Annotated in this window: 117 protein-coding genes, 1 tRNA gene, 2 pseudogenes, 1 riboswitch and 1 other annotated feature (1 of these 122 cut by a window edge); of the genes and pseudogenes, 80 read left to right on the top strand and 40 right to left on the bottom strand. The window is 36.5% G+C overall.

Annotation, left to right across the window (positions count from 1 at the left end; translation table 11 throughout):
* The 3 genes from C1726_RS02680 to C1726_RS02670 all read left to right on the top strand — a co-directional run.
* Positions 1-724 carry the 3' portion of a COX15/CtaA family protein gene (locus tag C1726_RS02680; RefSeq protein WP_142385051.1) on the top strand. The gene continues 215 nt to the left of window position 1, outside the view, so the window shows 724 of its 939 coding nt (coding positions 216-939); the start codon falls outside the window, past its left edge; the stop codon is at positions 722-724.
* Between the two features lie 325 nt (positions 725-1,049).
* Positions 1,050-1,484: a DUF1641 domain-containing protein gene (locus C1726_RS02675; protein ID WP_102271746.1), complete on the top strand. Its 435-nt coding sequence runs from the start codon at positions 1,050-1,052 to the stop codon at positions 1,482-1,484.
* A gap of 36 nt (positions 1,485-1,520) precedes the next feature.
* The gene (locus C1726_RS02670; RefSeq protein WP_102271745.1) at positions 1,521-2,702 is read left to right on the top strand and encodes an NAD(P)/FAD-dependent oxidoreductase; all 1,182 of its coding nucleotides are present in this window, start codon (positions 1,521-1,523) and stop codon (positions 2,700-2,702) included.
* A 225-nt stretch (positions 2,703-2,927) separates the two neighbouring features.
* Here C1726_RS02670 and C1726_RS02665 read toward each other — a convergent pair whose 3' ends face one another.
* From C1726_RS02665 to C1726_RS02655, 3 genes are all read right to left on the bottom strand, one after another.
* Positions 2,928-4,412, bottom strand: a complete 1,485-nt coding sequence (locus C1726_RS02665) for an aldehyde dehydrogenase family protein (RefSeq protein ID WP_102271744.1) — start codon at positions 4,410-4,412, stop codon at positions 2,928-2,930.
* Between the two features lie 126 nt (positions 4,413-4,538).
* Positions 4,539-5,492: an amidohydrolase family protein gene (locus C1726_RS02660; RefSeq protein WP_102271743.1), complete on the bottom strand. Its 954-nt coding sequence runs from the start codon at positions 5,490-5,492 to the stop codon at positions 4,539-4,541.
* 32 nt (positions 5,493-5,524) lie between these two features.
* Complete coding sequence (locus C1726_RS02655; protein WP_102271742.1) at positions 5,525-6,304, bottom strand: IclR family transcriptional regulator; 780 nt, start codon at positions 6,302-6,304, stop codon at positions 5,525-5,527.
* A gap of 246 nt (positions 6,305-6,550) precedes the next feature.
* On the opposite strand from C1726_RS02655, the gene C1726_RS02650 reads away from it, so the two are divergent.
* The 13 genes and pseudogenes from C1726_RS02650 to C1726_RS02590 all read left to right on the top strand — a co-directional run bounded on the left by C1726_RS02650 (position 6,551) and on the right by C1726_RS02590 (position 19,206).
* The gene (locus tag C1726_RS02650; protein WP_102271741.1) at positions 6,551-8,014 is read left to right on the top strand and encodes an aldehyde dehydrogenase; all 1,464 of its coding nucleotides are present in this window, start codon (positions 6,551-6,553) and stop codon (positions 8,012-8,014) included.
* A 17-nt stretch (positions 8,015-8,031) separates the two neighbouring features.
* Positions 8,032-8,808, top strand: a complete 777-nt coding sequence (locus C1726_RS02645; RefSeq protein WP_102271740.1) for a 2-keto-4-pentenoate hydratase — start codon at positions 8,032-8,034, stop codon at positions 8,806-8,808.
* Between the two features lie 19 nt (positions 8,809-8,827).
* On the top strand, positions 8,828-9,712 hold the full coding sequence (locus tag C1726_RS02640; protein ID WP_102271739.1) for an acetaldehyde dehydrogenase (acetylating): 885 nt from the start codon (positions 8,828-8,830) through the stop codon (positions 9,710-9,712).
* Between the two features lie 19 nt (positions 9,713-9,731).
* On the top strand, positions 9,732-10,754 hold the full coding sequence (dmpG, locus tag C1726_RS02635; protein WP_102271738.1) for a 4-hydroxy-2-oxovalerate aldolase: 1,023 nt from the start codon (positions 9,732-9,734) through the stop codon (positions 10,752-10,754).
* A 14-nt stretch (positions 10,755-10,768) separates the two neighbouring features.
* Entirely contained in the window at positions 10,769-11,557 is a 789-nt protein-coding gene (locus C1726_RS02630) for a 2-keto-4-pentenoate hydratase (RefSeq protein WP_102271737.1), read from the top strand.
* Positions 11,558-11,589: 32 nt separating this feature from the next.
* Positions 11,590-11,799: pseudogene (locus tag C1726_RS02625) on the top strand (4-oxalocrotonate tautomerase); the annotation flags it as partial.
* Between the two features lie 82 nt (positions 11,800-11,881).
* Positions 11,882-12,730, top strand: coding sequence for a DODA-type extradiol aromatic ring-opening family dioxygenase (locus C1726_RS02620; RefSeq protein ID WP_102271735.1), 849 nt, complete (start codon positions 11,882-11,884; stop codon positions 12,728-12,730).
* Between the two features lie 86 nt (positions 12,731-12,816).
* The gene (gene pobA / locus C1726_RS02615; RefSeq protein WP_102271734.1) at positions 12,817-14,031 is read left to right on the top strand and encodes a 4-hydroxybenzoate 3-monooxygenase; all 1,215 of its coding nucleotides are present in this window, start codon (positions 12,817-12,819) and stop codon (positions 14,029-14,031) included.
* A 306-nt stretch (positions 14,032-14,337) separates the two neighbouring features.
* Complete coding sequence (locus tag C1726_RS02610) at positions 14,338-15,399, top strand: TRAP transporter substrate-binding protein (RefSeq protein ID WP_102271733.1); 1,062 nt, start codon at positions 14,338-14,340, stop codon at positions 15,397-15,399.
* 24 nt (positions 15,400-15,423) lie between these two features.
* Complete coding sequence (locus C1726_RS02605) at positions 15,424-15,996, top strand: TRAP transporter small permease (protein WP_102271732.1); 573 nt, start codon at positions 15,424-15,426, stop codon at positions 15,994-15,996.
* A complete protein-coding gene (locus tag C1726_RS02600; RefSeq protein ID WP_102271731.1) occupies positions 15,986-17,290 on the top strand; it encodes a TRAP transporter large permease in 1,305 nt (434 codons plus the stop codon). The genes C1726_RS02605 and C1726_RS02600 overlap by 11 nt, the downstream gene beginning before the upstream one ends.
* Positions 17,291-17,332: 42 nt before the next feature.
* The gene (locus C1726_RS02595; RefSeq protein ID WP_102271730.1) at positions 17,333-18,685 is read left to right on the top strand and encodes an aromatic ring-hydroxylating oxygenase subunit alpha; all 1,353 of its coding nucleotides are present in this window, start codon (positions 17,333-17,335) and stop codon (positions 18,683-18,685) included.
* Entirely contained in the window at positions 18,682-19,206 is a 525-nt protein-coding gene (locus tag C1726_RS02590) for a 3-phenylpropionate/cinnamic acid dioxygenase subunit beta (RefSeq protein WP_102271729.1), read from the top strand. Before C1726_RS02595 ends, C1726_RS02590 begins: the two co-directional genes overlap by 4 nt.
* A gap of 200 nt (positions 19,207-19,406) precedes the next feature.
* On the opposite strand, the gene C1726_RS02585 is transcribed toward C1726_RS02590, so the two are convergent.
* The gene (locus C1726_RS02585; RefSeq protein ID WP_180968076.1) at positions 19,407-21,146 is read right to left on the bottom strand and encodes a sigma-54 interaction domain-containing protein; all 1,740 of its coding nucleotides are present in this window, start codon (positions 21,144-21,146) and stop codon (positions 19,407-19,409) included.
* A 358-nt stretch (positions 21,147-21,504) separates the two neighbouring features.
* On the opposite strand from C1726_RS02585, the gene C1726_RS02580 reads away from it, so the two are divergent.
* The 7 genes from C1726_RS02580 (at position 21,505) to C1726_RS02550 (ending at position 28,535) form a co-directional block, all read left to right on the top strand.
* Entirely contained in the window at positions 21,505-22,440 is a 936-nt protein-coding gene (locus tag C1726_RS02580) for a VOC family protein (protein ID WP_102271727.1), read from the top strand.
* Positions 22,441-22,477: 37 nt separating this feature from the next.
* Positions 22,478-23,674, top strand: a complete 1,197-nt coding sequence (locus tag C1726_RS02575; RefSeq protein WP_180968075.1) for an acyl-CoA dehydrogenase family protein — start codon at positions 22,478-22,480, stop codon at positions 23,672-23,674.
* A 24-nt stretch (positions 23,675-23,698) separates the two neighbouring features.
* Positions 23,699-24,805: an alpha/beta hydrolase family protein gene (locus C1726_RS02570; protein WP_102271725.1), complete on the top strand. Its 1,107-nt coding sequence runs from the start codon at positions 23,699-23,701 to the stop codon at positions 24,803-24,805.
* 74 nt (positions 24,806-24,879) lie between these two features.
* On the top strand, positions 24,880-25,338 hold the full coding sequence (locus C1726_RS02565; RefSeq protein WP_102271724.1) for a pyridoxamine 5'-phosphate oxidase family protein: 459 nt from the start codon (positions 24,880-24,882) through the stop codon (positions 25,336-25,338).
* A 33-nt stretch (positions 25,339-25,371) separates the two neighbouring features.
* Positions 25,372-26,280, top strand: coding sequence for a fumarylacetoacetate hydrolase family protein (locus tag C1726_RS02560; protein ID WP_102271723.1), 909 nt, complete (start codon positions 25,372-25,374; stop codon positions 26,278-26,280).
* A 68-nt stretch (positions 26,281-26,348) separates the two neighbouring features.
* Complete coding sequence (locus tag C1726_RS02555; RefSeq protein WP_102271722.1) at positions 26,349-27,119, top strand: cyclase family protein; 771 nt, start codon at positions 26,349-26,351, stop codon at positions 27,117-27,119.
* Between the two features lie 147 nt (positions 27,120-27,266).
* The gene (locus C1726_RS02550; protein ID WP_102271721.1) at positions 27,267-28,535 is read left to right on the top strand and encodes an MFS transporter; all 1,269 of its coding nucleotides are present in this window, start codon (positions 27,267-27,269) and stop codon (positions 28,533-28,535) included.
* Positions 28,536-28,818: 283 nt separating this feature from the next.
* Here C1726_RS02550 and pepT read toward each other — a convergent pair whose 3' ends face one another.
* Positions 28,819-30,057 carry a peptidase T gene (pepT, locus tag C1726_RS02545; protein WP_102271720.1) on the bottom strand — a complete coding sequence of 413 codons (1,239 nt, stop codon included), beginning with the start codon at positions 30,055-30,057 and terminating at the stop codon, positions 28,819-28,821.
* A 94-nt stretch (positions 30,058-30,151) separates the two neighbouring features.
* On the bottom strand, positions 30,152-30,634 hold the full coding sequence (locus C1726_RS02540) for a hypothetical protein (RefSeq protein WP_102271719.1): 483 nt from the start codon (positions 30,632-30,634) through the stop codon (positions 30,152-30,154).
* A 112-nt stretch (positions 30,635-30,746) separates the two neighbouring features.
* On the opposite strand from C1726_RS02540, the gene C1726_RS02535 reads away from it, so the two are divergent.
* Positions 30,747-31,877 carry an amidohydrolase gene (locus tag C1726_RS02535; protein ID WP_102271718.1) on the top strand — a complete coding sequence of 377 codons (1,131 nt, stop codon included), beginning with the start codon at positions 30,747-30,749 and terminating at the stop codon, positions 31,875-31,877.
* A 44-nt stretch (positions 31,878-31,921) separates the two neighbouring features.
* On the opposite strand, the gene C1726_RS02530 is transcribed toward C1726_RS02535, so the two are convergent.
* A complete protein-coding gene (locus C1726_RS02530; RefSeq protein WP_102271717.1) occupies positions 31,922-32,119 on the bottom strand; it encodes an alpha/beta-type small acid-soluble spore protein in 198 nt (65 codons plus the stop codon).
* A 91-nt stretch (positions 32,120-32,210) separates the two neighbouring features.
* Positions 32,211-32,405 carry a helix-turn-helix domain-containing protein gene (locus tag C1726_RS02525; RefSeq protein ID WP_235822686.1) on the bottom strand — a complete coding sequence of 65 codons (195 nt, stop codon included), beginning with the start codon at positions 32,403-32,405 and terminating at the stop codon, positions 32,211-32,213.
* A 219-nt stretch (positions 32,406-32,624) separates the two neighbouring features.
* On the opposite strand from C1726_RS02525, the gene C1726_RS02520 reads away from it, so the two are divergent.
* The 6 genes from C1726_RS02520 (at position 32,625) to C1726_RS02495 (ending at position 36,556) form a co-directional block, all read left to right on the top strand.
* Positions 32,625-33,404: a protein-glutamine gamma-glutamyltransferase gene (locus C1726_RS02520; RefSeq protein ID WP_102271715.1), complete on the top strand. Its 780-nt coding sequence runs from the start codon at positions 32,625-32,627 to the stop codon at positions 33,402-33,404.
* Positions 33,405-33,513: 109 nt separating this feature from the next.
* Positions 33,514-33,828: a metal-sulfur cluster assembly factor gene (locus C1726_RS02515; RefSeq protein ID WP_102271714.1), complete on the top strand. Its 315-nt coding sequence runs from the start codon at positions 33,514-33,516 to the stop codon at positions 33,826-33,828.
* 147 nt (positions 33,829-33,975) lie between these two features.
* Positions 33,976-34,500, top strand: a complete 525-nt coding sequence (locus tag C1726_RS02510; protein ID WP_102271713.1) for a hypothetical protein — start codon at positions 33,976-33,978, stop codon at positions 34,498-34,500.
* Positions 34,501-34,515: 15 nt separating this feature from the next.
* Entirely contained in the window at positions 34,516-36,051 is a 1,536-nt protein-coding gene (locus C1726_RS02505) for a flotillin family protein (RefSeq protein ID WP_102271712.1), read from the top strand.
* Between the two features lie 213 nt (positions 36,052-36,264).
* Positions 36,265-36,381: a YjcZ family sporulation protein gene (locus C1726_RS02500; RefSeq protein ID WP_102271711.1), complete on the top strand. Its 117-nt coding sequence runs from the start codon at positions 36,265-36,267 to the stop codon at positions 36,379-36,381.
* A 43-nt stretch (positions 36,382-36,424) separates the two neighbouring features.
* Entirely contained in the window at positions 36,425-36,556 is a 132-nt protein-coding gene (locus C1726_RS02495) for a YjcZ family sporulation protein (protein ID WP_102271710.1), read from the top strand.
* 54 nt (positions 36,557-36,610) lie between these two features.
* On the opposite strand, the gene C1726_RS02490 is transcribed toward C1726_RS02495, so the two are convergent.
* The 5 genes from C1726_RS02490 to C1726_RS02470 are packed head-to-tail and all read right to left on the bottom strand — an operon-like array spanning position 36,611 to position 40,180.
* Complete coding sequence (locus C1726_RS02490) at positions 36,611-37,384, bottom strand: TatD family hydrolase (RefSeq protein WP_102271709.1); 774 nt, start codon at positions 37,382-37,384, stop codon at positions 36,611-36,613.
* Positions 37,368-38,123 carry an ABC transporter ATP-binding protein gene (locus tag C1726_RS02485; protein WP_102271708.1) on the bottom strand — a complete coding sequence of 252 codons (756 nt, stop codon included), beginning with the start codon at positions 38,121-38,123 and terminating at the stop codon, positions 37,368-37,370. The genes C1726_RS02490 and C1726_RS02485 overlap by 17 nt, the downstream gene beginning before the upstream one ends.
* Entirely contained in the window at positions 38,120-38,887 is a 768-nt protein-coding gene (locus C1726_RS02480; RefSeq protein ID WP_102271707.1) for an ABC transporter permease, read from the bottom strand. The genes C1726_RS02485 and C1726_RS02480 overlap by 4 nt, the downstream gene beginning before the upstream one ends.
* Entirely contained in the window at positions 38,884-39,177 is a 294-nt protein-coding gene (locus tag C1726_RS02475) for a thiamine-binding protein (protein ID WP_102271706.1), read from the bottom strand. Before C1726_RS02475 ends, C1726_RS02480 begins: the two co-directional genes overlap by 4 nt.
* 13 nt (positions 39,178-39,190) lie before the next feature.
* Positions 39,191-40,180: an ABC transporter substrate-binding protein gene (locus tag C1726_RS02470; RefSeq protein WP_102271705.1), complete on the bottom strand. Its 990-nt coding sequence runs from the start codon at positions 40,178-40,180 to the stop codon at positions 39,191-39,193.
* A 109-nt stretch (positions 40,181-40,289) separates the two neighbouring features.
* Positions 40,290-40,398, bottom strand: a riboswitch (TPP riboswitch).
* 209 nt (positions 40,399-40,607) lie between these two features.
* Here C1726_RS02470 and C1726_RS02465 point away from each other — a divergent pair.
* Complete coding sequence (locus tag C1726_RS02465) at positions 40,608-41,207, top strand: cell wall hydrolase (protein ID WP_102271704.1); 600 nt, start codon at positions 40,608-40,610, stop codon at positions 41,205-41,207.
* A gap of 212 nt (positions 41,208-41,419) precedes the next feature.
* Here the strand turns inward: C1726_RS02465 and C1726_RS02460 are convergent, their stop codons facing one another.
* Together C1726_RS02460 and C1726_RS02455 are read right to left on the bottom strand one after the other, a co-directional pair.
* Positions 41,420-41,842: a YkvA family protein gene (locus tag C1726_RS02460; protein ID WP_102271703.1), complete on the bottom strand. Its 423-nt coding sequence runs from the start codon at positions 41,840-41,842 to the stop codon at positions 41,420-41,422.
* 23 nt (positions 41,843-41,865) lie between these two features.
* Positions 41,866-42,735, bottom strand: coding sequence for a metal-dependent hydrolase (locus C1726_RS02455; protein WP_102271702.1), 870 nt, complete (start codon positions 42,733-42,735; stop codon positions 41,866-41,868).
* A 161-nt stretch (positions 42,736-42,896) separates the two neighbouring features.
* Between C1726_RS02455 and C1726_RS02450 the strand changes: the two genes are divergently transcribed.
* The 6 genes from C1726_RS02450 to C1726_RS02425 all read left to right on the top strand — a co-directional run bounded on the left by C1726_RS02450 (position 42,897) and on the right by C1726_RS02425 (position 49,975).
* A complete protein-coding gene (locus tag C1726_RS02450) occupies positions 42,897-44,477 on the top strand; it encodes a peptide chain release factor 3 (RefSeq protein ID WP_102271701.1) in 1,581 nt (526 codons plus the stop codon).
* 175 nt (positions 44,478-44,652) lie between these two features.
* Entirely contained in the window at positions 44,653-46,047 is a 1,395-nt protein-coding gene (gene nhaC / locus C1726_RS02445; RefSeq protein WP_102271700.1) for a Na+/H+ antiporter NhaC, read from the top strand.
* A gap of 181 nt (positions 46,048-46,228) precedes the next feature.
* Entirely contained in the window at positions 46,229-46,705 is a 477-nt protein-coding gene (locus C1726_RS02440; protein ID WP_102271699.1) for a hypothetical protein, read from the top strand.
* A 158-nt stretch (positions 46,706-46,863) separates the two neighbouring features.
* The gene (locus C1726_RS02435) at positions 46,864-47,985 is read left to right on the top strand and encodes a DUF5667 domain-containing protein (protein ID WP_102271698.1); all 1,122 of its coding nucleotides are present in this window, start codon (positions 46,864-46,866) and stop codon (positions 47,983-47,985) included.
* Positions 47,986-48,116: 131 nt separating this feature from the next.
* A complete protein-coding gene (sigI, locus tag C1726_RS02430; protein WP_102271697.1) occupies positions 48,117-48,869 on the top strand; it encodes an RNA polymerase sigma factor SigI in 753 nt (250 codons plus the stop codon).
* The gene (locus C1726_RS02425) at positions 48,866-49,975 is read left to right on the top strand and encodes an anti-sigma factor domain-containing protein (protein ID WP_102271696.1); all 1,110 of its coding nucleotides are present in this window, start codon (positions 48,866-48,868) and stop codon (positions 49,973-49,975) included. The genes sigI and C1726_RS02425 overlap by 4 nt, the downstream gene beginning before the upstream one ends.
* A gap of 36 nt (positions 49,976-50,011) precedes the next feature.
* Here the strand turns inward: C1726_RS02425 and C1726_RS02420 are convergent, their stop codons facing one another.
* The gene (locus C1726_RS02420; RefSeq protein WP_102271695.1) at positions 50,012-50,218 is read right to left on the bottom strand and encodes an alpha/beta-type small acid-soluble spore protein; all 207 of its coding nucleotides are present in this window, start codon (positions 50,216-50,218) and stop codon (positions 50,012-50,014) included.
* Positions 50,219-50,486: 268 nt separating this feature from the next.
* On the opposite strand from C1726_RS02420, the gene C1726_RS02415 reads away from it, so the two are divergent.
* From C1726_RS02415 to C1726_RS02390, 6 genes are all read left to right on the top strand, one after another.
* Positions 50,487-50,636: a cytochrome c oxidase subunit 2A gene (locus C1726_RS02415; RefSeq protein WP_095396760.1), complete on the top strand. Its 150-nt coding sequence runs from the start codon at positions 50,487-50,489 to the stop codon at positions 50,634-50,636.
* A gap of 12 nt (positions 50,637-50,648) precedes the next feature.
* Positions 50,649-51,110: a cytochrome c oxidase subunit II gene (locus tag C1726_RS02410; protein ID WP_102271694.1), complete on the top strand. Its 462-nt coding sequence runs from the start codon at positions 50,649-50,651 to the stop codon at positions 51,108-51,110.
* A gap of 15 nt (positions 51,111-51,125) precedes the next feature.
* Positions 51,126-52,823, top strand: a complete 1,698-nt coding sequence (locus C1726_RS02405; RefSeq protein WP_102271693.1) for a cbb3-type cytochrome c oxidase subunit I — start codon at positions 51,126-51,128, stop codon at positions 52,821-52,823.
* A 270-nt stretch (positions 52,824-53,093) separates the two neighbouring features.
* Positions 53,094-53,726: an SCO family protein gene (locus C1726_RS02400; protein ID WP_102271692.1), complete on the top strand. Its 633-nt coding sequence runs from the start codon at positions 53,094-53,096 to the stop codon at positions 53,724-53,726.
* A 2-nt stretch (positions 53,727-53,728) separates the two neighbouring features.
* Complete coding sequence (locus C1726_RS02395) at positions 53,729-54,286, top strand: hypothetical protein (protein WP_102271691.1); 558 nt, start codon at positions 53,729-53,731, stop codon at positions 54,284-54,286.
* Positions 54,287-54,429: 143 nt separating this feature from the next.
* Positions 54,430-55,794 carry a TrkH family potassium uptake protein gene (locus C1726_RS02390; protein WP_102271690.1) on the top strand — a complete coding sequence of 455 codons (1,365 nt, stop codon included), beginning with the start codon at positions 54,430-54,432 and terminating at the stop codon, positions 55,792-55,794.
* A gap of 36 nt (positions 55,795-55,830) precedes the next feature.
* Here the strand turns inward: C1726_RS02390 and C1726_RS02385 are convergent, their stop codons facing one another.
* Entirely contained in the window at positions 55,831-56,181 is a 351-nt protein-coding gene (locus C1726_RS02385; protein ID WP_102271689.1) for a DUF3905 domain-containing protein, read from the bottom strand.
* Between the two features lie 140 nt (positions 56,182-56,321).
* On the opposite strand from C1726_RS02385, the gene C1726_RS26055 reads away from it, so the two are divergent.
* Together C1726_RS26055 and C1726_RS26050 are read left to right on the top strand one after the other, a co-directional pair.
* Positions 56,322-56,483 carry a hypothetical protein gene (locus C1726_RS26055; RefSeq protein WP_180968073.1) on the top strand — a complete coding sequence of 54 codons (162 nt, stop codon included), beginning with the start codon at positions 56,322-56,324 and terminating at the stop codon, positions 56,481-56,483.
* Positions 56,483-56,623, top strand: a complete 141-nt coding sequence (locus C1726_RS26050; protein ID WP_180968072.1) for a hypothetical protein — start codon at positions 56,483-56,485, stop codon at positions 56,621-56,623. Before C1726_RS26055 ends, C1726_RS26050 begins: the two co-directional genes overlap by 1 nt.
* A gap of 30 nt (positions 56,624-56,653) precedes the next feature.
* On the opposite strand, the gene C1726_RS02380 is transcribed toward C1726_RS26050, so the two are convergent.
* From C1726_RS02380 to C1726_RS26045, 3 genes are all read right to left on the bottom strand, one after another.
* Positions 56,654-58,411, bottom strand: a complete 1,758-nt coding sequence (locus C1726_RS02380; protein ID WP_102271688.1) for a B12-binding domain-containing radical SAM protein — start codon at positions 58,409-58,411, stop codon at positions 56,654-56,656.
* A gap of 366 nt (positions 58,412-58,777) precedes the next feature.
* The gene (locus tag C1726_RS02375; RefSeq protein WP_102271687.1) at positions 58,778-59,107 is read right to left on the bottom strand and encodes a potassium channel family protein; all 330 of its coding nucleotides are present in this window, start codon (positions 59,105-59,107) and stop codon (positions 58,778-58,780) included.
* 151 nt (positions 59,108-59,258) lie between these two features.
* Entirely contained in the window at positions 59,259-59,423 is a 165-nt protein-coding gene (locus tag C1726_RS26045) for a hypothetical protein (RefSeq protein WP_180968071.1), read from the bottom strand.
* A 178-nt stretch (positions 59,424-59,601) separates the two neighbouring features.
* On the opposite strand from C1726_RS26045, the gene C1726_RS02370 reads away from it, so the two are divergent.
* Complete coding sequence (locus C1726_RS02370; RefSeq protein ID WP_102271686.1) at positions 59,602-59,958, top strand: YunG family protein; 357 nt, start codon at positions 59,602-59,604, stop codon at positions 59,956-59,958.
* Between the two features lie 31 nt (positions 59,959-59,989).
* Here C1726_RS02370 and C1726_RS26040 read toward each other — a convergent pair whose 3' ends face one another.
* A complete protein-coding gene (locus C1726_RS26040) occupies positions 59,990-60,127 on the bottom strand; it encodes a hypothetical protein (protein ID WP_180968070.1) in 138 nt (45 codons plus the stop codon).
* Between the two features lie 389 nt (positions 60,128-60,516).
* Between C1726_RS26040 and C1726_RS02365 the strand changes: the two genes are divergently transcribed.
* The 3 genes from C1726_RS02365 to C1726_RS02355 all read left to right on the top strand — a co-directional run bounded on the left by C1726_RS02365 (position 60,517) and on the right by C1726_RS02355 (position 63,319).
* A complete protein-coding gene (locus C1726_RS02365) occupies positions 60,517-61,002 on the top strand; it encodes a MarR family winged helix-turn-helix transcriptional regulator (protein ID WP_322090953.1) in 486 nt (161 codons plus the stop codon).
* Between the two features lie 16 nt (positions 61,003-61,018).
* Positions 61,019-61,237 (top strand) — a binding site (T-box leader).
* A gap of 46 nt (positions 61,238-61,283) precedes the next feature.
* A complete protein-coding gene (gene tyrS / locus C1726_RS02360; RefSeq protein ID WP_102271684.1) occupies positions 61,284-62,531 on the top strand; it encodes a tyrosine--tRNA ligase in 1,248 nt (415 codons plus the stop codon).
* A gap of 227 nt (positions 62,532-62,758) precedes the next feature.
* Positions 62,759-63,319 (top strand): CBO0543 family protein, encoded by a 561-nt coding sequence (locus C1726_RS02355; protein WP_235822685.1) that lies wholly within the window; start codon positions 62,759-62,761, stop codon positions 63,317-63,319.
* A gap of 30 nt (positions 63,320-63,349) precedes the next feature.
* Here the strand turns inward: C1726_RS02355 and C1726_RS02350 are convergent, their stop codons facing one another.
* The gene (locus C1726_RS02350; RefSeq protein WP_102271683.1) at positions 63,350-63,538 is read right to left on the bottom strand and encodes a DUF4177 domain-containing protein; all 189 of its coding nucleotides are present in this window, start codon (positions 63,536-63,538) and stop codon (positions 63,350-63,352) included.
* A 140-nt stretch (positions 63,539-63,678) separates the two neighbouring features.
* Here C1726_RS02350 and C1726_RS02345 point away from each other — a divergent pair, with 140 nt between their 5' ends.
* The 6 genes from C1726_RS02345 to C1726_RS02320 all read left to right on the top strand — a co-directional run bounded on the left by C1726_RS02345 (position 63,679) and on the right by C1726_RS02320 (position 69,729).
* A complete protein-coding gene (locus C1726_RS02345; protein ID WP_102271682.1) occupies positions 63,679-64,125 on the top strand; it encodes a hypothetical protein in 447 nt (148 codons plus the stop codon).
* 201 nt (positions 64,126-64,326) lie between these two features.
* Positions 64,327-65,892, top strand: a complete 1,566-nt coding sequence (locus C1726_RS02340; protein ID WP_407642005.1) for a glycoside hydrolase family 10 protein — start codon at positions 64,327-64,329, stop codon at positions 65,890-65,892.
* Positions 65,893-66,108: 216 nt separating this feature from the next.
* Positions 66,109-66,822: a M23 family metallopeptidase gene (locus C1726_RS02335; RefSeq protein ID WP_102271681.1), complete on the top strand. Its 714-nt coding sequence runs from the start codon at positions 66,109-66,111 to the stop codon at positions 66,820-66,822.
* A gap of 516 nt (positions 66,823-67,338) precedes the next feature.
* Positions 67,339-67,791: a GyrI-like domain-containing protein gene (locus C1726_RS02330; protein ID WP_407642009.1), complete on the top strand. Its 453-nt coding sequence runs from the start codon at positions 67,339-67,341 to the stop codon at positions 67,789-67,791.
* Between the two features lie 458 nt (positions 67,792-68,249).
* Entirely contained in the window at positions 68,250-68,795 is a 546-nt protein-coding gene (locus tag C1726_RS02325; protein WP_102271679.1) for a helix-turn-helix domain-containing protein, read from the top strand.
* A complete protein-coding gene (locus C1726_RS02320) occupies positions 68,788-69,729 on the top strand; it encodes an alpha/beta hydrolase family protein (protein WP_102271678.1) in 942 nt (313 codons plus the stop codon). Before C1726_RS02325 ends, C1726_RS02320 begins: the two co-directional genes overlap by 8 nt.
* 47 nt (positions 69,730-69,776) lie before the next feature.
* On the opposite strand, the gene C1726_RS02315 is transcribed toward C1726_RS02320, so the two are convergent.
* The 6 genes from C1726_RS02315 to C1726_RS02295 form a co-directional block, all read right to left on the bottom strand.
* Positions 69,777-70,634, bottom strand: a complete 858-nt coding sequence (locus C1726_RS02315) for a manganese catalase family protein (protein ID WP_102271677.1) — start codon at positions 70,632-70,634, stop codon at positions 69,777-69,779.
* Between the two features lie 98 nt (positions 70,635-70,732).
* Positions 70,733-71,287 (bottom strand): CBO0543 family protein, encoded by a 555-nt coding sequence (locus tag C1726_RS02310; RefSeq protein ID WP_102271676.1) that lies wholly within the window; start codon positions 71,285-71,287, stop codon positions 70,733-70,735.
* A 405-nt stretch (positions 71,288-71,692) separates the two neighbouring features.
* Positions 71,693-71,863: an aspartyl-phosphate phosphatase Spo0E family protein gene (locus C1726_RS02305; protein ID WP_102271675.1), complete on the bottom strand. Its 171-nt coding sequence runs from the start codon at positions 71,861-71,863 to the stop codon at positions 71,693-71,695.
* A 352-nt stretch (positions 71,864-72,215) separates the two neighbouring features.
* Entirely contained in the window at positions 72,216-72,491 is a 276-nt protein-coding gene (locus C1726_RS02300; protein WP_102271674.1) for a hypothetical protein, read from the bottom strand.
* 347 nt (positions 72,492-72,838) lie between these two features.
* Positions 72,839-73,012 carry a hypothetical protein gene (locus C1726_RS26035; RefSeq protein WP_180968069.1) on the bottom strand — a complete coding sequence of 58 codons (174 nt, stop codon included), beginning with the start codon at positions 73,010-73,012 and terminating at the stop codon, positions 72,839-72,841.
* 385 nt (positions 73,013-73,397) lie between these two features.
* Positions 73,398-73,799, bottom strand: a complete 402-nt coding sequence (locus C1726_RS02295; RefSeq protein ID WP_102271673.1) for a VOC family protein — start codon at positions 73,797-73,799, stop codon at positions 73,398-73,400.
* A 507-nt stretch (positions 73,800-74,306) separates the two neighbouring features.
* Between C1726_RS02295 and C1726_RS02290 the strand changes: the two genes are divergently transcribed.
* From C1726_RS02290 to istB, 5 genes are all read left to right on the top strand, one after another.
* Positions 74,307-75,427 (top strand): IS3 family transposase gene (locus tag C1726_RS02290; protein ID WP_142385044.1). Its coding sequence is split into 2 segments (ribosomal slippage): positions 74,307-74,556 and positions 74,556-75,427, totalling 1,122 coding nucleotides; the frame shifts between segments, so codons are not numbered across the junction.
* Positions 75,428-76,377: 950 nt separating this feature from the next.
* A protein-coding gene (locus tag C1726_RS02280; protein WP_142385044.1) for an IS3 family transposase occupies positions 76,378-77,498 on the top strand; the annotation gives its coding sequence in 2 pieces (ribosomal slippage) (positions 76,378-76,627 and positions 76,627-77,498; 1,122 coding nt in all).
* A 224-nt stretch (positions 77,499-77,722) separates the two neighbouring features.
* The gene (locus C1726_RS26480) at positions 77,723-79,087 is read left to right on the top strand and encodes a hypothetical protein (RefSeq protein ID WP_235822684.1); all 1,365 of its coding nucleotides are present in this window, start codon (positions 77,723-77,725) and stop codon (positions 79,085-79,087) included.
* Between the two features lie 1,500 nt (positions 79,088-80,587).
* Positions 80,588-81,877: an IS21 family transposase gene (istA, locus tag C1726_RS02260; RefSeq protein WP_102271267.1), complete on the top strand. Its 1,290-nt coding sequence runs from the start codon at positions 80,588-80,590 to the stop codon at positions 81,875-81,877.
* Entirely contained in the window at positions 81,870-82,622 is a 753-nt protein-coding gene (gene istB / locus C1726_RS02255; protein WP_102271268.1) for an IS21-like element helper ATPase IstB, read from the top strand. Before istA ends, istB begins: the two co-directional genes overlap by 8 nt.
* Here istB and C1726_RS26850 read toward each other — a convergent pair.
* Together C1726_RS26850 and C1726_RS02240 are read right to left on the bottom strand one after the other, a co-directional pair.
* A complete protein-coding gene (locus tag C1726_RS26850) occupies positions 82,564-83,037 on the bottom strand; it encodes a CBO0543 family protein (RefSeq protein WP_102271668.1) in 474 nt (157 codons plus the stop codon). The two genes, istB and C1726_RS26850, sit on opposite strands and share 59 nt — an antisense overlap.
* Positions 83,038-83,514: 477 nt before the next feature.
* Complete coding sequence (locus C1726_RS02240; RefSeq protein WP_102271666.1) at positions 83,515-83,811, bottom strand: hypothetical protein; 297 nt, start codon at positions 83,809-83,811, stop codon at positions 83,515-83,517.
* 795 nt (positions 83,812-84,606) lie between these two features.
* Here C1726_RS02240 and C1726_RS02230 point away from each other — a divergent pair.
* Together C1726_RS02230 and C1726_RS02225 are read left to right on the top strand one after the other, a co-directional pair.
* Positions 84,607-84,921, top strand: a complete 315-nt coding sequence (locus tag C1726_RS02230) for a hypothetical protein (protein WP_102271664.1) — start codon at positions 84,607-84,609, stop codon at positions 84,919-84,921.
* 99 nt (positions 84,922-85,020) lie between these two features.
* On the top strand, positions 85,021-85,233 hold the full coding sequence (locus C1726_RS02225) for a hypothetical protein (RefSeq protein ID WP_102271663.1): 213 nt from the start codon (positions 85,021-85,023) through the stop codon (positions 85,231-85,233).
* Positions 85,234-85,314: 81 nt separating this feature from the next.
* Here the strand turns inward: C1726_RS02225 and C1726_RS02220 are convergent.
* A tRNA-Arg gene (locus C1726_RS02220) sits at positions 85,315-85,388 on the bottom strand.
* A gap of 113 nt (positions 85,389-85,501) precedes the next feature.
* The gene (locus C1726_RS02215) at positions 85,502-86,542 is read right to left on the bottom strand and encodes an acyltransferase family protein (RefSeq protein WP_102271662.1); all 1,041 of its coding nucleotides are present in this window, start codon (positions 86,540-86,542) and stop codon (positions 85,502-85,504) included.
* Between the two features lie 454 nt (positions 86,543-86,996).
* Between C1726_RS02215 and C1726_RS02210 the strand changes: the two genes are divergently transcribed.
* From C1726_RS02210 to C1726_RS02190, 5 genes are all read left to right on the top strand, one after another.
* A complete protein-coding gene (locus tag C1726_RS02210) occupies positions 86,997-88,010 on the top strand; it encodes a 2-oxoacid:acceptor oxidoreductase family protein (protein WP_102271661.1) in 1,014 nt (337 codons plus the stop codon).
* Positions 88,010-90,304: a thiamine pyrophosphate-dependent enzyme gene (locus tag C1726_RS02205; RefSeq protein WP_102271660.1), complete on the top strand. Its 2,295-nt coding sequence runs from the start codon at positions 88,010-88,012 to the stop codon at positions 90,302-90,304. Before C1726_RS02210 ends, C1726_RS02205 begins: the two co-directional genes overlap by 1 nt.
* A gap of 190 nt (positions 90,305-90,494) precedes the next feature.
* On the top strand, positions 90,495-92,282 hold the full coding sequence (locus tag C1726_RS02200) for a methyl-accepting chemotaxis protein (protein ID WP_180968067.1): 1,788 nt from the start codon (positions 90,495-90,497) through the stop codon (positions 92,280-92,282).
* A gap of 139 nt (positions 92,283-92,421) precedes the next feature.
* Positions 92,422-93,879 carry a PAS domain-containing sensor histidine kinase gene (locus C1726_RS02195; protein WP_102271659.1) on the top strand — a complete coding sequence of 486 codons (1,458 nt, stop codon included), beginning with the start codon at positions 92,422-92,424 and terminating at the stop codon, positions 93,877-93,879.
* Positions 93,880-94,091: 212 nt separating this feature from the next.
* Complete coding sequence (locus tag C1726_RS02190; RefSeq protein WP_102271658.1) at positions 94,092-94,349, top strand: aspartyl-phosphate phosphatase Spo0E family protein; 258 nt, start codon at positions 94,092-94,094, stop codon at positions 94,347-94,349.
* Positions 94,350-94,440: 91 nt separating this feature from the next.
* Here C1726_RS02190 and C1726_RS02185 read toward each other — a convergent pair whose 3' ends face one another.
* On the bottom strand, positions 94,441-95,172 hold the full coding sequence (locus C1726_RS02185) for a ZIP family metal transporter (RefSeq protein ID WP_102271657.1): 732 nt from the start codon (positions 95,170-95,172) through the stop codon (positions 94,441-94,443).
* A gap of 573 nt (positions 95,173-95,745) precedes the next feature.
* On the opposite strand from C1726_RS02185, the gene C1726_RS02180 reads away from it, so the two are divergent.
* The 4 genes from C1726_RS02180 to C1726_RS02165 are packed head-to-tail and all read left to right on the top strand — an operon-like array spanning position 95,746 to position 99,198.
* Positions 95,746-96,567 carry an electron transfer flavoprotein subunit beta/FixA family protein gene (locus tag C1726_RS02180; RefSeq protein WP_102271656.1) on the top strand — a complete coding sequence of 274 codons (822 nt, stop codon included), beginning with the start codon at positions 95,746-95,748 and terminating at the stop codon, positions 96,565-96,567.
* Between the two features lie 30 nt (positions 96,568-96,597).
* The gene (locus C1726_RS02175; RefSeq protein WP_102271655.1) at positions 96,598-97,626 is read left to right on the top strand and encodes an electron transfer flavoprotein subunit alpha/FixB family protein; all 1,029 of its coding nucleotides are present in this window, start codon (positions 96,598-96,600) and stop codon (positions 97,624-97,626) included.
* Complete coding sequence (locus C1726_RS02170; RefSeq protein WP_102271654.1) at positions 97,619-98,914, top strand: FAD-dependent oxidoreductase; 1,296 nt, start codon at positions 97,619-97,621, stop codon at positions 98,912-98,914. The genes C1726_RS02175 and C1726_RS02170 overlap by 8 nt, the downstream gene beginning before the upstream one ends.
* Positions 98,914-99,198 (top strand): ferredoxin family protein, encoded by a 285-nt coding sequence (locus C1726_RS02165; protein WP_102271653.1) that lies wholly within the window; start codon positions 98,914-98,916, stop codon positions 99,196-99,198. The genes C1726_RS02170 and C1726_RS02165 overlap by 1 nt, the downstream gene beginning before the upstream one ends.
* A gap of 368 nt (positions 99,199-99,566) precedes the next feature.
* On the opposite strand, the gene C1726_RS02160 is transcribed toward C1726_RS02165, so the two are convergent.
* The 3 genes from C1726_RS02160 to C1726_RS02150 form a co-directional block, all read right to left on the bottom strand.
* On the bottom strand, positions 99,567-99,911 hold the full coding sequence (locus C1726_RS02160) for a hypothetical protein (RefSeq protein ID WP_102271652.1): 345 nt from the start codon (positions 99,909-99,911) through the stop codon (positions 99,567-99,569).
* Between the two features lie 289 nt (positions 99,912-100,200).
* Positions 100,201-101,433, bottom strand: coding sequence for an MFS transporter (locus tag C1726_RS02155; protein WP_102271651.1), 1,233 nt, complete (start codon positions 101,431-101,433; stop codon positions 100,201-100,203).
* 162 nt (positions 101,434-101,595) lie between these two features.
* Positions 101,596-103,101 carry a PAS domain-containing sensor histidine kinase gene (locus C1726_RS02150; protein ID WP_102271650.1) on the bottom strand — a complete coding sequence of 502 codons (1,506 nt, stop codon included), beginning with the start codon at positions 103,099-103,101 and terminating at the stop codon, positions 101,596-101,598.
* A gap of 208 nt (positions 103,102-103,309) precedes the next feature.
* On the opposite strand from C1726_RS02150, the gene C1726_RS02145 reads away from it, so the two are divergent.
* Together C1726_RS02145 and C1726_RS02140 are read left to right on the top strand one after the other, a co-directional pair.
* Positions 103,310-103,753: a MarR family winged helix-turn-helix transcriptional regulator gene (locus C1726_RS02145; protein WP_102271649.1), complete on the top strand. Its 444-nt coding sequence runs from the start codon at positions 103,310-103,312 to the stop codon at positions 103,751-103,753.
* Between the two features lie 138 nt (positions 103,754-103,891).
* Positions 103,892-105,586 (top strand): M3 family oligoendopeptidase, encoded by a 1,695-nt coding sequence (locus tag C1726_RS02140; RefSeq protein WP_102271648.1) that lies wholly within the window; start codon positions 103,892-103,894, stop codon positions 105,584-105,586.
* A gap of 48 nt (positions 105,587-105,634) precedes the next feature.
* Here the strand turns inward: C1726_RS02140 and C1726_RS02135 are convergent, their stop codons facing one another.
* The gene (locus C1726_RS02135; RefSeq protein WP_102271647.1) at positions 105,635-107,791 is read right to left on the bottom strand and encodes an ATP-dependent Clp protease ATP-binding subunit; all 2,157 of its coding nucleotides are present in this window, start codon (positions 107,789-107,791) and stop codon (positions 105,635-105,637) included.
* A gap of 173 nt (positions 107,792-107,964) precedes the next feature.
* On the opposite strand from C1726_RS02135, the gene C1726_RS02130 reads away from it, so the two are divergent.
* On the top strand, positions 107,965-109,017 hold the full coding sequence (locus tag C1726_RS02130) for a YkvI family membrane protein (RefSeq protein WP_102271646.1): 1,053 nt from the start codon (positions 107,965-107,967) through the stop codon (positions 109,015-109,017).
* Positions 109,018-109,036: 19 nt separating this feature from the next.
* On the opposite strand, the gene C1726_RS02125 is transcribed toward C1726_RS02130, so the two are convergent.
* Complete coding sequence (locus C1726_RS02125; protein ID WP_102271645.1) at positions 109,037-109,732, bottom strand: hypothetical protein; 696 nt, start codon at positions 109,730-109,732, stop codon at positions 109,037-109,039.
* 144 nt (positions 109,733-109,876) lie between these two features.
* Positions 109,877-110,488: a CPBP family intramembrane glutamic endopeptidase gene (locus tag C1726_RS02120; protein WP_102271644.1), complete on the bottom strand. Its 612-nt coding sequence runs from the start codon at positions 110,486-110,488 to the stop codon at positions 109,877-109,879.
* Between the two features lie 178 nt (positions 110,489-110,666).
* On the opposite strand from C1726_RS02120, the gene C1726_RS26475 reads away from it, so the two are divergent.
* Positions 110,667-110,780, top strand: a complete 114-nt coding sequence (locus tag C1726_RS26475) for a DUF6254 family protein (protein WP_235822713.1) — start codon at positions 110,667-110,669, stop codon at positions 110,778-110,780.
* Between the two features lie 67 nt (positions 110,781-110,847).
* Here the strand turns inward: C1726_RS26475 and C1726_RS02115 are convergent, their stop codons facing one another.
* A complete protein-coding gene (locus C1726_RS02115) occupies positions 110,848-111,039 on the bottom strand; it encodes a YkvS family protein (RefSeq protein WP_102271643.1) in 192 nt (63 codons plus the stop codon).
* Between the two features lie 208 nt (positions 111,040-111,247).
* Here C1726_RS02115 and C1726_RS02110 point away from each other — a divergent pair, with 208 nt between their 5' ends.
* From C1726_RS02110 to C1726_RS26020, 5 genes and pseudogenes are all read left to right on the top strand, one after another.
* Positions 111,248-111,442 (top strand): hypothetical protein, encoded by a 195-nt coding sequence (locus tag C1726_RS02110; RefSeq protein ID WP_102271642.1) that lies wholly within the window; start codon positions 111,248-111,250, stop codon positions 111,440-111,442.
* 150 nt (positions 111,443-111,592) lie between these two features.
* Positions 111,593-111,955: pseudogene (locus C1726_RS02105) on the top strand (cytochrome-c oxidase); the annotation flags it as partial.
* A gap of 130 nt (positions 111,956-112,085) precedes the next feature.
* Positions 112,086-113,021 (top strand): AAA family ATPase, encoded by a 936-nt coding sequence (locus C1726_RS02100; RefSeq protein WP_102271641.1) that lies wholly within the window; start codon positions 112,086-112,088, stop codon positions 113,019-113,021.
* A 2-nt stretch (positions 113,022-113,023) separates the two neighbouring features.
* Positions 113,024-114,220 carry a DUF58 domain-containing protein gene (locus tag C1726_RS02095; protein WP_102271640.1) on the top strand — a complete coding sequence of 399 codons (1,197 nt, stop codon included), beginning with the start codon at positions 113,024-113,026 and terminating at the stop codon, positions 114,218-114,220.
* Positions 114,217-115,343: hypothetical protein (locus tag C1726_RS26020; RefSeq protein ID WP_102271639.1), on the top strand; the 1,127-nt coding region annotated here is incomplete at its 3' end. The genes C1726_RS02095 and C1726_RS26020, both read left to right, overlap by 4 nt.

The following is a 115,343-nucleotide window of genomic DNA, read 5'->3' as shown; positions in this document are numbered from 1 at the left end:
ATTCGTAAAAATAATTCGGTCACATACAAATACAACGATTCGTTCGGTTGCATGGGGAATGCTCTTCTTATTAACAGTACAAATTCTTCTTGGAGCTGTGGTTGTTATTCTTGATTTGCCTGCCATTGTCGTGACAGGACATTTATTAGTTGCCATGATATTTCTTGCCAGCCTGATCTGGCTTTGGAGGAGTACAGGCAAGAAGGAAACAAAGGATAAAATTCATACAGTTTCTATTAATATTGAAAAGCGTAAACAAATAATCAAACATTTAAATATTGTCTTAGTTCTGTTGCTATTAACTCTCGTTTTTGGTGCCTATATTAAGCATGAATCTTACGGATTAGCATGCGGGTGGCTAACTTGTGGGGATTCACTTTTTCCAAATACATTACCAGCCATTCTTCAAACGATACATAGAGTATTAGCTGTCATTTCTACCATCTATCTTTTGCAAATCAGTTTTTGGGCGTTTTCAAAAAGATGGGGTGTGGCTATGCAAAATCGTTTATTTATTGCAGTATTAGTTGTGCTGCTGCAGTTGCTAATTGGAGTATTGACGGTTATATCTTATCTTGATATCCCATGGGCAGTCCTGCATTTAGCAATTGGAACGGCATTATTCGGCTTCGTTTATGAGGCAAGGGCATTCGCAGGAATTCATATGCCTTTAACAAGAAAGCCGAGAATAGCTGTGAATGAACATAATAAAAGTCAGATGTGAAAATAGAACTACAAAAAAATGCTGACCTAGAATAATGGGGCAGCATTTTTTTGTTGAAGTGAGCCAATTATGTAATTTACTTGCTTCAAAACTAGGAAACATGCGGTTAATTAATAATCTTTAAATGTAAGTTTATAGTAATGCTAATATTTTTAAATATGTATTTGAAATTCTTAAAAGATAGGAGTATAGTAGTTAAGGGGTAACTGATAGGAAGCAAGCAAGTGAATTTTTTTTGAACTTTTTTGTGAAATATCACACAAGTCACAATTTCCTTTCAGTTTATTATTTTCAAAATATTTTTAGATGCAAAGGGGAATAGAAAATGACAGCTACGCTTACTCAAACAAAGCCAGAACAAGAAATGTCATCCAATCTTGAAAGACAAGATATTATTGATCAGCTGTTAAAACCAGAAGTCCAAGAGTCTTTAACAGCATTAGTAGATCAATTGCCAAAACTAACTGAACTTCTTAATGTATTAAATAAGTCTTATGACTTTGCTCAATCAGTTGCAACTGATGATGTATTAAAGAATGATACTGTTGGAGCGATTAAAGAAATAGTAGATCCTGTTAAAGATTCTGTGAAAAGTATTGCTGCAACTGCGATTGAAGCAAAGGATCGTGCAGCAGAAAGCCATGAAGTAATCGGTCTTTTTGGTCTTTTAAAAATGATTAAAGACCCTCAAGCACAAAAACTTTTCCGTTTTATAACAGCTTATCTTGAAATTTCTTCAGAACGCAGCAGCCAAAAATAATTCTTTCTATACAACAAAGTAAGGACGGGGAAAATAATGACGAAACATATTGTTATTCTAGGTGCAGGTTACGGCGGACTTCTTTCAGCTCTAACTGTTCGTAAATATTTAGATAGTAATGAAGCTTATGTTACAGTAGTAAATCAATATCCAACACACCAAATCATTACGGAATTACACCGTCTTGCAGGTGGAACAATCTCTGAGCAAGCTGTTTCTATGCCATTAGAAAAGCTTTTCAAAGGTAAAGATATTGATCTTAAAATTGCTAAAGTGGAATCATTCTCTGTAGATAATAAAGAAGTGAAGCTTTCTGATGGTTCAACATTAACATATGATGCACTTGTTGTATCTTTAGGCAGTAAAACAGGGTACTTCGGTATCCCAGGTCTTGAAGAAAACAGCATGGTTTTAAAATCAGTTGATGATGCAAACAATATTTTCAATCATATTGAAGGCAAAATTCGTGAATATGCGAAATCAAAAAATGAAGCAGATGCAACGATCGTAATCGGCGGCGGCGGTTTAACAGGTGTTGAATTAGTCGGTGAAATCGCTGACAACATGCCGAAAATTGCTAAGAGCTATGGCGTAGATCCAAAAGAATTAAAGATCAAGCTTGTAGAAGCAGGTCCAAAAATTCTTCCAGTATTGCCAGACCACTTAATTGAACGTGCGACTGCAAGTCTTGAAGCGCGTGGGGTAGAATTCTTAACTGGTCTTCCTGTAACAAATGTTAGCGGCAATGAAATTGACTTAAAAGATGGGACAAAAATCATTGCAAATACATTTGTATGGACAGGCGGTATCCAGGCTCTTCCTATCGTTGAAGAATCTGGTCTAGCTTGTGATCGCGGCCGTGCAACCGTAAATGAATTCCTGCAATCAACTTCACACAATGATGTATTTGTTGTTGGTGACAGTGCTGTTGCATTCCCTGCTGAAGGTGGACGTCCATACGCACCAACTGCGCAAAATGCATGGCAAATGGGTGAGCTTGTTGGCTACAACCTATATGCATTCCTACAAGAAAAAACGTTTGAAGTATTTGCTCCAATCAATTCTGGTACACTTGCAAGTCTTGGACGCAAAGATGCGGTTGCAACAATCGGTGCAAACAATACTTCATTAAAAGGTATGCCTGCTACATTAATGAAAGAAGCAAGTAATGTTCGTTACTTATCACATATTAAAGCGTTATTTAGCTTAGCTTACTAATATATAAACACAGAAAGAACCGGTGTGTAGCATGAAATTTGCTATTCAACCGGTTCTTTTTTCTATTATTAGCTATATTTTGCAAAAATGTAGGTTTTATTTGCAAAACCTGACTTATTTCTGCAAATGAATAGATATTTTTGCAAAAAGTAGATGCTATTTTGCAAAATACCATATATATTTGCAAATCGCTTTTTCGAGGAAATAACAACAACAGTTGGAATGTTAGAATGGATACTGCCGTTCTTTGATTTGAACGGAAACCCATTTAGTTATAGTAAATTCTTCAACCACCCATGGATTTCCAAATCGCCCCAGCCCACTCGCTTTATTGCCGCCAAATGGGATATTTGGCGCATCGTTTACGGTTTGGTCATTCAAATGGGTCATCCCGCTATCAATCTGGAGGGCCAATTCCTCACCGCGAATTAGGTCACTAGTAAAAATAGCAGAGCTAAGTCCATAATCTGTATCATTAGCAATTCGAATTGCTTCCTCATCTGATTCTGCTTTAATAATTGTGGCAATAGGTGCAAACACCTCGGTTTGTGCGAGTTTACTCGAGTTGTCAACATTCGTGAAAACGTATGGCGTAAGAATATTGCCTATCCGCTTGCCTTCAAGTGCAAGCGTTGCCCCTTCCTTTTTTGCATCCTCAATATATTGTAAGGCTTTTTCAATCTGGCGTTCATTGATTAAAGGGCCAATTACAGTCTTTGGATCTCTTTGGTAGCCATAAGGAAGGACCTTAGCTTTTTCGATAAATCCCTCAACAAATTGATCATACACATTCTTATGAACAATCAAGCGATTAATGATCATACAAATTTGACCTTGATGAATAAATTTACCAAAGATGGCTGCATTGACTGCTTGATCGACATCTGCATCTGAGAGAACGACAAATGGACTGTTTCCGCCTAGTTCAAGGGCAACTCGCTTTAGGTTTTGCCCAGCAATTGCTCCGATATGACGTCCAACTTCGGAGGATCCTGTAAAGCTAATTAACTTTGAATGAGGATTCGTAAGCATCTCTTCGCCAATTTCATTAATGTCTGTTTGTACGATGTTCAGTACGCCTTTTGGCAAACCTGCATGCTCAAATGCCTTTGCAATAATCGAACCGCCAGAGAGTCCTACTTGAATGTCGGGCTTATGCACCACACTATTTCCTAAAGCAATTGCCGGTGCAATGGTCCTCATTGATAGATTCATTGGAAAATTAAACGGAGAAATGGAAGAAATAACTCCTAATGGCAGTCTATGAATATGATGAAGCTTTTCTTCTGATCCAGGAACTTCCCTCACTGAATAGATTTCATTCGCATACTTAATTGATTCCTCTAAAAACTCAAGTGCCAAGTGCAGCTCTATATTGCTTTTTAAAACACTGCCACCTGTTTCAAGACCAAGAATTTCAACAATTTCTTCACGATTGTTTTTTAAATACTCCGCAGCTTCATGAAGAATTTCCCTTCTTTGCTCCACGGTAGATTTAGCCCAATCTTTTTGTGCTTTTTTTGCATTTTCAAATGCTTCCTTCAGCTGTTCCTTAGTTGCCAACTTGATAGTTGTGATGACAGAACGGTCATAAGGATTGACAATTTCATAGATTTGATTGCTTTTACCCTCTTGCCACTCTCCATTAATAAAACTTCTGCTCATTTCTTCGTTGATAAGGCTGTTTTTAACTTCTTTATACTGCTGCATGTTAAAACCCCTTTCACTATGGAATAATGGTAGCGTTTTCAACTTTACTTATTCACTAGTGTATCAGCTGGAAGAGTCAGGAAACAGTAGCTTGTTGCGCTATATGAAATAAGAGTAAACTTATGTTTAACTTTGAACTGACTTTATTGCTAATAAGGAGTGAATCCCTTTTTTATTTGTAATTTCAGGAGGCCAAACACTTAAATCAAATGGGTAGTCTGATCCGGGTACAACTCTATCTGCACCAACTGTTTTCGTCAAAAAATCTAAACTTTCTTTATCCCAAAGAACTGAATCATACCAAAAGCGTTTTAAATATTCAGATGGGGGTGCTTCTAATCTGGAAGAAACCTGATCCCACATGTCAAATCCCTTATTCAATCGTCCAATCTGGTATGGAAGAAAACCACCTCCATGAGCAAAAAGAATTTTTACATTCGGATATTTATCGATTAGACCACTTAAAAGAATATCGGATGCACAAACTGTCGTCTCCCATGGGATCCCAACTAAATTTGGCATCATATATTTTTGAAGACGAGGATTCTCACTTAAAAGTGGATGAACAAAAATAATTGCTCCTAATCTATTTGCTTCCTCAAAAAAGGGTCTGAAAAATTCATCTGACAACATTTTCCCCGGCAGTCCCGGACCGATAATGACACCCCTTAACCCTTGATGGATGGCATCTTGAAGCACTCTTGCTGCATTTTCAGGATAGGTGAGGGGAACTGTTCCTAGTGCAGAAATTCGATAAGGAGCAGTTTTAACTAGCTGAATTAAAGAATGGTTATACACTTCCGATATCTCAACAGTAATTTCTTGAGGAAAGTCATACATGAACAGCTGTGGAATCGGAGAAATGATAGAATGAGAGATTCCTGCTTTTTGCTGTTCATGGCTGTATAATTCAAAATCATAGAAAGCGGGTTTTAATTCAAATCCCCATTTTTCATCAATAAAAAGAAAGTCTGCTTTATTTTTTGCCTTTTTCTCCCATTTAGCTTTTGCCTTTACCTGATTGTCTTTTAGCCACGTTAATACGTCCTGCGGGATAAAATGTGTATGGAAGTCATACATATGAATCACTCCTTATTAATTAACTTACTTTTCTATTTCCAATACCCCATTCTGCTTGAAATGTCATTCGCTGCACTAATCACTTTTTTCGATAGCGCTGGCATTTTTGATGGTTGAATTCTTTGTTTTGGACCTACAATTGCAAGGGCAGCAATAACTTTTCCTTGATAATCATAGACAGGTGCGGCGATTGAATTGACCCCTTCATGAAATTCTTCGATACTAAACGCAAATCCCTTTTCTCTAATATGTTTTAAATGGGTAACCAATTTCTTAGGATCTACAATCGTGTTTCTAGTAAAACGCTGTAACCCTCTTTCAATAACTGCTTCGATTATTTCCTCTTTTGCATACGCAAGTAATGTTTTTCCCGAGCTTGTACTATAAGGGGGATTTCGTTTTCCAATATGCGTTAATACCTTAACAGGATGATTGCATTCGACTTTTTGTAAGTATATGACCTCATGATTATCCAAAACGGCAATATGTGCGGTTTCTCCGACTTCCTGAACAAGTCTATTTAAGACAGGGTGTGACTCTCGGTAAATATCCATTTGACTGTTAACGATTCCTCCCAATGATAGAAGGGATAGTCCTAAACGATATTTTTTCGAGTCGGGGTCTTTGAATACAAATCCCTCACTCGCCAATGTAGACATGGTTCTGCTCACAGTACTCTTATTTAATCCAAGTGATTCAGCCAATTCGCTTATTTTCTTTTCAGGTTCATCCATTGAAAAGCTTCGTAAAATTCGGAGTGCATTTTTTACAGATGAAAGATGATTATCCCCTGCAATATTCTTTACAGTCATTGTTTTCCCCCTTAATAAACAGTTTCTATGTGATAAACAATGTTGCTTCATAGTGGACAATATAACAAAATTTTCAGAAAATAGGAAGTGGATTATATATAATTTCTAAGCCATTTAATAAAAAATGCAAAAAAAAATCTTTTGTTGCATATAGCGCAACTCATGCGTTGTATACGAGTTTAGAAAGCGATAACATAAATTTATGTAAATAGTCTAAAAATTAATTACTTTAGGAGGAATACAATCTTGCAAACAGAAACAAGGGTACGAGCGATAAATTGTCGCCACTTCATTAATGGGCAGTTCGTTGATTCACAAAATCAGAAAACATTTGAAAATATTAATCCGGCAACGGAAGAGGTTTTAGGGACAGTTGCCGAAGGAGGAAAAGAAGAAGTAGATTATGCTGTTGCAGCTGCAAGAAGAGCTTTAAACGGTTCATGGAAAAAAACAACACTTCAAGAACGTTCAAAAATTCTCCGCCGCATCGGTGACTTGATTCTTGAACGACAAGAGGAGCTTGCACATCTAGAATCTCTAGATACAGGAAAGCCGTTTGCATTGGCAAATAGCATTGATGTGCCAAGAGCCGCATATAATTTTCACTTTTATGCTGATTATATTATATCTGTTGGTACAGATGCCTATCAACAGGATCAGCAGGCGCTGCATTACTCCTATCGCCGTCCTGTTGGTGTAGTAGGAATTATTAAACCTTGGAATCTGCCATTATTATTATTAACGTGGAAATTGGCTCCTTGCTTAGGGATGGGAAATACAGCGGTTATAAAACCAGCAGAATGGACGCCAATGACTGCTACAGTGTTAATGGAAATTTGTAAAGAGGCTGGAGTTCCGGATGGAGTGGTCAACCTTGTCCATGGTTTTGGTCCTAACTCTGCAGGCGGTGCTATTTCTGAACATCCTGACATAGATGCCATTTCATTTATTGGTGAGCCGGGTACGGGTTCTTCCATTATGAAATCAGCAGCCGATTCTTTGAAAAAGCTTTCCTATGAATTAGGCGGGAAAAATCCTAACATTATTTTTGCTGATTCTGATTTAGATGAAGTGATTGAAACGACGCTAAAATCTAGCTTCATAAACCAAGGGGAAGTTTGTCTTTGCGGTTCCCGTATTTATGTGGAGCGTCCAATTTATGACGAATTCATTAGTAGATTTGCTGAAAGAACGAAGGAGTTAAAGGTAGGACATCCATTAAGTGAGAATACAAATGTAGGAGCGTTAGTTAGTAAAGAGCATTATGACAATGTGAACAAATATATTGAAATCGCCCGGAATGATGGGGGAACAATTGTTACTGGAGGCAAACGTCCGGAAGGATTCGAAAAGGGTTATTACTTAGAACCAACAATTATTACAGATTTGGATCGCAATTCCCGCTGTGTTCGGGAAGAAATATTTGGACCGGTGGTTACTGTAACTCCATTTGATATGGAAGAAGAAGTAATTATGCAAGCAAATGATACCCATTACGGATTAAGTGCAACGATATGGACGAGTGACTTGAAACGAGCTCATCGTGTAGCCCATCAGATTGAAGCTGGAATTATTTGGGTTAATACATGGTTTTTACGAGATTTAAGAACTCCATTTGGTGGCATGAAGCATAGTGGAATTGGTAGAACAGGCGGCATGCATAGTCTTGACTTCTATTCGGAAATATCCAACATTACGATCAAATTGTAGGAAAGGAAGTAAGTGAATTGACAACACAAATCAAACAATTTGCAGATCAATTGGCTGAGGCGGAGTCTACTTGTACCGGAATAACACCAATCACTTCAATAAATCCCGGGCTTACTATTGAGGATGCCTACAAAATCCAACTTGAAAACATTTATGACAAAGTAGAGCATGGTCAGAAAATTATTGGCAAGAAAATTGGATTAACATCTATAGCTATGCAGCAACTGTTAGGGGTTGATGAACCAGATTATGGGCATTTGCTTGACAGTATGGTGATTGAAAATGGTGGCAAAATCTCCATTAAAAAAGTTCTTCAGCCTAAAGTAGAAGCAGAAATTGCCTTTATTTTGAGAAAAGAATTAAGAGGGCCAAATGTAACGGCCCTTGATGTGATTCAGGCTACGGATTATATCGTTCCTGCCTTAGAAATTGTCGACAGCCGAGTTAAGGATTGGAAGATTAAGCTGGCTGATACGATTGCAGATAATGCTTCTTCTGGCTTTTATGTATTAGGAGGAAAACCAACGAGAATCGATGAGGTCGATCTTGAATTAATTGGAATGGTGTTATCGAAAAATGGGGAGATCATGAATACAGGAGTGGGAGCTGCAGCACTTGGGAATCCTATTCATTGTGTAGCATGGCTTGCTAATAGATTAGCAGACTTTGATATTCCACTGCGGGCAGGGGAAGTGATTTTATCAGGGGCTCTTTCTGCAGCGGTTGAAGCAAATGCTGGGGATTCATTTACAGCAAGATTTGCACATATTGGGCAGGTAAGTGTTCATTTTTAGAAAAAGAAGGGAGAGCATTATGGGAAAAGTAAAAGTTGCTGTTCTTGGTTCGGGAAATATCGGGACAGATCTGATGTTAAAGCTTCATCAGTCAGAACTGTTGGAACTAACTGCTGTTATTGGAATCGACCCTAAATCAGATGGGTTAAAAAGAGCAAGAGAGCTAGGCTATGAAATGATTGATACAGGAATTGAAGGCTTTCTAGAGCGGGCAGAACTTGCGGATATTATTTTTGATGCAACTTCAGCAAAAGCACATATCAAACATGCGCAATTATTAAGAGAAGCGGGAAAACAAGTATTAGATTTAACCCCAGCAGCTGTAGGACCATTCGTTGTTCCTCCAGTAAATTTAAAGGAGCATTTAGACGCAGATAATATTAACCTCATCACATGTGGCGGGCAGGCAACGATTCCGATTGTTCATGCAATCAACCAAGTCCAGCAAGTAGAGTATGCGGAAATTGTTGCAACCATTTCCTCTAAAAGTGCTGGTCCGGGGACAAGGGCAAATATTGATGAATTCACACAAACAACTGCTCGTGGAATCGAAAAAATTGGCGGGGCAAAAAAGGGAAAGGCAATAATCATTCTTAACCCCGCAGAGCCGCCAATCCTAATGAGAGATACGGTTCACGTAATCGCCGAAGATGCTCAAGCGAATGAGGAGGAAATTACTGCTTCTATTAAAGCAATGGAAAAACAGGTTCAAACCTATGTTCCTGGTTACCGATTGAGACAGGATCCCATTTATGATAGCAATAAAGTAACTGTATTTATTGAAGTTGAAGGCGCTGGGGATTATTTACCGAGGTATTCCGGAAACCTTGATATTATGACAGCTGCTTCTGTCAAAGTTGCGGAAGAATGGGCAAAACATAAAATCAACCAAGTAACTGTTTAGGAATGGAGATGACCTAAAAATGGACTCAAGAGATATTCTTATAACTGAAGTTGCCTTACGCGATGGCAGCCATGCGATTCGCCACCAATTTACGGTTGATCAAGTCACACAAGTTGCCAAAGGACTTGATGAAGCAAATGTTCCTTATATAGAAGTAACACATGGAGATGGGTTAGGCGGGTCTTCTTTACAATATGGATTGTCATTAACGAATGAATTGGAATTAATCGAAGCTGCTGCTGCATCCGTTAAAAATGCCAAAATTGCCGTCTTGCTTTTGCCAGGAATCGGTACAATGCCTGAATTAAAGGAGGCGGCTCGTTTAGGCGCAAAAATGGCTAGAATCGCTACTCATGTTACAGAAGCTGATGTTGCCACCCAGCATATCGCATTAGCTAAAGACCTCGGCCTTGAAACAGTCGGCTTCCTCATGATGTCACATATGGCGCCAACAGCTAAATTGGTAGAACAGGCAAAATTGATGGAGAGCTATGGAGCCGATACTGTCTATGTTGTTGATTCTGCTGGTGCGCTCCTTCCACATGAGGTGCATGAGAGGATTCGTGCGTTAAAAAATAATTTGTCGATTCATGTTGGATTCCATGCACACAATAATCTGTCGCTAGCTATGGCGAACACGCTTGCGGCAATTGAAGAAGGTGCCACAAGAATTGATGGAAGCATACGTTGTCTTGGAGCAGGGGCAGGCAATACGCAGACAGAAGTGTTGGTTGCTGTACTCGACAGAATGGGAATCAGAACGGGAATAGATATTTATAAAATGATGGATATTGCGGAGGACCTTGTTGCACCAATTTTGGAAAAGCCGCAGGAAATTACGAAGGATAGCTTAGTTCTCGGTTATGCTGGGGTTTATTCCAGCTTTTTGCTTCATGCACAGCATGCGAGTAAAAGGTTTGGCATTGACTCCCGTGACATCTTAATTGAACTAGGGAAGAGAAATGTTGTTGGCGGACAGGAAGATATGATTATCGATGTTGCAGCAGAAATTTCAAGGCATAAACAAGGAGCTGGGGTTTAAAAGGAGGAACTTTTATGATCAGTGAGGAATACAGGAAAATAGCAAAATATTTACTGGCAGCAGAGGTTGAAAAACGTGAAGTAATAAAGGTAACTACCGAAATGAAACCGGATTTAACCGTAGAAGAAGCTTATTTTGTCCAACAAGAGCTAGTTAACATAAAACAGGAAGAAGGCAAGCGGATCATTGGTCCTAAGATGGGCTTAACGAGTCAGGCAAAAATGAAGCAAATGAATGTAGATGAACCAATTTATGGGTATGTGTTTGATTATATGCTGATTGATAACGGTGGGAAGCTCCCCTTTCATGAATTAATCCATCCAAAAGTCGAAGCAGAGATTGCTTTCGTGATTGGAGAAGACATCGAAGGGCCTGGTGTATCTGGAGCTCAGGTCCTAGCTAAAACGGAATATGTTCTTCCAGCACTTGAAATCATCGATAGCCGCTATGAAAATTTCAATTTCACACTTCCTGATGTGGTTGCAGATAATGCATCTACATCTAGAGTTGTGTTCGGGACAACATTAAAAAAACCAGAGCTATTTGAATTGGATTTAGTCGGAGCTACTCTATCCATTAATGGAGAAATAAAAGACTTAGGGGCGGGTGCCGCCGTTCTTGGCCACCCAGCAAATGCGATTGCAAGGTTAGCGAATATGTTAGCAAAAAAAGGTGATAAAGTACGCAAGGGGGATGTTATCTTGTCGGGTGCATTGACAGGTGCAACAATGCTAGCAAAAGGTGATGTTGTAAGCGGAAAGTTTGACGGACTTGGTGAAGTGACTTTTACCGTATCAGTGTAAGCTAGTCCCTCCTTAAATTCAAATATACTAATGAAGAAAGAGGAGAAAGTATGCCAATTGTAAACATACAAATCCTAGAGGGCAGACCGAAAGAAAAGATTGCAGAGGTTATTTATAATGTGACCAACACGGTTTCAGAAACATTGGATGCACCGAAAGAGAATATTCGAGTCATTGTCACTGAAATTCCTAAGACACATTGGGGAAAGGCAGGAAAACCGATAGCAGAAAATTCAATGTGAGGCACCTTAGGGGAGGTGTTTTGGGGAAGCTAGTGCTCTGCCGAAATTTTTACTATTAAATATCTTGGGAGGGTTACAGGAAATGACTATTGAGTTAAGTATGCTCGTTCCACATGTCCCTAGTATTTGTCATGAGGACCAGGTTCCAGATTTTCAGCAGGATATGGTTTCAGCTATGAAAAGAATGGCAAAAGAGATTGAACAAATAAAACCTGATGTCATTGTGCTGGTCTCTTGCCATTGGCCGTCTACATTTTTTCATTATGTCGATTGTACACCTATCCATAAAGGGATCTTAACAGCGATAGAGGCACCAGATTTAATTAAAGATGTCCCATATTACTACCCAGGGGATGCGGATTTAGCTGCAGAATTAGTTATAGCAGGACAAGAGGCTGGTCTTCAAGTACAAGGGGTAAATGATCCTTATTACGTTTGGGATTATGGGAGTGTGGTACCGCTTCGCTATCTTGTTCCAAAAGAGGATATTCCAGTAATTAATTTATCAGTCACATTGGCAGCAAGTCTTGATGAAACGTACAGGTGGGGAACAGCCATCGCCGAGGTTCTGCGTGATAGCGACAAGCGGGTTGTCTTTCTATCGAGCGGGGCATTGTCACATAATCTCGTAAGGGGAAGGCATAATAAACCAACGATTGCAGAGCATGCTTTAGATAAACAATTTATTGAATATGTAATGAATAAAGACTTTAAATCTGCCTATCAAATGCTTCCAGAATATGCGAGAATGGCGAGGGTTGAATCAGGCGGCCGTCATTTAGCGATGCTGTTTAGCATGATTGAAGATGGCTGCCAACCAATATATATGGCTGATGGACAATCTTCTGGTAGCTGGAACGTACTAATTACATTTGGGAAAAAAGTAGTATCATCTTCCGAAGAGAAGGTAGAAGAGGAATTTATTAAATAATACCAAAAAAAAACTGCGCGGAAAATTAACTGAAATTTCACGCAGTTTTGTTTTTTTAATAGTTACTAGGGAAGGTGAACAAGAATATGCAGACGCAAGTAGGAATTATTGGAGCTGGACCAGCTGGACTATTACTTTCACATTTATTGTATTTACAAGGAATTGATTCGATTATTCTTGAAAAGAGATCACGGGAGGAAATAGAAGGGACCATTCGAGCAGGTGTTTTGGAACAAGGAACAGTTGATTTGTTGAATGCAGCCGGAGTTGGTGAACGAATGATGAAGGAAGGGCATACCCATCATGGAATAGAATTGCAGTTTAACGGGAAAAGGCATAGGATTAATATGCATGAACTGACAGGCGGAAAGAAAATTACCGTTTATGCCCAGCATGAAGTGATTAAGGATTTAGTTGCTCAGAGACTCAAGGATGGCGGGGAAGTTTTATTTAATGTTAGTGATGTTAGCTTACATGAATTTGAGACAAATGAGCCAAAAATTCGCTTTAAGGTTGAAGGAGAGGAACAGGAAATTTCATGTGATTTTATCGCGGGATGTGATGGATTCCATGGACCAAGCCGTCAGTCGATTCCAAAGACGATTCGTACCGAAAAACAGCAAATTTATCCTTTTGGCTGGCTGGGAATTTTGACAGAAACTGCTCCTGTGAATCCCGAATTAATCTACACAAACCATGAGCGGGGATTTGCTCTATTAAGTACAAGATCTCCAGAAATTCAGCGTCATTATCTTCAAGTTGATCCTAAAGATGACATTGCTAACTGGTCAGACGATCGGATTTGGAGCGAACTGCATGAAAGGGTGGATACAGAGGATTTTTCAATTACAGAGGGGCCGATTATTCAAAAAAACATTGTTTCGATGCGCAGCTTTATTTGTGAAACGATGCAGCATGGGCGGCTATTTCTTGCTGGGGATGCTGCCCATATCGTTCCTCCAACAGGGGCAAAAGGGTTGAACTTAGCTGTTACAGATATTCAGGTATTATTGCACGGAATAGTGGAATACTATCAATCTGGTAAAACGGAAGTTCTTGATCAATATTCGGACATTTGCCTCCGCCGGATTTGGAAAGCACAAAGATTTTCTTATTGGATGACAACCATGCTTCATCGCAATCAAAGCCATAGTCCTTTTGAACGTGGCGTGCAATTAGCAGAATTAGACTATGTTGCATCTTCCCGATCAGCTGCAACAAGTCTTGCAGAAAATTATGTTGGGCTGCCAATGGAGATCCCAGGGAAGAAATCAACTAATTTGTCTATGTTATCGATATAGACTCAAAAATACTCGCCTTTCAAAAACGCATCTTTTGAAAGGTTTTTCTTTTGGCGATTTTTCCTTCATACCAATTTAAAATGATAAAAAACAAGAAAAAGTTTTGGGTTTGTTGCGCATAGTGAAACTATAGGGTTGTTGGGCTCATTTATTTAAAATAATATGATAATTAGAAAATACGAAATATTCGTTTTTTTATTAATTGAGAGGGTGATTGAATCATAGACAATAGTTTTTTGAACTAATATGAAAGCGCTTTACAATCGTTGATTCAATTACTATAAAAAATAATAGGGGGATATGAAGATGAATAAAAAAAGTTTGAAATTATCCTTTGTAAGTGTAATTGCCCTTATGCTAGTTATTTTGACAGCATGCTCAAATAGTACTGGTGGAGAAAAGGGCGGGGATACAAAAGGAGAGACGCTTGAATTTAAAATGGGGCATATGAATTCACCAGATCATGTCCAGGATAAATGGGCAAAGCGACCATTTACTGAAGAAGTTGCTAAAGTAACAGAGGGAAGAGTGAAGTTTGAAATGTATCCTGGAGGGGCACTAGGCGGACCGAAAGAAACTTATGACAATATTGTAACCGGTATCATGGATGCGGGATGGGGGCTGCAAGGATATAATGCCGGTAAATTTCCTATCCACTCAGTTCTCCAATTGCCGTTCTTGACTGACGGGAATGGGGCAGAGCTAAGTGTTGTTGCGCAAAAATTGTATGATACATTTCCTGAAATCCAGAAGGAATATGACGATGTGAAACTTTTATGGGTTCATGCTGCTGACCCATATGCAATTATTACAAAAGGGAAAGCGGTCAGAACATTTGAAGATGTAAAGGGATTGAAACTAAGAACTCCATCCGTAGAAGCAGGCGAAATGATTAAGTCGTGGGGAGCTACACCTGTTTCATTACCAGCACCAGAAATTTATGATGCAATGCAAAAAGGGGTTATTGATGGGGGCGTGCTGCCTGTAGCAGCTATCAAGGACTTCAACCTATTTGATGTAGTTGATTATGTAACGCTTGGCGATTTTAACACAAGTATCTACTATGTTGCGATGAATAAAAACAGCTGGAATAAGATTTCAAAATCCGACCAGGAAAAAATTGAAGAATTAATTGGGATCCCAATGGCAGAGAAAGCAGGAGATGCTTTTGATCGTCAAAAGGTTTTAGCCGAGGAAGAAGCGAAAGCAGGGGGAACGGAATTTATTTCTTTATCTGATTCAGACCTGCAGAAGTTCAAGGATGTGTCAAAGGGAGTAACGGAAAACTGGCTAGCTGAAATGGAAAAGGCAGGAATAGATGGACAGAAGATATACGATGAGACGGTTAAATTAATTGAAAGCAAGTGAACATAAATTGCGAGGTGTTTCACTATGAAACAGGAAGTGCAGCAGGAGGTAAAGTTGGGAGTTATTACTCCCAACGAAGTTTCCTTTTCTCACAAACTAATAAATCTATTAGAGAGAATAACCTATTCATTTAATAACGTACTGCATAAAATTTCTAGCATAATCTTATTTTTATTGATGTTTTTAACAACAGCAGATGTAGTAGGAAGATACTTTTTTAATAAACCAATTACTGGAACTTACGAATTAACCGGTTTAGCACTGGCCATAATGATATTTTTTAGTCTTGGATCAGCGCAAATTAAGAAAGATCATATTGAAATTGATTTTTTAACGAATAAAATGCCTTTAAAAATTCAAGATGGGCTATATGCAATTGCATCATTTCTATTATTCATTCTAATGTCATTCACAACATGGCAATTATTCGAATTTACAAAAAGGACGATGCAAGGAAATGAATTAAGCGGTGATTTAGGATTGCCTTTATATATTTTTATCGCCTTAACGGTAGTTGGGGCATTATCGTTTACTCTTACCTTTTTATTAGATTCACTTAAGTCTTTTCTTAAGGCGGTGAAAAAGAATGAGTCCTGAGCTGATAGGAGTTATTGGTATTGTATTGCTGTTGGTTCTTATCTTATTAAGGGTTTCTGTTGGGCTTTCTTTATTTTTAGTAGGGTTTCTAGGTGTATCGTGGCTAACTGATTGGAGTGTTGCATTTTCGCAATTAGGTTCATCAGCATTTGGCACTAGCAATAGCTACTCTTTAAGTGTGATTCCAATGTTTATATTAATGGGCATGTTTATGTCAAATACTGGATTAGGAAAAGATTTATTTAATGCAGTTGATAAATGGATTGGCCATTTTCGAGGGGGACTTGCGATTGCTACAGTTGGTGCTGCTTCCATCTTTTCCGCAATTTCGGGATCCTCTAATGCAACAACTGCAACATTAGCTAGAATTTGTATTCCTGAAATGAATCAATTCAAATATAAAACAACCTTTTCAACAGCATCAGTTGCTGCTGGAGGTACATTAGGTGTTTTAATCCCTCCAAGTGTACTCTTAATTATATATGGTGCTCTAACATCTGAACCGATTGGCCCTTTATTAATTGGTGGTCTAATTCCTGGGATTATTATGACATTGTTATTTATGGCAATGATTAATATTCAAGTCCGTTTGAATCCTGAAATTGCTCCAACAAAAAAAGAAGCAAATTCAATCAGTGATCGATTCGCATCTTTAAAAGGTGTATGGCCATTCTTGCTTATATTTGCAATTAGTATTGGCGGTATTTATTTCGGTGTTTTCACTCCAAGTGAAGCTGGCGGAATCGGAGCGATTGGCGCCTTTATTTTGACACTTATTACAAAGCGATTGAACTTTAAAGGTTTAATTTCTTCTTTGGACGAAACGCTCCGATTAACTGTCATGTTATTTTTAATCCTAATTGGAGCAGCCTTATTTGGTAAGTTTTTGGCGCTAAGCCAAATTCCGATGTATTTAACGAATGTTGTTGGTTCATTGAATGTCTCTCCTTATCTAATATTAGCCTTAATTCTGATCGTTTACTTTATACTTGGAATGTTTCTTGAAGGAATTGCGATTATGACACTTACGTTGCCAATTGTTTATCCATTAATTACTCAGTTAGGCTTTGACGGTTTATGGTTCGGAATTATTATGATTATGCTCATTAATATCGGAGTCCTTACACCACCTTTAGGATTAAGTGTTTATATTATTAGTGGAGTCGTAAAAGATGTGCCAATTGAAAAGATATTTAAAGGGGTTATACCAGCAATTATAACAATGGCCATTTTTACAATCATTCTGATCATCTTTCCAGACATCGTTACTTTTTTACCGAGTTTAATAAAATAGACATCTAAGCTCATTTCAATTCTTTGGGAGGGTTATCCAAAAATGATAAAAAGGACAATAGATGAAAAAGCCTTTCAACTATTAAAGGAAAAAATGGAGCAAGGTCTCTTGCCCCAATGGGTATTAACAGATCCAGATATTTACGAATTAGAGATAGAAAAAATTTTCGGCCATACATGGCAATTTCTTGGACATGAAACCGAGTTAAAGGATCCTGGAAGCTATGTGACAAGATGGATGGCGAATGATCCGGTCTTACTTGTTAAAAATCGAGAAGGGGAAATTAAAGCCTATCTAAATTCCTGTACACATCGGGGAACACAATTATGTACTGCTGATCGGGGAAATAAAAAAACGTTTACATGTCCATACCACGGATGGAGTTATAATCTGGATGGTGATTTAGTAGGGATTGTTGCGGGTAACAAAGTATATGGTGAAGAAATGGATAAATCAGAATGGGGTTTGCGGAAAATTCCTCAGGTTGAAATCTATCAAGGGATGATTTTTGGTAATCTTGATCCGAATGCAATACCTTTAGAAGAGTACCTTGGTGAAATGAAATGGTATTTTGATATATTGCTAGGCAGAAGTGATGGTGGAATGGAAGTAAGAGGTCTTCCACAGCGCTGGGTGGCAAAAGCAAACTGGAAAGCAACCGCAGAAAATTTTGCAGCTGATCCATACCATGTCCAGACCACTCATCGTTCAACTGTTGAAATGGGTATTAGTCCGGAGGATCCTTTATATGCAGGATACGGTCACCAAGTTGTCTTGGGAAATGGTCATGGAATCAATGTCATCACATCCAAGACAGGAAAAGCGAGGGTACCTTACCAAGGGACACCTGAATCGATGTGGCCAATGTTTAAGAAAAATTTAACATCAGAGCAGGATGAGATACTGTCAAAAGTAACGGTTTTTGTTGGGGGCGTATACCCGAATTTATCATTTGTCAGTCCGATCCACGGTACTGAAGGGCATTTGCATAACTACTTGAATTTTCGAATGTGGAGACCAATAGGTCCAGAAAAGGTTGAAGTATGGTGCTGGTTTATGATTGATAAGGTTGCTCCTGAGGAATACAAAGAAGCAGCATATAAAGGCTATTTAGGTTCATTTGGTCCTACGGGCACACTGGAGCAGGATGATACTGAGAACTGGGCCCGGATTGTTGAAGTCAGTAAAGGGTTAATGATGCGTGACAAAGAACTTAATTATAATAGTGTCAGCAATTACTTAATGGGCATGAATCGGGTTGAGCCTGATGAACATTTTCCTGGACCAGGAACTGCTTATCCAACCACTTATATTGATGCAATTGCAAGAAGTATGCATGAAAACTGGCTAGAGCTCATCACTAAAGAACTTTTTGTAAAGGAGAATGTGAAATGAGTTCAGGATTATCGATACAGGTAACTCCTGAGTTGCACTATGAACTTGCTAACTTGCTTTATCAGGAGGCATATTATTTAGATAACCGAAAGTATAAGGAATGGCTTGAATTATTGTCGGAGAATTTAATTTATCGTATGCCTTTAAGGGAGACAGTGGAGGGGGTAGGGGCCGATAATATTTCTCCGGATATGGCATTTTTTGATGAAACAAAAATTTCATTGAAAACTAGAGTGAACCGGTTATACACGAAATCAGCCTGGGTTGAAAACCCAGCAACAAGACAGCGTCACTTTATTTCGAATGTTATGATTGAACCTACAGGCGATCCGAATGAGTACAAAGTTAGAAGTTATTTTTTATTTAAAAGAAGCAGAGGATCAACGCATGATATAGAAGAAATGTTTGGTGAACGCAACGACATCATCCGCAAGGAAAATAATGAATGGAAAATTGCTGAAAGAACTATTTTTCCTGATCAGGCTGTGATTACAACAATGAATATGAGTATGTTTTTGTAAACTTGTAAAAAACCACTAAAGGCGTTATCTTTAGTGGTTTTATGCTTTATCGCAGATAAACGGGCTGTAAGAGCCCCACTTCAAGAAGATGAGGGAACAAAAAATTCTAGGTGGGGGATCAACAGCCCGTAAATGCCCGATTAGTTCAACTAACAATCAGTGGGGAATAAAGAAAAACCCCCACTGATTGAAGTTTCACTTTATTCTAAAATGTTATATTTTCGCATCTTATCGTATAATGTTGACCTTGATATACCTAATTTCTTAGCAGCACGGCTTTTATTAAAATTTGTTTCAGAAAGAACACCAATAATTACTTGATGTTCAACCTCTTCTAATGGCATTTGAGGAAGACGGGTAACCTCGACCGTTCTTATCTTATTTAAATTAGAGTGCGAATCCTCGATTAAATGTTGGGGCAGATGGGAAATTTCAATCGTATCTGCCGACAACAGTACAGCTCGCTCGATCACATTTTCAAGTTCTCTTACATTCCCATGCCATGAATAATTCTCTAATAAGTTCATTGCATCTTCACTTATATCCGGGGAAGGTTTATTAATTCGTTTTGACGTTTTTTCGATAAACATTTGAACCATAATAGGAATATCCTCCGGTCTATCTCTTAAAGGAGGGACGGTAAGGTGCAATACATTCAACCGATAAAAGAGATCAAGCCGAAAGTTTCCTTTTTTAACTTCTTCCATTAAATTCCGATTTGTAGCTGCGATGATTCGAAAATTAATCGGTATTTCCTTATTTCCCCCTACACGTGTAATCGTACGATTTTGAATGACTCTAAGTAATTTAGACTGCATCTCTAATGGCATTTCACCAAGTTCATCTAAAAAGACAGTTCCATCATTAGAAAGTTCAAACTTCCCCAACTTTCCACCTTTTCGAGCACCAGTGAAAGCTCCATCAACATATCCAAACAATTCACTCTCAATCAGATCTCTTGGAATGGACGAACAATCAATTACGATAAAAGGACCGTTTCTTCTATGACTATGATAATGAATACCTTGTGCAATTAATTCTTTCCCTGTGCCACTTTCTCCTTCAATTAAAATACTTGAATCAGTATTTGCACCCGCTTTCGCAAGTTTAATAAGATGGGTCATACTATCACTTTTAAATAAAATATCATCAAAGTGATAGTTCACCTTTTTCTGCACATAGTCGGCTGCCAAATTGCGAACCGTTCTTATTTCCCTAAAGGGAAGCACAGCTCCTACCAATTGCTTACGATCATCAATAATAGGTACAGCTGATATCATGATATGAATTTGACCTTTCCTAGTCGTCCTTAGTATTTCCTTATTAACAAATCCTTTTTGAGTAACAAGAACGTTAAGAAGTTCATCATGGAAGTCGACTACCTTGCTTAAGTGGGTACCTAAAGCTTCTTCAGCATCTGTTTGTAAAATTTCTGCACCTAGACGATTAAGAAATGTAATATCGCCAAATTTATTGATACTGAGATATCCTTCTTCGACAAGGTCTACAATTTTTTTCTGATATTCACTTTTAAGGAAGATTTCCTCTGTATTTCGTTGTGAGGCAATACGGAAGCTAGAGTAATCTGAAAGTAAGGTAAGTAAAAGTAAAATTTCGGGATTGTTATTTTCGGAATATGTACAGACGATGAAATACTTATCTTCTCTGTCTGTTGCTATTGGTGCAGAATAAATCCAATCGTTTTGATTTCCTTGGTGGGGGTATGAGGTGACATGATTCTGAAATTGTATTTTTTTTATCCAATCCATTCCTTGTATATGATTTTTAACCTGATTATTTTTCAAGTCAAAGAGACATACAAAGGATTTGTCATGTTTAAAAATAAATAATTTTTGAATCAGCCGATTCCGTTCAAAAATAGCTCTATTTGTTATTTCTGCCAGGTTAGAAATTAAATGGTTATCCGTTATTTCCCTCACAAAAACACCCCTAGTACTTTTATCATTTTCGTGAATAGTCATACCACAGTATTAGTTCATTCTAATTATAACACAATATTTTAAATATTATAAATTGTATGATTTATGGACAATTTAGCGAGAAGTGTACGATTTTAATTGCATGATTTTCGGACACTTTTGTTTTGTGAATCATTGATATATACATTGTGAAAAAAGGTTTAATAAAAAATGTTTTCCATTATTGACAGCGTTTTCATTATGAAAACGGTATTTTTCTATTTTATAAAGTCAAATTGGCATGAGACTTGCATTATAAAGAGTGGAAGCCTAACAAATTTCTGCAATTTGAAAAGAAGAAACTTTAGGAGGAATTATCATGAAAAATCCACATTATTTATCCCAGCTTTCTCACGTTGAACTATTAAGTCCTAAACCAGAAGAAACCGTTAAGTTTTATAAAGAAGTTATTGGTTTAGAAGAATCTGGCCGACAAGGGCAATCTGTCTATCTCCGAGCCTGGGGAGAATTTCACCATCATAGCTTGAAAATTACTGAAGGAAAAGAAGCGGGATTAGGTCATATCGGATGGCGGGCAGATTCTGCGGAGGCATTAAAGGATGCAGCCCTTTTTATTGAGGGGACGGGTCAAGGAAAAGGATGGACAGAAGGCGATTTAGGACATGGGGCAGCCTATCAGTTTTATTCACCAGATGGTCATTTAGAAGAAGTGTTTTGGGATGTTGACTTATATGATGCACCAGAAAATCTTCGGAGCAAGTGGAAGAATCGTCCGCAGAAAAACCCGGGAAGAGGAATTTCACCTAGGCGTCTTGACCATGTAACCGTTCATAGCAGAAATACAAAAGCATGCCGTGAATTTTATCAGAAGTTAGGTTTTAACTATCATGAGGGGATTTTTACCGATAATTATGATATTGAAGTTGGGGCGTGGCTCTCTGTAAGTAATTTATCGCATGATATTGCAATCATCGGTAACCCAAAAGGAAAACCCGGAGCAGTCAATCATGTATGTTATGCGGTTGAAAGTCGTGAGGAAGTACTATTAGCAGCTGACCATATTATCGAAAGTGGCTATGAATTAGCGATGGGCGGACCTACTCGTCATGCATTAGCAGAAGGCTTTTTCTTTTATGTTGATGAGCCAGGCGGAAACAGATTTGAAATTTATGCTGGGGCTCATCTAGTATTTGCGCCTGATTTTGGTCCATTTAAGTGGAAATTATCGGAAAATCCAAATGATGCTTGGGGAAGAGAAAACCCGTTTGGAACTAAGGGTGAAATTTTAAAATAGCGGATTGATGTCCTAATACATGAGAGGAGGAAAGATGATGTCAAATGTTCATCGAGTTGTTGAACAAATTTCATATGTAGAGGCAATAAAGAGAGCAAAGTCTCTTGCAACAATCATTAGGGAACGAGGAAAACAAGCTGAGGAACTTCGTCAGCAGCCAAAAGAAACTATTCAAGAAATTGTAGATTCGGGCCTGATTCGACTATTACAGCCTAAGAAATGGGGAGGTCACGAACTATTTTTTGATTCATTAGTAGATACAACCATTGAAATTGCTAAGGCTGATCCGTCTTCTGGATGGTGTTTCACATTATTAGGACTTCATTCATTTATGTTGGCTGGTTGGCCGGAAAAAGCCCAAGAAGATGTGTGGTCTAAAAATCCTAATGCTCTAATCACTTCAGCATTCGCACCAATTGGTAAAATGGATCATTTGGAAGATGGGGTGAGATTAAGTGGAAGCTGGAGTTTTTCATCTGGTGTTGACCACAGTGAATGGGCAATGGTAGGGGCTTTTCAACCACCTGAAAAAGCGGGTATGCCTCCGAAACATCTAATGTTATTAGTTCCAAGGGAGGATTACCAAATTATTGATGATTGGCACGTTGCGGGGATTGAGGGGAGCGGAAGTAAGACAATTACAATTGTAGATGCTTTTGTACCGAATTATAGAATAGTAGATTTGGTAGGTTGGTCTAAATTTAATGATATTCCAGGGACGATAGTGAATAAGGCACCAATGTATAAACTCCCGGTAATGACGGTCATTGGACATTTCCTCGCATCTGCTGTTTTAGGGGCTGCACTTGGTGCTTATGATTTATGGAAGGAAACGAGTAAGAAGAAAGTTGCCATCTATACTCAAAATCAAGTTACACAGTTTACACATCAACAAATTCGCTTGTCGGAGTGTTCAGTAGAATTGGATGCAGCAGATGCGATTCTGCATCAATCTATAGAACAGTTACGGACAACTGAACATTTAACTGCTGAGAAAAAAGTATTGCTTGCTCGAAATTTTGCTTATGTAGCCAAGGTAGGTTCCAAAGTAACGGGACGACTCTTTGAAAACAGTGGTGCAAGTTCAATTTACAGTCATAATCCGATGCAGCGCTTTTGGAGGGATACACAAATCATGTCCATGCACGCTGCACTGAATTTTGATATGGCTGGGGAGAACTTTGGAAGGGTGGAATTAGGAGTTCCGTTAGATCCAAAGAATATTCTTATATGAAAAAAGATATGGAGTGATTTTTAAATGTGGCATTATTTTCCTGAACATTATATGTGGTCTTATCAGATTGTAAGGATGTTTAGTCAGGCTCATTTTGGAGGCGGAGAAGTTAATGAAATACTTGAAGCTGCTAATAATATAACACTAGGAGATACGAATAGTTTTCATCATGCATGGATGGACAGCGGGAACCGAACTTTAACAGTTGCAAATGAAGCATTAGATAGTGAAAATATTGAAACAGCTAGAGCAGCATTTTTACGAGCTTCCAACTATATTAGGACAGCAGAGTTTTTCCTGCAGCCTGATGATGCAAGAAAAATACCAACCTATTTAAAAGGAGTGGAGTCTTTTAGAAAAGGTGCAGAGATGCTTGATAATCCGCCAAATGCTGTTCAAATTCCATTTGAAAATTCCTTTTTGCCTGGATATTATTTTGCAGTTCCTGGAAAGAAAGAAAGCCCACTTGTAATTATGTTTGGTGGTCTTGATTCGACAGCGGAAGAACTATATTTTGGCCCAGCTCAATTATTAAATGAACGCGGTATCTCATTATTGGCTGTAGATGGACCAGGACAAGGCGGTGCATTGCGACTTAATCATATTACTTCCCGTTATGATTATAATGTTGCAGGAACGGCTGCCTATGACTGGGCGATAGGAAACCTTGACGTGGACCCTGAACGTGTAGGGATCATGGCTGTTTCTATGGGTGGCTATATGGCAGCAAGATCAGCAGCATTTGAACCGAGGTTTAAGGCATGTGCACTTTGGGGTGCGGTATATGATTATAATTCTGTTTGGGCAAAACGTCCGGATAATCATCCATTAGCTAAAATTTTGCAGCACGTGATAGGAACAGACAATATGGAAGATGCGAGGAAAAGGTTAGACCGTTTTAATTTAAGAGGGGTAGCTGAAAAGATAAGTATGCCAACCTATATTATACACGGAGAAGATGATCGTCAGGTTTCTGTTGAAAACGCATACAACCTATATAATGACTTAACCTGTCCAAGATGGTTAAAAGTGGTTTCAAAAAGCAGTCCGGGATCAGCTCATTGTCAGGTTGATAATGTGACAGAAACCTATTCTATGTATGATTGGCTAAAGGTACAGCTTAATGCTTAAAATCTTTTACTTTTTGTTGAATAGTAAACCCTATTGTAAATGTGACAATATTAAATTAGAAAGTTGGTAGAGAAATGTTAGAGCAGAAGATTCCTCAAACTCTGACAGAGGAGCAAGTCAAACATATTAATTCTAATACACTCATACTTTTGAGCACTGTTGATCACGAAAGTCATGGTCCGAATACTTGTGCCATTTCCTGGGTTACAGCGATCAATGAAAAAACGATTAGATTTTCGATTACGAATAATTCAAGAACCTTTTCCAATATAAAAAACAATCCAAAAGTGACACTTTCGATGATTGGATTAGAAACTGTTTATTCAATTACTGGAATGATTAATGTCTTAAATGAAAAAATAGAAGGCGTCCATTTGCCTTTATCAAAGTTAGAATTACAGATTGAGGCTGTGTTTGATTCTATGTTCTGGGGCGGGAAAATTACGCAAACGCCTATTTATGAAAAAACGTATAATCCACAAAAAGCAGATGCATTAGATAAACAGGTCTATGCTGCCTTATTACTAATTTGAAATAGAAGGGCAGGATTAAAGGAGCTGGAATAAATGAAATTTTCAACATTTCGAAATCCTCTTGGGAAAATCAGATCAGGCTGGTTAGTGAACAATGGTGTAATCGATATGAATGAGGCAAGTAAAGGTGCTTTACCTGAAAGTATTAGAGAGTTGCTAGAAAATCAAGATAGATTCATACCAATACTTGAACAATTAGTTAGGAATTCATTGGAACCAACTTTTCGTTTAGATGAAATTGAATTAGTTGCACCCCTGCCTAACCCAAATTCGTTTCGAGACTTTGTAGCATTTGAAACACATATAAAAAATGCAACAGCAAGGTCTGGGGATCTAATGCCACAAGAATGGTATGAAATGCCTATCTTTTATTTCTCAAATCAGAACTCAATTATTGGGCCCAATCAAGAAGTTCACCGTCCAAAAAGATGTGTAAGATTAGACTTTGAATTAGAAATGGCATGCGTCATTGGTAAACAAGGAAAAAATATTAGAGCGAGTGAAGCAGAAGATTATATATTCGGTTATACAATATTGAATGATTGGTCTGCTAGGGATTTACAAATGAAAGAAATGAAGGTTCAGCTAGGACCGGCAAAAGGAAAGGATTTTGCTACCTCGATAGGGCCATATCTTGTAACAAAAGATGAGCTTGAACCATATAGGGTAGGGGACAGGTTTGATTTAGAGATGTCAGCAAAAGTAAACGGAGAGGTTATAACTAGCGGCAACTTTAAAGATATTTACTATAGTTTTGGCCAAATGATTGAACGGGCATCAGAAGATGTAACCTTGTATCCAGGGGATCTTATTGGTTCCGGAACCGTTGGATTTGGCTGCATTATGGAGTTAGGATCAGAAATGCATAGCTGGTTGGAACCTGGTGATGAAGTAGAATTAGAGATTACTGGTTTAGGCAGACTATGTAATACCATTGTCTAAAAAAACTAATGATAGAAGGATCACTACTATGGTCAAGTCAACTGATTCGACAGAAAGGATGCTTACTTGTGAACAAAGATGGAGTAAGAATCGTTGATTTAAGTGTTTCAATTGAAAAAGAACTAAAGGATCCGCTTCCATTTTCGATTAGATATGAATCCCATGAAGAGGGAGCAGAGCTTGGTGCTAAATTATTTGGCGTTCATCCAGAAGACTTTCCGGAAGGCAAAGGATTAGCGGGGGAAGAGCTCACACTAGCGGGTCATGCGGGTACACATGTGGATGCACCATGGCATTACTGGCCGACTAGTGAAGGGAGACCTTCAAGGACAATTGATGAAATGCCCCTCGAATGGTTCTATGGTGATGGAATAGTTCTAGATTTCACAGACAAGCCACCTGCATATGAAGTAACAATTTCAGATTTAAAGCAGAAATTAATAGAGATTAATTATGAGTTAAAGCCATTTGATATTGTTATGATCCGCTGTGACGCAGACAAAAAACGATACGAGGATAATTACGCACAGATCCATGTTGGTGTATCTGCTGAAGCAACTCTATGGTTGATTGAACAAGGGATCAAAGTGATGGGGACAGATGGTTGGGGATGGGATACACCATTGAAAAAACAAGCAGCAGATTTTAAAGAAAACCCACGTCCGGGAGTCCTATGGGCTGCCCATTATATAGGAAAGGAAAGGGAATATTGTCAAATTGAGAAACTAGCCAATCTCGATCAGCTTCCGCCTTATGGATTTAAGGTTTCAGTTTTTCCCGTAAAAATAAAGGGCGGGAGTGCTGGATGGACGCGTGCAGTTGCTTTTCTAGGAATATAGAAAGTTTTAAAGGTGGTCTATAATAATTTAGATTTTATAGACCACCTAGCATGTGATAAGTGTGTAAAAAAGTATGTTTATACTTAACTGAATATTCAAAAATCAAGATATTTTTGTCGATAATATAAAATAAGGGGCTAGAGAAGTATGAACAAAGTAAAACAATCTTTCTTTAGGTATGAGAATGGTATTTTAATTATTCTATTCTTAGTTTTTGGCCTGGTCTTTATGGATCGATTAAGCATCATTTATTTGTTCCCATTTGTTGCTCCAGAGTTAGGACTAAACAATACACAAATGGGAATGATTGTTGGCGCCACATCCATTGCATGGGGGTTATCTACACTTATTTTTGCAAGCCTCTCAGATTTTATTGGTAAAAAGAAAAAAACATTAGTTATTTTTATTTTAATATTTTCTGTTGCCACATTTTCATCCGGTGTTATTGGTGGTTTAGGATCCCTGATAATGGTTCGTTTATTGATGGGGGCCTCTGAAGGACCGGTTATTCCATTAATTCAATCCTCGATCATGGCTGAATCCACTCCTAGTAGAAGAGGTTTCAATATGGGATTTATTCAAAGTGCTGCACCATTATTAGGTAACGCGATCGCTCCCATATTAGTTGTTGCTATCGCTATTTCATTTAACTGGAGATATGCATTTTTTGCTTTGGCTATACCAGGAATTATCCTCGCTGTCATTTTAATGTTTTATATGAGGGAACCTATCCTACATTCACAATTGAGCAAAGGTGAAAAAAGGCAAAAACCTACATTTAATGAATATAAAAAAGTATTTAAAACCCGTAATGTTTGGTTAAGTATGTTAATTGCTGTATTTTATATGATGTACCTTTTAACTTTCACTAGTTTTATGCCACTGTTTTTATCGGGCGTATCCAATTATAACGAATCCCAATATGGAATTATATTAGGAGTTTTCGGGATTGGCATGTTCTTCTGGCAGTTACTTATTCCTTTTTTATCGGATAAGTTGGGACGAAAAACCGTAATGATACCAGCAACATTTGTTGCAATCTTTCTCCCACTAGCCATTGCCTTTTTCCATTCAAATGTTGTAGTGTTAGCACTTTTAGTATTTGTCCTTACTGCTGGTATGGGTGGGCAGCCACTTTATCTGGCAATCATCCCATCTGAGTCTGTTTCAAGGGCCTTTGCAGCTACTGCTATTGCTGCAATTGTACTGACTGGCGAAATTATTGGAGGGACGATTGGTCCCGTTCTAGCTGGTGTACTTGCTGATAAATACAGCCTTTATTCCCCATTGTGGGTAGCAAGTGTGGCTGCTGCAGTCTTTTTTCTCCTTTCTCTGGGTATTAAAGAAACAGCTCCAATTAAAGTTTCAAAGAGCAAACAATCTGGAAAAGTTATCGATGAAACAACTACAGTTTAGAACAATAAAATGTATATTACTAAAGGATTTATCGCAGATTTACGGGCTGTAAGACCCTCACTTCAAGAAGTAGAGAGCACAAAAAATTCTAAGTGGGGCATCAACAGCCCGTAAATGCCCGATTAGTTCAACTAACAATCAGTGGGGGATGAAGAAAAAGACCACTGATTGAAGTTTCGCTTTATGGTTAAGTAGAATTTTCGTTGGAAAATAATAATAAAAAGCCTGAGTCCTATAGAAAACGGACTCAGGCTGCATTTTTCAATAATTGATAATTGTGTCTTTAAATCTCGCCCTTCTCCTCATAAATCTTAATAATATTCAAAATCACATTTGTTGCTTTCACCATATTATCAACTGAAATATATTCGTATTTGCCGTGGTAGTTTTCACCGCCGGTAAAAATATTCGGTGTTGGAAGACCCATGTAGGAAAGCTGGGAGCCGTCTGTGCCGCCGCGGATTGGCTTAATGATCGGTTCAATGTCTAATCTTTTCATTGCTTCATGGGCAATGTCTACAATTTCTTTTACAGGTTCGATTTTTTCTTTCATATTATAATATTGGTCGTTCATTTCTAAGATAATTGTGTCTTCTCCATATTTTTTACGGAGTTCATTGGTAATTTTCTCGAGCATTGCTTTTCTGGCTTTGAAGTTTTCCTTATCAAAATCGCGAATAATATAATTTATAATGGTTTGTTCAACATCACCATTAATTGAGGAAAGATGAAAAAACCCTTCATAGCCTTCTGTATATTCAGGTGCTTCATCAACTGGAAGCTTATTGTTGAATTCCATAGCTATTTTTGCTGAATTCACCATTTTTCCCTTTGCTGTACCTGGATGAATATTATTTCCTTTAATTGTAATTTTGGCACCTGCTGCATTAAAGCTCTCATATTCCAGTTCACCAAGCGGACCGCCATCAGCTGTGTACGCATATTTTGCCTGGAATGCTTCCACATCGAATTTATGGGGACCCCTGCCTATTTCCTCATCAGGAGTAAAAGCTACTCTAATTTTTCCATGTTTAATTTCAGGATGATTGATTAAGTATGCCATTGCAGTCATAATTTCTGCGATGCCAGCTTTGTTGTCAGCGCCAAGAAGGGTAGTGCCATCTGTTGTTATTAAAGTATGACCTATATAGCTGCTCAAATTTGGGTAATCCTTCGGTGAAAGGACGATATGTAAATCATTATTTAAAATGATGTCATTTCCATTATAGTTTTCGATGATTTGCGGCTTCACATTTGTTCCCGTAAAGTCAGTTGCTGTATCCAGATGTGCGAGGAATCCGATTGTTGGAACTTTCTTTTCCGTATTTGCAGGAAGAGTTGCCATTACATACCCATTGGCATCCATCGTTACTTCATGCATGCCAATTGATGTCAATTCTTCAACGAGCATTTTCCCTAAAGTTAGCTGTCCGGGTGTGGAAGGACATGTTTCACTGTCAGCATTAGATTGTGTGTCGACTTTTACATAGGTAGTAAATCGGTCAATTATTTCGTTTTTCACCTTATGAACATCTCCTTTAATTGTAACTCGAGTTTATTTTATCATAATTTTTAGGTTTTTATTGTCTATGAGTTCTAGTATGAATAAATCCTTATTAAATAAAAGTATGGATAAAAACAAAACCCAGAAATACAAAGGCCATTATATAATGAAATCTTCTTCTTTTTCCCGAGGCCTTCCATCTGCGCAGTAATCCGCTATACAAAAGCAGCAGTAATATTCCTATGGAGATTGCTCCGCTTGCCGTTTTTGCCTTCCACAGATAATCAAATTGTACATATACCATAATGGCTGCATGTATAATAATTAGCATTGCTGCTGTAACGGCAATAGGGATATGATATTTCATCATCCTTTTTGATATTTTTGCAAGTTTCACCTTTACATTTCTAACCTTGCTTTTGCGGATAAATAGGAATACAAAATACATATTTACATTGATCAAAAATAAAATAAACGCCGCTTGTGCAATTAATTTTCCAATTAAAATAAAGTTTGAATCATAGCCTTGATACAAGCTCCAAAAAATAATCATTATGACTGTAATTATATTGATTGTAAGCCATCTAGTAATCATATTCCCCCTCCTGCCCTTTTTTTCAACTATATCATTTTTCTTTCAAAAGCATTCATTTTTGTATATGATGTTATTAATTTATTTGATTATTTCGACTAGGGGGCATACATAATTGGATCCGATATTGTTAATTGAGCAGGAGCGAGAACTTATTTTGAAAACGTATAAGGATCTCCATTTGCTTGCAGAGCCAAGCTGGAAGGAAGAGAAAACTTCAAAATATATTAAAGAGATGCTTGAAGATAAGGGTATTAATGTAAAGTCATTTCCCGGCCATTATGGGCTGGTGGCAGAAATACCAGGAAAAAAACAAGGTGTAATTGCGCTCCGTGCTGATATGGACGCATTAGTGCAGGAAGTGGGCGGAATGGTAAGGGCCAATCATTCATGTGGGCATGATGCACATAGTACAATGGTATTATTTACTGCACTCACGCTTGCAAATACTAAAACACAGCTAACTCATACGGTCAGGTTTATATTTCAGCCAGCTGAAGAGAAAGCTGAAGGTGCGCTTAAAATGATGGAGGAGGGGGCATTAGAGAATGTAAAGTTTCTTGGAGGGATACATTTGCGCCCAAGCTTTGAGGTTCCTTTTAAAAAAGCATCTCCAGTAATTGTCCACGGTTCAACTGTAAGCATTAAAGGTGTGATAAAAGGAATGCAAGCACATGCTGCCCGGCCTGAAGAAGGGAATAACCCGCTAGAAGCGGCAGCACTGTTAATCCAGGCAATTAGGCAAATTCGTTTAAAGGATGAATTCCCATATTCAATTAAAATAACGGAGCTGCATGGGGGAGAGGCCTCAAATTTAATACCAGAATCCGCAAGATTTACTTTTGATTTAAGAGCAGAAACAAATGAAACGATGGAAAAACTAATTAAGCAATCAGAACATACGATAAAGAAAATTGCTGAGCTGACAGAGACTGTAATTGATTTTAGTCTTGAAGAGTATTCTCCAGCAGCAATAAAAAATGATGCAGCCATTAGATTAGCTGAAAAGGCAATTATATCTATCCTTAGTGAAGAAAATCTGCAGCCAATTTGCAAATCTCCTGGAGCAGAGGACTTTCATTTTTATACATTAAATAAACCTGACATTGCAGCAACAATGATTGGTTTAGGCTGTGATTTAAATCCAGGCTTGCATCATCCAAATATGTCTTTTGACAATGAAGCATTAATCTATGGAACAAAGATTTTAGTTAAGCTTTTAGTAGAAGCGGATCAATTGCAATAATAAAAAAGGGAAAAGACCCTTAAAGGGCCTCTTCCGGGAAATCATCAAGATAGACCTTGTTGATTTTTTAACTGCTCCTGAGCCATGGCGACTAGACGTTTAGTCATTTCGCCACCAACAGAGCCATTTGCTCGTGCGGTCGTATCAGCACCTAGCTGAACACCAAACTCACCCGCAATCTCTTGCTTCATTTGATCCAATACATTTTCAGAACCGGGTACTAAAAGTTTGTTTCTTGCCATGATACATCACTCCCACCACGATTATTTGAGCAACTAAATGATTGCTCGCTTTTAACATAACCGATAATAAGGACGTTGATTCATTACAAACTTACATAAATGGTGGAATGCCTTTACTGAACTCTGATACGAGTGAGGCGATTGATTGCAGCTGTTGATCATCTAAATCGAATGCAGTCTTAATTTTACTTTCTAAGTTAGATGTTACTCGTCTTTTCCCAATTTCTACTAAGGCGATCAGCGAAAAACTGCAACTTACAATTTTAGCAAAGTCTCGTTGTGTCATATTATAGCTTTCACGTATGAATTTTATGATTTCTTTATTCATTTTCTCACCTTTTTAAAAACAAGATTATTTAATTAAGTTAGCATTTAAATCGATCTTTTGTAAAGTAAATTCTATTCCCAGCAGTGGAAAAGTATATTGAACGGCAGGTTAATTGGAACCAACCAGGATCATATGCCATAAGGTAAAATAAAACCTTATAGAAAGGCTGGGAAAAAAATGATCGTTCTTAGCGATTATGGATTAAAGCCGGCTGTTGGCAGTTTTCAAGGGATAAAGCGGGAGATCTACCTTGCTTTAGAAAATAGTCCATTACAGCATACGTACGGTTCTCTCCATGAATTGCTATTTGACCTCCAATTAAGAGAAAATATCATCCGAACTGCTAGAAAGCTTCATGAAAGTAATGTTGCATTTGCTCCATTTCAAACATCTAAATTCAATCCGAAAATTTGGCGAAAGATAAAATATGGGTATTTGCTTAATCCATCTGTCCTGCCATCTGAGGCAATTAATGATATTTTTATTAATAGTGATGAATATGCATTTGAATGTTCAACTGCCATTGTAATTATTTATTACAAAGCAGTTCTTGATACAATCTCGACAAGCTATTTCAATTCTTTGTTCCAGCGGCTTCTTGTTTGGGATTGGAATTATGACCGTGATTTAGGCATTATTACAAAAATCGGCAGAGACTTTATTCCAGGGGATGTCGTATATTTTTATAATCCTGATTTTGCTCATCCTGTTTGGACAGGGGAGAATACGGTTTATTTAGGAAATGGATTATATTTTGGTCATGGGATTGGGATTGAAACTGCAGATGGGATGATTAAAGCGCTGAATACATTAAGAAAAGAAAACGCAACCCATTCAGCTTATTTAATCTCTCAGCATAGCAGGTTAGATACACAATACTTATCCCAATTTGCAAGGCAGCCAATAAGGGCAATAGAGAGGGTTTTACTCGAGTTTAACAAAGGTCGTCAATTATAAATGAAGAGATAAAGTGTGATGCGTTTCACTGCTTTGTCTTTTTTTATTTTCTATAATGATAATAAATATCAATTATGATTTTTGTTTTTCAAATTGAGGAGGTTAGTCAATGAGCAACACTCTAAAAGAGAAAATATTTGAAGAGCTGGAATTAGTTATCGATCCGGAATTAGGAATAGATGTTGTGAATTTAGGTTTGATATATGAAGTTAATATTAATGAAGAAAATGATGTGCATATTGTCATGACAATGACATCAATGGGGTGTCCTATGGCTGGACAAATTGTTGGCGGGGTGAAAAGTGCCATTTTAGATAATATTACTGAAATTAAGAAGGTCGATGTGGACATCGTTTGGAATCCGCCTTGGACAAAGGATAGAATGTCCCGTTACGCTCAGCTCGCACTTGGTATTCACAGATAATTTTATACGTAAAAGTATTCAGGCACTAAGAATGTATATTCTTAGTGCTTGTTTATTTTGTAAGAATTTTGAAACTTTTATCTAGTGTAAACGTATATAAATTAAATCGAATATATCTGATAATAGATTTTGAAGGGATGTGAAAAAATGGAGCTTTTTGGCTTGCCTATTCAAACACTTTATCTCTATGTACTTGTCATTTCTGGCAGCTTAATCATCCTTTACTTGTTTTTTAGCGATATGGTAGAAGGACTGTCTGAGGCTGCAGGGTTTCTGAATCCAGTTCTAGTGTTAGCTTTCCTTACCTTTTTATCTGCAATTGGCTATTTAATGGAGATCCTTACTGGGCTGAATAGCGTACTTATATTGATTATTGCTGCAATATCTTCGATTATTTTAGATACTTTGCTAAATGTTTTTGTTCTTATTCCATTAGCCAATACAGAAGAATCACTTGTATATACGGAAGAATCCTTAAAAGGGAGGATTGCTTCGGTTATCATCCCGATTCCAAAGGATGGATTTGGAGAAATTTTGATTGAAAGCTACAGCGGCAGAATTTCCAAGCCTGCTGCCAGCTTCGATAATAAAAGCATTAATGAAGGAGAAAAGGTTCTTGTTATTGATGTGAAAAATGGGGTTCTTTATGTAGTACCCCGAAATGAATATTAGATAGGGGGAGAGAACATGCTTCAAATTTGGATTATCGTTGGGATTGTTGCATTTTTATTGATTGCCTTATTGGGTGTTTTTATTTCAAAGTACCGCACCGCAGGACCGGATGAAGCATTAATCGTAACTGGAAGCTATTTAGGCAGTAAAAATGTCCATGTGGATGAATCCGGCAACAAAATTAAGATAATTAGGGGTGGAGGTACGTTTGTGCTGCCAGTATTTCAACAGGCAGAACCGCTGAGCTTGCTTTCTAGTAAATTAGAAGTTTCAACACCAGAGGTATACACAGAGCAGGGTGTACCTGTTATGGCTGATGGTACAGCAATTATTAAAATTGGCGGATCCATCGGTGAAATTGCTACAGCTGCAGAGCAATTTCTTGGGAAAAAGAAAGAAGACAGGGAAAATGAAGCAAAAGAAGTGCTTGAAGGCCATTTGAGATCGATTCTTGGTTCGATGACAGTAGAAGAAATTTATAAAAACAGGGATAAATTTTCACAGGAAGTTCAGAGGGTTGCTTCGCAGGACCTTGCAAAAATGGGTCTGATTATCGTTTCCTTTACAATCAAAGATGTTCGGGATAAAAATGGGTATCTAGATTCATTAGGGAAGCCAAGAATTGCACAAGTGAAACGGGACGCTGATATTGCCACTGCTGAAGCAGAAAAAGAAACGCGAATAAAACGTGCTGAAGCCGATAAGGATGCACAAAAAGCTGAGCTAGAAAGAGCGACTGAAATTGCTGAAGCAGAAAAAGAAAATCAGATGAAAATGGCGGATTACCGAAGGGATCAGGATATTGCTAAAGCACGAGCAGACCAAGCGTATGATCTTGAAACGGCTCGTGCAAAACAAGAAGTAACTGAACAAGAAATGCAAATCAAGATTATTGAACGTCAAAAACAAATTGAATTAGAGGAGAAGGAAATTTTAAGAAGAGAAAGACAATATGATTCTGAAGTCAAGAAAAAAGCAGATGCAGATCGTTATGCAGTTGAGCAAGCTGCTGAAGCAGAGAAGAAGAAGCAATTTGCTGAAGCAGATGCTAATAAGTACCGAATTGAAGCACAGGCAAAGGCTGAAGCTGAGCGTGTGAGAGCGGATGGTCTGGCAAAAGCTGATTCACAGCGTGCTCAAGGTGAAACTGAAGCTGAAATTATCCGTCTGAAAGGACTTGCAGAAGCAGAAGCGAAGCGTAAAATTGCAGAAGCATTCGATCAGTATGGTCAAGCTGCCATCATGGATATGGTTCTTAAGATGCTTCCGGAATATGCGAAACAAGTCGCAAGCCCACTTTCAAATATTGATAAAATCACTGTGGTTGATACTGGAAGCGATGGGAAAAATGGGGGAGCGAATAAGGTAACTGGCTATGCAACGAACCTTATGTCTACGATGCAGGAAACTTTGAAAGCTTCTTCTGGTATCGATGTTAAGGAACTATTAGAAAATTTCTCTGGAAAATCAAATATTCGTGAAAGCCTAGATCATTTAACGCTGGAATTGAAGGATGCAAAGACAAAAGAAGAGACAGGTGAATTGCAATAGAGGTAAAGACATGCCAATTAAGAAACATTAGTGCCCATTTTTAATGAAGAGAAAATAAATGAAAATGCAGAAATACATCCACTTAGAGGGGTCCTTTCAGAAAGGGCCCCTCCTTAATTATAGGGATAATACCTAAAATTGTGCATTCGTCTATCGCACAATCTAGGGTAAATGAATAGGATATATGGAAACAAACAAAGGAGGTATTTGAACATGGGAAATGATTGTGGAGGCGCAGGTTACGGTGGAGGCTTCGCTCTACTTGTAGTATTGTTTATCCTATTAATTATCATTGGTGCTTCATGGGGTTACGGTGGTTACGGATATTAATAATAGGAGATATGAATTATAGGCAGCAAGGAGGAGATAGTGTATGTATGGATACGGCGGCTATGGTTATGGCGGCTGTGGATATGGCGGAGGAGCTGGATACGGCGGCGGTTTTGCCTTGATCGTTGTTCTTTTCATCCTTCTAATTATTGTAGGCGCAGCTTGTTTTAGATAATTCGTTTTTAGAAAAAGCAGGAGACTTCCTGCTTTTTCGTTGTTTAGACGGCTTTTATAGTGAATAGAAGCTTTTTGTATTATCAAGTAATTGAAGATAGACATCTTGTATAGGCATCTTTTTTATTTTCGAAATAAATCCAACTGATTCATTCATCATTTTCGGATGGGTAGATTTGCCCTGAAATGGTCCTTCAAATGGCCAAGGTCCATCTGTTTCGATCATGACTTGATCAATGGGGAACACTTTTGCAATTTGTTGAATTTCTTCTTCATAAACAATATCAGGTGTGAAGGAAATAAAGTAGCCATTATTTTTGAGACGCTGTATGGTTTTGCTGTCCCCTTTAAACCAATGAAAGTGAGCTTTATCAATAGAGTGCTTTTCTAAAAGATCACAAACGACTGGGGCATCATCATAAACTGCATGAAGCACGATTGGCATCTCCCACTTTTTAGCGAGGATGATAAATGCTTCTAATAGCTCGATATATCCGTGTAGTTGAAATGATGGGTCGGCTGTCTCCATTCGTAAATAATACGGAAGTCCTACTTCACCAATGGCAACCATTTTTTCTTTATTTGATTCTATCCAAGTCATTAGATTTGCCAGCTCTTTTTCATTCGGTAATGATTGTTCAGGATGATACCCGAAAGCTGGCTTCACGATTGAATATTTTTCAGACAATAAAAGATTTCTCTTTGCTGATTCTAAGTCATATGAAACAGAAATATAGGATTGAATGGTTGGGGAACTCGAGATAATTTCTTCAATTTCCTCATCCGTATAATGATCGAGATGAATATGGGAATCAATCATTGATTTCATCTCCATCCCTCCTTTTTAAGGCAAAGTGAATTTTTCTCTTGCTTTGCAAAAATCGTTCTTCAAGTAAAAGCTCTTCATTTCTTGGGCGGCTAAAAGGAACCTTAAGCTCAGAAATAACATGTGATGGCCGGTGAGAAAGAATAAAAATACGATCCGAAAGGAAAAGTGCTTCCTCAATATTATGGGTAACAAAGAGGATGGTTGGTCTATGCGAATCCCATATATCGAGAAGCCATTTTTGCATATCGAGCCTTGTCATTTCATCGAGAGCAGAAAAAGGTTCATCCAGCAGAATGATTGGCTGAGGGCTTAAGAGTGCACGTATAAATGCCACTCGCTGTTTCATTCCACCTGATAATTCATGCGGGTAGGAATGTATATATTCTTTCAGTCCTGCCTTTTCAATCATATCAATTGCCTTTTCTCGATTGATATCCCCTTTAAGTTCCTGTCCTAATAACACATTCTGCAGAATCGTGCGCCATGGAAGCAAAGAAGGTGATTGCGGCATATAGCTAATGGAGCCGCGCTTTCCAATAATACTTTCATTTTGTAATCGAATCGTTCCTTCATCTGGAGCTAGCAGCCCTCCGACTAAATTGAAAATTGTACTTTTTCCGCTGCCAGACGGTCCAAGGATAGAGACGAATTCACCTGCTTTTACATCCAAGCTTAATTTTCGAATAACCTCGTTTTCTCCAAACCTTTTCGAGACATTTTCAATTGAAAGTATACTCATTTTCTATCATCCTCCATTCTTTTCCAGCGGACTAGAAATCGTTCTGCCAGCAGAATGAGCATAAATAATAAAAGGCTCAATATCATAATAAATACGATCGCTACAAATACTCGATCTGTACGAAAAGAAGAGGAGGCTAGGGTCATATAAACACCAATCCCTGTTTTGGCACCAAGCCACTCAGAGATGACGGCTCCCATCACACTATATGTAGCTGAAATCTTTAACCCGGAGAATATAGCCGGCAAGGAAAAGGGAAGCTCCAGCTTCCAGAAAAGCTGTCTACGATTAGCGCCAGCCATCATCATGTAATGCTTCAGTTCATTTGGTGTTTGTCTAAACCCATCTAAAGCAGCAACAGTGATGGGAAAGAAACAGACCAGTGTGATGACAATAATCTTCGGCATTAAGCCAAAGCCAAACCAAATAACCAATAGAGGAGCAAGAACAATAATTGGAACATTCTGTGATAAAATCAATAAAGGATAGATTGATTCTTTAACACTTGGAATAAGATGAAGAATAATAGCTGTCAATAATCCAATACTTGAGCCAATGATAAATCCTAGCAATGAAAGTTTAATTGTTGATTGCAGATGTTCATGAAAATTTCCCCAGCCTTCTATTGCTTCTTTAAGAATATCTGTTGGTGGCGGGAGAAGCCACGCAGGTATATCAGCTAGTTTAACGGACATTTCCCAGATAATGAATAAAAGGAGGAGAACAAGAGCTGGTCTCCATCCTTTTAATAAATTGTTCTTCATGAACGGTATTTCTCCGTTAAATCATTCATTTCAATTCCTGAAGGCTGATATAAAATTTTTACTTGCGAAATAACATTTCTGCTCCCTTTTTCAATCATTTTCTCATTCATTTCAGCTATGATTTTTAATAAATGCTCTAATTCGCCTTCCATAGTTGTTTCCAGCGGGTGAACTTCATACTTTACTCCTGATTCATCAATGACACGAATTGCTTCATCAACGTAAGGAATAACATCTTCCCCGTTTTTAGTTTTTGGTATGATTTGTATACTTACTAATGCATTAGCCATTCTCTAACTCTCCTCACTCAGGTAAAAATTCATTTGTAAATGCTTTTTCAGCTTCTAATTTCTTATCAAGCAATCCGTTTTCAAACATCCAATCTGCATAGTTTTTCCAAACGTCCAGCTTTTGTTCACCCCATCTTGATGCATCGTCTTGATAACGGGGAGCTAGCCATTCCTGGCTTTTTTCCACAAGCTTTTCATCCAGATCTGGGGCAGCTTTTAATAGAATGTCAGCAGCTTCTTTAGGATTTTCGATGGTATACTTATATCCTTTAGATGCGGCTTTAACGAAAGCTTTTACTGTTTCAGGATTGCTTTCAATCATTTTTTCATTTGTTGCAAGCACAGGGGTATAATAATCAAGCTTTTCGCTATAATCGGTTAAATACACCATATTAATTTTTTCCCCGCGCAGCTCTGCTTCCACGCCCGTCCACCCATAATAAATCCAGGCAAAATCAATATCGCGTTTGACAGCCGTAAAGAAATCGGCATCCCCCATATTAACAATTGAAACATCTTCAACATTTGCTTTTTCGATTTTCATTAATGAATCGAGAACAGATTTCTCAACAGGTGAGCCCCATCCTCCGTATGTTTTCCCTGCAAAATCTTTCGGTGATTTGATATTTTTTTCGGCAGGGGAAGCAAATCCAGAAGTATTATGCTGAATCACTGCTGCAACGGAAACAAGAGGAACTCCTTGTACACGTGCTTGAGTAATGCTTTCCTGATAACTAACCCCAAAATCTGCTTTTCCAGATGCTGTTAGCTGATCTGCGCCAGCTTCACCAGGCATAATGATTTCCACATCAAGACCTTCTTCTTCAAAATAGCCTTTATCCTTGGCGACATATAAGCCAGTATGGTTCGTATTTGGTGTCCAATCAAGAACAACCGTAACCTTTTTCAAGTCTTTTTCATTCTTTTCCTTTGTTTGTTCCTCACCGCCGCTGCAGCCAGCAAGCAAGAGTGCGGAGCAAATAATTGCGATCCATTTCTTCATCCTTTTAACCTCCAGGTAATTTATTCTTATGCTCTCCAGAATGTATGGATTTTTTGCAAAATAAAAACGCCCTTGGCATGAACCAGGGCGCATATAAACTAAACACATCTATGTATTAGAATATGTTCCCTCCGCTGGTATCAACCAGATCAGGTTCAAAGGGTTATCATCTCACTGATGAAATCTCAACCGAATACACGGTTCCCCTACAATTCTGCCTATTCAATTTGTCAAAAGCATTTTATTTCCTATCCCATTATAACAGAAATGGTCGAATTGACTAGAAAAATGTATTAATAATAAAAATCTGAATAGGTGTTCCATTATTTAACTGTATTTCTATGGAAGAAATTGAGGTGTGGAGGTGTTTAGTTTTCTATGTTACGGTTATATACGTTGCTCATGCAAGTATAAAGGAGGAGATTAAATGAAGAAACTTGCAGCAGTATTTGCAGGGTTCATGATACTCTCATTCCCGTTTTTCCAAACAGATAAAAATTACACGTATGCTGAAACTTTAGATCATGTTGATATTTATACGGTTCAAAAAGGTGATTCCCTTATTGAGATTGGAATGAAACATGGAGTATCTGAGAAAGATTTAATAAAAATTAATCATAAAAAGTCAGAAAAAATCCGACCTGGCGAAAAGCTAATTTTACCTAAATCCATTACAAAAGAAGAAAAGGATCTTCTTGCAAGACTTGTCCATGCTGAAGCAAAAGGGGAGCCTTATGCTGGAAAGGTTGCTGTTGCTCTAGTCGTTTTAAACCGGGTGGAAGATAATCGCTTTCCTGATAAAATTAAAGATGTCATTTATGAGGATAGACAGTTTCAACCAGTAGATAATGGGGCAATTAACGAGCCTGCCGATAAAAAGTCTAAAAAAGCAGTTATGGAGGCACTTGCTCTTGAAGGAAAAGGAAATGATTCCGTTTATTTCTTTAATCCTGACGAAACTAGCAGTAAATGGTTGAGATCACAAACAGTGACAGAAGTAATTGGAAATCATCGCTTCGCTAAGTAAGAACATCTCCTGTGTATTCTTGGAGATGTTCTTTTTTGTAATATGGAAGTAACCTCAAGTTTTTAGAATGTGAGAGATTCATTCACAGTTCACAAGAGGGAATGACATGTGCCCGCCAAAGCAGAAAAAATGTTATACCGGTAACAAGAGGAAGTAACGTAACAAGAGAAAACACCAAGTAACTGACATAGGCACAAAAGGAAAAATCACAGTTAAATTCGCTTACTTTCTTCTGCATTAATGGGCTGATTTCGTTTCCAGATTTTATATTTCTCCAATTCATCAGTAAGTTGTTTGATGGCAAATGCAATGACTGCCGCATCATCGACAATGCCAAGACCAATCAAGAAATCCGGTATGATATCAATCGGAGAGACAAAGTAAAGAATAGAAGCAATAATGAACAAAATGGATTTTTTGGATATTGCTCGATATTCACCGCTTGACCAAGACCTAACGAGTTCAATAAGAAGCTGGAATTTTTCCCATACCCCGGTAAAAGAAGCTTTATTCCCTTTCGCTTTCTTTTCAGTTTTTTTAAGTAATTGATCTGTTTCTTGAGGATTATCTACATATTTTTGAGCTTTTGAAAGAAATTTTCTATAGCCTGCTTCATATTTTTTTTCGTCTGGCATATTTTTTTCCTCCAATTAAGTATTTAGTTGTTTTTCTCGATATATTCAAATAAAAAGGATTGTCCATTTCGGTAAAACCGAGGATCGTATAAACCGATGCGATCGTCATCATCTACAAGGACTACAAATGGTGCCCAATCATAGAGGGTTTTTGCTTCTGGGCGTTTATCAAATAGCATGTCCAAATTAGCGTCTTCGGATGAATGCAGTACATACTGCTCCCTTTTCTTTTGAAAAAGACTATCAGAAAAAATTTTCACTTGCTCTTCATTTTTAGTAATTACAGAATAGGTCCAAGGAATAAAACCAGCAGATAATGCTACTTGATCATATTTTTCATCGTATTGGCTGTATATAAAAACTCCTTGTATGGTTTGTACCATAAAGTGAAGGATGATAAACATCCAAGCCATTCTAAAATATAAGGGAGATTTTGACTTTTTCTTTTTTGAAAAGATAAAGGCTAATCCTATAATTATCCATATTACGAAATCGACAATGGGAACTGTCCCAAATGTCATTCTTATGGATGAAAAGGGTTCTAGAAAACCTGTTCCCCACGCGTTAAATAGATCGCTTGTCGTATGAATGATGACTGCAAGCCATCCGATAAAGAACAGTTTAATATCTTTTACTTTAAACAATAGCAGACAGATGAGTGAAAAAAATAGTGCCCATAAAGGGGTGAGGAAAATGGAGTGTGTAATTCCTCTGTGCCACATTTGATACATTCCTTCTGTATCCCAAAAGCGGGAAAGGACATCTATATCCGGGATGAGACTTGCGCCAACCGCGGTTACAAGATAAGCTCGTTTACGATTCTTATCCAGGTTCTTTTTATCGACAGTTCCGTATAAAGTAAGTCCAAACAAAGTATGAGTAATGGAATCCAATGGAGCACCTCCGAATCAATTATTCTTGTCTATACTTAGTATAGTTCATGAACCTTCTTGAAAAAAAGCAATAAGATGTGTAAATGCAGCATTGCAATCTTTTTTTCAGAGCGATAAAATGAAAGGTATGATTAAATTTGAGAATCAGCGAGGAATGAACAATGGCAAAAAAGTTTGAAGAAGAAGTTTTATCACGCCGGACATTTGCAATTATTTCCCACCCGGATGCTGGTAAAACGACATTAACAGAAAAATTGCTTCTTTTTGGAGGCGCTATTCGGGATGCAGGAACGGTAAAGGGAAAGAAGACCGGAAAATATGCAACAAGTGACTGGATGGAAATTGAGAAACAAAGAGGAATCTCAGTAACCTCCAGTGTGATGCAGTTTGATTATAATGGTGCGCGGGTTAATATTCTTGATACACCAGGACACCAAGACTTTAGTGAAGATACTTATCGGACATTAACTGCAGTTGACAGTGCGGTTATGATTATCGATTCTGCTAAAGGGATTGAGGAGCAAACACTTAAGCTCTTTAAAGTATGCCGAATGAGAGGCATCCCTATTTTTACTTTCATAAATAAATTGGATCGACAAGGAAAGACCCCATTAGAACTTCTTGCAGAGCTTGAGGAGGTCATGGGGATTGAATCGTATCCAATGAATTGGCCAATTGGAATGGGCAAGGAATTCCTGGGTATTTATGACCGCTTTAATAATCGAATCGAGCAATTCCGAGTAGAAGAAGATAAGCGCTTTATTTCATTAAATGAAGACGGTGAAATTGAAGGGGAGCATGCTTTGAAAGATTCAGGCCTGTATGAGCAAACTCTTGAGGAAATCATGCTATTGAATGAAGCGGGCAATGAGTTTTCTAAAGAAAGAATTGCTGAAGGGGAATTAACGCCTGTATTCTTTGGAAGTGCATTAACTAACTTTGGTGTGCAGACATTTTTAGAGTCATATTTACAATTTGCACCATCGCCACAGCCACGAAATTCAACAGCTGGAGAAATTAATCCGCTATCAGAAAACTTCTCTGGTTTTATTTTTAAAATTCAAGCGAACATGAATCCTGCCCATAGAGATAGGATTGCATTCCTGAGAATTTGTTCAGGTCAGTTTGAACGAGGCATGACCGTAAATATTCCGAGAACTGGGAAGCAAATTAAGCTTGCTCAATCTACTCAATTTATGGCTGATGATAGAAGTACAGTTGATCTTGCCGTTAGTGGGGATATTATTGGTATATATGATCCTGGCACATACCAAATTGGGGATACATTAACATCAGGAAAGGAAAGTTTCCAATTTGACCGATTGCCGCAATTTACGCCTGAGCTCTTTGTTAGAGTTTCTGCGAAGAATGTTATGAAGCAAAAGCACTTCCATAAAGGTATTCAGCAGCTTGTACAAGAGGGTGCGATTCAGCTTTATAAAACGGTAAAAACTGAGGATCTTTTGCTCGGTGCAGTCGGTCAGCTTCAATTTGAAGTATTTGAGCATCGAATGAAGAATGAATATAACACGGAAGTTTATATGGAAAGAATAGGTTCAAAAATTGTTCGTTGGGTTGAGGGGGATGAAGTAAGTGAAAATCTCTCTAGTTCTCGAAGCCTTCTTGTTCATGATCGTTATGATAAAAAAGTATTTTTATTTGAAAATGATTTTGCACTAAGATGGTTCCAAGATAAAAACCCAGATGTTAACCTATATAATCCAATGGATTCAGAGCATTAATGTGAAAAACGGTTCCTGTTGAGGGACCTTTTTTTTTTACATTGACATACTCCATAAAAAATAATATAGTAATATCATATTATTTCACTTTAACGCCAAAAAGCGTTTAAGTGTAATAGTAAAAGGGTAGATTCGCAGAATATATGCTGCGTATACAACTAGAGGAGGATTTCATATGCAGCATGAAAAGCCAAAATTAACGATTAGGCCATTAGAAGCGCTTATCATTACACTTATTCTTTTAGGCGGAATCAGTTACGCCATTATTTTTACTGGAGTTGTTCCACATGTTCCTATCGTTTTAGCAATAATTTGTTTAATGGCATACGGATTATTAAAACGGGTTCAGATAAAGGATTTAGAAGAAGGCCTTGTAGATGGAGCAAAATCCGGTCTTGGTGCAGTATTTATCTTCTTCTTTATTGGAATGTTAATCAGCAGCTGGATGGCTAGCGGGACGATCCCAACATTTATATATCTTGCCTTAGAGGTTGTTAATGGGAAGTTTTTTTATGCCATTGCTTTTATTGTTTCTTCAATCATTGGTTTAAGTGTAGGCAGTTCACTTACAACGGCTGCTACCATTGGTGTTGCTTTTATGAGTGTAAGCTCAGCACTTGGGCTATCGGAAGCGATTACGGCTGGAGCAATCATTTCCGGTGCTTTTTTTGGTGATAAAATGTCTCCGTTATCAGATACAACGAGCCTTGCCTCGATGATTGTTAAGGTGGATATTTTTGAACATATAAAAAATATGGCTTGGACTACAGGCCCAGCTTTTGTAATAACACTCATCCTATTTGCCTTTTTATCGCCAAATGAAGCATCAACAAGCTTTGAAATGATACAAACACTGAAAGCAAAGCTAATTGAGCTTGAATATGTACATTGGTATTCTATCATTCCTTTTATTCTATTAACGTTTCTTGCGATAAAAAGGATCTCTGCGATTATCACTCTTTCATCAAGCATTATAGCTGCATTGGTGATTAGCTTCTTCGTACAAAATGATTTAAGTGTTGAAAAGATGATGAACTTATTATTTTTCGGTTTTAAATCAGATACTGGAGTAGAAGAAATCGATTCCCTATTAACTAGGGGAGGGATGGAAAGTATGATGTTCTCTATTTCCTTAGTCTTATTAGCACTTTCAATGGGTGGGCTTCTTTTTAAACTAGGGATATTACCTGCCCTTTTAGAGGGAATAAAGGGATTCTTGAGTAAGCGCTCCTCATTAATATCTGCTACTGCTGGAACAGCAATTGGGATCAATTTTCTCCTTGGAGAGCAATACCTCTCCATATTGTTAACAGGTAATGCATTTCAGGAATCATATGATAAAGCAGGTCTTGAACGGAAAAATTTATCGAGGGTGCTTGAGGATGCGGGAACGGTCATTAATCCATTAGTTCCTTGGAGTGTTTGCGGTGTTTTTCTTACAGGGGTTTTAGGTGTTGAAACTATCGACTATTTGCCTTTCACCTTCTTTTGTTTACTATCGCCAATATTAACTGTTGGATTCGGGTTAACCGGCTTCACAATTACAAAAAGTGCAAAGGCAGCAGCATAAATAGCTGCCTTTGCACTTTTTTATTAAATTCAAATGAATAAAATAAAAATTTGCCGTTAATCAGTGGATTAGCGTTTTTTTTACGCTATTAAAGTAATAATAAGATATATAACAAAATGGGAAATTAGAATCAGTCTGACAAAAGAGAGTGACCCAATAATGGAGCGGTTGGTGATTTAGGGTGAAAACACTAGGTAAACTTGAGGCTGTTTTATGGAGTATTGCGCTTCCTGGATTCAGTCAGCTACTTTCTGGTCAAATAATAAAAGGTACGCTTTTTGTATTACTTGAATTCGTTATTAATATGTACAGTAATTTTAATTCTGCAATCATGTTCAGCTTCCGGGGAGAAATTGATTACGCCATCCAAGTAATAAATTATCAATGGCTAATGTTTTATCCTTGTCTATACTTTTTTGCGATGTGGGATGCTTACCGAAGTACGATGCCTGAGAATGAAGAATTATCTTTTCTGCCATTTGTTTTTAGCGCCTATTTTGTTACAGTAGGCCTAATGTACTCTACCCGGTTAAAGTTATTTGGCATCTTATTTGGACCAGTATTTTTACCTATGCTATCATTAATTCCGGGTTTAATGATTGGTTTCATAATTAGGTGGGTCATTTTATCAATAAAAAAATACCGTCTTCAGAAATAAGAACCATCTCGCTTATTTAAAGCTTTAACAATAAAACATGTTAAAGCTTTTTTAGCTATAATAAATTTTATTTAACAACCCCCAAAAACACCTCATAACCTATCGTACAGTTGTAATGAACAAGGCGGCCGCTAAAAACATTTTATGAGGTGAAAGAGTTGAAGTTTTTTTCAAACAAAGAATTGCAGAAATTAGGAAGATCATCTATAGCATTATTGCTTGCTGGGACATTTACATTCTCAACGTCATTGGCATCTGCCGCTGAAAGTACAGAACTAACAGGAGATTACGAAACAGTTGAATTGCCAGATAATCTTAATGTACCTAAAGAAAACGCAGAACAAGCTAACGAGGAGCAAATCGAAGAAGAAACTCCATCTTTATTGCCAGGAAGCTTCTTCTATTTTGCTAAAATTGCGTTAGAAAAAATAAAACTTGCATTCACTTTTAATCAAGAAAAAGAAGCAAAGCTATTGGCTACTTTTGCAGCAGAGCGTTTAGCCGAGGCGGAGGCACTTTTCAATGAGGGCAAGGAAGAGGAAGCTCTTGAGGCGATCAAAAATGCTTTCGAAAGCTTAGAAAATGTAGAATCTATTATTGGTGAAGAAGAGTCCGTCGGTGAAGATGCTGCTGACGCAGAAGAAAAGACAGAAACTGATGACTCAATTGCAGTGGGATCAAAAACAGATGGAGAATCAGAAGATGTAGTTGCTGAAGAAGATGCTGATGTAGATATGTTGTTATCGCAAAATATTATTGCACTAACAGCTGCAATGGAGAAAGTACAAAATCCGAAAGCGAAAGCTGCTTTACAAAAAAATATTGAAAAAAGTTATGCAAAGTTAGCTTTAAAAATAGAAAAAATGAAGGAAATAGATAAAAATAAAGAGGATGAAGCAGTAGAGGAGACTATTTCAACTACATTATTAACAGCAGATAATAGCTTGACTGAAAATACTTCAGAAGAAGAAAATGCTGATGCAAAAGACCCAGTAACTACAGCGGAAAAGGAAGATGAGGCCGTTCCAGTAAAACAAAAAAGGCAAGAAAAAGCTGCACTAAAGCAGGAAAAGAAAGCGGCTCATGAAGAGTCAAAAATTCAAAAAGCATTAATTAAAGAAAAAGAAAAAAATGCAAAAAAAATTAAAAAGCAAGAGATGAAAGAAAATAAAGTAGCTTTAAAGGAAGTAAAGAAATTAGAAAAAGAAAATGACAAAAATAAAGACAAACAGAAGGGAAATGTACAAAAAGAACATAGGGAAAATAAAGGAAAGCATTAATATTTGTTGTCGTTAATAGGTAAGGAAGAGCAGACCAGTTGTGGTCTACTTTTCCTTTTCATTTTAGCATACCCTTATAAACTTCATTAGGACATCGTATGTTATAATGTCTTGAATGAAGAGGTGAGGCTATGCTAAGTATGCTATTCATGGCGAAAAAACGAAAAAGAACGCTTGAGGAAGCGATTCATTTAATACAGCAAGGTGATGCGGGCTTACAGAATGAAATAATAGATTCTTACAAGCCATTTATCGCTAAAACAGTTTCCTCTGTATGTAAGAGATATATTCATGAATCTGATGATGAATTTAGCATTGGTCTCATTGCATTTAATGAAGCGATTCAAAAGTATAGTTCTGAAAAAGGAAGCTCATTAATCAGTTTTGCAGAAGTGCTAATTAAAAGACGAGTGATTGATTATATTCGGCAACAGGCAAAGTATCAAAATTTAAGCGTTGATTTTACCTATGGCTTTATCGATGATGATGAGCAGCAGGCAGGTATGATCGTAGAAAATGAACGGTCGATAGAAGAATTTAGAAAAAAGACCGATGAACAACTAAGAAGAGAAGAGATTATTCAATTTACTGCTTTACTCCGTGAGTTTGAGCTCAGTTTCCAGGAGTTGCTTGAGCAATCTCCAAAACATGCAGATGCAAGGAAGAACGCCATGATTGTGGCAAAGAAGCTTACTGAAGATGAAGAGCTTAAAAGAATATTATTAGACAAGAAAAGACTTCCTATCAAACAGCTTGAAAAGGAGGTATCAATTAGTAGGAAAACGATCGAAAGAAACCGTAAATATATCATAGCGATCGCTCTCATACTAATTGGTGATTATGTTTATTTAAAGGATTATATTAAAGGGGTGTTAGAAACGTGAAAACAGGAATCATAATGGAAATGAACGAGCGTTTTTTAACACTGTTAACCCCTGAAGGTGAATTTCTTCGTGCACATAACTATCATAATCATTATCAGCTTGGGCAAGAGATAGAGTTTTTCCCGGTTGATATGGATGAAACGAAGAAGTCATTTCTTCTCCCCTTTTTACACAGCTTTAAAGGGAAAGCTATTATCTCTATTGCACTGATCCTAACCCTTACCTTTGCTAGTCTTCTCCCATTGATAGAATCGAATGATGTATACGCTTATATGTCCATTGATGTGAATCCGAGTATTGAATTAGGGATTAATGATCAATTTGAAGTGATCGAATTTGTTGCGTATAACAATGAAGGGAAAAATATACTCGAACAAATCAAAGATTGGAAAAAGAAAAATATCCATGTATTAACAGATGAAATACTTCATGAGATGAAAATGCAGGGATACATTAAACCAAATCGGGAAATCGTGATAGCTACTGTTTACAAAGAGAAGCAGCAAGGAAAAAGTAAGCGTTGGGAAGAAGAAATGAGTGAAATTAAAGATGTAGTTAATAGAGAAAATCTTGAGCTGAAGGTTGTCGAAGGTTCAAAAGAGGACAGGAAACAAGCGATAGAAGAGGGATTAACAACAGGTCAATATAAGATAAAACAATTTAATATGAAACCAGCAGCTACTCAACAATCGGAAAAAAGCCCATTGAAGGATGATTCCAAAAAGCTTGAAAAACCGAATGAAAAGAAGGACATAACTCAAAACCAATCAAAAATACAGCCTAAACAACAGGTAGAACAAAAGAGAAACGTGCAATCGCCAAAAAAACAACATGAAAATGACAAATACAGGGGCAATAACAATAGAAAAACTCCAGATTTAAATAGCAGGACACATAATCCTCCAGGTCATGAGAAGAAAATGGAGAAAAGTCAAAATCAGCCTATTAGGGAGAATGAAAAAGGATTCAAAGATAAGCCATATCCCCCAGGCCAGAATAACAAACAGAAAAAAAAACATGATTATAGGGATGATAGAGGCGACCGAAAATACCAAAGTAACTATAAAGATAAGAAACACCATCATAAAAGTAATAAAGATGACTAAAAAAAGTCCGGTGAAAAAACCGGACGTTTTTTTTATTTATATTTGTTGATTATTGTTTCCTGTCATTTGAGCCTGAGCCTGCTTTACCAATCTTTTCGTAATTTCTCCCCCAACGGATCCATTCGCCCTTGATACAGTGTCAGAACCTAAATGAACCCCAAATTCTTGGGCTATTTCATATTTTACTTGATCTAAGTATTGTTCAATTCCAGGAACTAATAGCTTATTACTGCTTCTTGCCATTACTTTCAACCCCTTTACTTTCGGTTACAGAGTACTAAATTTCCCTGTACTTGTATTATGGATAATTATCAATTTATTATTGATGGAAATATTTTCGAAAATGTCAATTCTTTCTCAGTGAAAAGTCAATAGAAATTTTTGTGAAATTATTTTCACGTATATGAACAAAATTTCAAAATCACATTTGCTATGTGATATTATGCACTATTCGTCACATTCCCTTCACCTATAATGAGAACAGATATCACACAAGGAGGGGATTAGTTCTATGGAAACAAAGGTTAATAAAACTAAAACAGAAGTAGTTTCAACCGAAGAGGAAACACATAAAGGCACAATTATTTCTGTTAGTGTGGTAGGATTGGTCATTCTTATAACATATTTAGTTCTATACGGACTATTTATGGCTAGATATTAGGAGGGGAAAAAGATGCATCGTTCCGAGAAAGTTTGGTTAACGTTAAGCTTTGGTATGATCATGGCATTTATGATCTTTGCAGGTTATCAAGCATTTGCTTTAGAAATGGGACCACCAAGTCATGGTGAAAGAATAGATCCGCAAAAGGTAGATCAAACAGCACCTTTTGATCAGCCTGGAATTAAGCAAATTGGAGAAAATGAATACGAAGTAGTGATGACATTGCAAGTATTCAGCTTTACTCCTAGTGATATTGAAATTCCAGCAGGATCAACTGTACATTTTACATTAACTTCTAAAGATGTTGTACATGGTTTTCAAGTGGCTAATACAAACATAAATGCAATGGTTATGCCAGGATATGTACAAAAAATTACTCAAAAGTTTGATAAAGCTGGTGAATATTTAGTGCTTTGTAATGAATATTGTGGTGCAGGTCACCAATTAATGGGCACCACTATTACTGTTAAATAAAGGAGGGAAGCTAGCGTGGAAACAGTCATCTCACAAAAAGGAAATGCAAGTGTATTTAAGGAAAAAGCGAATAAAGTACTTGGAGTTAACCTTCAGGATGCTAAAATATCGAAATCATATTTATCTGTTGCATTTATTGCTCTATTAATCGGCGGAACTTTAGGGTTATTACAAGGGTTAAACCGTGCAGGCTTATTAGAATTACCATCATGGCTTAACTACTATCAAGTGTTAACAGCACACGGATTATTATTAGTCGTTGTGTTTTCAGCTACCTTTACAATTGGTTACTTTTATGCCGGTATGTCCCATACATTAGGGGGACTCCTTCCAAAAGTTAGAACAATGGTTTGGATTGGCTTTTGGCTTAAAATAATCGGTGTCGTTTTAGTAGTGATACCAGTATTAATGAATAAAGCTTCTGTAATGTATACTTTCTATCCGCCAATGGCTGCTGACCCAATGTTCTACTTTGGTCTAGTATTTGTTGTTCTTGGTGTTTGGATGGCTTGCTTTGGCGGATTCATTCAAGTAGCTAATTGGAGAAAAAATCATAAAGGTCAGCATCTACCGATCTTTTCATTCTTTGCAACAGGAGTATTTGTATTATTAGTTGGTGCAACAGCATTCGTTGCAGTAGAAGTTATTTTCATGATTATCCCTTGGTCTCTGGGCTGGGTTGATACGATAAATGTTATGGTTGCCCGTACATTGTTCTGGGCATTTGGTCATACGGCAGTTAATATTTGGTATTTAACAGCAGTTTCTGCCTGGTATGTAATTGTACCAAAAGTTATTGGCGGAAAACGCTGGAGTGACTTGCTTACCCGGGTAGTAGTTATTGCACTAGTTATTATGAATATTACTGGTGGATTCCACCACCAAATTGTAGACCCTGGTATTTCAGAATCAGTTAAATACATGCACGTATTCATGAGTTTAGCTATTGGATTCCCGTCTTTAATGACAGCTTACGCAATGTTTGCTGTATTTGAAAAAACTGCAAGAAAACAAGGCGGAAAAGGTTTAATCGGCTGGTACAAGAAAATGCCATGGAGTGATGTTCGTTTCCTTGCACCATTTATCGCTATGCTTGCTTTTATCCCAGCAGGTGCAGGCGGTATCGCTCAAACTACCAACCAATTAGACCAAGTAGTTCATAACTCAATGTGGATCGTTGGACATTTCCACTTAACATTAGGTATGTCAGTAGCAATGACATTCTTCGGTGTTAGTTATTGGCTCGTTCCTTATTTATCAAAGCGTGTATTGACTAAAGGAATGAACCAATTTGGGGTTGTTACAACAGTAATTTGGACAATAGGTATGATTACTATGTCCGGTGCTATGCATACGGTTGGATTATTTGGTTCACCGCGTAGAACTTCTTATACAACATATTTTGATAATGCAACAGCTTTAAGCTGGGATCCCTATTTAATTTTCCTAGCAATTGGCGGTACATTATTAATGGTAGCCGCAATCATGCAAGTTTATGCAGTGTTTAATCTAATGTTCTTTGCTCCAAAAGGGGAAACAGAATTCCCAATTGCTGAAGTAGAAGAAGGAGAAGCAAAAACTCCATATTGGACTGAACGTTGGGGCGTTTGGATCATTCTTATGATCATCGTTGTTGCAATGGCATATGTCATTCCATTAACAGACTTTATCGTAAATGCACCTCCAGGATCACCACCATTTAAGACATGGTAATTAGAAAAGCGGAAGCGCCTTGCTCAGCCCCGACAAGCATAAGACGCTCAATGAAAGAAGGCGTACTTTGCCTTCATTCATTGAGTGGCATATGACCTCGAGGGGCTAGGCGCTGGAGCTGGACAGAAAGAAAAGCGGAAGCGCCTTGTGCACTGGAGAAAGATATTGATAAAAAAAGAGATAGCTCGATGTTCTGGGCTATCTCTTTATACTCAAAAGGGGAAGTTGTTGTAATACACCATAGTAAATAAGATTTGGGAAGTGATTTCCATGATCAAAAGTCGGAATAATACAATCGCATCTATCCTCGTTATATTATTTGGAATCGTATTATTTTATATAGGAACAGACGGGTTCCAAGCGTTTACTGCAGAGACCGCTAGAGTCAATCAGTTAATTGATGATAAGCCAGAGTTTCCTGATGTAACACTTGAGGATAGCAATGGAAGGAAATATTCAATTTCTGAGTTTAAAGACAAGTATGTATTTATTACGTTTCTATATACATCCTGTGCAACGGTTTGCCCTCAGTTAGAAATGAATATGTCAAAGGTTTATGATTTATTGCCACCTAAGTATCTTGGTGAAGATATCGTATTTTTAAGTATTAGCTTTGACCCTGCAAGAGATGACCCAGAAACGCTAAATAAATATAAAGATGCGTTTAATAGTGATGGGGAAACTTGGAGAATGGCTAGAATCCCTGACCAATCAGAATTAGATTCGCTGCTAAAAAAATTCGGTGTGATTGTTATCCCAGATGGGAATGGAAATTTCTCGCATAATTCGGCCTTTTATTTAGTTGATAAAAAAGGCCGCTTAATAGACGTAATGGATTATCAACAAATTGATGAAGCTGCCAAAAAGGTTACAAATATACTTGTAAATGAAACGGAGGAATAATGATGAATCAGAAGACGATTGGTTTAGGATTATTTATATTCTTAATTATTCCTCCTGTTGCAAATTTAATGGAATCGGTCATGATCATTCATATGCACATGCAGATGCCTATTTTAGTTGTTGCCGGCTTCCTTATGGCTCCATTTTTCCAAACGAGATTTCCTCGTTTATTTGAAAAATGGAATGATAATGGGATGCCGGGAATTCTTTTATTTATTATTATTGTAGGATACTGGATGCTTCCGAGAACAATGGATGAAGCATTAGAGTTATGGACGGTTGAGTTATTTAAATTTATTAGTTTGCCTTTTCTAGCTGGAGTTCCACTGAGAGATAGCTGGAGGAAGCTAAGTCAAGCTGGAAAAAATGCAGTAATCATATTTTTCTCTATTGCTTTTATCGTCATGGGCTGGTTATATATAAATGCAACCATGCAATTATGCAATAATTATTTATTAATTGAGCAAATTACGCTTGGATGGGGATTTCTAACTATGGGGATTGCTTTTGTCCTCTATTTAGGCTATCGCTTTTTCTTTAACCATTCAGCATACGAATAATTATTTTACGATAGTCTTTTAAAGGAAGGCTATCTTTTTATTTTTTAAAGGGAACATAAAAGTTTTTTTTGTTTTTACTTTCAAATCACGCATTTATTCTTTATGATAGGGGGTATGAAAAACAATGAAGGGAATTGCCATTCATGTGGAAAAAGACTCGAGATTTACTGGATAAACTGACACCTGCACAAGTTATTACTGGCTATTATTTACTGGCGGTAACATTTTCAGTATTGTTACTGCGGTTACCAGGCGTTCATAAACCTGGCGTAAAAGTTGATTTTATAGATACCGTATTTACAGCAATCAGTGCTGTAAGTGTGACGGGGCTATCTGTTGTTAATATATCAGAAACATATAGTGTTTTTGGCTATTTTGTTATTATGGCAATCCTCCAATTTGGCGGGGTTGGAATAATGGCAATTGGTACTTTTTTTTGGATGATTCTTGGCAGGAAAATCGGCTTGCGAAGCCGTAAATTGATTATGGTAGACCATAATCAATTTGCCTTATCTGGGCTAGTCCATTTAATTAGAGAAATTATTAAAATTATCTTCTTAATTGAATTAATTGGCGCGCTTATCCTTGGCTTTCACTTTATGAAATACTATCCTTCCTGGGACGAAGCAATGCTTCATGGACTTTTTGCTTCAATTAGTGCGACAACTAATGGAGGAATGGATATTACCGGAAATTCTCTTGTACCTTATGCAGGGGATTACTTCGTACAGTTAATTAATATTCTGCTAATTACTCTTGGAGCAATTGGTTTCCCAGTTTTAATTGAAGTAAAGCAATATTTATTTAGAAAAAGGGAAGAGCAAGAGATTCCTTTCCGATTCACTTTATTTACTAAACTTACTACATTAACTTTTGCCGGACTGCTTGTTTTTGGAACGATCATCATTTTGCTTTTTGAATTTCAGCATTATTTTAAGGGAGTTACCTGGCATAAAAGTTTTTTCTATGCATTTTTCCAATCGGCTACTACAAGAAGCGGTGGACTAGCTACAATGGATGTTAGTGATTTTTCTATGCCAACACTATTAGTAATGAGTGTTATGATGTTTATTGGTGCTTCTCCAAGCTCTGTCGGTGGTGGAATTCGGACGACAACCTTTGCATTAAATATATTATTCATCTATTATTTTGCAAAAGGGAAGGCAGACGTGAAGATCTTTAATCGCGAACTCCACCATAATGATATAATGAAATCTTTAGTTATAACCATTCTAGCCACAATGATGTGCTTTACATCAGTAGTGCTAATTAGTATTACAGATAGTCAGCATGAATTAATTGAAATCATTTTTGAAGTCTGTTCTGCATTTGGTACGACAGGACTTTCAATGGGAATCACTGCAGATATGAGTGATTTTGGAAAATGTATCTTAATGATACTTATGTTTATCGGGAGAATTGGATTAACATCTTTCTTGTTTATTATTGGAGGGAAAGAAAAGAAGGCAAACTATCACTATCCGAAGGAAAGAGTTATAATTGGATAAAATTGAAACCGAGGCAAACGCCTCGGTTTTTTAATATTAATCTGTTCCACGGCTTACATCTTTTGTTGGATGCATAAAAGGGTAGGCTTGAGGCTTTTTTTTCTTTTCTAGCAGGTCTTTATTTTCGGTGGTGTTCCAGCCAATGTCATTTGTAGGGTGTACCCATTCATCCCCAGCCATAATCGCTGGATCAACTTCGTCACTCCAGTTTTCTAATGGAGAGTTTTCTGATGCATAGTAACTGTCCCCAATGATTACCCCTTGTGAATTTTTAAAAGGAGGTTCCATCTTTATGCCTGTGCCTTTAAAGCTAGGTGCTTCAATCTGATGAGGAAGTGTTTCATCTATTGCGATTTTTTCCAACCTCTGATCTTTATGATTTTTCATAAATAATTATCATTCCTTTTTCTATAGTTTTTGTTGTAACGCTCATTTTATTTATGAAAAAATAGGAAGTTTCCCTCGCGAATGAAATGAGAAGGAAGGAGAAAAATAGAAAGGAATTTAAAATAAAGGAGGCGTAAATCTTGGCAAAAAGAAAGGCACAATTCGATGCAGTTGAAAAATACAGCAAAACACCAAAAAAGAATTTAGCAGAGGCAGAGTTTTCAGCTGAATTTAGTCAAGGCGAAAACCCGATGAAAGGGGCCAATCGAAATTCTAAGCAAGGAAGAAAGGGCAGATCATAGTGAGCAAAAAAAATCGAGAGCCAAAAAATAATACCTCTAATGTGGAGTTCGGCAATGAACTTGGAGATATGAACGCAAGTAAGCTGTATGAGATTCCATTTATGAATGAAGAAAAAAAGAAGAAAGAGAAGAAGAAATAATTAAAACCGGCTGAAGAAGCCGGTTTTGTCCTAAATTTTCTTTTCTGCTGTAGAAAAAATCATCGTCTTTTCAGTGTTTGAATCGAAATAGGATAGGATGGTCGTCCCTCTTTTTTCGATCTTGCCTTCACTAAAATATTTATCCAAATCGAAAGTAAGCTTTTCAATAAGTGTATGCTTAAATAAATCTTTTTCAGTTAGCTGTAATTTAACGAAATCCGGACCCAGTTGGCTTGGATGCTGGATAATGCTTTGATAAATAACAGACCTTTCAGATTTATCATAGCTTGCACTTGGTCCCCACCAAGGTTTTCTTGGTTTGTATTTTTGCCTTGATAAGTAGTCATACTTCATTAACCCTTCAATTACATCAAGGTCTGCAGTATCCTTTGTCTCAAGAAACTCATACAGCCGTTTGAATAAGTCCTCCAGCTGATGTCCGATTCTAGACCAGCCTTTTTGTTCCCAAAAGCTACCGAAATCTTGAAAGAAATCGAATGGGGATGAAAAGGCATGTGTAACAAGGTATTCAACGGTAAAATCCATTCGGTGGTCATTCCAATATTTTTCCAGTACATCTTCTACTTGCTTGATTCGAATAATATCATCGAATGAAAGGACATTATTTCCAAGCATTTCATATGGTGAATGATCCATATATATATACTTGTGATCTTTTGCTCTTAATCTTAGTCCTGTCCCTCTTAATAACTTCAGAAAGCCTAGCTGTAATTCTTCAGGTCTCATTGCAAATACATCATTGAACGTTTTCCTAAATGAATGATAATCCTCTTCAGGGAGACCAGCAATTAAATCAAGATGCTGATCAATTTTTCCGCCTTCCTTTACCATTGTCACCGTGCGTGATAGCTTCTCAAAGTTCTGCTTCCTCATGACAAGCTCATTTGTGTAATCATTGGTTGATTGCACGCCAATTTCGAAGCGGAATAATCCTGGAGGAGCTTCCTGATTAAGAAATTCAATTACCTCTGGACGCATAATATCAGCAGTGATTTCAAATTGAAACACAGTTCCAGGTAAATGCTCATCGATTAAGAAACGGAACATTTCCATTGCATAGCTTCGGCTGATATTAAAGGTACGGTCTACAAATTTAATCGTTTTAGCCCCATTTTGCATTAAATAGCGAATATCTTCTTTAACCTTCTCCCTATCGAAATAACGAACACCTACTTCTATAGATGAAAGGCAGAATTGGCAGCTGAACGGACACCCACGACTTGTTTCGATATAAACAACCCTTTTTCCTAAATGAGGAATATCTTCTTCAAATCTAAAAGGTGAAGGTAGTTCACGAAGGTCAAGCTTATTTCTTTGCGGATTTATTTTTATTTGACCTTCTTTTCTGAAGGCGATACCATGAACATTTTCCATTTGCTTATCCCCATTTAGCTCGGTAAGCAATTGTTTAAATGTTTCTTCCCCTTCACCAATGGCAATGAAGTCAAATTCTTTTACATTCTCCATCCACTCAAGAACATCGTAAGACACCTCTGGTCCTCCTACTACAATTTGAATAGATGGATCAATTTTTTTAATCATTTTGACGACTTTTATCGTCTCTTCGATATTCCAAATATAACAGCTAAAGCCAATAATTGCAGGCTTCTTCCTTATCAGGTCAGTTACAATATTCATAATTGGATCTTTAATTGTATATTCAGCAAGTTCAATATTAAATTCAGGCTCAGCAAAAGCCTTTAAATAGCGGATGGCTATATTTGTATGAATGTATTTTGCATTCAGCGTGGAACAAATAATTTTCATGATTAAGACTCCTTATAAGAGTATTGAAACATCAACTTTTTATTATAACCCATTGTTGTCAAATTGGGTAGGAAAAAATCAAGAGCATCTAAAAAAAGTACTTTATTAGTGGAGGACGATTATAAATAATAAAAGGTCCCTCTCGCATATGAGAAGGACCATTTACTTACCTGTTTACTGGGGGTCTAATGTCAAACAAAGAAGTATTGAATGTCAGAAATCATTAATTGCTGCTGTTCTTAAGTAAGCTTAATAAATAAAACACTCCCCAAAAGGTTTGATACTGTACCTATACATTTGAACCCAAAAAATTATAGGGTATTTTTTTCTGAAATAGTATGTACATAAGGAGTGGGGGGAGATGATTTAGTTGTTTTTTGTTTCCTTTATCATTGCATAGGCAAGGTAACCAATTAAACTTATAAATAAACCAGTGCCGCCGACAATATAAATCATTGTAAAAACTTTTCCTAATGCCGTTTGGGGTGTGAAATTTGGATGACCGACTGTACTTAATGTGGCAATACAGAAATAAAGTGAGTCAAGCACAGAGAGCCCTTCTTGCTTCATATAGAAAAGTGTTCCTGATAATAGCACAACAAGAACGAGTACAAATAGCACCTGGAAGTTTTTTAATTTAAAAGAATGCCATAATGCCTTTAACAAACGTTTTAGTGTAAGAATAAATGATATCATTGCAGTATTGAAATCCTCTCTATGTCTTAGTATATAAAAAAGATAAACTAACACCTGTATATAACGCTAGTAATACTATACTTACCTTGAGAGAATAATGAAAGTTGTTGCCTTGCTGCAAGAAATCATTGTAGCATGGTAAAGATTTTCTTCAGTTATTGGCTTTTCGGATTTGATAAATAATATATTTAGTTTGGAGCAGCATGAAAATAGAAAACAAAGGAATGGAAATCAAAATAATTCGTCTATGCCAATCCAGGTTTCGTTTCATAACTAAGCTTGAAGCAATGATATTTATAAAAAAGTGTTTCAGCATAGAAATTACTCCTTTAATGAAAGTAAGTAATATTATTTTTTCCAAGGCTGTGAATATAATTCATCGATATTTAATGTACACTGGTTTTGTTTTATATGGGTTTTTGTCTAAATATGAGTGTTCTATAGAAGTATTATAGATTTGCATCAAAATATCAATATGCGAAGGGAATATTATAATGGCCAAAACTGAAGTAGAAATTGAATGCTTAAAGCAAACATTATTATTATCTTGGTCTATACAATCAAGTACCAAGTGGTCTGTGGATAATCCAGCAAAAGGACAATGCGGGGTAACAGCTCTAGTAGTAAACGATATGTTAGGCGAAGAAATATTGAAAACCGATTTGCCTGATGGATGGCACTTCTATAATAGAATTAATGGGAAGCGTTATGATTTCACTAGATCCCAATTTAGTGGAGAAATAAATTATAAAGATATTCTATCAAATAGAGAAGAGGCCTTTTTGGATACTAATAAAAATCAATACAATTATTTAAAGCAAAGTGTAGAAAAATTAATCCCAGATAGGTGAGTATATGAAAAAATAAAAGAGGGTTTCCCCTCTATTCACTATCAACAGGCTGCAGTACATATGCTGCCTTATCACAACAGGAGGGACAGTTTGGCTCATTGTTTATATAAGTCATATTCTCAAAACTAGCTAGTTCCCCACATGTTTTACAAACGATAAATTCACTCATAATAATCACCCTTTCAATGATTTATTACCAAGTGTATTAGAAAGAAAGCAATTTTATGAAAGAAGCTTTTTTTAATTATAATTGATTAATGCGTTAACTAGGAAAAAATTAAACGACAAAATTCTACTGCTGAAAACTATGGAATTTAGATTATATTAGCAATTAAGAAGATATTTGGTAAATACTGTAAAATTAATCAGATATACGGATAATTAGAAGAGTTGAGTTGAACCAAATCAGATTAAAGATTATTTGGCAGAAAAATTATTAATTAAATTTAATAAAATGTTATTGCGTTCATATATTACTTTTGGTAATATCGTTTCATAGCTAATAATTTTGAAAATTTGAGGTGAGTAATTATACATTCATTTAATGAAGATGGAGAATTGCTTCCCGAAGAGGTAGATACAATTAACCTCTTAACTAAAATCCCAATAGAATCGTTAAACTTAGATGCCATTGCAGTGGTAACCAATATTTATCGAATCGCTCAAGGATTAAGGACTAAAATGGAGCGTGAAGTGCTATCAGCATATGGATTATCATGGACTTCATTTTCTATCCTTTATGATTTGTGGATATGGAAATCGGTAGAAACAAAAAGATTGGCAATATCAGCCGGTATCACAAAAGCAACAGTAAGTAATATAACGAATACGCTGGAGCGAAAAGAGTTATGTTATCGAAAAGCTGATAATAGGGACCGAAGAATGACCTTTGTAACAATAACGGAAAAAGGGAAACGAGTAATGGAAGAGTTATATCCTCGATTTCATGAAAATGAAGTTGATATTGTTTCGAGCTTGAGTGTAAGGGAACAAAAGGAGTTATCAAAATTACTTCGAAGAGTCATTAGAGAAAACAATTTTTGATATCCAATTGAATATGTAAAAAGCAATGAGAGGAAATCTAGTAGCAGTTATCTCCCTGTAATCAGAGAGTCAATGGCTGGTGTGAATTGACACATAGATAACGCGAATTACATTCCTTGAGCTTTCTTTGCTAAAAGATCAGCAAAGAACGGATAAACCGTTAATCGTTGAGTGGAAGGATCATATTCTTCAATAAGGGTGGTACCGCGTGTAAAAGTTAAACCACGTCCCTTTTTAGGGGATGTGGTTTTTTATTTTATTTTTTTTTAGGAGGAATGAAGATGAGTAATTTAATGGAACGAATGACTGAAAAACAACGAACAGAAGTAAAGCGACAAATGGCAATTTACAGCCAAGGTGTGCAAGAAATTATTCCGACGGAAGAATTAGAAATTAAAATAGCAAAATCATTGGTTGAGAATCGTCCATTAAAAATAAAATTAGGATTAGACCCATCCGCTCCAGATGTACATCTTGGTCATACGGTTGTATTAAATAAACTTAGGCAATTTCAAGAAAACGGCCATACGATCCAACTAATTATAGGTGACTTTACTGGAAAAATTGGCGATCCAACAGGAAAATCAGTAGCAAGAAAGCAATTAACAGACGAAGATGTCAAACATAATGCCAAAACCTACTTTGAACAATTTGGAAAGATCATGGATATGTCGAAAGTAGAGCTGCATTACAACTCTCAGTGGTTGTCTAAATTGAAATTTGAGGATGTCATCCAGTTAGCAGGGAAAATAACAGTTGCTAGATTAATGGAAAGAGATGACTTTGAGGAACGAATAGCTTTTGGGAAACCTATTTCACTGCATGAATTCTTTTATCCTTTAATGCAGGGTTATGATTCAGTCATATTAGAATGTGATATTGAACTTGGTGGTACAGACCAGCACTTCAACATTTTGATGGGAAGACATTTTCAAGAAACGTTTGGTAAAGAAAAGCAGGTTGCATTATTAATGCCGTTATTAGAGGGACTTGATGGTGTAGAAAAGATGTCTAAATCAAAGAAAAACTACATTGGCATTGATGAAAGTCCAAATGAAATGTACGGAAAAGCGATGTCTATTCCTGATGAGTTAATGGATAAATATTTTGAACTTGTCACAGATCTTGCCCCTGTACAAATTCAGAAAATCAAAGAAGAAATTAAATCAGGAAAACTGCACCCAAGAGACGCAAAAATGCTCCTTGGAAAGACGATTGTAAGAATGTATCACGGATTAGAAGCAGCAGAACAAGCAGAACAGTATTTTATTCAAGTCTTCCAACAAGGCAGTTTGCCTGAAGAGATTCCAGTGATTAAATGGAGAGGTAACGATGAAATTTCAGTAGTCGACTTACTTGTAAATGTGAAATTATTCCAATCTAAAGGTGAAGCCCGTAGAATGATTGAAAATAGAGGTGTGAAAATTAATGGAGAAAAGGTAGAGGACGCTCAACTACAGATTACCATTACTAATGGATTAATTGTACAGGTCGGTAAGCGGAAATTTGTGAAAATTACATTATCATAAATCTGCGATTAATATTTTATCTTTTTTAAAAATTTATGCAGGAAAAGAATAAACAAATGAAATTGTAAGCTAACAAACTGAATTCAGAAATTACAAAATAAACAGCACCTTATTTTAAGGTGCTGTTTATTTGCTAGCTGAAAAGAATATGCCCGATTAAGAATAAAAATAATTTCAAGTCAAATATTAAGAGGTGAGTTTTAAGGAATAAAAAGGATGTGTGGAGGATGACATTTCAAGAGGGATTAAAGCAAGTTGAGAAAGCGAATAAACTAATTGTCCATGCAAACGAATTAATTGTTGATGCAACAGTTAGTGCATTCTTATTTACTTGGAGCTGGTGGGTAGCGTTAGCCATGTTAATTGTACCATGGGTTCTATGGGCAATTTTCCGAAAAAGGGAAAGCTCGGCACGACTGCTATTTGTTGGATTTATTATTATGATTTTATCTACTAACTTAGATGGAGTAGGAGTTGACTTTGGCAAATGGACATATCCTGTTAAAGTGATTCCGCTGCCAACGATAAGTTATTCCTTTAGAAATTCTGTTATACCTGTTGCGATTATGTTTTTAATCCAATATAAGCCACACATTAATCCACTTATAAAGGCCCTAATATTTGGAGCATTTGGTGCTTTTGTAGGTATGCCAATTATGTCCATGCTGGACTTGTATAAAAAAGTGGACTGGGCATATACGTATTCTTTTTTCATTCTTACTGCTTTATATTTAATCGCTCACTGGTTTAGCAGAAGGAAAAGCTTTGAAATGATTGGAGGCAAATAAAAAATAAAGCAGGCTTAAAGCCCGCTTTACTCATCCAAGTTTCCTTTCGAATATTAATTCCATGGTGATTGCTTGTCCTCCTGAGGCAAATGGCGGGGTTAGAATTTGATGAAGCCTCCATCCTTTTCGTGCATGTTCATGAATAATCTCATGATAATCTTCTTTCGGATAATGATTAAAAGTTCCAACAGCAACCTCAACAAACTTGTATTCATACATGGACAACACTCCTAGTTTCTAGTTTCCTGTATTACGCATGTTTAAGCCAAATGGTTTCATGTATTCTTCCAAGTGTTCATACTTATTCTTTTATTAGGAAAATCATACCGTTTCATTTGAAGAAAGGAATGCACATAAAAATGACAAAAATAATATTATGGGCTGTGTTAATAGGACCATTACTAACCTTAATATTCTTAAAAAAAGAAACTCTTCGAAGATATATGCCTTCAGCACTTTTTTTAATCGTTCTAAACACCCTATTTTATCAAATAGCTTGGGAATACAACTGGTGGAAGGAGGATGGAGTTTTTGGATGGGACAAGGTTGTAAATATTCCATGGAACTATGTTGCTTTCCCAGTCATGATCATATGGGTACTTAAATTTACTTTTGAAAGATTTTGGGTTTATTTTTTTGTGAATTTAGGATTAGACATTTTTTTTTCGTATATTTGGTATCCTCTAGAATTCAAACTTGGTTTAGCAACAGGAGAAATAAAAGCTTATCAAAATTTGCTTATTTTAACTTTCCTAAGCTTAACCATTTACTTTTTTCAATCATGGCAGGAAGGGGACGGCTTTTAAAATTAAATGAGGTGATAATTTTGAGGGATAAAAATCATCAAAGCTTTAGAAAAAAGCTGGTGATTTTTTTATTTTCATCTAATAGAAGAGAGATGAAATTTTCATTTGCAGTTATATATTTCATATAATATTTGACTATACTCCCAATACTTGTGAAAATGAGAGGGTCATAGAGTCACTACTATACGGGGAGGACGAAGAATGAAGAAATTAAAAAAGGCGGCATTAGTTTCGCTAATTCTTGTACTAATGGGGACAACATTTTTACAATTACCTAAAGATGGACAGGCAGAAACACTTACCTCATACAAAAAAAGAGAGCTTAGAGCTGTTTGGATTGCTTCCGTAGCAAATATTGATTGGCCATCAAAAAAGGGTCTTTCAATAAAAAAACAAAAACAAGAGTTTACGAAGCTATTAGATGACGCAGAAAAAATGGGAATGAATGCAGTTATTGTTCAAATTAAACCAACGGCAGATGCATTTTATCCTTCAAAATTTGGTCCGTGGTCAGAATATTTAACAGGAACACAGGGGAAAAATCCGGGCTATGATCCGCTTGCCTTTATGATTGATGAGGCACATAAACGAAATCTTGAATTTCATGCTTGGTTTAATCCATACAGAATTTCGATGAATCATACGAATATTAAACGGTTATCCGCTGATCACCCAGCCAGAAAACATCAAAATTGGGTTGAATCATATGGAGGCAAGCTCTACTATAACCCTGGGGTACCTGAAGTAAAGAAATTTATTATTGATGGTGTTTTAGAAGTTGTTAGAAACTATGATATTGATGGTGTTCATATGGACGACTATTTCTATCCATATAAGGTTAAAGGAAAGGAATTTCCTGATACAGCAGAGTATAAAAAATATGGGAAAGGGAATTTTAAAACAGTAGCAGATTGGCGCAGAGATAATGTAAACCAATTAGTTCGAGATTTAAATAAGTCGATTAAAAAGGAAAAGCCTTATGTGAAATTTGGAATCAGCCCATTCGGAGTATGGCGAAACATTGCCAAAGATCCATCAGGTTCAAAAACAACGGCGGGCTTAAGTAATTATGATGATTTATATGCTGATACAAGAGAGTGGATAAAGAAAGGCTACATAGACTATATTACTCCGCAAATTTATTGGAATATTGGTTTTAAACCTGCCGCATATGATATTTTACTAGATTGGTGGATTAAGGAGACGAGCGGTAAACCAATTCATCTTTATATTGGACAAGCAGCATATAAAATTAAAAATGATTCTAGTTCAGCATGGAAAAGCGCTGAAGAATATCCTAAACAAATTCTTTTAAATCGCCAATATGATACCTTGATGGGCAGCATGCATTTTAGTTTGAAAGATTTAAATCGAAATCCACTTGGTATAAAAGATCGCCTTACAAATGATCTTTACAAGCAGCCAGCGTTAATTCCAACAATGCCTTGGCTTGATAGTATTGCACCACTGCCGCCAAATCTTATAAGTGGTGTGCAAACAATGAAAGGTATTGAGCTTATGATTGAGGACAATCCTTTAAATCAAGATTCTACATACTATGCGATTTATCGTTTCGATGATGATAGTCAAGATAACATGGAGGACTCAGCTCATTTAATAAAGACGATTAGAAAAACAGGAAAACAGCAGATGTTTCTTGATAAAACGGCAAAAGACGGAAAAGTATATACGTATGTTATTACGTCCTTAGACCGCCTTCATAACGAAAGTGAAACTAGCAGTCCAGTAATTGTGCAATCAAAATAAAAACCCAAAACCTTCTTAAGCGTAACGTTTAAGAAGGTTTTTTTTTCGTCTTAATAGGTAAGTACTATAATTCTGTATTCTCCTGCTTTTATAACCAAAGAATGGACAATCGCATATTTCTATTATTTTATGTACGCTTGTCTACACGTTAAGAGCTTGAATCAAATAGTATACAGCAAGCCTGCAGGTTATAAATTGATTTAGGAGGAATAAGTTATGAACAATTCGATAGCAGGAGATTTTACATGTCAACCATTTAGAAGACCAGCAGAGGGGTATATTTCATCCGGATATGGTCCAAGGAATGGGGGCTTTCATTTTGGTATTGATATCGCTAATCATGGAACCTCTGTTCCAGTTTATGCTGCTTTTGCAGGTGTTGTATCTAGATCTCAGTCTATGGGTGGATATGGTGAGGCAATTACAATAAAACACAGGGAAGATACGGTAGAAACACTATATGCACATTTAAGCAGAAGACTTGTGTCGCCAGGAGAAGTAGTTAGTCCAGGTCAACTTATTGGTTATACAGGAACAACTGGTGACTCTACTGGCATCCATTTGCACTTTGAAGTTCATGAACCGTCATGGAATAGCAGCCGATCAAATGCAAAGAATCCACTGCCTCTCATATCTGATGAAACTACATCGCCAATTTGTTGGGATGGGTTAATGATGAATAAAGGTCAAATTGGAAGAATCACTATCTTAAAACCTATAAATCTTTGGAGAAGAGATGCAACTAATAAGCTTGAATTAGAAAGAATTTTAAATCAAGGAGAGGTATATAGAGTATATAGCTATGATGAGTTGTATGGTGGACAGTATGGCTTAGGAGGGAGATTGTATGTCACCAAAATGGATGGTTATATTAAATATGAAACACCAGGGCAAAAAAGATTAGATGAATTAAAAAGGATCTATCCTTAATAAGAATAAAAAAGAAAGATTATCAATTTTTCAAAGTCAAAACATTAAGTAATTGTTGGCAAATGGCATTTGGGATGGATGTTTTCCCAAATGTCATTTTAATCTATTGGAAAATAAATGAAAAAATGTAAAGCTAAAAGCAAGACATGTCTTGAAAAACTTAAAAAGGGAGCACATACTGAATCCGATGCTGCTGGCATACTATTTGCTGACAATAATAGGCAGATGATTAAATAAAACAGCAATTCATTGTAATTTATCGGAATATATAGGAATAGATAGGATTTATTGGTATGAGGATGTGTTTAGTTGTAGGATATAAAATTAGATTTTAGTAAAGTATTATCATGTCCAGTAATAAGGGAATCTCAAGGCAATGTACTTCGATAAAAGTGTTCATGATTCTAAAGTAAAGAATGTCGTATAAAAAAGAAGGAAATCAAAGTGTATTTGTAGAAACTGTAAAATATTAGAAGGTAAGGAGGAGTGAAAGTGTCAGAAATAACAATGCAGAATATGTCTATTAAGGAGCTTGATGAATTAAAGCTAGTAGGATTTCGAGTTTTGTGTTCTGGTGACCAATATATTTCAGAAATACCTAAGGCATCATTACATTTAAGCAAGCGGATTAGCGAGGTTAAACATGTTATTAATCCATTACAGCAATTTGGTGCATTTTTTGTAGAAAATAAAACTGCTGAAGAAGATGGGTATTGGGTTGGTGTTGAAGTAAAAGCGTTTGAGGATATTCCAGCTGATATGGTAACAATAACAGTGCCATCGCAAAGATATGCTTCTGTTAGGCATATTGGTCCTAATAACAAAATAATGGAAGCATATGGTTTTTTACATAATTGGATTGAAGAGAACAACTATACAAGATTGAAAAATAGTTGGCACATAGAAAAATTTTATGATTGGAAGGATACTGAAAAAGTAGATGTAGAGCTGTTAGACACGATCAAGTAAAATTCCAAACTGCGTTTAGGGTGGAATGATCTGCCGTTTTAGCAGGAAACAGTTACATCATGGTTTTGCTCCCATTAATATTATTTCTGCTTTATCTAATGATGATAAGAAAATGAAAAAGCCTCTCGAGAAGATTAGGCTGAAAATTGCGGAGTACTCTAAATCTGGACTTTCATGGATCGTTTGTATCGTGGGGCATATCTTAATTTTCAATAACCCGGATTATTTGTAGGGAGCTTGATGTGTATTAGAATAGAAGAAGTATATTACTCTATGCATGGGTGGAGGATCGACCATGCAAACAGAGATCACTCCTTTAGATGGTGATTGCTTATTATTGAGCAATCACTTTTTTATTACCTGGCAACCACGCTGAAAGAAATACGAAAAAAATGATTGTTATTTATTATCAATTTTGATAATATTATATAAAGTGATAATAAAGGAGACGACCGTTTATGAAAAAGGTGGAAATCATCATGCATCCCGTACGTTTCAAAATTATCCAAGTGTTCCTTGATGGATTGAGTAAAACAGCAAAAAAGGTCGCAAAAGAATTGAAGGATGTTCCTCAAGCCTCTTTATATAGACAATTGGATGCACTTGTTAAAGCAGGGGTTTTAATCGTAACGGAAGAAAATCAAATTCGCGGTGCAGTTGAAAAGGTTTATACATTAAATGTACCTGCAGTAAACATGACAAACGATGATGTAAAAAAATTGACTAAAGAAAAACATTTGCAGTATTTTCTGTTCTTTATTGCACAAATAACTTCTGATTTTGAGACGTATCTTGATAATGACAATATTGATTTTCTTCGGGATGGGGTTGGCTATAGACAAGTTGCCCTTCATCTTTCAGACACCGAGTTCCTTGATTATGTAAAAGATTTAAGAAAGGTGTATGAAAAATATATGGAAAACCCTCCTTCATCCACTAGAACAAAGAGAATCATCTCTACAATTACTATGCCTAAAAAAGAAGGGAAGGAAAAAAATGAATAAGAGCAACGATGTAATGATTCAAGCTACTTATCCTTTAGGTGGGACATTAACAATACCTGATAAACCCAGTCCCGAATTTCCAGCAATTTTAATTATTTCAGGTTCGGGTAAAGGGGATCGAAATGGGAATCTAAAGAAAATGGAAATGAATATCTATAAAGATCTAGCAGAATTTTTAACTTTAATAGGTTTTGTAACCCTGCGTTATGATAAAAGGGGAATCTCTCAAAGTGGAGGGGATTTCCTCGAAACAGGGGTAGTTGATTTTATTGACGATGCCGTAGAATGTATAAAATTCTTACAATCCCACCCGAAAGTAGATAATAATAGAATCCTTATTTTAGGCCATAGTGAGGGGGCACTCATTGCTCCTGCCGTCTTTAAAAAAATCCCAGTTTCCGGACTTATCTTACTTGCAGGTGCAGCCGAACCATCTAAAGATTTGCTGCCAAGGCAGAATGAACTGGCATACGCTGAATTGAATCGGAAAAAAGGGATAAAAGGCTGGCTAATAAGAATATTTAAAGTAACAGAAAAAGCAAGAAAGCAAAACAGCAAAATACTTACAAAAATTATGCATTCTGAAAAAGCTGTAATGAGGCTTGGGGGTGTTAAACTAAATGCAAAATGGTTAAGGGAGCTTTATGCTTATAATGTATGTGATTATTTAAATGAAGTAACGTGTCCGGTATTAGCTATAACTGGTGAAAAGGATATTCAAGTACCACCAGAACATGTAAAAATAATTGCAGAAATGGTTAAATGGGAAGCTGAGTGGCATATCGTACCGGATATGAATCATATTTTCCGCAAGTATGAGGGACAGCACACAATGCTAGGTTTATTGAAAGAATATAAAACACAGCTAAATCAGCCAATGGATAAAGAATTATTAGATAGGTTGGATAAATGGCTGCAAAGATATACCAATTAAATGAAAGAAACACTTTTTGATCAAAAAGAAAGAGCCTGTATAGGCTCTTAATTGTTTAAGTCATAAAATCCAGGTGCATGTTCATTTGGCATATCTGGCATTTCTGGTACAGGATATCCTTTTGGAGGATCAGTGACCATAAGCTCTCCGCCATTCCTGCTTGGGGTTTTACCTGAGAAAATTTCTCCGATTAAAGTATTGTCCAATCTAAAATTGAATTGTGCATTGTGGAAACCCATATCAACATATTTACGACATTCAGGGTATTTATTTAAATCATAGTTTGGAATAGGAAATAGTTTCCCCCAATCAACACCTAACGTTTCAAGAGCCTTTGCAAATGCATTTTGGTGGGCATTGTCTCTCACTATTAAAAATGCTATTGTTTCGCGCAGAGTTTTGTTGCTGCTCATTTCATAAATTCTCGATTTTTGGAGAACACCAGTCGATTCTAAAACGACATTATTAAGTAAATTAGCTGCTAGGTTGCCATGGTCATATACCCAAGAGCCATTCCATGGATTCCCGCCAGCATCAACAGGTAGGGATGCTTTAGCTCCCATGATGTAATGATGCGGATTTGCACCGTTTTCTATCACATCATTTAAAGGGGCACCATCAGCAGCTTGATTACCTGGCATCTCCCCTCCAGACTCATTTAAGAGCTGATTAATTGTTGTCTGAACAAGTTCGACATGGCTAAGCTCTTCTATGAAAATTCCTCTAATAAGGTCGCGGTATTTCTTTGCTTTTCCTCTAAAATTGGCACTTTGGAACGAGAATTGCATCAATGTACGCATCTCTCCAAATTGTCCTCCGAGCGCTTCTTGAAGAACTTTAGCAGCATGTGGATCTGGTTTATCTGGAACGATCATATTTATTAGATCTTCTCTGTAAAAATACATAGTATCCTCCTCCTTTAGTTAAGGCAGTGTTAGGTTATCCAACTCTGTTTGGATCTATGTAAGAGGATTTATTAAATTCTGCTATAAAGAATACATGATTAGAACCTTGAGTTAAACTTTTTACTTTTTGCCACTTTGTTTGACAGTAAAAATAACAAAATATAAATAGGAAAAGAGTATGGACTATTCCAATGGATGGGTTTATATAAATCTAACGCAATAGCAATCGGTTCACCAACAAATGATGCTAAAATTGCATATATGAATCCTTTTACAATGGGTGACCATTGAGGCAAAATTTCTATCATGACCATAATTGAAACTGGCAATAAGGTTAGATCCCAAGGCAAATATCCTGTAATGAATGGAAACATGTTATATGGATAAATCCATAGGCCAAATTGTAATCCAATAGAATCAAGTGTTAAAGCAAGGATCGCCATAAAAAAACCTGCCCGAAGCAAATCACCTGTATATGTAGGGTTGTGAAATTTCCACCATAAAACCCAAGGCAGCGTACTTAAAATAAATCCTAACCACCATCTAGGAGTAAATAGAATCATTTGTTGCCATATATCTACAAATGAATGATGAGCATGATTATAGTTAGAAAATATTTTTAGAATATCCTCATTTATTTCAGAAGTTTTCATGGATACCACACCCATTATAATATCTAATTTCCGAGCAAGGATTTGAATCTTGTGTGTAGTCAAATTAATGGAGGATTGTCCTTGCTCGGTATAAATACAATACCCAATTTACTTGTTGTATATGTATTTGGCATGTGAAATAAGAAGGGTTTAAATATGGAGGGAAAGAAGAATGTATGAAAACGTGTATGCTTGTGTGGCGAACCTGGTGAGGTTATAACTATGAGCTTGGAGAAGGGGCTCGTACAATTAATATCTATAGTAATTTTAAATTCAATTTTATTTAGAGTTTTTTTGAAAGGGTAAAGAATACGTGGTATTCAAAACCATACTCATGTAGTGTTTGTCTAAACCTCAATGAGAAAGAAGTGCAGGATAACTACACAGTTCTTCACCTATTAATAATTATTTTGTACTATTAATTTTTTGATATTTTGAAATATATATATCAAGCATTTGGCTAATTTTTATTGTGTTTTTACTATTCAGTCCTTCAGATAGACCAATCTTGATCATCTCTTCTCTTAGCTTATTGATCATTTTAAGCAAAATGTAATTGTTATCAATCATGGTCATTTCAAGCAATCCTCCTTTATTTGTAAAGACGACCTAATATTATCAATTTTTCCAAAATGGATATGTGTTATTAGTCACAAATTAAAAGATATTTTTTATGAGCGTCAGTACTTGTTCTTAAGCAGAAATATAATTAGTATTAATCATTTTAAACTTTGATAAGAAGACTAGCATATTCGTCTAAATTAAAAGGACCGCCAATCCCTTACGTAATAATGGGGTTGGCGGTCTTAAATTATAGAGTACCAAATAGAAATCGGAACAACAATATCATATGGAAATCTATCAAAGTATTTTTAAATAAATATTCCAAAAAACAAAATAAAATGCAGCCCTTCCGGTTGGAGTGCGCTTAATAAACTTTATTAAATACTTCTTTCTCCATTTTGTTCATTGCAATATTTCGAGCTTGTTCAAATGTGTGGCCAATACCTGATGTCAAATTTTTGCGGTACGGTGGTCTACCTAAATCATCAAGCAATAAATATAGTTCAAACCGATGTTTTAACTCAACACTTAGCCATAACATTGCCTCTTCCTCTTTGTAAAACATTATTCCTGATTCCATCTTAATAAATCCTGGCGTATCTTGCTTCTGGAAGATAATTTTTTCTAATGGTGATTCCATAAAAAAACCCCCCTTTTACCAATATATTAGGCAAATAGAGGGGAAATCCTTGTGACGGTATTGTGAAAAAATATATAGTTTTTCTAGTTTAGGTATCTCCTATTTTAAATCGTCCTATACAGAAAACTCAGTTTTGTATTGCATAGGTGTTCATAAAATTGGTATAACCCTTTTTAACTCAAATTCAAGGGTACCGTTATTTGAAGCTTTGATGCAGCCATCCAGACCCCAAACCATTTTTCATCTTATAAAAAATGTGTTTTTACAAAATGAAAGTACCGGTTGGATCGGATTTAAATCTGTTAATCGACAAATAAAGTTATAAAGATATATATATAATAGATCTATTATTTAGGATCATTATGAGAAGTATTTTGTTTTTTTAGGTGATGGATAATTAAATCTAGTTGATGGGTAATGACAGCAAGAATACCAAAAATTGCACCCAATAAAATACCAGGAAATTCATAAAGAATAAAGCCAATGATAGCACCTGCAATGATACAAAGAAAAGTAAGCATAATAACACCCCTTTACTATCATAATTAAAATGGGTTATGTTGTATAGTTCTATTTCAGGATAAGGGTTCGGTAACTGATTTATTGGGGATACAACAGGTCAGCTGCAATTAATTATTAAACTAACAGTGCTGTAGGTATAGAGATAATAAATCGAAATTTGTTTTTTATTTAATCCTCTTAGCGTATATGTAAACAAAAAAAGCAGACACTACCAGTGCCTGCAATAAGGGAATCATGAGTACTTTGAGGATATCGGTTAATATATAGGATTCAAGTTTTCTAGTTTTGGAGTGATTTTTTTACATGCATATTCAAAAATTATTCCTCCATATTTAATCAAAACTAAAGAAAATCTAATATATTCCTTTTTACTATTGAGTAAAGTTATTGTCCTGGGTGCAGAACATTCGTTGCTCCCAATAGGTTGCCATCAGGATCCTTGAAACCGAATCCGCCAAACCCATGGTTTGGATCAATATTCAACGTTCCAACTTCGACATTCTTTTCTTTCAACCATGCGTAAAAATCAGATAATGAAGGTGAGTAGAAATCAATAACACTATGTACAATCTCATTATTAGTATTTTTAAATGATAAACATTGTTGTTCTTCGGTTTCAACTAAAAAAATTGATGGCACTCCTTTGGATTCGAAAATTAACATGGCGTTTTTCTCGCCCTTAAAATGAATTTTTAATTCAAAGATATCTAAGTACCACTCGAGAGATTTTTGTAGGTTCGTTACAGGAATTTCTAAGGTTGCAATGTGTGGAATAAATTTTTTCACTATGAAACCTCCTTTTTATTCAGTTAATTTGTATTTATTCGTCAAGAAATAACAATGTCCTTTATAAATTAAAGAATTTACAAATGAATTTTTTACTATTGATTGAAATCTTGAATAGTGTAAATTTTCATATCACCGTCTCCTAATTTTTGATAAAGCAAGAAGCAAAAAAACTAAAGATTGTTGATGAAAACACTCATCCTTAAATGGTTGAGGGGATTGAAAGTCTAAAGGAAATACCGGAGCAATACTGCCTAAAAAGAAAGCTAACTAGTGAAATTTAATAGTTGTCCAATCCTTATCATACTCACAAACATATTTTATAAAATAAGTTTATGAGGTGATTATTATGGCTAACAATAACCAACCTTTTCAGAGGTGCTGTCCACTTAGTCCAGGTTCAAAACCGCCAAAGTTGCCAAGATTAATCGTGGATAGGCTACACTTAGTTGGACAGAATTTTTAAGGTCAAGTAGACTACAAATAACACATTTGAGGAGAATCTACATGACTAAAAGAGAACGCCGAACATTTACTGAAGATTTCAAGCAACAGATCGTGCAGCTGTACCAAAATGGAAAACCAAGAAAAGAGATTATTCGTGAATATGATCTTACTCCTTCATCTTTAGACAAGTGGGTGAGTCAGAGTCAAAAATCAGGTTCTTTTAAGGAGAAAGATAATTTAACAGATGAACAAAAAGAATTGATGGAACTCCGAAAAAGAAACAAGCAACTAGAAATGGAAAATGACATTTTAAAGCAAGCCGCGCTGATACTAGGACGAAAGTAAATGTAATTAAGAATAATCAACACAAATACTCGATATCAGCAATGTGCAAAGTCCTGCAAATCCCTAGAAGTACTTATTATTATGAAGCAAAAGAAAGAGTATCGGAGGATCCCGTTACCTCTGATGTAATCGATATTTTTCACGCAAGCCGTCAGAACTATGGAACACGTAAAATCAAAGTAGAATTAAAAAAGCGCGGTCATATTGTTTCCAGGCGAAGAATTGGGCGCATCATGCAGGAGCAGGGTCTCGTTTCTTCATACACAATCGCTCAATTTAAACCACATACAAAATCCTGTAATGAATCAGAACAAACAAATGAACTAAATCGTGCATTCGCACAGGAACAAGAAATGACTACAATCGTTAGCGATTTAACGTACGTAAGAGTCAATCAAAAATGGAACTACGTATGTGTCTTTGTCGATCTCTTTAATCGGGAAATCGTCGGTTTTAGTACAGGGCCAAATAAAGATGCATTACTCGTTTATCGTGCGTTAGCTTCTATCAAAGTCGATCTTAATAAGATACAGCTTTTTCATACGGATCGTGGAAATGAGTTTAAAAACAATTTGATTGATGATGCTTTAAAGACTTTTAATATCCAACGATCCTTAAGTATGAAGGGCTGCCCGTATGATAATGCAGTAGCTGAAGCAACATTTAAAATCATCAAAACAGAGTTTGTGAAGGGCAGACATTTTAGTAGCTTAGAAGAATTAACAAGGGAATTACAGGACTATGTTCACTGGTTTAATAACTTACGAATTCATGGAACCCTTGGATATGAAAGCCCAATTGAGTACAAACATAGACACCTTAAAAAAATTGTCTAGTTTAGTGTTGACATACCATCGGTCCTCCTGGACCACAAGGACCAGCAGGACCACAGGGACTGCAGGGGGAACAAGGACCAGTAGGACCACAAGGGTTACAAGGAGAACAAGGACCAACGGGACCACAAGGGTTACAGGGAGAACAAGGACCAACGGGACCACAGGGGCTGCAAGGGGAACAAGGACAAACAGGGTCACAGGGACTGCAGGGGGAACAAGGTCCAATGGGACCACCGGGACCAGAAATTGCTTCAAGTTATGGTTATATCTATAATACAGGAAGTCAAAACATTCTCACACAAGGAGATATTCCTTTTAGTACAAATAGTGCTTTACTAGGTATTACTCACAGTGTAGGTACAGCGCCAATAACTGTAGAAAATGAGGGTACTTATGCAGTATGGTTTGTCATTAATGGAGAATCAGCTAACCAATTTGCTCTCTTTCAAAATGATGTAGTAGTACCTGGCAGTATCTATGGAACCGAAGGGATATCTGAAAGCAATATAGGAATGACTATGATTTCAGCAGCTGCAGGAGACATATTACGAGTGCGGAACCACACCAGTGTTGGATCAATCACATTGGATAATTCAGCAGGCGGCAGCCAGGTCAATATAAGTTCATCAATCATGATTATAAGAATTGGTCCATCTACATTACCCGATCCAGCATTAGCAGCTGTCAATGCAGCACAAACTATAATTGAAATGCGTGCAGCAATTGAAAATCCACAACTTAGTCTTGATCTTACGGCTTTTAATGTACTTGCAATACCTCAACAGGATGAAGTTTTACAAAGATTAATAGATAACCGACCAGTATTAGGTTATCCAACTGTATCAAGTGTCCAAGATGCGTTAAATAATGAAANTGGATAGGCTACACTTAGTTGGACAGAATTTTTAAGGTCAAGTAGACTACAAATAACACATTTGAGGAGAATCTACATGACTAAAAGAGAACGCCGAACATTTACTGAAGATTTCAAGCAACAGATCGTGCAGCTGTACCAAAATGGAAAACCAAGAAAAGAGATTATTCGTGAATATGATCTTACTCCTTCATCTTTAGACAAGTGGGTGAGTCAGAGTCAAAAATCAGGTTCTTTTAAGGAGAAAGATAATTTAACAGATGAACAAAAAGAATTGATGGAACTCCGAAAAAGAAACAAGCAACTAGAAATGGAAAATGACATTTTAAAGCAAGCCGCGCTGATACTAGGACGAAAGTAAATGTAATTAAGAATAATCAACACAAATACTCGATATCAGCAATGTGCAAAGTCCTGCAAATCCCTAGAAGTACTTATTATTATGAAGCAAAAGAAAGAGTATCGGAGGATCCCGTTACCTCTGATGTAATCGATATTTTTCACGCAAGCCGTCAGAACTATGGAACACGTAAAATCAAAGTAGAATTAAAAAAGCGCGGTCATATTGTTTCCAGGCGAAGAATTGGGCGCATCATGCAGGAGCAGGGTCTCGTTTCTTCATACACAATCGCTCAATTTAAACCACATACAAAATCCTGTAATGAATCAGAACAAACAAATGAACTAAATCGTGCATTCGCACAGGAACAAGAAATGACTACAATCGTTAGCGATTTAACGTACGTAAGAGTCAATCAAAAATGGAACTACGTATGTGTCTTTGTCGATCTCTTTAATCGGGAAATCGTCGGTTTTAGTACAGGGCCAAATAAAGATGCATTACTCGTTTATCGTGCGTTAGCTTCTATCAAAGTCGATCTTAATAAGATACAGCTTTTTCATACGGATCGTGGAAATGAGTTTAAAAACAATTTGATTGATGATGCTTTAAAGACTTTTAATATCCAACGATCCTTAAGTATGAAGGGCTGCCCGTATGATAATGCAGTAGCTGAAGCAACATTTAAAATCATCAAAACAGAGTTTGTGAAGGGCAGACATTTTAGTAGCTTAGAAGAATTAACAAGGGAATTACAGGACTATGTTCACTGGTTTAATAACTTACGAATTCATGGAACCCTTGGATATGAAAGCCCAATTGAGTACAAACATAGACACCTTAAAAAAATTGTCTAGTTTAGTGTTGACATACCATCGGTCCTCCTGGACCACAAGGACCAGCAGGACCACAGGGACTGCAGGGGGAACAAGGACCAGTAGGACCACAAGGGTTACAAGGAGAACAAGGACCAACGGGACCACAAGGGTTACAGGGAGAACAAGGACCAACGGGACCACAGGGGCTGCAAGGGGAACAAGGACAAACAGGGTCACAGGGACTGCAGGGGGAACAAGGTCCAATGGGACCACCGGGACCAGAAATTGCTTCAAGTTATGGTTATATCTATAATACAGGAAGTCAAAACATTCTCACACAAGGAGATATTCCTTTTAGTACAAATAGTGCTTTACTAGGTATTACTCACAGTGTAGGTACAGCGCCAATAACTGTAGAAAATGAGGGTACTTATGCAGTATGGTTTGTCATTAATGGAGAATCAGCTAACCAATTTGCTCTCTTTCAAAATGATGTAGTAGTACCTGGCAGTATCTATGGAACCGAAGGGATATCTGAAAGCAATATAGGAATGACTATGATTTCAGCAGCTGCAGGAGACATATTACGAGTGCGGAACCACACCAGTGTTGGATCAATCACATTGGATAATTCAGCAGGCGGCAGCCAGGTCAATATAAGTTCATCAATCATGATTATAAGAATTGGTCCATCTACATTACCCGATCCAGCATTAGCAGCTGTCAATGCAGCACAAACTATAATTGAAATGCGTGCAGCAATTGAAAATCCACAACTTAGTCTTGATCTTACGGCTTTTAATGTACTTGCAATACCTCAACAGGATGAAGTTTTACAAAGATTAATAGATAACCGACCAGTATTAGGTTATCCAACTGTATCAAGTGTCCAAGATGCGTTAAATAATGAAATCAATCAAGTAATAGATCCTAACAACATATATGTAAGAGCAGATTCGATAGGAGGAAACGGAAGTAGAGCAAATCCATTTGGAACAATTTCACAAGGAGTAACAGCAGTTAACGTCGGAGGGACAGTCCACATTTTAGAAGGCACCTATCCATTAACTGTCCAAATAAATGTTAATAAAGTAGGAATCACTTTACTGGGTGAGAACAACCCTATGCTTTTATTGCAAGCATCCATAATTCCTTTATTAATATCGGCTAGTGGCATGACGGTTAATGGGTTAACTATAACTAGTGATGTTCCGTATGCGAGAGAATTTATTCAAGTTGGCGGACACAACGTAAGTCTTGTTAACAATACAATCTTTGGTCCTCTACAACCATTGCCTATGTCAGGATGGGTTGTCAACCGGGCTGTTGTTTCTCAAAATGGGGTTTCAAATATATACTTACAAGGCAATACTTTCTATTCCTTGAGGAGCGGGGTGTATATTAATCCGAATACAACAGGAGCGATAAATAACAATGTTGTTTATAACACTAAGGGCGGATTCTTAGTAGACCGCGCTTTTACAACATTCAATGGAAACTCATGGGGAGTTCCTCCGAATGAGTTTGATATTGTTCTATTTCTAGGTACAACATTTGGTCCTCCATATAATGATATTCCTGCATTGCAAGCTGCAAATAATAATGCAACTGTTTCAGATCAAAGATAAAGACGTTTATTTTTGATTTCCTTCTCGTTACGGGTAAAGAGGCATCTGAAAATCGGGAAATCAGAGAGGAGGGGGAATATTTTCTACTTAATGTATGGCAGTGCATAAAGAGCATGGAAATGATTCAAAATACCGGCTTAGGCTATGAACTTATTCAAGTTTCTCCATTAATACTAAATGTTCTCAACAAGTCGGAAATTCGGTGTAAAATCATAAAAAGAAAAATCCGCTACCATATCCCATTTTTAAATGCCATCAAGAACATATGTTTCTGAAATGAAGAGACTGCCAACTCCTTATGTATGAAGGATTTGGCGGTCTCTTCTTTAGCGTCCCAGATAGGAATCGAACCTACGACTTCTACAAGTAATTGTCATCTATGAAGAAGGCGTATCCAAGCAAGATATCCGAAAAGAAAATCCATATAGCAAAAAGCACGGTGTATTGTATCAAGCAGCTGGAGCTAACAAGTTTAAGGGATTAGCAGCAAACTAATTTTATATAGTGTTTCCTAGAATAAAGCTGAAATAAAAAGGTATAAAAATCCAGCAGATAGTGCTATGTGAAATATAGATAGCCAAAAATTTTTCCTTCGAAGATTAATAACAGCCAAATCGGCATTGTATATGAAAATGGCAGCATAACAAACTATTAAACCTGAGTCTATTTTACCTATTAATAAGAAAATAATTATTAGTACCAATAAAGAAAAACCAAGAAACTTTTTCAACTCATTCACCTCTTAGAAATATTTTACAGTTGGAAGTTTGAAATGTATAGAGTGATTAAAAGGATTAATAGGATTCTTTAAAGGAGGAATGAACGTGCGTGAGATAAAAGTTCGTGGCTACTTTAGTTTACTGTTGAAAAAAATAGAGCTAATCGGATATCCGATCAGCTCCTTAGTTTTTGATATTTACTAATTTCGAATCCTGCATTAAAAATTGAAATTACCATTATGAAGAAAAATAGGATTTGAATAAATGAGTTAGCAGACCAATAGCCTATAAAGTTCATAAAAACCAGAATAAAAAATAATAATGCTGTAGTGACAGAGATAATAGATCTAAATTTGTTATTCATAAAAACCTCCTCGTATATATGTAAACAATTATAGTATAAGGTTAACATATTCTATTGAGTGTTAAAACCCAAAATTTAACAAAGATTTATGAAACTGAGGAGAAAGCTGTTTAAAAAAACTACCTTGTTATAAAAAGGTAGTTTAAGCAGATAAAGCAAAAGACTTTTTCATCAATAATAAAGGCTTACTGACTTACTTTCTTGGTATGTTGGTTTTTGTAGAACCATTTGAAATGCAGACGTGATATGTAGTTGGTTATAAACATAGTGATAAAACTCCAATACCAGGTCCAATTTTCTCCATATTTAATAAGTCTAGTGTATTTTACAAATGCTAATTTAAATATGTACAAAAATGATTAAATAAAGGTGTACAGTTTTGACTCGGTTTTTCATACTAATCTTGAGGTGATTAGTATGTACATAGCGTTGAATATCCAGACAGATTTTGAGATTAATAGTCTTACAGACTTACCGAAACTAAAAATACTGATGGAGAATTTAAATATGCGAATTAATAAGAGTCAATTAGCTAGGGAATTAAATGTGGACCGGAGGACCATTGAAAAGTACCTTAATGGGTTTACTCCAAAGAAAACCAAGAATAAAACTTCGAAATTTGATAAGTTCTACGGAGTTATTTCACTCCTCTTATCAAAAGAATCAAAACAAGTATTTTATTACAAAAGAGTGCTATGGCAATACCTAAAAGATAATCATGGATTAGATTGTGCAGCTTCATCATTTCGTAGATACATCCAAAGTAAGCCGGAGTTCCAATCTTATTTTAGTGAAGGAAAGAGAACGAATCCAACACCGTCTAGTATTCGATATGAAACACCGCCTGGGGAACAGGCACAGCTGGATTGGAAGGAAAACCTTCGGTATGAAACGAAAGATGGAGAAATTGTTTATATCAACGTAGCTGTCTTATTACTTTCTTTTTCAAGATTTCGTACTTTTTATATGAGTATATCGAAGTCACAAAGTGTACTATTTTCATTTTTGACAGAAGCCTTTGAAGCTATCGGGGGCGTTCCAAAGAAAATCATGACTGATAATATGGCAACTATAATGGATGATGCGAGGACGAAACATTTCAAAGGGAAAGTGAATAAACGTTTCGCTCAATTTGCAGAAGACTTCGGATTCAAAGTACATCCTTGTATCGCAGGAAGGCCAAGAACAAAAGGGAAAATAGAATCACCCATGAAATATCTTGACGAAATCTATGCCTATCAAGGGAAACTTAGTTTAGAAGAACTTCACAAGTATGTACAGCAACTCGGAGAAAGAATCAATAATAGTTATCATCAGGGGACTGGAAAAATACCGATTTTAGCCTTAAAACGAGAAAAGAATCTCTTACTGCCCCTACCACGGCAACAAATAAGAGATTCTTACAGAATCAACCATACACTAGTAAAAGTAAATTCATCCAACATGGTATCCTATAAATCCAATCAATACTCAGTTCCAGCTGAGTATCGAGGAAAGACAGTTGGTTTACAAGCATATGATGATCAATTATTCATTTATTATAACACGGAGTTAATTGTCCAACACAAAATAAGTCATCAAAAAATCAATTACAAGGAAGAACACTACAAAGATGAGCTCAGTAGAGCTCTTCCCTACTATCCTGATATTGATGAATTGGCAAAGAAAAATCTAGAGGCAATTGGAGATGTGTATAAAAATGAATAATTCTTACCAACAGTTAGTGCAAAATCTTGAATATTTGAAACTCAAGCAAATGATCCAGCATTTAAGTGAAACCATCGACTATAGTGTAGGCAATCAGGTATCCTTCGTGGAGACACTCGTAAAACTTACAAACTATGAGATCGATGTTCGTGAGAAGAACATGATGCATTCCATGGTAAAGGTGGGGGCATTTCCCCACCTTAAGGAAATAAATGAATTTGATTTTGATTTTCAACCATCCATTAATAAACAACAAATACTTGATTTTCTTACTTTGCGTTTCATAGAAGAGAAGGAAAACATTATCTTTTTAGGACCTAGTGGTGTAGGAAAAACTCATTTAGCAACGTCAATTGGAATAGCCGCTGCCAAAAAACGAACAAGTACCTATTTTATTAAATGTCATGATTTACTACAACAATTAAAAAGAGCTAAAATTGAAAATCGATTAGAAGCAAGGTTGAAACATTATACCAAGTATAAGCTGCTTATTATCGATGAAATCGGATATTTGCCTATTGATGCTGAAGATGCAAAATTATTCTTTCAACTAATCGATTTCAGGTACGAAAAAAGAAGTACTATCCTAACCACCAATATCAATTTCAAGTCTTGGGACGAAATATTTCAGGATTCCAAACTAGCTAATGCGATCTTAGATCGTGTTTTACACCATGCAACGGTAGTTAGTATTGTTGGAGAATCTTATCGAATAAAGAATCATCTTGCGAAAGAGCCCGAGTAATTTTGTACATATTTAAACGATCAATTATGTACATGTTTAGGTTGACATTTATATATTTTAAAGCAACCATTTCTAACAAAGTTATTATTGATGGATATAAAGCATTAAATAAAATCTTTATTAATAGCTTACTTTTTTCAGGATAATGGAGATTAAACAATACACTAAGTGCAGGATAAATAAAGTACTCAAAACTAAAACTTGATTTACTAGCTCTTTTAAAAAAAAGTCGATAAGGATATTTTATCAGTCCCATTTCGACTACTATTAGACCAAATAACCAAGTTAATACTTGTTTGAAAAAAAATATTAGTTGTGCTTCACGCACCTTGTCTTTTGGTACAAATAGAACTATTAGAAAAGAAGTAACAACTAATGATGAGATTATTATCGTTTTTTCTTTTTTATGTGTCATAGAGTTATCAGTCCCTACAGAAAATAATACTTATTTTTTACAAATATAGTTCTTTTATGTAAAAAGAGAAAAAAGATAAAGTATCTAATATAACGACTGAGTTAACATGAAGGAAAAACAATGAAACAATGTCCTCATTGCAGTTCATACGAAGGGTATTATTTAAAAACGCAAATAAGAGGGAATAGTGAAACAAGATTTTCTTTCGATGGAAATTATGATGAAGAAAAAAATTCAGACATGCACGATAGTTTGAAATATAAATTTAGCAAATACGCTTATTGTCAGTCATGTAGAAAAAGACTATTCGTAGTTAACTAAATAAGCACCATGTTTCCAGGGCAAGGAGTGCGTTGAGTAAAGGATTGGTGACTTACCCTGGGAGCTCTATTATAAGGGGAGATTAGCTCTATGACTTAAGAATTAAATTTAATTTTAGTAAAGTATTTACGTCAAAAAATGTGACATAAAAGGAGATTATTGATTTTTCAATTTGTTAATTATGTCTATCGCACTCTGTAAATCCGTTTCAGAAGAAGTTATAAGATCAATAACAGAACTTTTCCTTGAAAATTTCCGCATTTCAAAGAAGATTTTAGGCTTTTTATACTTGAAGATAGTACCTAACTCAATGATAGGAACATAATCAAAGGTTTGATTAGCCAAAGGTAATTTTTTGAAAAAGGAATAAAATTCATATGTATTCTTTATTTCATCTGGATATTTTTGTAACAATTTTTCAAAATGCTCAATTGGATCAACTAGTTTTTTCATAACAAACTCCTTGCCTTTAAACATTAGGACATTTGTATTATAACACGAAAAAACTAGGGTAAAAAAGACTAAAAATATTGATTAAAAGTATAAAAGTAATGGAAATGTGATAAGTGCTTACGAGTTGATCGCAATACGAAATTTAAGTGAACTTAATGATAGTTTAGTAAGATAATATCATTTTCACAGAAATTTGCCTTGAATCCTAAAAGTCTTAAATAAATAATATAGATAAGGAGATTTGAATATATTAACAAATTTTCCAAAATAACAAATTCAGGAGACTATGACGACGTATCTTATTGATAAGGAGCATCAAATATTTAAACGGGATTTTAGCAACTCGATCATTATTTCCAAAATAAAAAACGATTCTCCTAATTTTAGAAGCATCTTAGCAACCTCAACATTCTCATTCAAGAATAAATCACAAAAAACATATGTTAAATGGATACTTAATAAAACTCATTTACAATTTTACATAATGCCATTTCAAAATAATGGAATTATACTAGTAAAGCATGACTTTAATAGATTAGTTGGATTAAGATTTTGTGATACCATAACTAGTAAAGTGTGAGGCTGAATTAAGAAAAATGGATATACGAGAGGAAAGGTAAATACTTTGACTAAACTTAAGGTTTTTACTTTACAATAGTAGTGGGGAAATAAGAAAAAAGGTCTATTGCTGACGGATCGCCGAATGCGATGAAAGTCGCCTGTTTGGTGAAGGCTCGTTATAAACCGAGATAAAGATAAGGATAAGACGAGAATAGCGAACCACCAGTAATAACGTTGACCATTGATAAAGCCTCTTTTGAAGAAGGTTCATATGATGTAAATAACCAATTAGTTATTGAATTAACATTAAGCAACGATACTTTTGTAAGACCATTTAAATACACGAATGTAGAATTTACAGGTGATTTAAGTGGGCTTTCCATTTCAGGCTATGTTCATTTTGGAACTTCAGATAGTCAAATTCGACTAATGCTAACTGGTACCATTACTAATGATACAGGTCATGGCACTATCACTGTAAAAGGGGATGCAACTGAGAGTGGGAAAGATTCAACAGTCACAGTAACGATTGAAAATGCTGATATCTAATTTTTTGCCTACCTTATTTTAGGTAGTTTTTTTCTTATACAATTTTTTCAGGCTGTCCAATCGGGCAGTCTTTTCATTTTAAATAAGGAGAGGAAAATAATGAGCGTAAGAGAAATCGAACTCCATCCTTGCCACTGGAAAAACACAGGTTCAGGCGCAAATGGCATTTTGAACGAAGTTACAGAAGCTAGGAAGGTAACAAAGCGAGATTATGAAATTTTGAAAGAATCTAATGTACCTTGCACCTACTTTGAGGACAATATTTCAAGTAATCATAAACAAAATTTGAATACATACCATATCCCATTTTAACTGCCATCAAGAACATATGTTTCTAAAATGAAGAGACCGCCAACTCCTTATATATCAAGGAGTTGGCGGTCTCTTATTTAGCGTCCCAGATAGGAATCGAACCTACGACCTACAGCTTAGGAGGCTGTCGCTCTATCCTACTGAGCTACTGGGACATAGATTAATGTAATAATAAGACAACAAAATTTATTATAAACCCACTTTTCCTATCTAGTCAATTATTTCGATTGAAGGAAAAAAAGGACGCAGATGATGCGTCCTTGAATCATTAATTTAACAATTTTTTTCGATAAAAGCGTAAAATTGACTGTCCTTTAATTATTAAGCTTTTCAATTTTGACATTCTTAATTCAATAATTGGCTGAGCAAAAGATGTAATATATTTGCTTGATAACAGTAAGGAAAGCAATAACGATGCACATGCGAGCAATAGGAAGTTTTCTGGCTTTGTAAAGTAATTGTGTACTTCGCTTTCCCTGAATACTCGTATGAAAAAACCGTGCAATAAATAAACGTACAGGGTGTTTTTCCCAAGATTAGTGAAAAAATATTGTTTTCTGGGAACGAGCGTGAAGAAGGTAAATACCATGATCAAGCTTAATAGATAAAATCCGAATCTAGTAAAAACAGCACGTATGGATGTTACTTCCAATTCTGAATATGGCTTTGAACCAAGCAGCCATTCATAATTAATTTCTGGGAATAGATAAAAGCCTACAAAAACTACTGCTAATATACAGACTGCAGCCACTTTAATTTTTGGTTTTAATAGTGAGTAAAAATAATCTTTTTTCATAAAATAGCCTAGTAAGAATAACGGAAAAAATACAAAGGTTCTTGATAGGCTTAAATAATTGGCAATGGAATCAAAATATCCTACTGCTAGTCCAATAAATAACGCAGCTGTTAAAGAATAGACCGCCTTATATTTTGCAAAGAGCGGAAGGAGAAGATTCCAGAAAAACAAGCTGATTAAAAACCATAAAGACCAATGCGGTGTAAGCGGGTCTACTTGAAAATCAGACTTGTCATATAAAAAATAATAAAATATCGAATAGATTAATTGAAAGATAATATATGGCAAAATAAGCTTCTTTGCGATCTTAGGCAAATACCCCATTTTGTGAAAGCCTTTTGCAAAATAACCTGAAACGAGAATAAATGCTGGCATGTGAAAGGTATAAATGACCTTATATAATGTGTAAATCGTTTCGCTTTCTCCAATATAGGAACGTAAAAAATGGCCAAAAACCACAAAGAAAATCAAAATAAATTTTGCATTATCAAAGTAATAATCACGTTGCTTCATAAATCCACCTCTTTTATAGCCCCCTATAAAAGATACCCTTTCATTTTACATACCCACATTATCACGTATGAAACAAAATTTGACCATTTAATAAGTGGAAATTGAACCATAACGTTCCAATTATGCAGAGTTTTTTACCTGTTATAGTACATGAAGAAATCTGTTATATAATTGAGAATGCGTTTTCAAATCTTATTAATACAGTGATTTTTAATCATAAATTTAATCTGTTTCAAATTTTCTGTGAAATAATTGACATTTGTCACAGCAGAATACGAACCCTTCCCCTAAAATGAAAATTGGGGATTATTTGTCAACCTGTATAAGATAAATTTTGTAATTACTAAGCCATTCGGTTAGGTTAGTGCCTTATTTTTTCTTATGCGCTCAGAATTTGTGGCTATAAATTCTGATAGTTAATAAATACCAAAGGAAATAGCGGGAGGGAGAATATATGTCAATCTTACCTAAGAAAAACGAACTTGGTTTTTTTGAAATTAGATTGGAATCAATAGGGGGGCTTGGAGCGAATTTAGCTGGAAAGATGCTTGCAGAAGCAGGTGTACTTGGACTTGGATTAAATGGTTCAAATTTTTCTTCATATGGATCTGAAAAGAAGGGATCTCCAGTTAAAAGCTTTATTCGCTTTTGTGATTCTTCTGTGGAGATTCGTGCACATAGTCCGATTGAGCAGCCGCATGTTGTTGGCGTATTTCATGAAGCCCTGTATAAAACAGTAGATGTTGTGAGCGGTTTAGCTCCAGATGGAATATTATTAGTGAATTCCACACGTAATTTTGATGAGATAAAGAGAGATTTGAAATTAGAGTATGGGACATTAGCGATCATAGATGCCTTGCAAATTGCTGTTGAAGAGAAGACGAAGGTGAATACGGCAATGCTTGGTGCACTATTCCGTATTTGCGATTTTCTTGATCCCGAATCAATGAAAAATGTTATACGCAAGACATTTGAAAAAAAGTATCCGCATTTAGTAGATCCTAATATCAGGACCTTTGAACGCGGATATAATGAAGTTCAATTTAAAACATATGAAACACCGGAAGATGCCCAAGGGAAGTCTTTTTCACGTCCTATGCCAATTCTCGGATATGAAACACAGGAAATCGGTGGAGTCATTACGGCGCAGGCAAATAGCGTATTAAAGGATCTAAGCGGTTCTAGACAAGGTTTTCTGCCAAAGTTTGAAATCGAGCAATGCATTAACTGTGCGGCGTGTGATACTGTTTGTCCGGATCTTTGCTTCGTCTGGGAAGAAGGAGAGGATAAAAGGGGCAGAAAGCAAATGTTCTTAAAGGGAATTGACTATCAATATTGTAAGGGTTGTTTGAAGTGTGTGGAGGCATGTCCAACGACTGCATTAAGTGATTTAAGAGAAACAATTGGCTATGCAGAATCCCATCGAGTAAAACATAACTTTCCTTACGTAGCAGGAGGGGTACTGTAATGGCAATGACGGAGAAAGAGTTGAAGGTAATCAATCAAGCTGAACAGCTAACGACCTTTGAAAGCGGAAATGAAATGGCTGCAATGGCTGCTGCACAAATTAATTATCACATCATGGGCTATTTTCCGATTACTCCTTCAACAGAGGTCGCACAATATTTAGACCAAATGAAGGCCCGCGGTGAACATAATATTAAGTTAATCCCTGCAGATGGCGAGCATGGCTCAGCAGGAATTTGCTATGGAGCTGCGGCGACAGGGGCAAGGGTTTTTAATGCTACGAGTGCGAATGGGTTTATGTATATGCTTGAACAGCTTCCAGTTCAGGCAGGAACACGTTACCCAATGGTGATGAATTTAGTCACTCGTGCAGTCAGTGGTCCTTTAGATATCCGCGGCGACCATTCCGATTTGTATTATGCTTTGAATACGGGCTGGGTCATACTTACAGCAAGAACACCTCAAGCTGTTTATGATATGAATATTATGGCATTGAAAATTGCCGAGCATGCAAAAGTTCGTCTGCCAGTAATCGTAGCCTATGATGGCTTCTTTACTTCTCATCAAAAAAGGAAAGTACATTATTTTAAAGATCGGGAGGTTGTTCAGCAATTTGTAGGGGAATGTCCAACTGATTATAATTTTGCCCGTGATCCGAAGGTGCCTGTAACAATTGGTGCCCATATGAACGGGGAAGACTTAATGAATAATCACTTCCAGCAGTCTGAAGCGATGTATGCTGCGGGGGATGTTTTTAAAGAAATCGCGGCGGATTATGCCAAGATTTCAGGACGTGAATACCCTGTTTTAGATTTATATGGGATGGAAGATGCAGAGGTTGCTCTGTTCTTATTAAATTCTGCTGCCGAAACAGCAAAGGATGTTGTTGATCAGCTAAGAAAACAGGGCATTAAAGCTGGAGTGATTAGCCCCAACATTATTCGTCCTTTTCCTGCTAAGGAGATTCGTGAGGCATTAAAGAATGTAAAATCCTTGCTGATAGGAGAAAGAGCGGATTCGTATGGCGGGAACGGTCCGAATTTAACACATGAAGTAAAATCGGCCTTACAGGATGATAAAAATAACAAAACAATTGTACTAAGCCGAGTTTTTGGACTAGGAGGCAAGGATTTTTATGCAGACGACGCAGAGCTTTTCTTTAAAGACGCCATCGAGTCAATGGAAATAGGCTATGCCGAAAAGCCATTTGATTATTTTGGTCATATACCTGGCAATCAAGAGAAGATATTAAAACCTGTTATCACTCCTCATCATGGGGATATATATAAATCAGGATTGATCCATGTAGAAAAGGATCCAGAAACAAATAAGTTAAAGGTAAAGATTCCACCGATACGGTCACTTACTTCAAAACCGAAGAGAATTGCTTCAGGGCATGGTGCATGTCCAGGCTGCGGCATTTTTACTGGATTAGAGCTATTCTTTAAAGGCATCGAAGGAGATGTCGTCGTCTTGTATCAAACAGGATGTGCATATGTGACAACGACTGCTTATCCATATACGTCACATAAACAAACGATGATCCACAACCTTTTCCAAAATGGTGCAGCAACATTATCTGGAACGGTTGAAGCATTTTTTGAATTAAAAGAGCGTGGGGAGATCAAAGTGTCTGATGATGCTACCTTTGTCATGGTGACAGGAGATGGCGGGATGGATATCGGTATGGGCTCTGCGATTGGCACCGCATTAAGAAACCATAAATTAATCATGCTGGAATATGATAATGAAGGCTATATGAATACAGGCTCGCAAATGTCTTATTCTACACCAAAGGGACATATGACGAGCACAAGCAATGTGGGGAAGACACAGAAGGGGAAAAGCTTCCACCATAAAGACACTGCTCAAATTATGGCAGCAACAAATATTCCTTATGTTTTTACAGGTGCAGAGGCATTTCCTCAAGACTTAATTAAAAAAGCAGCAAAGGCACAATGGTATGCGCAAAATGTCGGTACGGTTTACGGGAAAATACTTATTACTTGTCCGTTGAACTGGAAATCTGAGGATCGTTATGGAGAAAAGATCCTTGAAGCGGCTGTGAACGCTTGCTTCTTCCCGCTATATGAGGTAGAAGAAGGAATCACAGCGATTACGTATAATCCGGATGAGAAGAAGAAGAGGGTTCCGCTATCTGAATGGCTGAAATATATGGGGAAAACAAAGCATTTATTAAAAGAGGAAAACAGCGAGCTTTTAGCTGAACTAGAAGAGGAAATTGAATACAGATGGCAGCGGCTCCTAGCCAAAAATAATAGTCCATTTTTATAATGCCTAGGTAAAAAAGCAGGGTACTTGTACTTTGCTTTTTTTCTATTGGAATATAAAAACAATAAATACCTTCAAAAGTATAATTGTTTGAATTATAATAAGATAATAAAATAGTATAAATGTTTCATATCTTTACATATTTTAGCTCTATCGAACTATAATTTCAACAGTGATTAAGGAGGGCAAACGAGTGAAAGGGGTAAAAAAGAAGAATACAAAGAGGTCAAAAAGGACGAAGGGGACAACAAGTAAAAGTCCAATCAGGGCAATTACACAGTTAAATATTTGGAAAAAACTGAAACTTGGACAGAAGTATGGAGTGGCTTTATTTATTACTATTGGACTTTTTTCTATTTCTACCATTATTACATTTGGGCTATTAAGTATTGCTAATTCACAAATGGATTCTGTTGAAGAAACGGGTGAGAAGGCAATTAAAATTACCGAAGCCACTGCAATCTTCCATTACAAAGGAAGTACGATAGGTAACTTCATAATTGATTCGAATCCAAAGCACCTAAAGAATTTTGATGAACTAACAAAAAAATTTAATGAATTAAAAAAAGAAATCACACCAGCATTGACTTCTAACAAAAACAAACAATTGTTAAATGAAATTAGTAAAAATGATGATGAAATTAACCGACTATTTTATGAGGTCATTGAACCAAAAGTAAAGCTGCAGCATGTCAGGGAATATCGGCTTGGTAAGCTTCAAGCAGATGATAAGATTGCTGAAACAGTAGTGAAGTTAGACTCTTTAAGTGACACATTAAAGTTTGATCAGGAAGAAGCGATTAGCTCTGCTAAAGGAAGACTCATTTTAACATTAATTGTACTAGGCATATCCATTTTAATTTCTGCTGGACTTGGAATTGCCAGCATCCTATTTATTGGGAGAATTATCTCGACTAAACTGGGGCATATCGTTCATCTATCTAATGAAATTGCAGCAGGCAATTTAAATGTAGATGCTATAGAATATGATGGAAACGATGAAATTGCTGAATTGAGCAAAGCAACAAACTCAATGAAGGAAAGACTCCAATCGATGATTCAAGAAATCTCAGCGGTATCAAATTATGTTACTGAGAAAAGCAGTGAATTAAATATTGCTGCAAATGAGGTCGGTGCTGCTAGCCAGCAAGGTGCATCTACCATGCAGGAACTCTCAAGCGGTGCTGAGGATCAAGCGAGTGCAGCAACAGAGTTGGCTAGAATGATGGATGACTATTTGTTGAAGGTAGAGGAAGCGACAAAAAGCGGGTATAAGATTAAATCTGCTTCAACTGAGGTTCTCACTATGACGAAATCTGGAGATACGCTCATGACAGAATCACAAGAACAGATGACCGTTATTAATGAGATTATGAAGACATCTGTTAATCGTGTAAATGGACTAGATGAGCAAACGCAAAAAATTTCTAAGCTTGTTCAGGTAATTCATGATATTGCGAATCAAACAAATTTACTTGCTTTAAATGCTGCGATTGAAGCAGCGAGAGCGGGAGAACATGGAAAGGGCTTTGCGGTAGTAGCTGATGAGGTTCGTAAATTAGCAGAGCAAGTATCCTTGTCTGTTAAGGACATTACAACGATTGTTAAAGGCATTCAAACAGAATCCAATAATGTTGTTTCTTCATTGCAGACAGGATATACACAAGTGGAAAAAGGAACAGAAAAGATTCAATTAACTGGTGAAACATTTAAAAAAATATATCAGGCAGTTAATATGATGTCCGGAAATATTAACGACATTTCTGAAAGCCTTGATCAAGTATCGAAAAGTTCCTCATTGATGAATCAATCGATTGAGAATATCGCTGCCGTATCAGAGGAATCTGCAGCAGGAATTGAACAAACAAGTGCTGCCATTACACAAACCAATCATGCAATGGAAGAGATATCAGACAATGCAAATTCCTTATCTGAGCTTGCAGATCAATTGAATTCCATGATTTCTAAATTTAAACTTTAATCAATAGGGGTGCCCGCTATAAATGCCGGGTACCTCTATTTCATTTATAAATTCATAGATAATTGCGTTTTATTGGCAGGGTTTTATCTGAATTTGTAGAAGTAGTCAATGACGCTGAACCCAGTAGGAGGGGAAAATCATGACCTTGAATAATGGAAATTTATCGAAAGGCTTTGATCGAACAATAAAAAAAAATAATATAAATGAGAAAATAAACAAGGATTTATATAAGGATTTATTTATTGAGGCACTAGAAGGAATTGTATTTTGGTCCGCAAATGGAAAGATTGTTCAGGTAAATGAAGCAGCATGCCGGATATTTGAAAGCAGCAAAGATGAACTATTAACGAAGAATCTTAAGGATTTTGTCTACCCGAAAAATTCTAACTTTATGAGGATAGTGAATCAGCTTTTGGAAAGGGGATCGATACGGGATGAGCTTGATTTTTTAATGCCGAATGGGCAAATAAAGTCACTAGAGTTTACAGCTAAGCTTAACTCAGTAGATGGCTATCATATGACTATTTTTCGCAATGTAACCGATCGACATCAAATGGAAAAAGAACTGCGTGAGAGTGAATTGAAATTCCGTAAAGTATTTGAGGAAGCTCTAGAAGGAATGATACTATGGAACGAAAAATATGAAGTGGTTGATATTAATCAAGTTGGGATGAGTATACTTCATCTGCCAGGGAAATCTTTAATTGGTCAATCTATCATTCAAATCATTGAAGATTTTAATGTAAATAAAGAGGAATTGTATCATCATTCTGAAAATGTAAGGAAAAACGGCTATGCAAATGGCGTTCTCCAAATAAACGTAACATCTGATCGGAAAATTTACATTGAATTCTCAGCCAAACATAATGTTTTTTCGAAGCTAAGCTTAATCTCCTTTAAGGATATTACCGAAAAGCTTGAAATGGAAGAACAGCTCAAAAAGTCAGATACATTAAGTGTTGTTGGAGAACTTGCTGCTGGAATTGCACATGAAATCCGTAATCCGATGACTGCCCTTAAAGGATTTATTCAATTATTAGAGGATAGCATCCAAGAGGACCACTCGATGTATTTTAATATTATTTCTTCTGAACTTAAGAGAATCGATTCAATTATTAATGAATTTTTGATCCTAGCCAAACCTCAAGCAGTTAAATTTATCAGAAAAAATATAATTGAAATTATGAAAGAGACGGTTGAATTTTTAAATGCTCAAGCTGTGTTACATAATGTACAAATTCAGACCTACTTTGAAAAGGAACTACCTTTAATCTTTTGCGAGCCGAATCAAATGAAAAAGGTATTTATCAATTTAATTAAAAATGCAATTGAGGTGATGCCAAAAGGAGGAATAATAACCGTATTAATGGAGTCAGCATCAGATCAAAGCATTCATATCTCAATAAGGGATGAAGGAGCTGGAATCCCCAGTGATAAAATTAAAAAGCTAGGTCAGCCTTTTTTTACAACAAAGGAAAAAGGAACTGGATTAGGATTAATGGTTACATATAAAATTATTGAAGAACATAAGGGATCCATAGTAGTAGAAAGTGAATTGGGGGTTGGGAGCGTATTCCATATCTATTTACCATGTTAAAACGAAAAAAGTGACTGAAGAAACATCCAGAAAATTGTTGTTCTATGTCAGAATATCCGTTATTTTCACGTGGAAATATGTCGAAAAAATTAATTCGTTAAGAAGATTGTCTAATTTTGCGAATCTATTTACATTTATTCAAATTCTTGTAATAATGCTTCAAGTAGAATAATTTTGTAGAGATAGAGAACAGGATTGGATGGGGGAAAAAGATGGGGGAGAAGGGGCAAAAAATATTAACCCAAATTCAGGAAAAGAGAGAAAGAATGATTGATTCTGCCAAAAAGCATGGATATACAAGCGAATACACCATTCGCTGCAGTGAGGAGCTTGATCAATTAATTTTTGAATATCAGCAGCAAAAACAAAGTGATAAGAAACAGAAGAAAAAGATTAAATTTTCCTTAAAGCTGCTGATAACAGCCTGGCGAGAGAAATTAATAGAAGGGAAGTATCAAGCTCATTCATAAATTAATAAATGAACTCCGTCTGCTTTCCCAAAAAAATCCCTAAGCCGTAAGTGATACGGCTTAGGGATTTTTTTATCTGATCATACCTTTTTTAGAAGATGTCAATTAGCAATATCATGAATAGCAGTCCGACTATAAATGAATAAGTAGAGGTTCTTTCATTCCCATCCCCATGACTTTCAGGAATTAATTCTTTATAAACGATAAAAAGCATGGCACCTGCAGCAAATGATAATCCATATGGAACTAGAAAATCCACATAAGCAGTTAGATAGAAGCCTAATAATCCAGTTACAATTTCAATTGCACCTGTCAAGGTTGCAATAATAAATGCTTTAAATTTATTAATCTTTTGGTTAACTAAAAATAATGCAACGAGAAAACCTTCTGGGGCATTCTGGAGCCCGATGGCAAAAGCAATTAAATTACCTGTGTCCTGTACACTTGAAGCATAGCTGACCCCTACAGACAAACCCTCTGGAATATTATGAAGCGTAATTGCGGAAATAATAAGCATCGCTTTCTCATCAAATTCAATCCCTTTTTTCGAATGCTGAAGATCAATATGAGGTATATTCTTTTCTAGCAGAGTTAGAGTCAATACTCCTAGAAATATGCCAACTGAAAGCTGAAGGAATCCGCCATTATTCAGGGCTTCAGGTATAAGCCCCATTGTTGAGGCAGCCATCATGATCCCTGCAGTAAAGGCTAATAATATATCCCGCCACCGGTGAGTAACGGAATCAGACATAAAAAGAATAATTAAAGCGCCAAGACCTGTTGAAAGGGCTGAGAGAACGCTGCCAATGATTACATCACTCATTTTTTTCCCTCATTTCTATTTGTAAGATAATTATAAGAGTGAAAACCTTAAGAGACAATTAATAAATTCATTTTTGGAGCAAAAAGAATGGTAATATGTGATTTTTATCATAGTGACTTCTATGTTTTCCTAATAGAATATAACAATAAATGAAATACTTCCCAGAAATAAAACCATGATGGTTTAACTCCAATACATCCATTGTTTTTTCCACAAACATAATTTATTTTATACAGAATCTAATAATGGGTTCATATAAAATCTTCACAATTCCTTTTTAGTATTCTCAAACACCAAGAGAAAAACCCATTTCTGCTAGTCTATCTATATTTATGTTTATAGATGAAAAACTTGAAAACTTTTCAAGTTTTCTCATGAAATTAATGGATCAGTCTTTTTATTAATTGTTAGTACTATGCGTGTGTTGCGTAACATATATCGTAATACACAGTAATTTTACATATAAGTAAGCGTTTTCAAAAAGGCGGTGTTTGCTTGGATATAAACGGTTAATAAAATGGGGCATCTATTCAATCACCATCAGTTAAAGGCATATTGGGAGGGAGAAAAATAATGCATATTGTTGTCTGTGTCAAGCAAGTACCAGATACAAAGATTATTAAAATTAACCCAAAGACAAACACTCTTGATCGAAGAAGCGCACCAGCGATATTAAATCCTTATGATGCACATGCAGTACAAGAGGCAGTAAAAATAAAAAAAATGGTTGGTAAAGGGACAATTTCAGTCCTATCAATGGGACCGCCTCAAGCCACTGCTGTCATCAAAAAAAGCATTGAAATTGGTGCAGACGAAGGATATTTAATTTCCGACCGGGCATTTGCGGGGGCCGATACTTTAGCAACAAGCTATGCTTTGTCGAAAGCACTTGAAAGAATAGCAAAAGAAAAACCTGTTGATCTAGTTATATGCGGGCTTCATGCGATTGATGGAGATACGGGGCAGGTCGGTCCAGGTATTGCAAGGAGAATGGATATTCCACCCGTTACAAATGTTATCGAGTTCATAGAATTAAATGAAAAAGAAAAAACGATTCTATTAAAGAGAAAACTAGCAAATGGCTATCAATTAATACAGGCAGACTATCCATGCCTTATGACGGTTGGAAAAGAAATAAATGAGATTGAATACTCTCCGATGCCAAATATGATTAAAGCAGCTAGGTACGAGCCAATTATTTGGTCGGTTAATGATCTTGAAAATGTTAATCGGCCGCAATTAGGACTAAAAGGCTCTCCAACAATTGTCGGAAAAATGTTCACTCCTCCTAAACCCGAAGGCGGGAAGAGACTAGAAGGAAATTCTGAAGAACAAGTTAGCCAGTTAATGGAATTGCTTCAGGATAAAATGGAACTATTCTTTACAGCACGATAATGGAAACATTTCTATAAAGGAGGGGTCTGCATGATTGAGGAATACCGAGGGGTTTGGGTATTCATTGAGCAAAACGAGGGAGAGATTGAAGGAGTCTCCTTAGAACTATTAGGAGCAGGCAGGAAGCTTGCTGATAAGCTGGAAGTTGCCTTGGCTGGAGTTTTATTAGGTGAGAATGTGAAGCCGCTTTGTTCTGAAATTATTGCACATGGGGCAGATGAGGTATATGTAGTAGATCATCCTGTTATGAAGGATTACCGTACAGAGTCCTATATGAAGGGAATCATGCTGCTTGCTGAAAAATATAAGCCAGAGATTTTTCTTTATGGTGCCACTCCGAATGGCAAAGACCTTGCCAGTGCAGTTGCGACTGATTTAAGCACAGGACTAACTGCAGATACAACCATGCTTGATGTTGATTTAGAAAAGAGATTGTTAGAAGCAAGCCGTCCAGCATTTGGCGGAAATATCATGGCAACAATTTTATGTAAGAAGCATCGTCCTCAAATGGCTACAGTAAGACCAAAGGTAATGAAGGCACTTGAGCGGGATGCAAGTAGAACAGGGAAAATAATTGAGGAAGAAATAGATCTAAAAGAAGAGGATATGCGCACAAAAGTGCTGAAAATTGTGAAGGATGTCACAAAAAAGGCAAGTTTAGCTGATGCACATGTAGTTGTTGCTGGCGGGAAAGGAATGGGAGACATCCAGGGGTTTCAGCTTATTCATGAATTAGCAGAAATAATGGGGGCAAGTGTGGGAGGAACAAGGGATGTAGTGGAGGCAGGATGGCTACCTCACGAGCTTCAGGTTGGGCAAACTGGAGAGACGATAACTCCAAAAATCTATTTTGCCATCGGTATTTCTGGGGCAATCCAGCATGTTGTTGGTATGAAAAACTCAGAATTCATTATTGCCATTAATAAAGATCCTAATGCCCCGATATTTGATGTGGCTACTTATGGGATCGTTGGCGATGCAATGGAGATCATTCCTAAGTTGATTGAACAATTCAAGGAGTTGCGTAAAGAAAAGGGCGGTGAAGTAAGTTATGTCTGAGAAATTTGATGTCATCGTTGTAGGTGCTGGCCCGGCTGGAACTTCCTGTGCTTATACCTGTGCAAAAAGTGGATTAAAGGTCCTGCAGATTGAAAGAGGTGAGTATCCAGGCAGTAAGAATGTGATGGGGGGAGTTTTATATAGACAGCAGATGGAAGAAATCATTCCAGATTTTTGGAAAGAAGCTCCGCTTGAGAGGCCAGTTGTAGAGCAAAGATTTTGGATGATGGATAAAGAATCGGTTGTTACCTTTGGCTATAAAGGTCTTGAATGGGGTGTGGAGCCATATAATAACTTCACAGTATTGCGTGCACCTTTTGATCAATGGTTTGCAAAGAAAGGGATTGAGCAAGGCGTACTCTTAATTACTGAAACAGTAGTTCTTGAATGTATAGTGGAAAATGGGAAAGTAATTGGTGTAAGAACAGATCGCCCGGATGGTGAAGTATATGCAGATGTAGTCGTCCTCGCTGATGGGGTCAATTCACTTCTTGGAAAGCAGCTTGGTTACCATAATGAGTTCCGTCCAGATGAAGTAGCCTTAACTGTAATGGAAGTGATAAACCTGCCCAAGGAAAAAATCAATGACCGATTTAATTTAGAGGATAACCAAGGCTGTACGATTGAGCTCTTTGGAGATTCAACGAAAGGAAATCTTGGTACAGCCTTTATTTATACAAATAAAGAGAGTATAAATATCGGTGTTGGAACAACACTTTCAAGCATGATAAAAGCAAAATTAAAGCCATATGATTTATTAGATTATTTAAAGACTCATGCCATGATTAAGCCATTTCTTGAAGGTGGAGAATCAGCTGAATATTTAGCTCATCTAATACCTGAAGGTGGATATCATTCTGTCCCTAAGGTCGCAGGTGATGGTGTTTTATTAGTAGGGGATGCGGCACAGCTAGTCAATGCTATCCATAGAGAAGGTTCTAATATGGCTATGGCATCTGGAAAAATGGCTGCTGAAACGATTATTGAAGCGAAAAGCCGTAATGATTTTAGTGAATCAAGTTTAAATCTTTATAGGGAAAAATTGTATGATAGTTTTATAATTAAAGATCTTGAAAAATATAAAGACGCAGCCCATACATTTGAAACTCACCCACAATACTTTAAAGAGTATGTGCCGATGATGAATCGTGCAGCAAGTAAATTTTTTACTGTTGATGGGACGCCCAAGAGGGAGAAGCAAAAACAAATTATGCGCAGCATAACAGGCGAAAGAGGTACTTTAAAGGTTCTTCAAGATATGTATCGTGCATGGAAGGCGGTGAAATAATGTCGACAAAAACGATTGAGGAAAAACAGTATTTAATTCGTTTTAAGGCAGATAAGAAATCACATTTAACCGTATTGGATCATGACGTGTGCATGACGCAATGTCCTGATAAGCTTTGCACGATCTTCTGTCCTGCTGAAGTGTATAAGTGGGAAGGATTAAGAATGCAGGTTGGCTATGAAGGCTGTCATGAATGCGGAAGCTGCAGGATTGGCTGTCCATATCAAAATATAAAATGGGAATATCCAAAGGGCGGACATGGAATAGTTTTTAGGCTAGCATAAAAACAAGGAAATCAGATAAATTAAAGGAGCATTCACATTGGTGTGGATGCTCCTTTAATTTATCATTTTAACTATCGATCTTACGATAAATCTGACTAAAAAATAAAGAGGTTCCGCTATATCTATGCCAATGTCAATGATATCTAATTTTTTCATTTTCTTTTTTGCTGACTTCTTTCGACCTCTAAACTTCATAAAGCAATTCCCTCCTTATCTAGTCGTACGGATTAGAAAATGGAAAAGTTCCATTGCTTTTTGGTTATTGCTCATTTTTTATGAGGGATAATGTAAGAAAAGTACATTCTATATGTATGTTATTTCACAAAAATAGCTAAAAAGAGGAAAGCTTAAGTAGAAAGGGAAGGGTTTTAACTTACATCTTCTTTATTTTTTGAAGTAAATAACTGACCGTTCTTTCCGGTACGTTCCAATTCATTTGCATGTTCATAAGCTTGATGAATACAATGGTAAATGGAGGATGTATAGCATGAGGCATTCCATGAAAAGCTTCCATTAGAATCGGATGGATAGATTGAAACAATCCAGGTGTAAAATTCATTTTCTATATCTTTTAGCTGCCCTTCAAGAGCAATAAGCCAATGAGTAGGTATTAAATGGTTATTTCCTGAGATTTCTTTAAAATGATAAAGGTCATTTAATCCAATTGGAATTAAAGCTTTTTGGTAAAAATCCCTATAGTTAGCCACATTCATTTTCTTCCCCCCTTCATTTAAAAAATGGATTTAACTTACTTTATTATATGTTAATTAGCGTCAATATTTCGATTAATATGTTAAAATTTTTCGAAAAATTAATTTAGGATAATAAAAATGAAGGAGGTTTATCATTTTCAAATTTGAAGGCTGTCTAGCTGCACGCCTAGCGCCTATCGGACTTCCCTCCCCTGAGATAAGTCAACAACGAATGGCTATCTCTTTTCGTGTTTCCTTTATCTCGTAGGGGTCAGTCCATACGGCGCTGATCAAGGCGTTTCCGCTTTTCTTAAGAATTCCATTCATTTACCTTTTGATCAGATGGAAGAAGAAGGGTAAGCAATCCTAATAATGGCAAGAAACCAGTCAAAATCATTGTGTTTGAAATACCGATAATATCAGCTAAATATCCTATGACAATAGATCCGATTGCTCCCATTCCAAATGCAAGTCCAACCGTTAAGCCTGCCATTGTACCGATCTTTCCTGGAACAAGCTCCTGAGCATATACAACCGTGACTGAAAAGCTTGACATTAATATAAAGCCTGTTAGTAAAAGAAGACAAAACGCAGCGATTGGTGGAACAAATGGAATTAGAATCGTTAACGGAGCTGAAATGATCATTGATAGGAAAATGATAACCTTCTTTCCAAAGCGGTCAGCCAATGGACCGCCAAAAAAAGTCCCCAGTGCACCTGCGACGAGAAAAGTAAAGAGAAAAATCTGAGATTGTTTGATTGAAAATGAATACGTCTCAATTGTGTAAAAGGCATAATAATTTGTCATCCCAGATATATACCAAGAACGTGCAAAGATTAAGAAGAGGATTAATATTAATGCAAACCATACTGCATTTGAAATCCCTTTTTTACTTGTACTTTCTTTTTTGCTTGTCTTTTTTTGCAGTACATTTTGAGACTCTAGACTTTTTGCATACCAAAAAGCAATATATAGAAGCAGACCAACTGCGGCAGCAGCAACAGCTGTGAACCAGGCTGCACCAATTTGCCCTAAAGGAACGAGTATTAATGCAGTAATTAGTGGAGCCATTGCTTGCCCGCTGTTTCCGCCCACTTGGTATATGGATTGTGCCAAGCCTCTGCGTGAACCGGCTGCTAAATAGGCAACTCTTGAACCTTCAGGATGGAAAATAGCAGAACCAAGACCAATGAAAAGTACGGAGACAACAATCCATTCAAAACTTGGTGAAAGCGCAAGGCCCAATACACCAAACATTGTAAAGGTTAAACCAATCGGCAATGCAAATGGCATAGGTTTCTTATCTGTCATCATTCCAATGATCGGCTGTAGAAGGGAAGAGACCATATTTAGCGCAAATGCGATCATTCCAAGCTGAGTAAAGGATAGCCCCATTGACTTTTCCAATATTGGAAACATGGCAGGAATAATTGCCTGAATAGAATCATTTAAAAGATGACAAACACCAATGATAAATAATATTTTGTATGATGTTTCATGATTTTGTGCCATAGTCCGGGCAATGGCTGCTGTGTTACTCATATTTCAGGACTCCTTTTTGAAAAATTTTGGGTCTCTAAATATATATAATACAAGATTTCTATTGTTTTCAATATAATTTTGAATACTAAATCATCAAATGCAGAATAACTGCTTATAAATTTAATAATAGAAGAAGAGCCAATAAGCTTGGCTCTTCTTCTATTATAAATCCTGTTTTTGGAGTGGTAAAAAGATATCAACATGAGTTCCCTTATTTACTTTGCTTGTCAGGTGGATTTCTCCTCCAAATGACTGGATAATTCTTTTGCAAACGACTAGTCCAAGCCCAGTTCCAAACTCCTTGGAAGTGTAGAATGGCTGAAAGATTTTTTCAAGCGCTTCATCAGGAATCCCCATACCAGTGTCGGTTATTTTAATATGGCACTTATTCGGTAGCTCGATCAGCTTGATCGTTAACAGTCCCCCAGCCCCCATCGATTCAAAAGCATTCTTTGTTATGTTTAGCAACACCTGCTTCAATTGATCTTTTGTGCAATCAATAAGGAGCGGCATATCTGGAATAATTGATTGGTATTTAATATTGTTTAAATTTGCTTCAGAAATGATTAAAGGTTCTATACCTAAAATGATTTTTCGCAGATCCATAATTTCAGTTTTTTGTGCAGTAGGCTTTCCTAAAATAAGGAATTCACTAACAATTTCATTAATACGGTTAATTTCATCATTAATAACAGAGAAGTAGTATTGGTCTTGCTCATTGGTATATTTTTCACTTAAAAGTTGAACAAGCCCTTTAATTCCTGTAAGCGGATTTCGGATTTCATGTGCTGTACTTGCTGCTAATGTTCCAACAAGTTCAAGCTTTTGAAGTTCATTTTCTTTTTTCTCTTTTGCTGTTTGCCTTTTAAGCATTAAATATTTGATAAAAAGAAATAGAATATGAAACCCAATAATGATTTGAATAATGACCAAAATTGCATTTTTTATTAGTTCATTCATGTTTCGTTGAGGAATTTCAACTTTAATATTCCAAGGGACTCTATCTATTGGGATTGAAATCGAGCGATCGTTGGATAGTTCACCAGATCCATTCATATTAATATCCATGATCACGGTCCCATTTGGATTTGTTACTGAAAGCTTTGTGTCAGGAGTTAGGACCCTCATTATATTTTGTACATAATCTATTCTCAAGTGTGCAATCAAAATGGACACTACTTGGCCGCTTCTGTCTAAAACCGGTTTCCCGATCCCAATAACTTTTTGACCGTTTATTAGCGTTTCCTGATGATCAGAGATTATGAGATCCTTTGTGCGATTAATTTCCTTGATGTATTCATTTTCAGATAAATTCGCATTTTGTAAAAAGGGATTTGAGCCAGTAATAACTGTACCTTTCGGATCAAGTAAATAGATCCCTCCATATCGTGAGTCCTTCCAATGTGTTTTGAGCAGAAGCGGTTGGAGTTTTTCGGGCGTTTTTGCAACAGTTTCTGCAGTTAAAGCGAGAATATCTAAAGATGTAACGGTTTCTGAAATAAATTGATCCCAGCTTTTTTGATGAATGGATGCAACCCAGCGTGCTTGCTCTTTCCGTTCATGGTTATCTTTATCAATTGCTTCATTAAAGTAATATAATAGACTGATAAGGATTGGAACGATAACAATGATAATGTATAAAAAGAAATTATGATTATGTCTTTTCATGTAATGACCTCATATTGTAAGTTTACTACCAGTATAGTATATCATTAATAAGAATTTTTCGTTTTATTTTATCAATATATTGAAAAAAAACAGTGACTTTTAAAAAAAGGATAATAAATTGACATGTGCTCCTTGTTTTCTTATAATTTATTTAGAATTCAAGATAATTTAATTGATCATTATTATAATAAAAAGGATTTGGATAAAGATGAGTTCTGAACAAGTCAACCAGTCATTAAAATTATTTATTGTGCTGTCACGTGCCTATCGTGCAGTAAATGAAAATGTTAACAAGCTTATTCAAACATATGGATTGAATCCAACTGAATTTGCAGTTATGGAGCTTCTTTACCATAAGGGAGATCAGCCCCTCCAGCAAATTGGCGGTAAAATTTTGTTAGCAAGCGGAAGCATTACGTACGTAGTTGATAAGCTTGAACAAAAGGGTTTGTTAAAAAGAGTGGCCTGTCCAAAAGATAGACGCGTCACCTATGCCCAAATTACAGAGAAGGGCAAGTCTTTTATTGAGGATGTATTTCCGGATCATGCTAAGCAGATTGATACGCTTATGTCTGAGCTTTCGAAGAATGAGAAGGAATCAGCAATTACCATTCTAAAAAAGCTGGGATTATCTCAGTCAAGCTTTGAATAATTATTAGTGTGAAACACGGCTCAATGATAGCCGTGTTTTTAATTTTGATAATTTATCAGCTTATTAGCAGGAAAATATTAACGGCTGTCGAAATGCTTTAAGTGGATTCTTAATTCGTGTAAATAAGGGGGCATTAGAATGAGTTTTATCAATTATACATATAGTCGTCCAAATATGGATGAGATCAGCAGTCAATTTGAAGCAGCGATTAAGAAATTTTCTGAAGCGGCATCAGCAGATGAACAAAATCAAGTGATGAAGGAAATCAACGATATTAGGAATGACGTTGGGACAATGTTCAATCTTTGTTATATTCGCCATTCAATTGATACGAATGATGAATTTTATAAAGCAGAACAGGATTATATGGATGAAATACAGCCTGTAATTGAAGGGTTTGTTACTAAGTATGCTGAAGAACTGATTAAGTCTAAATTTCGCTCGGAGTTAGAGGAGAAGTGGGGAACTCAATTATTTGCATTAGCTGAAGCACAATTAAAGGCTTTCTCACCAGAGATTGTGCCTCTCCTTCAAAAGGAAAATAAACTTTCCTCTGACTATACGAAATTAATTGCCTCAGCAAAAATTGATTTTGAAGGGGAAGAACGTACGCTTGCCCAAATGGAGCCATTTGCAGAATCTACTGACCGTGATGTAAGAAAGAGAGCCAATGAGGCTCGCTTCGGGTTTTTAGCTGAAAATGAGAATGAGCTTGACCGAATTTATGATGAGCTAGTAAAAGTCCGTACGGATATTGCACAAAAGCTTGGGTATGATAATTTTGTTGAGCTGGCTTACTTGCGTATGATGCGCACGGATTATGATGCTTCCATGGTTGCGAAGTTCCGCGATCAAGTGAAAGAATTTATTGTGCCAATGGCGTCAGCTCTTAAAGAACGTCAAAGAGAGCGTATCGGTTTAGACAAGCTGAAATATTATGATGAAGCCTTTAACTTTAAAACTGGGAATGCTGTTCCAAAAGGGAGCCCGGAGTGGATTGTTGAAAATGGGCAAACCATGTATGATGAGCTTTCTAAAGAAACTGGTGAATTTTTCTCCTATATGAGAGAAGAACAATTAATGGATCTTGTTGCGAAAAAGGGGAAAGCTGGCGGGGGCTATTGTACGTATATTGAAAATTACAAAGCACCATTTATTTTCTCTAACTTTAATGGGACTTCTGGAGACATTGATGTTCTTACTCATGAAGCAGGACATGCCTTCCAGGTCTATTCCAGCCGTCATTACGAAATCCCTGAATATAATTGGCCAACGTACGAAGCATGTGAAATTCATTCAATGAGCATGGAATTCTTTACATGGCCATGGATGGAAAAGTTCTTTAAAGAAGATACAGAGAAGTATAAATTTTCTCATTTAAGCAGTGCATTGCTATTTCTTCCATACGGGGTAGCTGTGGATGAATTCCAGCATTGGGTATATGAAAATCATACGGCTACACCATCTGAAAGAAAGGCTGCATGGCGTGAAATTGAGAAGAAATACATGCCTCATAAAGATTATGATGGCAATGAATATTTGGAAAATGGCGGCTTCTGGCAGCGACAAGCACATATTTATAATTCACCTTTTTATTATATTGATTACACGCTCGCCCAAATTTGTGCCTTCCAATTTTGGAAGCGTTCAAGAGATAATCAGGAAGAGGCGTGGAAAGATTATGTTCACCTTTGCAGTTTAGGCGGCAGCAAAGCTTTTACAGGCCTTGTAAAAGAAGCAAACTTAATTTCTCCATTTGAAGAGGGCTGTGTTGAGTCAGTTGTTGGGGTTATTGAAGGCTGGTTAAACTCGGTAGATGATAAAGAATTATAAAAAAGAAGGTCTGGGAGTAATCCCAGACCTTCTTACTTATATATATGCTTATGGCAGTAACTGAATTTTTATTTCATCATTCTGAAGAATGGCTTGAAGCGGTTGTTCACCATGATGATCGATAATATAATCAGCTAATTTATCCTCTAATTGATCTTGAAGGACTCTTCTTAATGGACGAGCCCCAAAGGCAGGGTGATATCCAAGCTCAGCTAGTTTTTCCTTCACATTGTCTGAAACCGAAAGCTGAATATTTTGTTCATCCAATGATCCTTGAAGTTCTTTAAGCATCAGTTCGACAATCTCTAGTAAATGTTCCTTTTCAAGTGATTTAAACTCGATAATGCTATCAAATCGGTTTAAGAATTCTGGTTTAAAGAAGTTTCCTAAAGAGTCTAAAATACTTGCTTCTTTCATTGCTTCATTATTCATCGTAAATCCGACATGTATTTCCTTGTGCTGAACACCCGCGTTGCTTGTCATAATAATGACAGAATCTTTAAAGCTGACTGTTCGTCCTTGGCTATCCGTCAATCGTCCATCCTCAAGAATTTGCAAGAACATGTGCTGAACATCTGGATGCGCCTTTTCAATTTCATCTAGCAGAATAATGCTATAAGGATTACGGCGAACCTTTTCTGTCAATTGCCCAGCCTCTTCATGTCCAACATATCCTGGCGGTGAACCAATGATTTTAGAAACACTATGCTTTTCCATATACTCACTCATATCGAGGCGAATCATGGCATCTTTTGATCCAAATAGTTCTTCTGCAAGTGTTTTTGTCAGCTCAGTTTTCCCGACACCTGTTGGACCAACAAACAGGAAGGATCCAATCGGACGATTTTTCGCTTTTAAACCAGCACGGCTTCTGCGGATTGCCTTTGTAACTTTCTGAACCGCTTCTTGCTGGCCAATTACCTTTTGTGACAAGTTAGCTTCTAGATTTTTCATTTTCGCTTGCTCGTCTTTCATGAGCTTGCCAACTGGAATTCCAGTCTTCTTTTCAATGATTTCCTGAATGTGTCTGACTTCAACAACTGGTCGTGAGGAATGCTCTTTTTTGTTTAAGGCTTTCTCGAGCTTTATTTCTTCTTCGCGAAGTTTCGCTGCTTCCTCGTATTTTTCTTCTTTTAAGACAATCTCTTTTTGTCTATTGATTTCCTTTAATCGTTTTTCAATTTGATCGGATGGTGCAGTGTCAGAATGTAGATTTAGCTTAGAGCCTGCCTCATCCATTAGATCAATTGCTTTATCAGGAAGGAACCGATCCTGAATATAGCGGCTGGATAATTGGACACATGCACGAATGGCCTCATCTGTAAATGAAACTTCATGATAATCTTCGTATTTAGTTTGAAGACCTTTAAGGATGTTTATGGCTTCAATTTCCGTTGGCTCCTGTACGTGAACTGGCTGGAATCGGCGCTCAAGAGCAGGATCCTTCTCAATTTGGCGATATTCCTTTAAGGTAGTTGCCCCAACGACTTGAAGCTCTCCTCTTGCTAAAGCAGGCTTAAGAATATTTCCGGCATCCATTGATCCTTCAGCAGAGCCTGCTCCAACTAATAGATGAATTTCGTCAATAAATAGAATAATATTCTTTCTTTCCTGTAATTCACTAATTAATTGTTTCATTCTTTCTTCAAATTGTCCGCGAATACCTGTATTTGCAACAAGGGAAGCGACATCAAGCAAAAAAACTTCCTTGTTCAAAAGTTTTTTTGGCACTTTTCCTTCTGAAATAAGCAGAGCAAGTCCTTCTGCAATGGCCGTTTTCCCGACACCAGGTTCCCCAATTAATACAGGATTATTTTTATTTCGTCTATTTAATATTTCAATTACACGACCCACTTCTTCATTTCGCCCTATAACAGAATCAATTAAGCCTGCACCTGCTAGCTGTGTTAAGTTTCGTCCAAATTGATCAATAAATCCTCCGGAGCGATTATTGTTCCTTTTATTTTCCGTTGAACGCTGATTTTCTATTGAACCGTGAGAAGGCATCATATGTTGAAAGAAATGTTCAAATGGCATTTGATTGAAATTTGAAAAGCCGCTCAAATTAGAACCAAAGGAGGTTCCAATCTTAGTTTTTTCTTCTTGATAGCAGCTTTGGCAAAGAATTAGATTGTTTTCATTTCCGTTCATATTTACTTTAAGTTTGATAGTAGCTTCGTTTTGCTGACATTTTTGACAAAGCATGTTGAAAATCCTCCTATATTATTTGACTTTGACTATATTTGACCTTATGTCCTTATTATACTTTGACCTTTATTGACTTTCAAGTATTTTATATTGGAAATGATTTCAAAATAAAAAACCTCGTCTTAGTTTGTCCACATGTTCATATATTGGTTGGGAAGGAGGAGATACTAGTGAAAACAAACTGGGGTGCAGCCTGTCAAATTGCTGCCGTTTATGTTGGGACGGTAGTAGGGGCGGGATTTGCAACTGGTCGAGAAATTGTCGAATTTTTTTCTCGGTTTGGATTTATCGGTTTCATTTCAATTTTAATGAGCGGTTATATATTTATTTTTCTCGGTTCAAAGGGAATGCGAATCGCAGCCCGTATTCAAGCAACATCTTATCAGGAATTAAATGAATATTTATTTGGAAGGCTTTTTGGTTCAATTATAAATATACTCATGCTTCTGATGCTGTTAGGTGTTTGTGCAGTTATGCTAGCTGGAGCAGGTGCAGTATTTGAAGAGCAATTAGGTCTTACAAAGAATCTTGGAATATTTTTAACGATTGGCTTATCCATCATTGTTATGGTTGTTGGAATTAAAGGTTTATTTGCTGTTAATACATTTGTTGTACCAATGATGATTGCCTTTAGTTTTTTTCTTATGTTTTTTTCTATGAAGCTTCCTAATTTTACTGACCAGTTATTATTTATTCCATTTGCTGAAGATGGCTGGAAAGCAGTTGTTGCCCCATTTTCCTACGCAGCTCTTAATTTAACATTGGCCCAAGCCGTTTTAGTGCCAGTAGCAGCAGAAATAAAGGATGACCAGACGATAAAGTGGGGAGGAATCCTCGGCGGGGGGGCATTAACGATCATTCTCATGTCAAGTCATATGACATTAGTGATGCTCCCGAATCTTGAAAGCTATGATATTCCGATGGGAGTTATAATGAGAACGGCTGCATCTTCATTTTTCTGGATTTATGTATTAATTATTTATGGGGAGATATTTACATCGGTTATTGGAAATGTGTTTGGGGTTGAACGGCAGGTAAGAAAGTTTATATCTATTCCGAGTATTTTCACGGTTACGATTATATTTGTCATTTGCTATTTCATTAGTTTTATTAATTATGGGACATTACTATCTTATCTGTATCCTCTTTTTGGTTATATAAGCATTATATTTATTGTATTATTATGGATGAAGCCTTTTGAAGAAAATAAAGACCCGAAATAGTTAGGGTCTTTTATTTACCTTATTCAGCTTTACCAGCGACAATTGTCTTGCCCATTTGCAGAAAAGCATCCTTGTAATCTGAATCTTTTTTCGAAAAAATTGTTAATTTAAAAGGCTGATCTACGTTTTTAATCATATATGCTGTAACAACATCATCATTTACTGAAGCTTCCATTGCAATTGAATCCTTAAAGAAATCTTCACTTGGTGCATCAATTGATACTACATTCTCATTGACTGCAGTTAGTTGTGCTTTTGTGTTTTCAACAATTGAATCCCACTCTGTGTCAGTTGGGAGCATTTCAATTCTCATAAATACTTGACCATCTTCGGCTAAATACAAGCTATCTTTATTAGGCTCCTCTGCAGTTAATTCATATTCAGGAAGCACATATAGTGAATAATTCTGATTATCACTTTCCTTTAGAAAAGCTGTTTCTTCTTTCGTTTCGCCGTTCATCTGGTATTGAAGCTTTTGTTCAGGGTTTCTAGAACTTTCATTTTCAATTTTTTCTTCTGAGTCTAATTCAGTATCTTTCATTTCCTCTGCTTCATTATTATTTGTTGCTTCATTTTCATTTTGCTCTACCTGTTCAACGTCTTCGGATGGGGTAGCTCCATTTGATTCACTATTTTTATCCTCACTCGTACCGCATCCAGCAAGAATGACACCTAACATACCTGCTAAAAGAGCCCATTTTGCAATTATTTTCATTTTGTTTACCTCCCGTTGTGACAATTCATTCTTTCAAAGGACTAGATTTTAAATATAACGTTAGTGTTACAATACTTGTCCCCCTTTGATTCATACATTAACATTCCTGCATTTATACAGGCAACCTATTTTCATAAATAAGTACTAATAGAACGGAAAAATGAGAAATAATAGTAAATCAAATAGTAAGTGGGAAACAATTACGAGAGGCATACTCTTCTTCCATGAATATAAAAAGCCCCAATAGATCCCAGCAATGAAAGCCGCGAATGCGAGTATCCAGTGTGCAGAATATAAATGAACAGACGCATAAAGAATAGAAGATATGAAAACACCAGCCGGAATTGATGTGAATTTCAATATTCTTTTTTGGACAAAACCTCGCCAAAAAATTTCTTCTCCTGGAACAGCTATTAATATGAGAACGATGTAATGCCAAAGCATGGTTGGTGAGTATCTTCCATATAATTTGGAAATTTCTTTTGAATAGGGAAGGTTTAGCAGTTCAATCAAGCTGTTCCCAACCCAAAATATACCGAAAAGCAGGATTCCAGATAAGGCCCCATAAAAAATATAGGAAAAAAATGATAATTGATCGTCTACTTCTTCATTTAAAATGGAATAGCTTATTAAAAATAAAAGCGACGCTGTGAAAATATACCAAAATACAGCTTTGTCTTGAAAAGTAAAATACATTAATACATGTGCTAATAGTAACCCGATTATAAGTCGAAAATCGGTTGTAAGTTTCTTCAACCGTACAAACCCCTTTCTAATACTCCTCATTTATGAGGAAAAAAACACTGTTTTCAATAATAACATACCTATTTTAACAAAAAAAAAAGTTGAAATGGAAGGGAAAAGGTTATTCGTGAAATTTCCAAAATTAAAAGAGACGAAAATTGTTCATCCTATAAAAGAAAGGGGTGAGAATGTGACGAGAAATAAGCGTGAGAAAGAGCGAGCCTGGACAGTAAGAAAGCAGGAACAAAACCCTCACGGGAAGGTGAAATCACTGAAAGAGCTTTCTCGTGATGATAAGGACTAAAGTATATAAAAAATAAAAAGCAGCGGTATGCTGCTTTTTATTATATAATTGTATGCGTTTTCAAACATTAACTCAAAGGACCTTCTTTAATAACCTTATAGTTTTTATGATTAACGACAGTTCGTTGTTCTAGCTCAAGATCGCGGTAATTATCCATATAGGACAAATCGACAATAACAGAATTTTCGTTTACCTTCTCGACAATTCCTTGTAGACCTTCACGAAATTCAATTACGTTGCCAACCTCTGCTCTCTTCAAATGCCTCTCTCCTTTTCATATTTAATTCAAAAAATGATTACTAACAGTTTGCACTAATTTTGTTCGTTCGTAAAGAATAATGTGTTTTTTTGGACTACTTTTCAAAATCCAGACAAGATTTTCCTTGGATTTTCAAAGCAGAGGGGTTACATGTTAGTAAAAGTACGATAAAATGAAGAATATAAAAGAATGTAAAGGTGTATAGAAAATGAAGGAAGAACACATACAAGAAGTATTGGATAAAATAAAGAACGGTGAACTGACGGAATACTATGTATCGAAGGAGGATTTTCTACCTGTTCGAAATGTGCTTGTTAAACGAGCAGATTTTAAAAACTTCAGGGGAATCGCTAAAAGGGGAGGAGATGTCCTCTATAGATATATGGAAACACCGCGCAGTTAATTTGCTGTATGAATGGAAAAGACACTTGGGCTATGCTTCAAGTGTCTTTTTCGTATGGGAAAAACACACAAGCCGTTTGAGTCTAAATGGGATATATGACACATATTCTTTACTATTGTATGACATTTGGAGGGAGGGGGTAGGAGTAAAATGGGAATTAAACTGATAAAAATTTCATCTGTCTATTTTGCAATCGGTGTATTACTTGGCTATTTTATGTCTACTTCACATTCTTATGTTTTAAAAGGTGTCCATGTTCACATTAATCTGCTCGGGTGGATAGCACTCACATTGGCAGGAATTCTTTATTATTTGTTCCCATCCCTAGCAGCATCGAAGCTTTGCAAATGGCACTTTTGGCTTCATAACATTGGTCTGCCGATAATGATGTTATCTTTAGCTATCATGATTTTTACAGGGATTGAAGCATTGACTGTTGGCACAGCAATTGGGGCGACATTAACATGCTTAGGAGTATTGATCTTTGTATGGAACATATTGAAGAATTTAAAAGGAGAGCACCTAGGATTATTTATCCAGGTGTTCTCCTTTTTTTTCCATTCAATTATATTTTTAATTTTCAAAATAGATGAAAATACTATATATTAATGATAGTGGAAAAATAATCCTACTAGGAGGCACTATGAAAGATTTAGAAAATCTTCAAGCGGAAATTAGGAAGGTAATGATAGGAAAGGAAAAAGAGGTAGAACTTTTTGTTATTTCATTATTATTTAACGGTCACATTTTAATGGAGAGTGTCCCTGGAACTGGAAAAACAATGCTGGCTAAAACATTTGCGAACACAATAAATGGGGTATTTTCAAGAATTCAGTTTACACCAGATGTATTGCCAAGTGATGTAACCGGCATCCAATTTTTTAATCCGAAGAAACAGGAATTTGAATTTAAATCCGGTCCAATTATTGCTAATATTGTCCTTGCAGATGAAATAAACCGGGCTACTCCAAGAACACAATCGAGTTTGCTTGAGGTAATGGAAGAAAAGCAAGTGACGATTGATGGGCATACGATCCCTGTTTCTGATCCATTTATGGTAATAGCGACGCAAAATCCGGTTGAATCACAACAAGGGACATTTCCACTGCCGATCGCACAAATGGATCGTTTCTTTATGAGACTGACGATGAAGTATCCAAGTATTGAGGAAGAAAGGGCAATACTCAAAACTGCAAGGGAGGAAAATCATGCGAGAGAAGTGGCAGCAATAATAACAAGTGCAGACATTGAAAGAATGAGAAAGCAAGTAAAAGAAATTAACGTAAATGATGAGGTTGAATCCTATCTTCTGCAAATTGTAAGAAAGACGAGAGAGCATTCTTCTATTGAATTAGGTGTCAGTCCGCGAGGAACATTAGCTTTAATGAAGGCAGCTCAGGGCAAGGCATTTTTACAAGGACGGACATATGTGATTCCAAATGATATTAAAGAGATGATTCCATATGTTTTAAGCCATAGGATTTTCTTAACAACTGAAGGGTCGCTGACAAAAACGACTGAAAAGGTGCTTGAAGAAGTCATTGAAGCGATTCCAGTTCCAGTTGAAGCAGGAGCATAAGAATGGAATGGAAAAAATATTCAGTAGAAGATAATACTTTATCGATTACAGGGATATTGGCCACCTTTTTATTCTTTGCCAGCTTCTATTTTCAGTCTTGGCTAGTGTTCTTAACAGCTGTAACGATATTGATTTTCATCTTTGCTAATTCATTATATTTAAAGTATGTAGGCGAGCATCTTCACTTTGAAAATACCTTAGAGAGAAATAAATTTTTCCCGGAAGAAAAAGGCGAGTGGGAGTTAACCTTTGCAAATAAAGGGTTCCCAATTATGAAAGGAAATTTACGTATATATTTTGATGATATAGTTATTCCAATAGATGGAAATGGGGAGAAGAGGTCTAACCAATTTGAGTTAAACATCCCTTTTTCTCTAAATTATAATCAAATTCGGACGCTTAAAATTCCTTTTAAAACTAGAAAAAGAGGAGTCGCGAAGATAAGACGAATGGAATGGCATATCCCCCATTTTTTCGGTCTAGGGGAAACGGTTTTGGAATATAAAAGTTTAATAGTAAAAGAGGCACTCATTTATCCATTGCCAATTACAGTCAAGAATACACGCACATTTCTTTCAGCTCGCCCAGGGGAGTCATATGTTTCTCATTCTTTATATGAGGATTATTTATTGCCTGCTGGTACAAGAAATTATGTTTATTCTGATAGTTTTAATAGAATCAATTGGAAAGCAAGCGCAAGGATGCAGACATTGCAGACGAAAATTTTTGACCGAGTAGCTGATGTAGGTTGGCATTTATCGCTGAACATAGCAGATAATCACGCAGTCACTCCAAAGCTAGAGCAATTATTAAGCAGTGTGACCGAATTAGCCTATTTTTGTGCGAAGCACAATATCCCATATTCGCTCTGTATTAATATGAGGTTTGCCGGCGCCATTCCTTTTTACTATATTCCTGCTGGTTCAGGTAAGGAACAGCTGCAAAAGGTACTTGAAGCTCTAGCGATAGTTGATCAGCATCCATCCATTTTACCGTATGAAAAAATGCTTTCCTTTTATCATCATCACCTGACCCCACAGCCTTATTTTATTCACGGAGGCAGGCAATCACCCCGTTCGGAGGAATTAATCAACTTCATACAAAAAAATGGAGCAACCATTTTAGAGATTAATCTTGATGGCTCGGATGCGGCGCTTATGCTAAGGCAGGCTCCAGTGAATAAAGGGGTGGGGACATGATAAAGAGCGGCTGGAATGTGATGTATTTGCTCATTATTGAAATAATTTTCGGTGCACTTGTTATCTTTCCATTTTACTCTTTATACGGAAAAAAAGTACCGCTACTATTCTATTTTATTATTATGATTACTAGCTGCCTGCTCTTTCTCTTTTTATTAGAAAAGTTTAAAGAAAGAGGAAAGCAGTTATATTTTGTTCTTTTAATTCCTGCTATTTTAATTGTCGGGCATGTTCTTGGATTTTCCATCATCTTCAGTATTCTTGTTAGTTTTTTTGTATTTTGGCGGACGATATCTCATGTAAGTGAACAAGATAAACAAAATGAAGGAAATTGGCTCTTATTTTCTATTCTTCTAGGGATTCTGATGCTTTTCTTTACAGGTGTTTCTTCTCCTGCAAATATGGCTGCCATTGGCGGATTGATGATTGCCCAAGTTTTATTTATCATTATTGGGGGATTTCTAAGACGTTGGCTTGATGTGGATGAGAAAACAAATAATAAAAAGCATTTTTTTCTTCCGTTCTTATCAGTACTCTTTATAATTGGAACAGTCGGAATGATTCTTGCAGGTGGAATGAATGCGATTAAAGCACTGTTTTTTTCATTGCTAAATATAGGGGTTCATATTATAACTTTCATTACGAAGCCCTTCTTTAACTGGGCAGAATCTCAAGACTGGTCGAAAAAGATTGCCAATCTGACTGACAATGAAAAACTAGAAGAAAATGCTGAAACAGAAAATGAGCTGGGTGAACTTGGGCAAAATACATTTCTAGATCCTACAGTTATTGGGACAATTCTTTTTATTGCTATTCTTTTATTTTCCTTTTTCTACATTTATAGAAGAAAGAATAAGGTTCTTGGCAATGGGGAAACGAACCCAGTAGCTGTTTTATTAACTGAGAGTTCTTTTATAAAAGAAAAGGCGGTAATTTTTCGAAAAGGGAAGAGAATTCCGCCAACTGATCCAATTCGAAAAGAAATATTTGCTTTTGAACATTTTGCACAAAAGCTTCATATGGGCAGACAGCCATTCGAGTCCTTATCAGAGTGGCTAAATCGAATCGGAATCATGGATTCAAGTGATATCATTTCCGTTTATGAAAAAGTAAGGTATGGCGG

The organism is Cytobacillus massiliigabonensis, from assembly GCF_900199725.1.
Classification (GTDB): domain Bacteria; phylum Bacillota; class Bacilli; order Bacillales; family Cytobacillaceae; genus Cytobacillus; species Cytobacillus massiliigabonensis.
Note: the sequence above shows the minus strand (reverse complement) of the source record. Positions and strands in the feature narration are given on the sequence as shown.

Coding starts and splice junctions, on each gene's coding strand:
- C1726_RS02140 (WP_102271648.1), top strand. CDS start 103,892: ATGAGTTTTATCAATTATACATATAGTCGTCCAAATATGGATGAGATC.
- C1726_RS02620 (WP_102271735.1), top strand. CDS start 11,882: ATGACTATTGAGTTAAGTATGCTCGTTCCACATGTCCCTAGTATTTGT.
- C1726_RS02320 (WP_102271678.1), top strand. CDS start 68,788: ATGAATAAGAGCAACGATGTAATGATTCAAGCTACTTATCCTTTAGGT.
- C1726_RS02610 (WP_102271733.1), top strand. CDS start 14,338: ATGAATAAAAAAAGTTTGAAATTATCCTTTGTAAGTGTAATTGCCCTT.
- C1726_RS02490 (WP_102271709.1), bottom strand. CDS start 37,384: ATGAAATCAATGATTGATTCCCATATTCATCTCGATCATTATACGGAT.
- C1726_RS02530 (WP_102271717.1), bottom strand. CDS start 32,119: ATGGCAAGAAACAAACTTTTAGTACCCGGTTCTGAAAATGTATTGGAT.
- C1726_RS02155 (WP_102271651.1), bottom strand. CDS start 101,433: ATGAGTAACACAGCAGCCATTGCCCGGACTATGGCACAAAATCATGAA.
- istB (WP_102271268.1), top strand. CDS start 81,870: ATGAATAATTCTTACCAACAGTTAGTGCAAAATCTTGAATATTTGAAA.
- C1726_RS02385 (WP_102271689.1), bottom strand. CDS start 56,181: ATGAAAAATCATAAAGATCAGAGGTTGGAAAAAATCGCAATAGATGAA.
- C1726_RS02210 (WP_102271661.1), top strand. CDS start 86,997: ATGTCAATCTTACCTAAGAAAAACGAACTTGGTTTTTTTGAAATTAGA.
- C1726_RS02485 (WP_102271708.1), bottom strand. CDS start 38,123: ATGAGTATACTTTCAATTGAAAATGTCTCGAAAAGGTTTGGAGAAAAC.
- C1726_RS02100 (WP_102271641.1), top strand. CDS start 112,086: ATGAAAGATTTAGAAAATCTTCAAGCGGAAATTAGGAAGGTAATGATA.
- C1726_RS02520 (WP_102271715.1), top strand. CDS start 32,625: ATGATCGTTCTTAGCGATTATGGATTAAAGCCGGCTGTTGGCAGTTTT.
- C1726_RS02400 (WP_102271692.1), top strand. CDS start 53,094: ATGATCAAAAGTCGGAATAATACAATCGCATCTATCCTCGTTATATTA.
- C1726_RS02150 (WP_102271650.1), bottom strand. CDS start 103,101: ATGAAAAGACATAATCATAATTTCTTTTTATACATTATCATTGTTATC.
- C1726_RS02450 (WP_102271701.1), top strand. CDS start 42,897: ATGGCAAAAAAGTTTGAAGAAGAAGTTTTATCACGCCGGACATTTGCA.
- C1726_RS02655 (WP_102271742.1), bottom strand. CDS start 6,304: ATGACTGTAAAGAATATTGCAGGGGATAATCATCTTTCATCTGTAAAA.
- C1726_RS02570 (WP_102271725.1), top strand. CDS start 23,699: ATGTGGCATTATTTTCCTGAACATTATATGTGGTCTTATCAGATTGTA.
- C1726_RS26850 (WP_102271668.1), bottom strand. CDS start 83,037: ATGACACATAAAAAAGAAAAAACGATAATAATCTCATCATTAGTTGTT.
- C1726_RS02355 (WP_235822685.1), top strand. CDS start 62,759: ATGACATTTCAAGAGGGATTAAAGCAAGTTGAGAAAGCGAATAAACTA.
- C1726_RS02465 (WP_102271704.1), top strand. CDS start 40,608: ATGAAGAAACTTGCAGCAGTATTTGCAGGGTTCATGATACTCTCATTC.
- C1726_RS02305 (WP_102271675.1), bottom strand. CDS start 71,863: ATGACCATGATTGATAACAATTACATTTTGCTTAAAATGATCAATAAG.
- C1726_RS02095 (WP_102271640.1), top strand. CDS start 113,024: ATGGAATGGAAAAAATATTCAGTAGAAGATAATACTTTATCGATTACA.
- C1726_RS02125 (WP_102271645.1), bottom strand. CDS start 109,732: ATGAAAATAATTGCAAAATGGGCTCTTTTAGCAGGTATGTTAGGTGTC.
- istA (WP_102271267.1), top strand. CDS start 80,588: ATGTACATAGCGTTGAATATCCAGACAGATTTTGAGATTAATAGTCTT.
- C1726_RS02135 (WP_102271647.1), bottom strand. CDS start 107,791: ATGCTTTGTCAAAAATGTCAGCAAAACGAAGCTACTATCAAACTTAAA.
- C1726_RS02640 (WP_102271739.1), top strand. CDS start 8,828: ATGGGAAAAGTAAAAGTTGCTGTTCTTGGTTCGGGAAATATCGGGACA.
- C1726_RS02605 (WP_102271732.1), top strand. CDS start 15,424: ATGAAACAGGAAGTGCAGCAGGAGGTAAAGTTGGGAGTTATTACTCCC.
- C1726_RS02460 (WP_102271703.1), bottom strand. CDS start 41,842: ATGCCAGACGAAAAAAAATATGAAGCAGGCTATAGAAAATTTCTTTCA.
- C1726_RS02630 (WP_102271737.1), top strand. CDS start 10,769: ATGATCAGTGAGGAATACAGGAAAATAGCAAAATATTTACTGGCAGCA.
- C1726_RS02410 (WP_102271694.1), top strand. CDS start 50,649: ATGCATCGTTCCGAGAAAGTTTGGTTAACGTTAAGCTTTGGTATGATC.
- dmpG (WP_102271738.1), top strand. CDS start 9,732: ATGGACTCAAGAGATATTCTTATAACTGAAGTTGCCTTACGCGATGGC.
- C1726_RS02565 (WP_102271724.1), top strand. CDS start 24,880: ATGTTAGAGCAGAAGATTCCTCAAACTCTGACAGAGGAGCAAGTCAAA.
- C1726_RS02675 (WP_102271746.1), top strand. CDS start 1,050: ATGACAGCTACGCTTACTCAAACAAAGCCAGAACAAGAAATGTCATCC.
- C1726_RS02215 (WP_102271662.1), bottom strand. CDS start 86,542: ATGAAGCAACGTGATTATTACTTTGATAATGCAAAATTTATTTTGATT.
- C1726_RS02670 (WP_102271745.1), top strand. CDS start 1,521: ATGACGAAACATATTGTTATTCTAGGTGCAGGTTACGGCGGACTTCTT.
- C1726_RS26035 (WP_180968069.1), bottom strand. CDS start 73,012: ATGCTTACTTTTCTTTGTATCATTGCAGGTGCTATCATTGGCTTTATT.
- tyrS (WP_102271684.1), top strand. CDS start 61,284: ATGAGTAATTTAATGGAACGAATGACTGAAAAACAACGAACAGAAGTA.
- C1726_RS02345 (WP_102271682.1), top strand. CDS start 63,679: ATGACAAAAATAATATTATGGGCTGTGTTAATAGGACCATTACTAACC.
- C1726_RS02470 (WP_102271705.1), bottom strand. CDS start 40,180: ATGAAGAAATGGATCGCAATTATTTGCTCCGCACTCTTGCTTGCTGGC.
- C1726_RS26045 (WP_180968071.1), bottom strand. CDS start 59,423: ATGCTGAAACACTTTTTTATAAATATCATTGCTTCAAGCTTAGTTATG.
- C1726_RS02560 (WP_102271723.1), top strand. CDS start 25,372: ATGAAATTTTCAACATTTCGAAATCCTCTTGGGAAAATCAGATCAGGC.
- C1726_RS02515 (WP_102271714.1), top strand. CDS start 33,514: ATGAGCAACACTCTAAAAGAGAAAATATTTGAAGAGCTGGAATTAGTT.
- C1726_RS02510 (WP_102271713.1), top strand. CDS start 33,976: ATGGAGCTTTTTGGCTTGCCTATTCAAACACTTTATCTCTATGTACTT.
- C1726_RS02390 (WP_102271690.1), top strand. CDS start 54,430: ATGTGGAAAAAGACTCGAGATTTACTGGATAAACTGACACCTGCACAA.
- C1726_RS02420 (WP_102271695.1), bottom strand. CDS start 50,218: ATGGCAAGAAGCAGTAATAAGCTATTAGTTCCTGGAATTGAACAATAC.
- C1726_RS02190 (WP_102271658.1), top strand. CDS start 94,092: ATGGGGGAGAAGGGGCAAAAAATATTAACCCAAATTCAGGAAAAGAGA.
- C1726_RS02185 (WP_102271657.1), bottom strand. CDS start 95,172: ATGAGTGATGTAATCATTGGCAGCGTTCTCTCAGCCCTTTCAACAGGT.
- C1726_RS02195 (WP_102271659.1), top strand. CDS start 92,422: ATGACCTTGAATAATGGAAATTTATCGAAAGGCTTTGATCGAACAATA.
- C1726_RS02595 (WP_102271730.1), top strand. CDS start 17,333: ATGATAAAAAGGACAATAGATGAAAAAGCCTTTCAACTATTAAAGGAA.
- C1726_RS02205 (WP_102271660.1), top strand. CDS start 88,010: ATGGCAATGACGGAGAAAGAGTTGAAGGTAATCAATCAAGCTGAACAG.
- C1726_RS02575 (WP_180968075.1), top strand. CDS start 22,478: ATGTCAAATGTTCATCGAGTTGTTGAACAAATTTCATATGTAGAGGCA.
- C1726_RS02660 (WP_102271743.1), bottom strand. CDS start 5,492: ATGTATGACTTCCATACACATTTTATCCCGCAGGACGTATTAACGTGG.
- C1726_RS26040 (WP_180968070.1), bottom strand. CDS start 60,127: ATGAGTGAATTTATCGTTTGTAAAACATGTGGGGAACTAGCTAGTTTT.
- C1726_RS02375 (WP_102271687.1), bottom strand. CDS start 59,107: ATGATATCATTTATTCTTACACTAAAACGTTTGTTAAAGGCATTATGG.
- C1726_RS02500 (WP_102271711.1), top strand. CDS start 36,265: ATGGGAAATGATTGTGGAGGCGCAGGTTACGGTGGAGGCTTCGCTCTA.
- C1726_RS02600 (WP_102271731.1), top strand. CDS start 15,986: ATGAGTCCTGAGCTGATAGGAGTTATTGGTATTGTATTGCTGTTGGTT.
- C1726_RS02310 (WP_102271676.1), bottom strand. CDS start 71,287: ATGAAAACTTCTGAAATAAATGAGGATATTCTAAAAATATTTTCTAAC.
- C1726_RS02505 (WP_102271712.1), top strand. CDS start 34,516: ATGCTTCAAATTTGGATTATCGTTGGGATTGTTGCATTTTTATTGATT.
- C1726_RS02340 (WP_407642005.1), top strand. CDS start 64,327: ATGAAGAAATTAAAAAAGGCGGCATTAGTTTCGCTAATTCTTGTACTA.
- C1726_RS02170 (WP_102271654.1), top strand. CDS start 97,619: ATGTCTGAGAAATTTGATGTCATCGTTGTAGGTGCTGGCCCGGCTGGA.
- C1726_RS02525 (WP_235822686.1), bottom strand. CDS start 32,405: ATGACACAACGAGACTTTGCTAAAATTGTAAGTTGCAGTTTTTCGCTG.
- C1726_RS02300 (WP_102271674.1), bottom strand. CDS start 72,491: ATGGAATCACCATTAGAAAAAATTATCTTCCAGAAGCAAGATACGCCA.
- C1726_RS02550 (WP_102271721.1), top strand. CDS start 27,267: ATGAACAAAGTAAAACAATCTTTCTTTAGGTATGAGAATGGTATTTTA.
- C1726_RS02240 (WP_102271666.1), bottom strand. CDS start 83,811: ATGAAAAAACTAGTTGATCCAATTGAGCATTTTGAAAAATTGTTACAA.
- C1726_RS02495 (WP_102271710.1), top strand. CDS start 36,425: ATGTATGGATACGGCGGCTATGGTTATGGCGGCTGTGGATATGGCGGA.
- C1726_RS02330 (WP_407642009.1), top strand. CDS start 67,339: ATGTCTATTAAGGAGCTTGATGAATTAAAGCTAGTAGGATTTCGAGTT.
- C1726_RS02380 (WP_102271688.1), bottom strand. CDS start 58,411: ATGAAAATTATTTGTTCCACGCTGAATGCAAAATACATTCATACAAAT.
- C1726_RS02325 (WP_102271679.1), top strand. CDS start 68,250: ATGAAAAAGGTGGAAATCATCATGCATCCCGTACGTTTCAAAATTATC.
- C1726_RS02580 (WP_102271727.1), top strand. CDS start 21,505: ATGAAAAATCCACATTATTTATCCCAGCTTTCTCACGTTGAACTATTA.
- C1726_RS02590 (WP_102271729.1), top strand. CDS start 18,682: ATGAGTTCAGGATTATCGATACAGGTAACTCCTGAGTTGCACTATGAA.
- C1726_RS02315 (WP_102271677.1), bottom strand. CDS start 70,634: ATGTATTTTTACAGAGAAGATCTAATAAATATGATCGTTCCAGATAAA.
- C1726_RS02335 (WP_102271681.1), top strand. CDS start 66,109: ATGAACAATTCGATAGCAGGAGATTTTACATGTCAACCATTTAGAAGA.
- C1726_RS26480 (WP_235822684.1), top strand. CDS start 77,723: ATGGGACCACCGGGACCAGAAATTGCTTCAAGTTATGGTTATATCTAT.
- C1726_RS02665 (WP_102271744.1), bottom strand. CDS start 4,412: ATGCAGCAGTATAAAGAAGTTAAAAACAGCCTTATCAACGAAGAAATG.
- pobA (WP_102271734.1), top strand. CDS start 12,817: ATGCAGACGCAAGTAGGAATTATTGGAGCTGGACCAGCTGGACTATTA.
- sigI (WP_102271697.1), top strand. CDS start 48,117: ATGCTAAGTATGCTATTCATGGCGAAAAAACGAAAAAGAACGCTTGAG.
- C1726_RS02145 (WP_102271649.1), top strand. CDS start 103,310: ATGAGTTCTGAACAAGTCAACCAGTCATTAAAATTATTTATTGTGCTG.
- C1726_RS02165 (WP_102271653.1), top strand. CDS start 98,914: ATGTCGACAAAAACGATTGAGGAAAAACAGTATTTAATTCGTTTTAAG.
- C1726_RS02110 (WP_102271642.1), top strand. CDS start 111,248: ATGAAGGAAGAACACATACAAGAAGTATTGGATAAAATAAAGAACGGT.
- C1726_RS02160 (WP_102271652.1), bottom strand. CDS start 99,911: ATGAATGTGGCTAACTATAGGGATTTTTACCAAAAAGCTTTAATTCCA.
- C1726_RS02415 (WP_095396760.1), top strand. CDS start 50,487: ATGGAAACAAAGGTTAATAAAACTAAAACAGAAGTAGTTTCAACCGAA.
- C1726_RS02175 (WP_102271655.1), top strand. CDS start 96,598: ATGATTGAGGAATACCGAGGGGTTTGGGTATTCATTGAGCAAAACGAG.
- C1726_RS02540 (WP_102271719.1), bottom strand. CDS start 30,634: ATGATTACTAGATGGCTTACAATCAATATAATTACAGTCATAATGATT.
- C1726_RS02475 (WP_102271706.1), bottom strand. CDS start 39,177: ATGGCTAATGCATTAGTAAGTATACAAATCATACCAAAAACTAAAAAC.
- C1726_RS02480 (WP_102271707.1), bottom strand. CDS start 38,887: ATGAAGAACAATTTATTAAAAGGATGGAGACCAGCTCTTGTTCTCCTC.
- C1726_RS02395 (WP_102271691.1), top strand. CDS start 53,729: ATGAATCAGAAGACGATTGGTTTAGGATTATTTATATTCTTAATTATT.
- C1726_RS02225 (WP_102271663.1), top strand. CDS start 85,021: ATGAGCGTAAGAGAAATCGAACTCCATCCTTGCCACTGGAAAAACACA.
- C1726_RS02350 (WP_102271683.1), bottom strand. CDS start 63,538: ATGTATGAATACAAGTTTGTTGAGGTTGCTGTTGGAACTTTTAATCAT.
- C1726_RS02370 (WP_102271686.1), top strand. CDS start 59,602: ATGGCCAAAACTGAAGTAGAAATTGAATGCTTAAAGCAAACATTATTA.
- nhaC (WP_102271700.1), top strand. CDS start 44,653: ATGCAGCATGAAAAGCCAAAATTAACGATTAGGCCATTAGAAGCGCTT.
- C1726_RS02180 (WP_102271656.1), top strand. CDS start 95,746: ATGCATATTGTTGTCTGTGTCAAGCAAGTACCAGATACAAAGATTATT.